This window comes from Candidatus Manganitrophaceae bacterium (genome assembly GCA_012960925.1).
In the GTDB taxonomy this organism is placed as follows: Bacteria; Nitrospirota; Nitrospiria; order SBBL01; family JAADHI01; genus DUAG01.
Genome location: DUAG01000048.1, coordinates 1 through 90,324 on the forward strand (window position 1 = coordinate 1; position 90,324 = coordinate 90,324).

Here is a 90,324-nt window from a genome sequence, read left to right on the forward strand (position 1 = left end):
TCATTCGCAGTTTCAAATCAACCAGATACGCCGCTTTTTTTCAAGCCCTCCATACACCACTTTCAGTTATAACTCTTTGTACAGATAGTTTGTCTGAAACTTTTTTCGGTATCGGGATATTTTTCCCCAGCTTCTTTATGCTTCCACCCAAACACTGGAAGCAAAATTGAGGGGATAAACTTAAATGCTCTTGGTGATGGCTCCATATGGAAGAGTGTAACCAATGATGTTGTGTTCTTTTTCTGAGCTTTCAATTCCCATTCTGCCGCATTTGGTAAAGGTAAATTGTTTTCCTCTATACCTAATAAATCTTCAAGAGTATTGCCAACCCCACCATCATTATTTTTGCGTCCTGTTGGAATCCAGCCCTGGGTACGGATAGTTTCCAATGCTTCAATGAGGCTTTCTTTAGTATATGTTTTCATTTTAATTCCCGAGAATCAAACAAGGTTGCTTGTTTTACTGATTGTTTAGCTATTTTGGGTTTTGATACAGACATTGGATCATTTAAGCGCTTTTGTGCCATTTCACAATATTCTGGAGAAATATCAATACCAATAAACTGCCTACCAAGTTTTCTTGCCACTAAAGCAGTTGTCCCAGACCCCATAAATGGATCTAAAACAGTTTCTGCATTAGTTGATGAAATAATCCTATCAATCAAAGCCTCAGGGAAAGGAGCCGGATGTTGATTTTTGCTTTCTTGCATAAATTCCCATACGTCGCCATAAGCATTGGCTTTTTTTGCAAGTTTAAATTCCGGTTTTGCTATCAAATAAACTACTTCATATGTTGGAAGAAAATATCCGGGGTTAAAATTAATACCCCCTTTTCTTCTCCAAATGATAATCTGCCTTACTGGAAAATCTGAAATAATATCATTTCGATCTTGCAGTAAACCTGCTTGCACACGCCATTTGTGGTTGTAAAATATAGCTCCATTTTCAGGTATTATTCGTAACATTTCTGTCAAGCAATCTCTTTGCCATTTCGAATATTCATCATGTGGCATATTATCATTGTAATGTGAGTACCCATTTATTAATGCCATCTTTCATTCCATTCCCAGTAGAATTTTTCAGATTATATGGAGGCGAAGTAACAACTAAATCAATACTGCCATCGGGGATTTTTTTCATTACGTCAACAGTGTCCCCACAAATAAATTTATCGAGAAAATCATCAGGGCACTTCTTACTTTCTTTCTTACTCATATATTTCCTTTGTTATACGGCCATTGTTTTTGACACATAACGTTTGAGCTAACCCGCGAGGAAAAGACTGCTTCCAAAATTAGAGCAGAGATTCCGAGTCTGGTTGAGCGACTTGTTGGCCCTTGACTTGTTAAAAATATGGAGCATCTTTTTCTTCTGGCTCCCATTGATGAATTAGTGTTACCCACGCTTTAGAGTGAAAGCCATTCAGAAACTCACTTCTCTGCATTTCCGATGCGCCTGTTTGTTGAATAAGCGTTTCCCGCAAAGGGTGATGGCTAGAAATAAGAAATTCGTTTCTTCTATGAAGCCTCTCCAGAAGTCGGATGGTGGGGATACGATCAAATTTACCGCCCGCCCCTCGATTGCATTTCTGGCAAGACAGTACAAGATTCCATATACCATCAATTATGCCACTGAAGCCCTGCTGCTTTAAAGTATGCGGAAAGAAGTGATCAACATCGGGATATAAGGAGCTTGATACGTCAATATAAATATCTGTAAAACAATAGAAGCATTTTCCTTTTTGATACCCATTCAATGCATCACGACTTCCGGTAACTGACTTTCTTCTTTTCCGTTTATCTAATGCAAATAGAGATTCAGAGTTTTTATCATAGCCAATCGAAACAAGGCTTCTGGATACGCCTAACTCCCATGCTGTTTCTACAAGCCTCCATCGTGCTTCTACCTCTTGAGGTAAATTTACAAATTGCTGACGATTTAAAAGATTAGTAAATTCATCAGTAATACGGATGCCTTTATTTTCTTTGCGCTCATCAATATAGAAGCGCTTTGGTACCTCACCCTGACCAACTACATGAAAAGTATCAATGACATTGTTAAATCCATAACGAATTGTTACTTCTGTGAGTTCATCTTGAATTATCTCGCCAGAATTATATTTCCTGCATCCATCAAGCAACTTACTACTATTCGATGTCCCTTGTTTGTCTGAATTCTTTATATGTTCGGACAGATGCCTGGAATAGATTGGTGCAAGATCACCTAGCTTTATAAGCTCTCCAGATTTTGGTTGAAGTTCCAATAGTGATTTTGCCAACGCAAACTTATAACTGGCCACATTTCTACCAAAAAGGATTATCCCTCTCCAATAATCCTCTAGTTGTGGTTCTTTTGATACGAATGGCCTGGGCATGTAATCAATAATTTCCTTTTCCTGGTATCACATGCCTGACTCCACCCCTTGGGTTAGCAACATCTCCTTTTCTTCTTGGTATTAGGTGTATGTGACTATGGAAGATGGTCTGACCTGCAACTGCCCCAGAATTCATCCCGATATTAAAACCACCTACAGAATCATCCGCTGCAAGGATTTCTTCTCTTACGGCTCGTAGCAATGAATCACAACCAATCAGTTCATTGTTTGTCAGGCCAAAATATTCACCGACATGACGTTTTAGGACAATTAGTGAGTGCCGTTCAGTTACTGGAAATCCATCGGGTATAGCATAAGCGTACTTATTTTCTGCAATAATTCTTTCCTTTGGAATATTGCAGAATAGGCATTCTGTTTTTTCTTCTTCCATATGTTTCCTTCTGAGGGCTAACGCTGCTAATCAGCCGCGCGGCTTTTTTGCGTCGGCTGAATTAGCCTTGTTATACGTTTTGCAAGTCTTTGAGAGATTTACCATTCGCATTTACCCATGCTATGAGGCCGTTCGCGCTGCCGCCGTGAATTACTGCTGCTGCAGAACTGGGGCTTGAGAATTCAGTATCTTTAACAAAAACGTGTTTGTCACCTTCTTTAACAAGCCCTCCTTCTTCGATTAGCTTGTTCCTTTGAGCCATGACACTTGGCCATTTTTTGGCAGAGCCACGCTCCTCGAGTACTGCTTCTGACGTTGCTAAGACCACAATCCCATTGGGCGTCAGGTAGCCAGAGGCAACAACGTTTTTGATTTTGCATGTGAGCATTTCTTTTTCCGCTTCACTTTCAACCTTCGATGCAGCTTGAACAAATGCCTCAATTCCAAGCACCGGCAGAACCTGCTGCATTTTTTCAAGAAATATCTCCATGTCCTCTCTATCTGATTCTGGAAGTTTTGCGCCACTACCTTGGCTGTTCATAACAACTGATCTATCAGCAGATTTTGCTATTTCAATTAATCGGCCCTCAATATACCGAATATGCGCCTTGGTAAGATTTTCATCTTTCGATATGAAAAAAGCGACATTGTTCCAGAAGTCTTTTGATAAATGGCTTTTAATTCGATCTCCAATACTTTCAGCTTCACCAATGTAAATTGCGCTTTTGTTGGTATCAGGATCTATGCCCGTAAGGAAATAGACACCTGGGCTTAGTGATTCTTCACGCTTCAAAACTTTCTCAAACTCGCTTCTGGGACCTGCTACAGCTTTACCCGTCCAATTGGAAAGCTCTGCGGTTCTCAAACGTTTTGGATCTCCAAATGCAAGAAATATTTTTAATGTTGCCGTTGCCATAATTTTATCCTATGTATAACAGTTATTTTATTCACCCGAGCCAAGAGTATTCGACTAAGAAACAAGAGCCCTTCTTGCCACTTCAGCGATTGTGTCCTTCGTGATTCCACGCTTCTTGCAATAGTCGGATTCGAGCCAATCGGAAAGCTTCTTGGCGCCTTTGCTCGCATTGCACGAGAAACAGCATCTGGCGATGTTTTCCCGATTGATTATTCTAGCGTCATTAACAATGTGTTCCCATGTTGCTGTAGCTTTTCTTGACTCTTTCGATGACCCAAATTCAATGCGACAATAGACGCAGTTCCTGTCTCGGTCATTGACCTCTCTTTCTAACCAATCAGGGATGTTCCAATTATTCACTTCAAGCCTTCTCTCTTCCGCTTCCTCAAAGGGCGTATAACTTGTTTTTATACTGATTATTATTCCACATATTAACGCTATAACATTATTATATGGAAATTGTTCTGTGTATTAAGTTACTATATGCGGAACAACGTACAGAGACAATTATTCACTTCTTTCTTAGACCGATAGAGTTGTGTATGCCATACAAGCGGGCAAAAGTCAAAGAGAAATATGTTCCGAAACCGGGGAGGCTGATGAACCAGGTTCGGGAGACGCTTCGCTATCATCATTATGCACTTCGCACCGAAAAGAGCTATGTAAGTTGGATCGTGAAGTTCATAAAATTTAATGGGACCCGACATCCGAAGGAGATGGGGAAATATGAAATTGAGCGCTTTTTAACCCACCTTGCCGTCAATCGACATGTGGCGCGTTCAACACAAAATCAGGCGATGCATGCCATCCTGTTTCTGTATCGAGAGGTCTTGCAAATCTCGATGGATGACAAGCTTGATCCGGTACGGACAACGAAGCCGAAACGGCTTCCAACTGTTCTGAGCCGAGATGAGACCGCCAGACTGATAAAAGCCCTTGAGGGGACCCATCAATTGATGGCGAAACTCCTCTACGGGAGCGGGATGCGCCTGATGGAGGTCTTGCGATTACGCGTCCATGATCTTGATTTTGACAACAAACAGATTCTTGTCCGGGACGGAAAAGGGAACAAGGACCGCTCGACACTCCTGCCCGAACCCTTGCACGGTATATTGAAGGTACATCTTGAGCGGGTAAAAACCCTACACAAGGAAGATATCAAAATGGGATATGGAAAAGTAAATCTTCCAGATGCCCTTGCGCGAAAAATTCCAAGTGCAGCCAAGACCTGGGGATGGCAATATGTCTTCCCATCAAAAATCCGTTCAAAAGATCCGCGTAGTGGCGTGATACGTCGCCACCACATTCATGAGTCGGCCCTGCAAAAGGCGGTTTCTTCAGCGCGTGAACGTGCCGACATCACTAAACGGGTCTCCTGCCACACCCTGAGGCATTCTTTCGCGACGCATCTTCTGGAGTCCGGAGTGAACATACGTGTGCTTCAAGAGGTATTAGGGCACAAGGACGTCACGACGACAGAAATTTACACACATGTTTTGAGAAAAGATCTCAGCGGGATAAAGAGTCCACTTATTGGGTTGGGGGTCTGAGAGAGGAACAGGGTTGAACAAAGAAACTATTCTTGAACAATTGAATCAGAAATCGGACCATCCGCTTCTTTTGAAGGAGTTGATGCGGCAGCTCGATCTTCCAATGGAGGCCCGCAGGGAGGTCAGAGATCTTCTCCAGACCTTGATTCAGGAGGGGATGATCGTCAAGGTTCGGGGAAACCGCTACGGTCTTCCGGACAAGATGAACTTGGTTTCTGGGCGCCTGAAGGGACATCGGGACGGCTATGGTTTTATCCTTCCAGAAGAGGAAGGGGAAACAGACGTCTACATCGCGGAGCGCCGCATGAATGGGGCGATGCATGGGGATCGGGTTGTCGCCCGAATTGAAGGCTTCAAGTCCGGTGGGCGGCGCGAAGGGTCTATCATCCGGATTCTCGAACGGGCACATAAAATTCTCGTCGGACGGTTTGAGGTGGGACGCCGTGTTTGTTTTGTTCTTGCCTCGGATAAACGGGTTCGCCAGAATCTCCTGGTTTTGCCTGAAAATACCTTGTCGGCCAAGAACGGGGATGTCGTATCGGCCCAAATTCTGGTCTATCCGAAAGACGGACGTAACCCGGAGGGGAAGATCGTCAAGATCCTTGGAAGACCGGATGATCCACGTATCGATACGGAGATTGTCATCTCCTCCTGCGGTCTTTCTCGGAATTTTCCAGAAGAGGTCATGGGGGAGGCGGCCCATATAGAAGACCGGGTGACCCCGGCGATGTGTGAGGGACGGGTCGATCTCCGCGCGCTCCCGACGGTGACGATTGATGGAGAAAAGGCACGTGACTTTGATGACGCCATCTCAATTGAAAAGACGACTCAGGGCGGGTATCGCCTCTGGGTTCATATTGCAGATGTCGCCCATTACATCCCGCAGGAGACTGCCCTGGACCGGGAGGCCTATCAGAGAGGGACCTCGGTTTACTTCCCGGATACGGTGGTTCCTATGTTCCCGGAAAAAATATCAAATGGTATCTGCAGCCTGAAACCGAAGGAGGACCGCCTTACCCTGACCGCCGAGATGGAATTTGATGCGGCCGGGAATCAGGTCGGTGAGCGGCTCTACGAAAGTGTGATTCGAAGTGATGAACGCATGACCTATACCGCCGTTGCCAGGATATGTGAGGACCGCGACCGCGAGACCCGGTTACGCTATGCCGCGCTCCTGCCGCAATTCGACGGGATGCTGTCGCTTGCGATGCAGCTCCGAAAAAACCGCCTTTCACGCGGGAGTCTCGATTTCGATCTCCCGGAGCCGGAGATCATTCTAAATCTAACGGGGGAGACGATTGATATTATCCGTGAGGAGCGAAATGTTGCGCACCAGATCATCGAAGCGTTCATGCTCGCCGCAAATGAAACCGTCGCCGGCTATTTGACGGATCGGAACATACCGCTCTTGTATCGGATTCATGAAACGCCCGATCCCGACCGGATTTCTGATTTTAACGAGTTGATCAAGGTTTTCGGTTATACGCCCCGCAAGCTTGAAAGGATTCAGCCCAAAGAGCTCTCAGAGATCCTGGAAGAGGTTAAGGGGAAACCGGAGGAACGCCTGATTCATCAGGTCCTCCTTCGGACGATGAAACAGGCGCGATATTCGGCCGAAAATAAAGGCCACTTCGGGCTTGCCTCTGAGGTCTATGCCCATTTTACCTCACCCATCCGGCGCTATCCCGATCTGGTTGTCCATCGCTTATTAAAGCGGGTCATGAAGGCTCCGATGCAGGCGGTGGAAAAAGAAGCCTGGAACGTGCGACTTGTGGAGATCGCCCAACACACCTCTCGCCGGGAGCGCATTGCCGTCGAGGCAGAACGGGATGTGATTCAGAGAAAGAAGGTGAAATTTATGGCAGATAAGGTCGGAGAATTTTATCCCGGTTTTATCTCCGGAGTCGCCCCCTATGGTTTCTTCGTAGAGTTGGAGGATTTTTTTGTAGAAGGGCTGGTTCATGTCAGCGCGCTGCATGACGATTATTACCACTACGATGAGGGTCGGCATTGCTTTATCGGGGCCAAGCGCCGCCGCCAATTTCGCCTGGGGGACCCGGTCCGGATCTGTGTAGAGAAGGTCGATCTGGAGAACCTTCAGATCGACTTCAGCGTCGTCGAAGAAAAGAGGCGAAAACAACCTGCTGCTTTAAAGAAAAAAGTTCCTGGGCGGCGTGGAGGGAAGCAAAAAAGGAGCAAAAAATCCAAACCTGGAAAGAAGAGATAAGGACCCATGTGCTGAAGATCCCAAAAAATATTTTGGATCAGATGATTTCCCATGCCCAATCAGACGCACCCTTTGAATGTTGCGGGCTCCTGGCGGGAAAAGAGGGGAAGATTGAGGAGATATACCCTATAGCAAACCTGCCGGCGGATGATCCGAAGATTGCCGACATGCAGGTCCCTCAAGACCGGCGTTTTCGTTATGTGATGGACCCGAAAGAACAGCTTAAGGCCTTTAAGGCGATGCGGAAAAACGGGACCGAACTTTCAGGGATCTATCATTCTCATCCCCACTCCCCCGCCACCCCCTCTGCCACGGATGTCCGGCTGGCCTTCTATCCAGAGGTCACTTATCTGATCATTTCTTTGGAGATAAAAGAGAAACCCGAGGTCCGGGGTTTTCAGATCGTGAATGAGAAGATTACTGAAATAGTGATAGAAGGCCCGTGAGCCAGCCGCTTTTCTTTACGCGGTCGATCCCGATGATCACGCCATCCTCTTCGGTCGCCAGCCAGAGGCCGCTTGTTTTTGTGGGTAAGACCGCGTTGACCTGTTTTTCAAAGGGCTCCCCTTGATAAAGCAGTGCGAGGTGCCAATTTTGTCCCTTGTCCGGACTCCAGAAGAGGCCCCGGTCTGATCCGGCATAGAGAAGGTTCCGGTTACGCGGGGACAGAGCCAGGGATAAAATGCGGGTCCCCTCAGGGAGGGTCCCTTCAAGCGCTTTCCATTTTCCTTCAATATCCCCAGCCCAGATATCGTGATCGGTCGCTGCGAGAACTTGGCTTCCCTTCCCCCAGACGGCGAATTTGAACGAGATCTCGGGAGGCGTCGTGATCTGCATCCACCCCGTATTGTCTTGTGATGGAAACACCCATATTCCGCCGGTGGTTACGGCAAGGACCCCAGCCTTGCCATCAGACATGCGGATGACGGGTTCGGCGGGGATCGAGTCAATGCGCTCCCAGGCACTGCCGTCTTCAGCGTATTGAAAAAGTCCTGCCGCCGTTCCGACATAAACCCGGTCTGCCGCATCGACCCCGATCGAAAGCGCTTCTGCCGGGAGATCCGGTTTGAGACGCTCCCAGCGATGCCGTCCAAGCTGTCTTTGGTAGGTGCCGTCGTTGGTTACAATGTACAGAAAGATCTTTCCTCGCGCCATGGCCCGGACAACAAGGTTCACCAGACCGATGTTGTCGGAGGCCCACATGTCCCGGAGGTTGACATAGGTTCCCTTTCCTTCGGTTCCAACCGCAATCCCTTCTGGGCCATAATCCAGGGTCCGAATCGGGGAAATAAGCAAGCCTTGATGAAGGTCCTCCCATGACGCTGAAATTCGACCGCGAAAGAGTCCTTCCTTGGTTCCCGCGTAGAGCGTGCCGTCTTTACGCGCAATGAAGGAGTGGATATGAATATTGCTTAAGCCCTCGCCTAAAGAGGTCCAGAAGGCACCTTCATCCTTGCTATAGAAGACCCCCTCGCCCGTCCCGGCATAGAGGGTGCCTGCCCCATCGACCGAGAGAGAGCGGATCGAAAGATTCTTCAAGCCGGCATTTGCCGTTTCCCACGTTTGGCCCCCATCCTGACTTCTGAAGATTCCTGCACCCAGTGTCCCGACAAAGAGGGCCTCATCCCGGCCCAGGACGAGGGCACGGACGATCCTTTCCTCTACCCCCCGGTAGTGAAAACCCCGAGTCATTTGAACCCACTCTGCCTCACCCGGTTTCCGTCTGAAAAGGCCTCGGCCCTGTGTGGCGGCAAAGAGGGTTCCATCTTTCGTGGCGACAAGATCCCGAATCATAACATTCGACAATCCCTCATTAAAGGCTTCCCAATGTCCCCCCTCATTCCGGCTGACATAAACGCCCCGACCGGTTCCGGCAAAGAGGCGCCCCCCCGGCAGGGTGAGCATCGACTGAACCTCGCTGTTCGGCAGGCCATCGTTGGCAGAGACCCAATGATCCCCGTTGTCCCGGCTGATGAACAGCCCGGCCCGGATCGTCCCCGCAAAAAGTCTCCCTCCTTCCAGACGTGTTAAATTGACGATGAACTTGTCTTTTAGGCCACGATTGGCCGGTTTCCAGCGTATGCCGCCATCTTGACTTCGGAAGAGACCCTCCCCGTAGGTGCCGACAAACAGGGTTCCATCGGAACCGACTTCAAGGGTCTGGATGACGCCGATGCCAAAGGGGCCCTGCGTTGGGTAGAGGGTGACACCTTTTTCTGGAGGAAGGTAGCCGGGCTGCAGCTGGATAGGAACCGCGAAGGGAAAAGAGAGGGGCTCCGGCTTGTTCAATGAAAAGAAGGCTCCCGCTGCAAGGATTAGTAAGAGGAAGATTATGGCAAGCTTGCGTACACTCATCGCTTAATTCCCTTCCGATTCTTGTTTCTCAGAACGTCTCAGTCGTCCGCCAAAGAGGCGGACGGCAATGATGCCGACTTCATAGAGAAACAGAAGCGGAACGGCCATCATCAACTGGTTGAAAATATCGGGCGTCGGCGTGATCACTGCGGCGATCACAAACGCGCCGATCACGGCATACTTCCGGTTCCTGGAAAGGAAGTCGGGTGTGAGCAAACCGAACTTTGCCAGGAGGATCATCACGAGGGGCAATTCAAAGATGAACCCGGAGGCCAAAAGAAGCCTGAGATTAAAATCAATATACATCGAAACCGAGATTCGCGGCGTCAACCCGCTTTCCCTCCCATAATCGATCAAGAACTTGAGGGCGAACGGGAGGGCAAGGAAATAGGAAAAAGCCAGACCGAGGGAAAAAAACCCGACCCCGAAAACGAGAAAGGGAAGGAAAGCCCCCCGTTCATGCGGCAGGAGTCCCGGGGCAATAAAGCGCCAAATTTCATAGAGAATCACTGGAAATGCACAGAGAAAACCGACAAAGAGCGAGATCTTCAGGTCCGACCAGAAGGCCTCTGCCGGGGAGAGGAAGATCAGTTCAGTATCGAGCGGTCTTTTGAGCCACGCAAGAAGCGTCCCTGAAAAATAAAAAGAAACTCCTGCACTGAGGATCAGGATGAAGAGCGATACAATCAAACGGGAACGGAATTCCTGGAGGTGGCCGGTGAAGGGCATCTCTGCCGCATCCTTAGGGCTGGCCGGTCTTTTCACCAGTGGATGCGCCTCCTTCCCCTGCTTCTCTTAGAGATTGAGAGGCCTCTTCCAACTCATCGTTAATCTTTTCCCCCTCCTTTACGATCTCCGACCGGACCCCTTCCGTCGCCCGCCGGATTTCATACCAGCCCTTCCCCAGGCTCCGTGCGAGGTCCGGGAGTTTCTCCGGGCCGATCACAACAAAGGCGATCAACAAAATAACAATCAATTCTGGAATTCCAATACCAAACATAGTCTCTTTCCCAGTTCTTCTCGCTAGTACTCAACACCCCGAAGGAGGAGAAACGGTCAAGTTGCCTGCAAGACAAGGCCAGAGGCCTATCAGGGCGATCGAGGCGTACGTCTGTACGTTGAGGAGCCTTTGCGGGCGATAACGCAGTATTACAGGCGGATGGGTCTCGCGTCAGCCATCGGCGGTTTCTTTAGAGATCTGTCTTTCGCGTAGCCTCATACCTCCGAAGCATCTGAGTCATGGTGTCTTTGGCGGCCAGCTTTTCCTTCTGATACCTCTTCCGTTGAAGCTCTTCCTGTGCGGACAAGGTCTTGTGACGATTCAAATCATGCAGCGACGCCTCCAGCGCATGGTGCTTTTTTTCCAGACTCCGAAACAGCCTGTTTGTCTCACGTAACTGATTAATCATCTGCGTCTCTTCCACCATTACGAACCCTCCTATTTGAGATACGTAAGGACCCTCTAAACAAATCAAAGACGGCGAGGGCAATAAGTTCATCCTGACCATCGACTGACTTCCGTTGATACCGTTTTCTCAAAATCAAACTGTAAAAGCAAGGCATTTTCTTTTGGCTTAAAATAATAGTTGCGACGAATGCCGATCTCTTTGAATCCGAATTTTTGATATAGGGCTAAGGCGGAATTATTCGAAGCCCGAACTTCCAGAAGGACTTTCGCCGTTTGTTGATCTCGGCCAATCCCCAGGACAAAAGAGACCAGGCTTTCTCCAATCCCATTCCTCCGGCATGCTGGGTGTACGGCCAGATTCAAAATATGAAGCTCCTCAAATACCAGGCTGAAAAGCACATAGCCGACGAGCTCTCCGCTGGATTTCTCTTCAGCGATATAAGACCGGGAATAGGGATGCTTATTAAACTCAGAGAGGAACATCCCTTTACTCCAGGGGCAGGGAAAAGAAAGCTCCTCAATCCTCATGACAGGATCGAGATCGCTTTCATCCATAGGTTTCAAGACGAAATTGGCGGATATCGATTTTTTTAGCATCATACGCCTTTGCCCTAGGCGGCATTCCTTTAAGGTGTTTGAGGTTTCCATCTAACTCGATCTTATTTTACCGCGACCGGCCTTCCATTTCAACTCGGCCTGAGGGGCGCGCATATAGAGGGGGACGGCCTGCTCATGCGAGCACACCTCCCCCTTCTCAAGCAGAAGCAGTCCCCGTTCCGCCACCTGTTTCGCTGAAGGGAAAAGAGGGTCCTGAGACGGAAAGCGTGCACGCGGGCCAATGGTTTCGACAATGTACTTTTGATACTTCACCGCCCCATCACCGGCAAAGAGGATCTCATCGGTTGCCGGATCTGCCGATTCAAGGAGAAAGCGGTCGATCTCCTCCAAGGCCTTCCGGACTGTGGTGACCTGGTCGGGCCTGTGCCGGATGAGATTCTGCTGACGATAATCGAATAAGGACCAGTAAACCTCTTCCCGGCGCGCGTCAAGAATAGGTACGGTTAAACCTTTGGCTTCGGGAAAAGCGGCGGCGATCACTTCCATCGTCGGCACCAATACCATTGGGATATCGGTCCCCATGGCCAGACCCTTTGCCGTCGCGAGGCCAATGCGTAAGCCGGTGAAGGAACCGGGGCCGATTGAAACAGCGATGCCATCCAGATCAGACAATAAGATCTTGCTCTCCTTCAGAAGTCGGTCAATGGCCGTCAGGAGCTGTTCGGAATGCCGTGCCTCTGGCTCAAGATGGCACACACTGATCAAGCCCGCTTCGTTCATCAGGGCAGCACCCCCTGCCAGGGTACTGGTTTCAATCGCAAGTATCTTCATTTGTAACGACTTATCTCACCCATCTAAGACTCCATGGCAGCGTTGCTGCGGTGCTTCAATCCTCACGTATAAACCATACCTTGCGGTTCTGCGCTCCTCGCGTCTTGTCCTGAAGCCTTATTCAGGAGACCTGAAGAGTTACTTTTATTGATTCTTTTCGCTCGGTTCATTCTGAGGTGGCGGTACCCAGGAAACCTCTCTGAAGTTCAGAGAGACCGTTTCACCTCCTGTTTCTCCACGGATAGAAAATGGAAAATGATGGCCTCCCACCTGCCGGTAATCATCCAGGAGGATGACGCCGCGTCGCAGACCTGTGCGGTCGAAGAGTTCAACCTTCTTTGCCCAAAACGCTGAGCGCTCAATCCAGACCTTTTCCTGGAGTCTGGCTCTGCCTTGTTCGACCGTGAACAGGTAGAGGATAAAAAGATCGTCTCCCTTTTCGAGGGCAGGGATGACTGATTCCGCCACATGTGGAACCCCGCCCCGCTTCACCCATTCCAGGAGCTCAAGTGATGCGAAGGGGATTTCTCTGCCAGCCATCTGGTCGAGTTCATCGAGAGGGGCCTCAAGCCGCCTATTCTCTGACGGTATCCTTAAAAAAAAGGTCGAATTTTGCAGATGAAGCTCGAAAAGGGTTCCCCCGAAGAGGTTAAACCCTCGAACCAGGGTCGTGTCCTTTTCAGAATGCCAACTGGCCAGAAAGCTGTGTCCCCCCTGATGTGGGCGCTGTGTCTTAACCTTCATGAGCGCCTTGATGCCGAACCCCGCTTTCATGCGGTTTTGATAGAGCTTGAGGAGTCCTTCCAACGAGGTATCTTTCTTGACGGTCGTCGGTGTTGAACGAACTTGTTTCGTGCAGCCGTAAGAAAGAAAGAGCAAGACCAATATCCAGAGGAGACGATTCTGTTTCCGGAGGCCTACCGTGCCTTCTTTGTCGAATCCACCTTGGACACGCATGTGCTTTGAAAGTCCTACCCTGGTTGAGGAAGCTCACCCAAACGCTTTTTAGGAGCGTATCGGCTTTATTATATCTTAAAGCGGAGGAAGTTAAAATAAAATTCAGGGATCGATGGAATGGATCCGGAGTCGCGTATAATTCAAAATAGCACTTGATAATGGTCCTGACTTATCTTATCTTGGGGACTCTAGGCAAGGTTTCACTTGCCAAGGTTGATAAAGGAAGCTCTGAATAAGTCATGAATTATTTTTTCAGGGCAAGAATGTCCCGCTTCTGCGTTGCAAATCTTGAACACGCATAACTAGCGTACGGAGTTAGCGAGCGAATACAGATAAAGATCTTTTTCGTTTCGGGTTGAAGAATCCTCGCCTTTAGGGCATGGTTCTTCCAAATAGCGGGCTATTCGCTGTGATTTGCGTCTTGAATCGAAACATTTTATCTCCTGAAAAACTCAACCCAGACTTAATCAGAGGTTCTTAAACTTACTTTAAGACGATATATAAGGAGAAACAGGGTGAGCTATATCCGCTTTGAAAAGCTGTCGGGTCCGGTTTATCCGGCCTATCTGGTTGTCTGCGAATATTCTATCGCGCTTGACCCCGATCTGATTCAGTCTCTGACGGAGATCGCAACGGGGGACCCGGCCCCTTTTCTCGAGAATCTTGTTCAGAAGGTGGGAACAAACCGATACCTCAAGGAAATGATTGAGGAGGGAATCTCTAAGGAAGGGGAAGCCGCAGCACTCGCGACGAGGCTGCAAAGAGAACTCAGCGCCCTCTGAATACCTTAGGAACATCTGAATAAGTCATGAGTTATTTTTTCAGGGCACTTATGTAACGCTTCTGGGTTGAAAATCTTGAAAGTAGCAGGCTATGGCTTCGCGAGAACCATCCTCTACGATTTGCACCTTGAATCGAAACATTTTATCTCCCAAAAAATTGAAGAAACCCTCCAGCTTGCTGGAGGGTTTCTTCAATACAAGTGGAGCTTTACTTCGGATAAGCCCCGCCAGCGGAGTCGAGCAAAGCGAGTTTACTGTTCTTATGCGCACCAACCCAGACTTAATCAGAGGTTCCCTTGCGGGGTTGCGCTCTTCGCCCCTCTGCTGGAAGAAAAACGGTGGTAACCAGAACATTTACTTTTGTCCTTCCCTTATCGTTCTAATCTCTCGCAAAATATAGCGGGCCAGCTCGGTCTTAAGCATTTTGGACAGGGCTGTGATTTGGCCATCCCGGTCGATTAATTGAACGATATTTGTCTCTACATCAAACCCCGCGCCCTTCTGGGTGACATCGTTTGCGACAATCAGGTCAAGCCCTTTGTTCTTGAGTTTAAGCTGCGCGTTTTGAATCAGGTCTTCGGTTTCGGCGGCAAATCCAATAAGAATCTGCTCTTTTTTTTTGGAGGAGAGTCTCTTTAAAATATCTTCGGTCTTTTGTAGCGGGATCGATATTGGCGTCTCGGTTTTTTTTATTTTTTTTGCCGAGATATTCTTGGGGGTATAATCACTCACAGCGGCCGCCATGATGACGACGGTGGCCTGGTCAAAATAATAGTCAACCGCTTTTTTCATCTCTGCCGCCGTCTCCACCGAAAAATATTCTACCCCTGGAGGCGGGGAAAGCGCTGTCGGGCCGCTGATCAGGATGACTCGTCCTCCACAGCGATGTGCGGCATCCGCCAGAGCATATCCCATTCTTCCGGAAGAACGATTGGAGATAAACCGAACCGGATCAATCGGCTCCCGGGTCGGGCCTGCCGTGACCAGGATGACCTCATCCTTCAGGCTGATATCCCAGCCTTCCGGCTCCTTGTTTCCGGAGAGAATATCTATTACCCCCGCCACGATCAGCCCTTCATCGGCGAGTCTGCCTTTTCCTTCTTTTCCCGATGCAAGCGGCCCCACTTCAGGTTCAAGAATGTGGACGCCCCTAAGCCGTAAGCGCATGACATTTTCCTGGACAGCCGGATGTTCCCACATTCCCAGATCCATTGCGGGGGCAAGAAGTATTGGCGCGGTATTTGCGAGGAGGAGGTTTGATAAGAGATCATCGGCTAATCCGGTGGCCATTTTCGCGATAAAGTTGGCCGTGGCAGGGGCGATCAGGATGAGATCGGCTTCCTGGGCCAGCGTCAGATGGATGACTTCGCTGCGGGGGTCAAACAGATCGGTATAGATCGGGCCGTTGGACAGGACTTGCAGGGTCAGCGGAGAGACAAACCGGTGGGCCGACGAAGTCAGCACAACGCTCACCTCCGCGTCGGCCGCGCGCAATCGTCTCAGAATATGGATGGCCTTGTAGGCAGCGATACTCCCTGTGATCCCGAGGAGGATCTTCTTTCCCTTCAGCAATTGCGCCTCTTGTGATGTGCCCGGCCTGTGGAGGGGAGATCTGCGATTCCTTCACTCATTGTAACCGTTCAGCTTGCCGTGGGCGGCGCTTCAGCAAGTTGGATATTCAGGTTCTTTCTTAATTCGCCTGATAAGGCCTCTTCCCGTTCATCCAGGATCGCACGGGCGCGCTTCTCTTCACGAAGCCGATTGGCTTCGCGCTGCGCCTCCTGCGCCTCTTCTCCGTAAAGGATCTCCAGCCCCCCACTCACAACCTCCTCAACCGCGGTGGAGGTCTCCTTGACATACTGAATTTCCTGAAGGGTCGGCCTGTCCCCCTCCATGAGTTGTCTGGCCCGCTGTGCAGCAATGATGACGAGGCGGAACCTCGAACCTATTGTTTTCTTATCAATATCAATCGGAAGTGAAACGATTTCCATGGTACTCCTTTTTTGTTTTTATTTATGAATTTTGCAACTAATTTGCATGCCACTATTTTGCTTCAGGTCAAGGCGTGAGGAGCGCAGAACCGGAGCGTAGTCTTTTTACGTGAGGATTCGAGCACCACAACAACGCCGCTATGGAGGAATGGGTCTCGCGAAGCCAAAGAGGGGTGTGCCGTTAGTCGCCTCCGCCCTGATCCTGTTTTATGCTTAGATGCTTGATAAAAGTCTCCTCGATCCATGCGAGATCCATCTGTTTCATCTTAATCCGCTCTGCAATAATAACCGATTCCAGTTTTTTTAGCGCTTCGCTATACTCCACATTAACCACCAGATAGTAGTACTGCCGATAATTCCAAATCTCTTCCCGAGCCTTTTGAAGGCGCCTGGAGATCTCCTCGTTGGAATCCAGTCCTCTATCGAGCAATCGTTGCTCCAGGACTTCAAAGGATGGGGGCAGAACATAGATAAAGACCCCCTCACTGTAGTGTTTCTTGAGGATCATGGCCCCTTGAGTATCGATGTCAAGGATGACATCAATCCCCTGGTCAATCCGGTGACTTAATGATTCTCGTGACGTTCCATAAAAATGCCCATGGACCTTGGCCGATTCAATAAAATCATTCGTGTCAATCTTCTCCTGAAAGGCGGCCTCATCAACGAAGTAATAATCGACCCCATTAATTTCCCCCGGCCTCGGCTGGCGGGTGGTATGGGAGATCGAGTATTGAAGGTTCGCGACCTTTCTGGCAACATCTCTGCACAGGGTTGTCTTTCCCGCCCCGGAAGGGGCCGAGACGACAAAAAGGATGCCCTTTCTGTTAATATGTTCCAAATGTTACAAGTCTCCTCATCTTCTGAAAGAGATTGAGACCAAGACCGTCATGGAAAATAAGACGGGAAAGCGGTCTGATAAAGACTTACTCGATATTCTGAACCTGCTCACGCATTTTTTCCAACTCCCCTTTCAAGGCAACAACGTTGAGAGAAATGCTTGCATCGTTTGCTTTTGAGCCGATAGTATTCACCTCACGATTCATCTCCTGAATTAGAAAGTCAAGCGCACGGCCGACGGCTTCTTTTTTCTGCAACATCTTACGGAATTCGACGAGATGCGTCTTCAACCGAGACCTTTCCTCACTGATGTCGCAACGCTCGGCAAAGAGGGCAACCTCCTGGCTCAGGCGGACCGGATCGACCTGAAGGCCCTGAGAAAGTTCCGAAGCACGTTTTTTCAAGCGCTGGTGATATGCAGAGACCACGCGCTTTTCACAACTTTCGATCTGAGAGAGTATGCTGGAACAGGTCTGAAGGCGCCCTGAAAATTCTTTTGCAAGGGCTTTCCCTTCTGCCCGGCGCATCTTTCCAAGTGATATAATGGCACGGTCCAAGGCTTTTTCAAGGGCCTGAACCAGGGGTTCAATTTCTTCACGGGGCTCAACAACGGCAACGATTTCCTTAAAGCGGCTCAGCAGACTGATGTCTATTTCGCCGGGAAGATGAAGCTTCTGCTTCATCTTTTTTAAAATGCGATAATAGGTCTCGGCCGATTCAAGATCAAGCGTTAAGCGTTTCTCAGGCTCCGGTGACCCGAAGGTATTGACGGAAAGTTCAATGTGTCCCCTCGAAAATGCGCCCTGGAGCCTCTTCTTAAGCGTGTCTTCAAGGAGCATCAACTGTTTCGGAAGCCGAACAACAACATCGCAGTATCGATGGTTGACTGATCGAAGCGCGAGAACAAAAGAACGATCCTTAACATGTCCTTCCACTCTTCCATACCCAGTCATACTTTGGATCATATCGATACCTTTGGACTCAAGATATAAACGAGAATTATAGCGGGTTAAGTCCAATCTTGTCAATTATCGGACTTGACGGCACTTTCATTCATATGATAATGGTGAGGGGGACCAAAAGAGTGACAGGTGGATGGATCCTGCCACTTAAAACGCCCATGATATAATAAGGCATTATGTCAGATGTGCTTATCATTGAGAAAGCCCGCCGCAGAGCGGCGAGGATTACGCTCGCTAATAAGTGTTCAACGTGGAATGAAAGACTTTCTGTAAAGAGAGTCTCCCAAGGGAAGGTGTTGCTATGACAGAGAAGATCCTCCTGGAAAAAGCAGAGGGAGGCTACATTGTGGCCGACGCGAATGCAGACCCGAAGGGTCCATCAGATCTTTGGATCAATAAGGCTGTTTTCAGCGATTTTGCTTCTGCCATGGAAGAAATTCGGAGAAGACTTCGCGTATCAGACATTATCGCATCACAAGAAGGGAAGCTAACCCTGTAGCATCCCTGTGCGCTCTTCAGGTTCTTTCCTCGGATCGCGGACTGGTTCGTCTTCTTCCAAGGTCTTTTCTTAAAATCCCCTATGGTATTATCTTCTTCCGTCCTCTTGGGCGCCCCGGTTATTCCGCTTCGATTGACATGCCATCGCTTATTTATTAAGCTCCATTACATCTAAATAAAAATATCTCAGACACAGGCGGAAGGGCTGATTGGAGATGAGAAAGAAACCGATTTCAGAAATCTATCATCAGGAAACAAAATACAATGAGGCGGAGATGGAAAAGCATCAAAGGCCTCTCGACTGGGCAAGCACGCCTTCCCCTTTCAAATCCTATCACAGTGACAAGAAAATCGACCTGATGTCTTATCTCCCTTTCAAGAACAATCCTTTCACGGGAGAGGCGATGGCTCCGGTGGGAGAAGAAGCGTATGCCTCTGGCTTGGGACCGATATCCCGGCTCCTTTACTTTACAAATGGCGTGACCGGAATTCTGAAATATCCCCATGGACAATCAGTGGTTCTGCGCGCAGCGCCGACGGCCGGAGGCCTTTATCCAACCGAGATTTATCTTGCGATCCGGAAGATGCCAAAGATAAATGACGGGATCTATAACTTCCAGGTAAAGGATCATTCTCTCGTACCCGTATGGGAAGGGGATTTTTGGGATAAGATCACGCAGTACTGTCTTGGCCATGAAGCCCTTGGCCAGTCAAACCTCCTGATGATCATGACAGCGGTCTACCAGAGAAGCGTCTGGAGGTATCGTGAGCGGGCTTATCGGCGGATTCTTCTGGATACCGGCCATGTTCTTGGAAACGTAATCGCCTACGCCCCCGAAGGGGGGTTTTCCCCCTATCCGATCGGTGGTTTTATTGACCCTTTTTTAAACCACCTCCTTTTCCTGGACGAATCCAAGGAGGGGGTTTTAATGGTAATTGCCTTGCCCCAGGGAAAGAGCCTGGATCCTGATAAGATCAAGTCGACGCCAACGGCAAAATCCCTGAATGAACGGGTGGAAGAAGAGAAGATGCCGGAGCTTTTTCATCGCCTTCATCATACCTCATCTATTCTGCCTGTGAAAAACATGCAAAGGTCGCCTGCCGAGCTTCCGGAAGCGGCACGTCTTGACCTGAGAATGGAGCCTGCGGTCGAGGATATTTCTGTCGGCCTGGAGGAGAAGCGGGCGGTGTTAAACGAGTCCACCCTCATGCCGAGTCTGCCGATCGAATGGAAAGAGGGCGTGGGACATACGATTCTTCTCCGTCGATCAACACGTGTTTTTTCCGGAGAGGCCCTCTTAAAGGATGAATTGGCTTCCATTCTGGAGTACGCTTATCTTCCTCTAAAATTTCGTCCGCCCCCTCTTTTTGATCCATCGCTTCTTGAGACCTACCTGGTGATTCAGAAAGTGGTCGGGTTCGCAGAAGGGATTTACCATTATGCCCCTCTGGAGCGGGCGTTCAGGATGACCCGTCCGGGAGACTACCGTAAGCTGACATGGCATTTTTGCCTGGGACAAACCCTAGCGAGAGACGCGGCCGCCCTGGTGATTCATGTCGCTCACCTCGGAAAGGCCCTGGAGCGGCATGGCGACCGCGCCTACCGGTACCTCCACCTTGATGCTGGCCATATCGGAGAACGGATGAATCTCGCGGCCATCCAGCTTCAATTGGGGGTCAGCGGCATCGGCGGATTTTACGACGATGAAGTCAATGCCCTTCTAGGCTTGTCTCTCGATCAAATTATTGTATATATTACGACCCTGGGGAGACCCCTCGCCGAGGCGAAGGGGTAGCTTTACTAAGGATGGAGGTGAAGGGTATGGCCGAAGTCAAGTGCATGCGATGTCTTCAGACGCGGGCAGAAATTGAAGGGCAGCCTTACGGCGGGAAGGTCGGAGAAGAACTGAAATCGAAGGTTTGCGATGTCTGCTGGAAGGAATGGTATGAGAACTCGATCAAGATTATCAATGAATATAAGCTGAACCTGAGGGACAAAACTGCGCGGGATTTTCTGGCAACGCAGATGAAAATCTTCTTCAAGATGATACCGGCTCCAGCCGAAGGTCTTAAGCTCCCTGAATAGTTACTAAAGAAACCTCTGAATAAGTCATGATTTGATTTTTCGGGGCACTTATGTCCCGCTTCTGCGTTTCAAATCTTGAACACGCATAGTAAGCGTGCGGAGTTAGCGAGCGAATCCCGATTAAAGATCTTTCTCGTTTCGGCTAGAAGAATCCTCGCCTTTTGGGCGTGGTTCTTCTAGATAGCGGGCTATGGCTTCGCGAGAACCATCCTCTGCGTTTTGCGCCTTGAATCGAAACATTTTATCTCCTGAAAATTTTCCCCAGACTTAATCAGAGATTCCCAAGAAATGAAACAGGAAGGACAAGTCCCGGAAAACCGTCGTCGTGCATTGGTGATCATCAAGCGCCTCGAAAAAGCCATTCCCATCCCTGAGACCGCGCTTCACCACAAGAGCCCCTTTCAACTCTTGGTGGCCACGATCCTTTCCGCCCAATGCACGGATGCACGCGTTAATCTGGTTACTCCCCCCCTCTTTCAACGATATCCGACGCCGGACAATTTTTCGAAGGCCCGGCTTGAAGATCTGGAAACCCTCATTCGGACGACCGGATTTTATAGGAACAAAGCAAAGAACATCGTCGGGTGCGCCAAGGCGCTTGTTCACCAATTTAAGGGTCAGGTCCCGAACAGCATGGACGCCTTGCTTACCTTGCCGGGCGTCGGACGAAAGACGGCAAATGTTGTGTTGGGGAGTGTCTTTGGAAAGCCGGCCGTGGTCGTCGATACCCATGTCCGCCGCGTCGCAAAACGGCTTGAACTGACAAAATCAAATTCTCCAGACCAAATAGAGATTGATCTGGGACGGCTCCTGCCCAAGAAAAAATGGACCTCCGGGGCACATCGGATCCTGCTCCACGGTCGGCATGTCTGCACCGCACGGAAGCCCCACTGTCTGGAATGTTCTCTCTTTAAGCTCTGTCCGGCAGAAGAAGAAAAAAGGCGGGCCGTTGAGGGATCTCTGGAGACACGGTGACCCGGCGGGTTGTTCCTACGCTCCCGTAGAAAATAGAACCTCCAAGGCCTCTTCTATGTGGGAGACTCCGACCGTTTCGACTGAATAATCGGCTTCTCCCTCCGTTTGCAAGGTCTCCTCATTCCTTCGGGGAAGAATGCAACGCTTGAATCCTAGCTTTTCCGCCTCCCGGATACGCGGGAGGGCCTGCTGGATGCCGCGAATCTCCCCCGCAAGGCCGACCTCGCCAAAGAGGACTGTCTCCGCGTCGATCGGCTTTTCCCGGAAGCTGGAGCAGACCGCCGCGAGGATTCCAAGGTCGATTGCCGGCTCACTGATCTGAATCCCGCTGACCACGTTGACAAAGATGTCCTGGCCCGATAGTTGAAGTCCCGCCCGCTTCTCCAGGATAGCCAGCAACAGAGAAACCCGGTTGGCATCGACCCCGAGCGCCATCCGGCGCGCCGTCCCCAAGTATGATGTGCTGACCAGGGCCTGAAGTTCGACCAGCATGGGACGCGTCCCTTCCTGCGCGGCAACAACCACTGAGCCCGAGGCATCTCTGGGTCGCTCAGACAAAAAGAGACCGGATGGATTTTCGACCTCGATCAGGCCGGAGCCCTTCATCTCAAAGAGGCCGATTTCATTAGCCGAGCCAAAGCGGTTCTTCACCGCACGAAGGACTCGATAGGAATGGCTTTTGTCCCCTTCAAAATAAAGAACCGTATCCACAATATGTTCCAGGACACGAGGACCTGCGATCGCCCCATCCTTGGTGACATGTCCGATAATAAAAACAGCGACCCCGGCTCGTTTCGCGTAAAACATCAGTTGGGATGCGGTTTCCCGAATCTGTGTCACACTTCCCGGGGCAGAACTGAGCTGGCGGGTATAGATCGTCTGGATCGAGTCGATGACAATTGCAACCGGCGCGAGGGCCTCTGCCTGACTGACAATCTCTTCCAGGGCGGTTTCTGCCAGAACATAAAGATAGTCGGATGAAATCCCCAGACGCTCGGCACGAAGCTTGATCTGCATCGGAGATTCTTCGCCCGAAACATATAGGACTTTTCCGCGACCCTTTCCGATCTGGTTGAGAGATTGCAGGATCAGTGTCGACTTTCCGATACCCGGATCTCCGCCGATGAGTATCACCGATCCGGCGACGACGCCGCCCCCCAGGACCCGGTCGAACTCCCGCGATCCGGTCCTGGATCTCGGTTCGGATGCAATATCGATCTCTGAAATCGGTATCGGCGCATCTCCTCCGCCATCGGCCCGTTCCACAGAGATCCAGCGGTGATCCGCCTGATCCGCCTTTACCGGTTCAACGCGCTCCTCAACGAGAGAATTCCATGTCCCGCAGTCCGGGCACCGACCGAGCCATTTCGGCGATTGATACCCGCAGCCTTGGCAATAAAAAATTGTCTTGATCTTCGCCATATCCCCTCTTTTCTGGCCCCATACTAGTCAAACAATCGTCAAAACGCAATCAGGGCACCCATCTTTGGCTTCGCGGGACCCATTTCTTCAGGGCTGCGGTAACGGCCGCAGCCCTGGCCAACAGTAAGTGTCATGAATCTCGATTATCAGTTTATCGCATATGGCCGGCAACGGAACCTCCGTGTGAGGGCGGTTGGCCAATAACCGGGCAGAAGGACTGAACCTACTTGTCTTGTTTTTTATCCCGCGGGTGAGATACAATTAAGAGTATTCTAAGAATCGTGATTGGATTTTGGGATAAACAGTTGATTCGGAGGGAATGCCATGGCCGAGAAGATTCGGAATTTTATCGGGGGAAAGTGGGTCGATTCCGTTCGTGGAAAAACCTTTGAGAGTCGGAATCCGGCCGATACCTGTGAGCTGTTGGGTCTCATTCCGGATTCAGATGCGGTGGATGTTGATAAGGCGGTTGCCGCGGCACGGGCCGCGTTTCCGGCCTGGCGCGACATGCCTGCCCCCAAGCGGGGAGAAATTCTCTACCGAGCCGCCGAATTACTGGTCAAGCGGAAGAACGCCCTGGGCGAATTGGTCTGCCGTGAGATGGGAAAGATTCTGTCGGAATCGATGGGTGATGTCCAGGAGGCGATAGACATGACCTATTACATGGCCGGGGAGGGAAGGCGCCTTTCCGGAGAGACCGTTCCCTCCGAGTTGCGATACAAGGATGCCAAGTCTGTCCGTCTCTCCATCGGAGTCTTCGCCTTGATCACCCCCTGGAATTTTCCGACGGCCATTCCCTCGTGGAAGATCACGCCGGCCTTGATCGCCGGAAATACTGTTGTCTTCAAGCCTGCGGAGGAGACGCCGATTGCCGCGACCCGCCTGGTGGAAATATTTGATGAGGCCGGACTCCCTCCGGGGGTCCTTAACCTGGTGCATGGTTTCGGAGAAACCGCGGGAGAGCCGCTGGTGCGGCATCCGGAGGTCGATGGTGTCTCCTTCACCGGCTCCAATGAGGTCGGGGAGCGCCTGGCCGGCATCTGTGGAAACGCGCATAAAGATTTTATGATGGAGACCGGCGGAAAAAATCCGATCATTGTCATGGATGACGCCAACCTCGATCTTGCCATCGAAGGGGCCCTTTGGGGCGGATTCGGAACAACGGGGCAACGCTGCACCGCATCCAGTCGGCTGATTATCCAGGAGGGGATCTTCGACCAATTCTTAAAGACCTTTACCGTTCGGGCCTCACAACTCCGAATCGGAAACGGCCTTGATCCCGATATAGAAATTGGCCCGGTGATTAGCGAGATTCAGTACCAGAAGATCCTGAAATATATCGAGGTCGGGAAGGATGAAGGGGCGACCCTGATTCTGGGCGGACATGCTTACGAAAAAGGGGACTGCGCCAGGGGCCTCTTTATTGAGCCGACCATGTTTATCGATGTGAGCCCGAAGATGCGGATTGCCCAGGAAGAGATCTTCGGTCCTGTCGTCTCTCTCATTCGCGTCAGCGATCTCACAGAAGCGATTGAAGTGGCCAACGATGTTTCTTTCGGCTTATCTGCCGCGATCTACTCACAGGATATCAATACGACTGCCATTGCCGAAAGGGATCTCGATACCGGCCTCGTCTATATTAACGCCTCAACGATAGGGGCGGAGATTCAGCTCCCTTTCGGGGGAACAAAGCGGACGGGACTTGGTCCACGGGAGGCGGGCGGCCGTGGCGGCGCGCTCGACCTCTATACCAAATGGAAGGTGATTTACCGTGATTTCAGCGGCACGCTGCAAAAAGCCCAGATGGATGAGTAGAGGCAGGGGGCAAGGAAGAAAAGGGACAAAAATAGCCCTTATCTTTTTGCTGTGTTCTTTGTTCTCCTTTACGGGATGCCTGGGAGAGAGCAATACAGACCCGCCCACTCTCCCCCCCGGCGTGACAAACATTTCGAATAATCCAGGTGTTTCATCCTCTCCCTCTGCGGCGACCATCGGGAATACCCTCTACGTGGTCTGGGCCGAAGGAAATGATGCTGGGATTAACGAGATCTTTCTGGCCCGTTCTGATAACGGCGGCATCAGCTTTAAAACCTTTCAGGTCTCTAATACAGGTAATTTCTCAGGCAACCCGAAAATGGCCCTCTCCTATAATGGGACAAGTAACATCGTTCATGTGGTTTGGGAAGAATTTCTTCCTGCCAAGGCAGAAACCGACATCTTCTATGGACGAGCGGTAGAAGATGTTACGGGCAACCTCACCTTTGAATCTCCTAAAAACATCTCTATTTCAGACCCGATATGTGGACCATCAATAGAGTTCGGCCTCCCCTGTCCTTCGCAGGCTCCTACAATTACGACCTTTGAGGGTCATGTCTTTGTGGCTTGGGTGGAATCAACCTTTTATGTTCCGCCAGACCCTACCTTTCCGGGTTCGACATTTAAGCTCTTCAACTCCGACATCCTGATGGTCAGGTCATCCGACCACGGAGTCAGTTTTCCAGATCCCAACCTGGCTTCACCAGAAATTCTCTCGCTCCCCAACACTGGTTTCGGTAATGAGCAATCCACTTCACAAAACCCGAGCCTTGCGGCCTCAAACGGCCATTTTTTTGTCGCGTGGGAAGACACACCACCGATTGATGGTACATTACCTAAGATCTTCTTCCGGAGTCTTGAGATTGCCTCGTTCGTATTTAACCCTTCTATCGCGAGTTCCGGGGTATCTCTCTCCAATGCTATTGTGAGCTCCAACTTGCCTGGGGTCGCAGGAGGAGGAGACAATGTTTATGTCATTTGGGAAGGAACCGATGCGCAAGGAGGCGACTCAGAGATCTTTTTGAGACGGGCAGAAGGTGTGAATTTAGGCCCTCCCTTTTCTTTCACGGCACCGATCAACATTTCCAACAATGCCGGACGTTCGAAAAAGGGGCGAATTGCCGTTTCGGGACTGGATATTTTTATCAGCTGGGAAGATACCTCCTCCGGTGTTCCGCTTGTCCTCCTCAGGGATTCTGTGGATGGAGGGGTAATATTTGGCGACACACAAACCCTCATCTCTTCCAGCAACACCATTGGTAATACGGCCATCACCGCCTCCGGTAACACCCTTTTGACCTTCTGGGAAGATGCCCTTTTTGGAAACTTCGAAATCTTTTTTTTCCAGCCGGCAATCCTTTTGTAGTCCTTTTCTGGATATCTTCCATGCCCCATTAGGTAATTATCTGGTAAAATTGAAATGTAACGACTCATCACACCCCTCTTCCCCTCCAGGGTGGCGTTTCTGTGGTGCTCGAATCCTCACGTATAACCCATACGCTTCGGTTCTGCGCTCCTCGTGCCTTTCCCTGAAGCAAAATAGTGGCATGCTGAATCGTTACATTAGGAATATCGACCTCTTGAGGCCCCTATGCAAATGAACCTTCTGACGGGCATTGCCGTCAGCATTATCTTTGCGACCCTTTCCGCCCTCGTCGCGAAGCGATTCAAGCAGCCGCTCATCCTCGGTTATATCGTCGGCGGCATTCTTCTTGGCCACAATATGGGCTTTGGTATCATCTCGGATGAAGGCAGTATTGAGATGATCTCAGAGATCGGCCTGATCCTGCTGCTCTTCATTATCGGCCTCGAAATCAACGTAACCAAACTGGCCGCCGCGGGAAAGATGGTCGGCATCGCGGGAACCGTCCAGTTTTTCGGCACAATCCTGCTCGGATTCGGCTTCTTTCACTACCTCGGCTTTTCCTCCGGGATGACAAAGTTCAACATCGGTTATCTGGCCCTGGCCCTCTCCCTCAGTTCTACGATGATCGTCGTCAAAATTCTTCATGACCAGCATGATATCGACTCTCACGCGGGGCGGGTAACGCTCGGCATTCTGATCTTTCAGGATATCTGGGCGATTATCTTTCTGACCATCCAGCCCAATCTCTTAAACCCTGAGATTATTGGCATTTTCAACTCTTTTCTCTCCGCGATGGGCCTTCTCTTCTCCTGTTTTCTGGTCAGCAAGCACATCCTTCCAAAACTCTATGCCTTCATTGCCAAGTCTCCCGAGTTGATGCTCATTACTTCGATTTCCTGGTGCTTCCTGGTCTCCGGAACCGCAAATGCCGTCGGTCTTTCCAAGGAAATGGGGGCCCTTGTTGCCGGACTTTCGATTGCCGCTTTTCCGTACAGCATAGATGTTATTGCGAAAATCACCGGGATACGGGATTTTTTCATTACCCTGTTCTTTGTCTCACTCGGTTTAAAGGCCCCTTCGCTGACCCCCTACCTCGTCATCGTTGCACTCTCCTTAACGGCCTTCGTTCTCGCAAGCCGTCTTCTTACCCTTCTGCCGGCACTCCTGGCCCTGAAGCTTGACCTGCGGACCGGACTTCTGACTTCAATCAATCTTTCTCAAGTCAGTGAGTTTTCGATGGTCATCGTCACCCTCGGATTCTCCTACGGACATGTTAGCGAGGAGGTTGTCCAAATCATCATCCTCAGCCTTGTCCTGAGTTCGATTCTGTCCACCTATCTCATCCTTGCAAAGGAACACCTGGTCAGTTGGGTTGTCTGGCAAGTCAAAGGCCTTTCCGGGCAGAATAAGGAAAAATCGACCCTTCCCATTGCAAAAAAGGAGAAGAAAGGGATTGTTCTTCTTGGATTTTTCAAAGAGGCGAGTCCTTTTCTGCATCGGATCAACGAAGAAATGCCGAGCCTCAAGGATAGCCTGTTTGTGATCGATTTCAACCCTCAGACGCTGGCGCTGCTTAAAAAATACGAGGTTGATTGTGTTTATGGAGACATCGCCCATCCGGAAACCTTAAGACATGCCGGGATCGAAGGGGCAAACCTAGTGATCTCAACGATATCAGACAGCTTTCTACAGGGGACCTCTAATCTGAGATTGCTGAAGCAGGTGAAGATGCTCTCACCCGAAAGCCGTGTCATTGTGACCTCGGACTCATTGCGCGGCGCGCAGACTCTTTATGATGCCGGAGCCGATTATGTTCTCCTCCCCCGCCTCCTCTATGCGAGACACATCTTCGATATTGTCCAGACCTACCTTGTGAATGGACTGGATGCCACGCGCGAATCGCAGATTCAGGACATTTTTAAGGATCCGGTCTCGGAATACCGACCCGACACTGCTGTCCCCAAAATAAGTTGACACCAACCCGGGATTTCTATACGATGTATTATTTGCCCTGCATAGGCGCGTAGCTCAGGGGGAGAGCGCTTGCTTGACACGCAAGAGGTCGGCGGTTCGAAACCGCCCGTGCCTACCATGACGCCATCAGAAGCGTTGCTCTACGAACGCACACGATGTACAGACGGACTCAAGGCATCAGGCGGGACGAGATGATGCCTTTTTTATGTCTCATTCTCCATATGGATTAGAGACAACGGGAATAGCCTATGGCAGAAGTTACCCTTAAATTTAAATCCCATAAAGCGCTTACGGTTGAAAAAGGGATTCCCTTCTTTAAGATCGTCAAAGCGCTTGAAAAGACAAAAGATGTCGTCGGTGTCTGTGTCAATGGCGAACCCAGAGACCTTTCCGCAAGAGTTGAGGGGGATGCAGAGATTGAACTTCTGACTTTTGACGCCCCGGAAGGGGAAGAAATTTACCGGCACAGTTCTTCGCATTTAATGGCCCAGGCAGTGAAAGAGGTCTTCCCTTCGGCACAAATGGCAATTGGTCCGCCGATTAAGGATGGTTTTTATTACGATTTTGATTTTGAGCGGCCCTTTACTCCCGAAGATCTCAAAAAAATAGAGAAAAAAATGAAGGAGATTGTCAAACGTAACCTTCCCATCTCCCGGATGGAGTTGACCAAGGAGGTGGCGATCCAGTTGTTTCGTGAACGGCAGGAACCCTACAAGGTGGAATTGATTGAAGAGCTGGAAGATGTCCAGATCTCGGCCTATCAGCAGGGAGATTTTATTGATCTCTGCACCGGCCCTCATCTTCCCTCCACCGGAAAAATCAAGGCGATCAAGCTACTCTCCAGCGCGGGCGCTTACTGGCGCGGGAGCGAAAAAAACAAGATGCTGCAGCGAATCTACGGAACCTCCTTTTCCAGAAGGGAAGACCTCGATGCCCATCTTAAAAACCTGGAAGAAATCAAGAAGCGAGACCATCGGCGGCTCGGGAAGGAGTTGGACCTCTTCTCGATCACGGACGAGATTGGCGCCGGGCTGGTTCTCTGGCATCCGAAAGGAGCCATCATTCGGAAGACCCTGGAGGATTTCTGGCGGGATGCCCATTTGAAGGCCGGATACGACCTCGTTTTTACCCCCCATATGGCAAAGCTGGATCTCTGGAAGCAGAGCGGCCACCTTGAGTTCTATAAAGAGAACATGTACGCGCCGATGAAGGTGGACAATATCCCGTACGAAATCAAGCCGATGAACTGCCCTTTTCACATCCTGATTTATAAATCACGTCTTCGAAGTTACCGGGATCTCCCTTTCCGTTGGGCGGAGTTGGGAACCGTCTACCGCTACGAACGCTCCGGTGTGCTGCACGGACTGATGCGGGTTCGGGGCTTTACCCAGGATGATGCCCATCTCTTCTGCCGTCCCGACCAGATCGAGGCGGAGATCCTGAAGGTGCTTGATTTCACGACCTTTGTCCTGGGAACCTTCGGTTTTAAAGAATATGAGATCTACCTTTCCACGCGGCCCGATAAATATGTCGGAACCCTCGACCGTTGGGAGCAGGCGACCACGGCTTTGGAAGGGGCCTTGAAGCAGAAGGGACTTCCTTATGAGATTGATCCGGGCGAAGGGGTCTTCTACGGACCCAAGATTGATATGAAGATCAAAGATGCCCTGGGGCGCTCCTGGCAATGCACGACGATACAGGTGGACTTCAATCTCCCGGACCGTTTCAAGATGTCCTATCGTGGCGAGGATGGCCAGGCGCATCAGCCTATTATGATCCACCGGGCCTTGATGGGGTCGATCGAGCGCTTCTTTGGTGTCCTGATCGAACATTACGCCGGGGCCTTTCCGCTCTGGCTTGCTCCGGTTCAGGCTAAGGTCATTCCGATTACAGAACGCCAGAAGGAATATGCCGAGGCGATCAAGGCCCGGCTTCATGAGGCTGGCATTCGGGTCGAGGTTGATCAGCGAAATGAAAAAATGGGACTGAAGATCCGGGAGGCCCAACTGATGAAGATCCCGTATATGCTGGTGGTGGGAGACCGGGAGGCAGAAGATCAGACACTTTCCGTCCGGAACCGGCGTGGCGAAAACAGTCTGATGGAGATCGATGCCTTCCTCAATCAACTCCAGGGGGAGATTGAGGCGCAGAAGATCCAATAGGAAATTTTGGGACTTGATCAGAGAGGAGAAATATTCTATATTGATGGAATTGATGAAGGAGGTCTTTTATCGCTTCTAGGTTAAAGGTAAACAAGCAGATCCGGGTAACGGAAGTCATGGTGATTGCGGCCGATGGAGAGCAGTTGGGCTCCATGACGGTTCTGGAGGGTATTGCCAAAGCGGAGGAGTCTGGTTTTGACTTGGTAGAGGTCGCGCCCACCTCCCGTCCTCCAGTTTGCCGGATAATGGATTATGGGAAATACAAGTATGAACAGAGCCGGAAAGACCGTGCGGTAAAATCCCACCAGAAGGGGGGACATCTCAAGGAAGTGAAGTTCAGGCTCTTTACAGGGGAGCATGACCTCGACTTTAAGGTGAAGCACGCGCAGGATTTCCTGGAAGAGAGAAACAAGGTGAAGGTGACGCTCATGTTCCGCGGAAGGGAAATGCCTTACCGGGAAAAGGGCTGGGCCATCATGACAAAGATACAGGAAAAACTTCAAGACGTGGGACAGCCCGAATACCCGCCCAAGCTGGAGGGTCGGAACATGGTGATGATCCTGGCCCCGAAATCAACAAAGGAGTAAGAATGAAGAATAAAATTAAGACGCATCGGGGCGCGGCGAAACGATTTAAGATATCCGGAACCGGGAAAGTCATGCGCAAGCAGGCGGGGACGCAACATTTACTCGTCCACAAGAGCGGGAAACGGAGGCGGAATCTTCGCGGGGCGGTCCTGGTGTCCAAGGGTGAAGCAAAAACAATTAAAAGACTTCTTCCGAACGGGTAAAGTAAGAAGTAAGCCACACGGCAATTGTTATCGGTAATTTTTAAGGAGAAGTAGAATGCCAAGAGCAAAAGGAGGCCCCAAAACCCGGCATCGGCGGAACGACCGCCTCAAGATGGCCAAGGGATATTTCGGGGGGAAAAGCAAACTTTATCGGTCCGCGACTGAGGCGGTTGACAAATCGCTCCTCTATGCCTATCGGGATCGTAGGACCAAAAAACGGAACTTCAGGCGGTTGTGGATTGCAAGAATCAACGCGGCCGCACGAAGCCACGGTATGACCTACAGTCGCTTCATTGAAGCACTGAAAAAGGCCGGAATTTCGCTCAACCGAAAGGTTTTGGCTGAAATCGCTGCAGGCGATGCCGCCACCTTCACGCAAATCATCGAATCGGTTCAGGCAAAGGCGAAGGCGTAAAAAGATAAACCTGGCCTTCGTCAAAGGCGTCCTCAGGCAGACGATGGCACACCCACACTCTAGATCTTCCGACAGGTTCCTAGATTGCTGAAGTGCTAAGAGCAAAATAAGGCGGTTTTACCCCCTCCCCGGGAAAAAACCGCCTTTTAAGTGTCCTTCTTACCCTGCCTTAAAAAGACCTACAAAACAGGAGTATAGATTTATGGACTTATTGAGCATTATTGCACTTCTGGTGACAATGTCTGCGCTCTTTAGCTACATCAACTACCGATTCTTAAAGCTCCCGATGTCCATCGGGGTGATGATACTTGCCCTGTGTCTGTCCTTTGGTCTTATCCTCACGGAAGCGTTTATCCCTGGGATAGAAGAGAATGCCAGAACCCTCCTGGGGAATATTGATTTCGAGAAATTCCTGATGCGGGGGATGTTGGGTTATCTCCTTTTTGCCGGGGCGCTGCATGTCAATATTAATGACCTTCGGGAACAAAAGTGGATCATCTCAAGCCTCGCAAGTTTCGGGGTCATCGCCTCGACCTTGATTGTCGGATTTTTCACCTCTTTTGTTTTTGACCTTCTTGATCAGGATGTCCCGTTTATCTATTGCCTCCTGTTTGGTTCCCTTATTTCTCCCACCGACCCGATTGCAGTACTCAGTATTTTGAAGGCAGCCAAGGCCCCCAAAGGCCTGGAAACAAAGATTGCGGGAGAGTCTCTTTTTAACGACGGTATTGGGGTTGTGGTTTTCACGGTTCTCCTCGGACTGATTGACGGCAATCATACGCTCGATCCTGGGCATGTGATTCTGTTCCTGCTTGAAGAGGCCTTGGGCGGCGCTGTTCTCGGAGGCCTGCTCGGTTGGATTGCCTACAAGATGTTGAAGTCGGTTGATCATTATCATGTCGAAATTCTTATCACCCTGGCGCTGGTGATGGGGGGATATGAGCTGGCCGCCGCCCTCCATACCTCTCCTGCGATTACGGTGGTTGTGGCCGGACTGCTCATCGGGAACCGGGGGCGTCTCCTTGCCATGTCCGATAAAACGCGGGAACGTCTCGATACCTTCTGGGAATTGGTCGATGAAATACTGAATGCCTCACTTTTTGTCCTGCTCGGTCTGGAGATATTGGTTTTGAACTTTACATTAGGATATTTTGTAGCGGGATTAATCATGATCCCGCTCGTCCTCCTTTCCCGATTTGTGACCGTGAGCATTCCGATTTTTGCTCTGAGGACCTTCAGGACCTTCTCCCCGGGTGTGATAAAGATACTGACCTGGGGAGGATTACGGGGCGGCATTTCTGTGGCATTGGCGCTCTCTCTGCCTTCAGGTCCATCACGCGACGTCATCCTGGTCATGACCTATGCGGTGGTCATCTTCTCCATCATCGTGCAAGGGCTGACGATCAAGAAACTCCTCCCTAAAGAAGAACCACGTATACAAAAGGCTCAGGACATTTGAGATCCAATATTATATAATTCGCTCTGGAGAATCAGTATTCTGAGGGTTCCCCGTTGATATATGCCGTACTTGGAGGCAAGTCAGCATGGCGACCGGAAAGTACAAAGATCTATTAAAATCACTCAGCTTTCAGTCCTTTCTCTGGACCCAGTTCCTGGGGGCCTTTAACGATAACGTCTGCAAAATCGTGGTCTCGATGGTGGCAGTGAACCTGGCGGTCAGCTCTGGTGGAGGAAGTGGAGATCTTCCTCTGGTGGGCGCCATTTTTATTCTCCCATTTTTTCTCTTCTCCGGATACGCTGGTCATCTGGCCGACGTCTACAGTAAGCGGACCGTCTTGGTCATCACAAAGTGTTTTGAAATTGTTTCGATGGGCTTGGCCCTCCTCGCTTTTCTTTCCGGTCGGATTGAATGGATGCTGGGCGTCCTCTTTCTGATGGCCCTTCAGTCGACCTTTTTCAGCCCGGCAAAATATGGCATCCTTCCTGAAATAATACCCGACAATAATTTGTCCCGTGCAAATGGTCTTTTGGAAATGAGCACTTTTCTGGCCATTATTCTCGGGACCTCCATCGGGAGCATGATGTTCGCCGCATGGAAGGACCGACTGTGGTTGATCAGTCTTTTTCTCATCTCCATCGCAGTGGTGGGATCATGGGTTAGTTTTGGTATATATAAGGTCCCGCCTTCGGGTATCCAAAAACCATTTCCACTGAACCCCTGGGGGGAAATTGCCAAAGGCATCAAGCGAATATACAGAGAGAAGGTTCTCTGGCATACGGTGTTGGCCATCTCCTATTTCTGGTTCCTGGGGGCCTTGCTCCAGATGAGCATTATTCTTTTTGGCAAAGAGGTGCTGGTCCTGGATGACTTTTGGGTTGGAATTCTGGGAACCTTTCTGGCCTTCGGTATTGGTGTCGGCAGTCTTGTGGCGGGTCGTCTCTCCGGCGACAAGGTGGAACTGGGGCTTGTCCCCCTGGGATCGATCGGTTTGGGCCTCTTTTCAATCTGGCTGGGGTTGTCTCCACCCTCTTATTTCCAGGCAGCAATGGCCCTCAGCCTGCTCGGATTTTCCGGCGGCCTCTTTATCGTGCCCCTGAATGCACTCATTCAGCAGAAAAGCGGTCGAGAAGAGAAGGGCCGGATCATTGCCACCACCAATTTCATGGACACGGGGGGGATCCTCCTGGCCTCCGCCGCCCTTTGGATTTTTCGTGATCTGCTGCAGGTCCAGGCAGACCGGATTATCATTGTTTTCGGGTTTTTTACACTCCTGGTGACGGTTTACATTCTGAGTGTCCTTCCGGACTTTCTGATCCGATTTGTTCTTTGGCTCCTGACACACACGATCTACCGAATTCGCATCCGAGGTCAGGAACATGTGCCCTTCCGGGGACCGGCCTTGCTTGTTTGTAACCATGTTTCTTTTGTAGACGGCCTGTTGGTGGGGGCCTGCGTACAGCGCTTCATCCGTTTTCTGGTCTTCAGCGGGTTCTTTGAGATAAAAGGGGTGGGGTGGTTTCTGAGGAAGATGAAGGCAATCCCGATCTCGGTGGGTAATCGGAGAGGTGTGGTTCAATCGATTGAACGGGCACGTGAGTCGCTCAAGCAGGGGCATGTGGTCTGTATCTTTGCCGAAGGGGCAATCAGTCGTACGGGGAATATGCTTTCATTCAAGAGGGGATTTGAGCGGATGGGGAAAGATCTTAATGTGCCGATCATTCCCGTCCATCTTGATGGTCTTTGGGGGAGCATTTTCAGCTTTGAAAAAGGGCGGTTCTTCTTCAAATGGCCGCGACAAATCCCCTATCCGGTGACGATCTCTTTTGGCTTACCTCTTCCGGCAAACGCCACGGCGCAAACAGTACGGCAGGCCGTGATGGAGCTTGGGAGCGAGGCGGTCAAATTTAGAAGGGCGAAAGATGATCTCTTGCACTTTAAGTTTATTCGCTCGGCAAAATCCGCCTGGAAGCGGGGCTGTATGTCCGACTCGACCGGAAAGCGCTTGACCTATGGGAAGGCCTTGATCGGGGCCTTCCTTTTATCCCGCAGAATCCGGCGGAAATGTAGGAAAGAAGAGATGGTCGGGCTCATGCTTCCCTCCTCAGTGGGCGGAGCCCTTGCAAATATTGCCACTCTTCTGGCCGGAAAGGTTCCTGTGAATCTGAATTTCACAGCGGGCAAGGAGGCAATCGATTCCGCCGTTCAGCAATGTGGGATCAAGGCGGTTCTGACCTCTAGGGTGTTTGTCGCGAAAGCGAATCTTGAACATCGTGAGGAATTTATTTACCTTGAAGATCTTTTAAAAAAAATGAAGCCCGCCGAAAAAATTGTCCAGGCCATCCTTCTTTATCTCCTTCCGGGGCGATTGATTCAGAAAATCTATTGTCCGGAGAAGTCCGACCCGAACCACCTGGCGACCGTGATCTTTTCGAGCGGCAGCACGGGCGATCCAAAAGGGGTGATGCTCTCTCACCATAATGTGCTTTCAAATGTGGAGTCGCTCGCACAACTCTTTTGGGTGACCCGAAAAGATACGATGATGGGGGTGCTACCTTTCTTCCATTCCTTCGGTTTTACCGGGACCCTCTGGTTCCCGCTCCTCTACGGATTCGGGGCCATTTATCATCCGAATCCGATGGAAGCGAAAAAGGTCGGGGCCTTGGTCTTGCGACACAAGGCGACGATCCTGATCAGCACCCCGACCTTTTACAAGTCCTATATCCGACGCTGCTCGAAAGAAGAATTCAGTTCCTTGCGGTATGCGATGGTGGGTGCCGAAAAGTTAAGAAAAGAAGTCGCCCTGGCATTCAGGGAAAAATATGATCTCAGTCTGCTTGAGGGTTATGGATGTACTGAACTTGCGCCAGTGGTTTGTGTGAATGTCGAGGATGTGCATCATGGACCGGAATTTCAGAAGGATTCGATTCCTGAGACGGTCGGCCATCCGGTCCCGGGCGTTGCCCTGAAGGTGGTCGACCCGGATACGGGCGAGGTCCGACCGGTCGGGCAGGAGGGTTTACTCTTTGTGAAAGGTCCGAACCTGATGATGGGTTATCTCAATCAGCCGGAAAAAACCGCAGAGGTCATTCAGGGGGACTGGTACAACACCGGAGATATTGCCGCTGTAGATGGAGATGGTTTTGTCCGGATCACAGACCGACTCTCCCGGTTCAGTAAAATCGGCGGTGAAATGGTTCCCCACATCAAGATTGAGGAGGTTGTCAGCGGTATTCTTGGAACGGAAGAGTGCGCGGTCTGTGCTGTCCCGGATGAGCAAAAGGGGGAGCGGATCGTCTGTTTTTATGTCAAACCGGAGATGACACCCGAGGCCTTGTGGGGACAACTCAAAGAACAGAACCTTCCAAAACTCTGGTTGCCCAAACGGGAGAACCTCTATCCGGTTGAAGCGCTTCCCGTATTGGGAACAGGTAAACGGGACCTGAGAGCCCTCAAGGCCATGGCACTCGAAGTGGTGGCAGCGCAAGAATAAAACTTTATGCTTCTTTCTCTTCCCCCTCTTTTGAGGGGATTGACATCTGGTATATAAAAATCAATAATGACCAAACGATATCGGGAGTCGAACACGCACCGTGAGCGCAATCTCCGTCTTTTCGGGGCCGGGTCCTTCACTATATTAGAAGAAGTTTTGATCTTATCTCTGGAGTCGTACGAATGTTGAAAGCAGGTTTTGATTTCTTTTCCTGGGGGACAAAGTTTACGGGAGTTTTTGTCCTCTTGCTCGGCTATTTTTCCTATATGGGGGCATTGCCGCATTATATCGAGTTAAGCACTCACTTCAGGCTTCAATATTTCATTGCATCCCTACTTGTAACAGGGGCTTTCTTTCTGCGCCATGAATGGCAATGGCTTGTCTTAGGGTTTATCGCGATCGGAATAAATGGTGTGGGTGTCCTTCCCTGGCATCTCGCCTCTCCAGACAGATCAGTCGCCGGAGAATCTCCCTCCCTTCGACTTTTCCATTCAAATGTCTTGTCGTCAAATAAACAATACTCAAGGCTCATGGCCCTGGTATCTGAAGAGAAACCCGATATTGTTTTTCTTCAAGAAACCAATCAAAGGTGGCTGGATGCATTGGAACCTTTGAAAGAAGACTTCCCTTATTTCTTTTCTTCTCCGGGTTCTGATGATTTGGGGATCGCTCTTTTCAGTCGTATCCCCTTGAGTCAATCAGAGATCATAGATTTAGGAGATCCTATAGCGCCCAGTATCCACATTAAATTCAGCTTCCAGGACAAGCAAATCTCGTTACTGACAACGCATTTGTCTTCTCCAAGGCTGGGGTCGAATTTCCAAGCAAGAAACAGTCAACTTGAACAACTTGCCCGGTTTGCAAAGATGCTTCCTTTACCTGCAATTATTATTGGAGATTTAAACGTCACGAAGTGGTCTCCTTACTATCGGAAATTTGTAAAGGATTCGGGTCTTATCAGTGTTCGTGAAGGATTTGGCCTGCTCCCAACCTGGCCGGTCTTTCTGCCCTTTATGATGATTCCGATCGATCATGGCTTTGTCACGGAAGGCTTAAAAGTGGTGGGTGTAAAGACAGGGAGGAGTATCGGTTCTGATCATTTGCCCTTAATCGTCGATATTTCACTATAGGAGCGCCCCCGACATCACTAACCTGTTATTGTGATCCCTCGGGCCCCTTAAGCCCATTCGGGAGCTTCGTTTTATCGTCCATGATGACTTGATCCAGTTGGTCTTGCGTGAGACCTATGGACTCACTCAAGAGAGCATGGCGAAGGTCTGTTTCCCTGAGGTCGGCGCCGCTGAGGTCGGCGCCGCTGAGTCTTGCCCCGGTGAGGATTGCGCCCCTGAGATCCGCCTTGGTGAAGTTTACCTTTCTGAAATCCGCCCCGCTCAGCCTCACGCCCGCAAGCCTTGCCTCGCTAAGGTCGGCGCCAATAAGGTCCGCATAAAAAAGGTTGACCCCGCTTAAGTCTGCTCCGCGAAGACGGACTCCCCTGAGATCCGCATTAAAGAGGTCTGTATCCAAGAGGACCGCGCCACTGAGGTCTGCTCGGCTGAGCCTGGCTTCTTTGAAGGTGGATCTGGTGAGGTCTGCATCGACAAGTCTGACTTCCCTCAGATCCGCCTTATTCAGTTGGGCCTCTCTGAGGAGGGCTCCGCTGAGGTCTGCATTAAAGAGCATCGCTTGATTGAGGTTGGCTCCAATCAGTCTTGCCCTGCTGAGGTCTGAGTGACTAAGATTTGCCTGACTGAGATCTGCGCCGCGAAGATCCGCTCCGCTGAGATCAAGGCCGCTGAGGTCCATCTCAGACAGATTGATTTCAGCAAGGTCGTCTTTGAAAAAAATGACAATCTCCCGGAGGGCCTTCACCCGTTCCGCAGTAATCCTCTCGGCGCAAAAGAAAGAACAAAAGATCGAAGCGGGATTGAATGGTTTTGGCCCCTGCGGACGGGGCATTCCCAGGGCTTTGGGGATGAGGCCTTTGGCCTTGTTTGTATTTTTTCCCTCAAGGTGGGCATAAATTTCACCGGCCCGCGCCTCGAAACGATCCATCCGGCTTTCATGTTTCTGGAAGGCCATCCCAAAGAGGACCAAATAAATTCCGGTACCCCAAAGAATGCCCGCGCTTACTCTTTTCCGTGTTGAGGTTTTATTCTTTGTCACAGAAGCCTTTGCTCTCTGATTTTTGAAATGAGATGGTCGTCATGGACCGGACAAGTATGACCGGGTCTTAGGTATTTTTTAGAAGCAAACAGGCTAGGGTATTGGAGTCTCCCTAAAGTCCCTCGATGGCTCGAGCATCTTGTCGCAGGCCAGTCATCAGGATATCGATTTCTTTTTCGATGACGGATGTGTTGACCGGGCCTTTCGTTATCCCCTGCACCAGTTTTCGGATTTTATCAAGCCGTTCTTCATGTTCCACCGCACGGGCTTCTCCCAGCGTTTTCACGATTGCGTTCCGAAGCCCCGATTCGCGATAGAGACGGGATTGGGCCGTCATCACCTTTGTGGCTGCCGATGTCATACGTTTTTTCTTCCATCCTGAGAGGGCCTTCTTGAGTGCAATTTGAATTTCTTCTACCACCGGGAGCCAGCTCTGACCGGCGATATTGGTCAGGTCTTTCCCGGTAGCCGTTTTGGCATTGAAGGTAAGGTGGACGACTTCATTCGGCTTTCCGATCTCGACATGTTTCGACCCCTTTGCTGATTCTTTAGGGGTGAGGCTTGGATGCCAGGTCTCCACCTGATAGCGACCGAGCGGGATGTCTTTTATCTCAAAGTGTCCCGCGGGGTCGGTCACGGCATAAAAAGAAGAGGGAGCGACATAAATCAATCCGTTCATGACCGGGTGGAGCTTGCATCGGAGCGGTACAATCCCCCGATTTTTTAGGATGACCTCCTTGATGGTATTGGGGAGGTGGAGGCCGATATCGAAGGGATTTGATGGGCTTCTGGAGTGGACATTGTGCATCGTGTCGTCAAGATTTTCAAAGAAAAGTGTCGTTCCCACCGGAACGACACTAAAAGATGGAGAAAACTGACGCCTTTCCTGGATGATGGTCTTTCTCGTGGGAATTATGGAAAAGGGTTTTCCATTTTTGCCCAAGAGGTAGACCACCGCATTGGTCGTGGCAATTCCGTTAATGGTGACTTTTCCGGACAAGCGTCCTTCCACCCCCTCCGAACTCGCATCTGAAGGAAGGACAAAGAAAGACGCCAGGAGGGTCATCCAAAACAGGGGGTTTTTATGGAATGGAATAGTCTTGGTCATCGTTTAAAGGATATTGAATTCGATTTGCTCTGTCAATGTGTCCAGTCAGATCAAGGACAAAGGGGATAGGTGTTCCCTCTCCGGGAGAGACCCACTATTCCTTTGTACCCGTTAAATCACCTGAAACTCCTAAAAAATGAATGATCCGATCTTTGAGTGCGTCGCGTGTTTTTCTGAAAAGGGCAAGTCTTTCTTCCTTATTCCCTGAGGCTTGTGCGGGGTCGTCAATCGGCCAGTGTTCCCTATGAATATGAGACGGGGTGGCGGGGCAACGGGCTTCCGCATTTCCACAAAGGGTAATGATGCAGTCGGCCTGATTTAGAAGGGAGGAGTCGAAATTTTTTGAGCGATGGTCCCGGATATCGATGCCGATTTCATCCATGACCGCGATGGCAAGAGGGTGCAGTCCCTTAGGATCCATTCCGGCGCTCAGCGCTTCGATGGTCGTCTTGACCCCTTTGGCCAGATGACGCGTCAGGCCCTCGGCTATCTGACTTCGCGCAGAATTTCCGGTACAAAGGAAGAGGATCTTTTTGGGCACATCAATTCCGATTAAGGTGTTCGATGGCTGATATTTTCGGAAAGGCCAGGATAAACCTGGAGCCTTTTCTCCTCTCACTTTGAACGACCACCTTCCCTCCATGGGCCTCGACGACCTGTTTGACAATGGCCAAGCCGAGGCCGGTGCCGCCGAGTTCACGGGATCGAGTTTGGTCCACGCGGTAAAAGCGCTCGAAGATTCGGGCGTGTTCGTTTTTAGGGATGCCAATGCCACTGTCTTCGATTCTAATTCGGATGTTGTTTTGTTCTTCGACGGCGTGAATTTTAATCTCGCCTCTTTCCGGCGTATACTTGATGGCATTGTCGATGATGTTGGTCAGGACCTGGTCCAGTTTTTCCGGATCCACCCATATCTGAAGGTTTGTAGGCACAGAGACGGTGAGGCGCAAATTCTTCTTTCGGACAAGGGGGTTTAATAAAGTGATATTTTTTTGAATGCAGTCCAGTAGGGAGATCTTTCTGAGCCGGACCGGATCAAGGCCAGACTCGATCCGGGAAAGTTGGAGAAGGTCCAGAATAATATTTTCCAGCCGGGTGCTATTTTTTTCGATGATGTCAAGGAAGGACTTTGCCTGCTTAGGGTCTACTACGGTGCCATCAGAGAGGGTCTCGACATATCCCTTGATGAGCGAGATCGGTGTGCGCAGTTCGTGGGAGACATTGGCTACAAAATCTTTCTGGATTTGCTCCTGCCGTTTGTTTTCGGTAATGTCATGAAAGACCAGCGCGACGAAGTGATGGGGAGCAAAGTCGGCCACGGAGGCCTGGACTTGAAAATATTGCGGCGGAGGGCCTTCCAGTGCAATCGCTCTCGAGAGGGAGCGGCCCGTGTGAATCACTTCTTTGATCATTTCGTTCAGAGTATGGTGTCGGAGGTGTTCATAATAATGTCTCCCGGACAGGTCCGTAGATGAAAGACCGAACATCTTTTCAAAAGAGGCGTTGGTCAGAACCACTTCCCCTCTTCCGTCCAGAACCATGACGCCTTCAACCATCCCAGAAAGGATTGCGACACTTTTTGCCTTGTCACTGGAGAGTGTTTCGATCTTTTCCTGTACATTGGCGGTCATCTGGTTGAGGGCATTTGCAAGTGCTTCCATTTCATCGGTTCGGTGGATCAGGGTAGATGCGCCTGTTTCTCCTTGTAGAAATCTCTGAACAAAGAGGGTAATTTGACGAAGGGCTGCTGAACGCCGGCTTGAGATAAAGAGGCCGAGCAAGAGGGAAAGGCTTAGAGACGCGGCTGAAGAGAGGAGGAGAAAGTCCAAGAAGGATTTCTTCTGCCCGGACAGATCAAAAAATAATAAAAAGAGACCGTTCATCAGGACAAAGAGAAGGACTGCCAGGAGGATAAAGGGAGCAAGCGATTTCAAGAGTAAGAGGCGGAAGGTCGGAACATCCTGTAGGGATTTCTGGCCTCGGGTCTGCCGTGACAGATTGGCGTCAGCCGGATTTGTTTGTTCACTGTTCATCGGTCAATTTATATCCAAGAGACGGAAGGGTTTCAATGGTCTTTGAAAGAAAAGGAATTTTCTCACGCAGACGTCTGATATGAACGTCTACCGTCCGGGTGGTGCCGAAGTAATCGTAGCCCCAGATGGACTTCAACAAAAAATCCCGTGTCAGAACCCTTCCTTTTTTTTCAAGAAGAAGCTCCAGGAGTGAAAATTCCTTGGCGGTCAAGACGACCTTTTTCCCCTCTACCTTGACCAAATGTCGGGCCGTATCCAGCATAAGATGTTGGTAGTGGTAGACGGCCTCCTCCCCCTCGCCTTTTGATCTTCTCAAGAGGGCCTTGACCCTGGCCATCAATTCTCTCGGCGAGAACGGTTTTGTGACATAATCATCCGCGCCCAGCTCCAGGCCGATCACCTTGTCGCTCTCATCGGCCCGTGCCGTCAAGAGGATCACGGGGAGAGAGGCCGTTTCGGCACGGCTTCGCAGTTGTCTACAAACATCAAGCCCCCCCACTCCCGGCATCATCACGTCGAGGATGACAAGAGAAATCGCTTGCGCGGCAATCTCCTTGAGGGCCTCTGAGCCGTTGGAGGCGCAAACCGGGATGAAGCCTTCTTGTTTCAGGTGATACGCGACCAATCTTGTTAGGTCAGCTTCATCATCGACGATCATGATGATTTGCGGCATTGTGTCATCCCTCCGACGACAGGATTGTAGCACAGGTCCCACTTTTCCGACAAACGACCCAACACCCGTGATTGAGATTCGCTCCCTTGCTCATTTGACCCGATGAATCAATATCCTCTATAATCACGTCCATTTCTATGTGGTGAAATCCTGAATCGTTACATTTTTTAATCCGGTGGAGAAGAGATGTCTTTTGTTTGTGTGGCAAGGCTAGATGAAATCCCTGACGGCTCGGGAAAAATGATCGAGATTGATAATCATGAAGTCGCGCTCTTCCGCCTGGATGGCGAAATTTACGCAATTTCCAATGTCTGTCCGCATCAGGGCGGCGCCTTGGCAGATGGCAAGGTCTGTGGCGAACAGGTACTCTGTCCCTGGCATCAGTGGCGCTTTAACATCAAGGATGGCACGTCTCCGCTCAGCCCGAACTTGAAGATCAAGACCTATCCGGTGAAGCAGGAAGGCGATCAGGTTTTGATTTCCATCTCCTGAAGATTACCCGCCTGGGCCTGGGGCCAGGATCAGTTTTCCGAAGAGATCTCTTGATCCCATCTTTTCCTGGAGGATCCGTGCTTCGGAAAGAGGATGGACTGAATCGATAATCGGGCGAAGTTTTTTTTCTCCCACGAGATGTGTGATTTCCAATAATTCGGCGCGCGTTCCCATGAGGGCGCCCATGAGGGTGAGTTCCCTGGAGAAGACGTAGCGAAGGTCGAGGTCAACCCTTGGACCGCTCGTTGCCCCGCAGGTGACCAGTGTTCCGCCCTTTGCAAGTGCACGGAGGCTCCAGTCGAATGTTGCAGGGCCGATATGCTCAAAAACGACATCGACTCCCCGTCCGTCCGTGATTCTCAGGACCTCTTCTGAAAAGTCGTCTCTTGAATGATCAATGACAAAATCGGCCCCGATCATCAGGGCCTGATCCAACTTCCCTTCTGTTCCCGCGGTTGCAATCACGCGTGCCCCTGCCAGTTTTCCGATCTGGATTGCCGCACTCCCCACGCCGCTTCCGCCCGCTAAAACCAGAAGGTCTTGTCCGGGCTGAAGCCCGGCCCGTTTAATGAGCATATGCCAGGCGGTCAGAAAAGTCAGCGGAAAGGCGGCGGCCTCATTATAGGAGATCTCATTCGGGATCGGGATGAGATTGGATGCCGGGGCCTTGGTGAACTCGGCGTAGCCGCCATCGCATCCCGCCCCAAAGATCCGGTAGTGTTCGCAGAGGTTATCCCGGCCTGCAAGGCAGGACGGACAGCGAAAGCAGGAGAGTCCGGGTGCGATCAGAACCTTGTCCCCCTTTATAAATCCTGTCACCCCTTCACCTACATGGTCGATCATTCCGGCGACGTCACAACCGGGGATATGGGGGAGATTGATATGGTAAGTTGGGATCCCCCCCCGGGTCCACAGGTCGAGATGATTGAGGGCGCAGGCCTTGACCTGGACGATGACCTCACCCGCACCGGCAACCGGTAAGGGCGCGTCCTCATAAATGAGTATTTCGGGACCGCCAAATTGATGAAAACGAACCGCCTTCATCAGGATATCCATGCCTCCATCGGAAGGTCGGACATGTTGAGCGATTTCCCATGAAAGGACGCGTCTGTTGAAACGGCCAGATAGTGCAGCGCCTTGGCAACCTCGCCTGGGTCCTGAAGGCCGGTGGGGTCCTCCTTCGGATATGCGGCTGCACGCATCTTTGTACGCGTTGCACCTGGATTGAGAGTGGTGACGCGAATCTGAAAGGGAGCAACTTCTTCCGCCAGGGTCTGCATCATGCCCTCCAGTCCGAACTTGGAGACGGCATAGGCCCCCCATCTGGCGCGGCCCTTCCGCCCGACACTGGATGTGATCGAAATGATGGTGCCGGTGCGGCGGGGGATCATGGTCCTGACGACGGCATGGGTAATCAGGAAGGTGCCGTTCAGGTTGATTCGAATGACCTCCTCCCAGGCCTCGGGCCTATAGGTTGCAATCGTTTCCGAGGGGCCGAGTACCCCGGCGTTATTGACAAGGATATCGATGTCCCCAAGATCAGAGATGATTTGGGAGACCATGCGCTGTATCTCCCGACGGGAAGAGATGTCGGCCCGAAAAGGAAGGACCCGTCCCCCCTCTTCCTCGATTGCCTTCGCGGTTCCGACCACTTCGCCTTCACTCCGCGCGCAGAAGGCAACTTTTCCGCCTTCTGCGGTGAAATGTCTGACTGCTGCCCGGCCAATCCCCCGACCTCCACCTGTGATAAGAATAACTTTATCTTTAAGGGAGATCAAAAGAATAGTCCCTCCAGCCACTTGAACAATCCCTTCTTGCAGGATTCTTCCGGCTCTGTTCCTTCGATAAAGGGGACTTCTTTTCCATCCTCCCGGCAGACCTGTCCTTTTTCATTGATGCTGCGGAAAATAATTCCGGATGGAACAAGAAAATCGTTGTCCGGATCTCCGGTATCGGCTTTTTTCATAAATTCTGTCCAGATCGGCAAGGCCGCAGAGGCCCCGGACAACGCACCGCGCTGGTTTTGATCAAAGCCGACCCAGACAACCGTGACGAGATCGGGGGTATACCCGGCAAACCAGGCATCCCTGCCATTGCTTGTCGTCCCGGTCTTTCCCGCGGCCGGCTTGTCAAAACCGAGTCGTCTGACGCCTTGGCCCGTTCCCGATTCGACCACCCCCTGAAGCAGGTGTGTCACGAGATAGGCGGCTGGCGCGGAAACCCCCCTGGCGGAGTCGTCTTCTTCCTTCTTTTCCAGGTCAAGGGGAAGTTCGGCTGGATCGATCACTCCCAGGAGAAATTGGGGGGGGGTTTGAACCCCATGATTGGCCAGAGTGCTATACGCCATGCCGATTTCAAGGGGAGAGACCTCCAGACTTCCGAGGGCGAGGGAAGGAATGGCAGCAAGGGGACTGTTGATGCCGACTTTGAACGCCGTCTCCATAATTTTTTCGAGTCCAACCTCTTGTGAAAGGCGGACGGTGGCTGTATTGAGCGAACGTTCAAGCGCCTCCTGGAGGGTGACCGGGCCGCTGTATTGTTTGTCATAGTTTTGCGGCGACCACTCCTTTCCCCCGACTTGAAGGGTAATCGGGGCATCATCCACGAGGCTGATCGGCGTATAGGGCAGGCCGCCCGTTGCGGCCTGCTCAAAAGCGGTTAGATAAACTATCGGCTTAAAGAGGGAACCCGGCTGGCGCCGGGCCTGTGTCGCCCGATTGAACTGACTGACCCCGTAATTTCGTCCCCCCACCATGGCACGGACCGCACCGCTTCCGGGATCAATCGCGACCAGGGCTCCTTGAATCTGTTTTTTCGGATCGTCGCGTTTCAGGCGGGGTTTCCGATTCTCCAGCGCGGCGAGCCCTGTCTGAAGGGCCTCGTCTGCAATGCGTTGCAACTCCACATCAAGTGTGGTGAAGATCTGAAGTCCGCCGGAGATCAGGACGCGCGGCGAATAAAGGTCTGCCATCCGTTTTCGTATTTCATCGACAAAGTAGGGGGCCGCATTGAGCCGCTGTTTTGGCTTCCTCCCTGAAACCTTTTCGGCCCGGGCCTCCATATAGGCCTGGAGATCAATCTTTCCTTCGGAAAAGAGATTCTCCAGAACCAGGTTTCTGCGCCGGACTGCCCTTCGGATATTTTTTTTGGGTGAATAGACATTTGGAGACCGGATAATCCCGGCCAGGAGGGCCGCTTCTCCCAAAGAGAGTTCTGAGGGCCGCTTCATAAAATGGGACATCGCCCCCTGTCCGACGCCATAGACTCCCATGACGCCGTTTTGACCAAAGTAAATCTCGTTGAGGTAGGTCTCCAGGATCTCTTCTTTTGAATAACGCCTCTCCAGTAGGAGAGCCATCAGGGCTTCATTGGCTTTTCGTCGCCAGGTGCGATCGCTCGCCAGGTAAAAATTCTTTACCAGTTGCTGGGTCAGGGTGCTCCCGCCCTGGACGATCTTTCCCGCTTTGAAGTTAATCCATGCCGCCCGCAGGATGCTCTTGAAGTTTATTCCGTCGTGATCAAAAAACCTTCGATCCTCCATGACCATCACGGCGTCTATCAGGCTTTGGGGGATTTCTTCGATCCGGACGAGTCGCCTCTCCTCCCATTCCGATTCATAGAAGCCGCCGATGACCTCGGGTTCGATCACGGCAAAATCAATATCAAGGGCCAGGGTCAGGTCCATGATCTGATCGATCTTCTTGCCTTCTGAAAAGCTCAGACGGATAGGGAAACCGCTCTCGACATGGTCCGGATAGGCAAATTCGTGGAGGTAGATCTGCATTTCCTGATTATTGGAGAAGAACTCGCCTGGATTCCGAACCGGGGCATTGACGGGGTGGTAGGACAGCCGCTTCAGACGGGAGGACAGGCCTGTAAGCTCTATGTCGACCCCTGGTGAAAGGATAAAAGGGGCGGAATAGATCTTGGAGGGAAGTTTCCAGCGCTGACCTTCAAATTTTTTAACAACGAGGTCGTCAAGAGAAAAGAGGTAAAATCCGGAGGACACGAGGAAAAGGAGGGACAAAAGCGGTATAAATACGAGGATGAATCTCTTCTTGCCTTTTCTCATTATAGACAATATACTATAAAAACCTCATTTTTTCAATGGAATATCCTGAATCATACCCTATATTAAAGGAACCTCGGAATAAGTCATGAATTATTTTTTCAGGGCAAAAATGTCCCGCTTCTGCGTTGCAAATCTTGAAAATAGCAGGCTATTCTCTACGACTTGCGCCTTGAATCGAAACATTTTATCTCCTGAAAAACTCAAACCAGACTTATCAGAGGTTCCTAAAGATGCTGTGCCCTTGTGGAAGGAGGACTCCTATGATGCCGTCACGCGCGATCGAGGAGAAAGGCAGGTTGAGTGAACAAGGTTTATCGACCCAAAGAAATTGAGCCACAGTGGCAGCGCTACTGGCGGGATCATCAGACCTTCAAGGTTTCCGAAAAGTCCGAACGTCCCAAGTATTATGTCCTTGAGATGTTTCCCTATCCTTCGGGCCGGATCCATATGGGGCATGTCCGGGTTTATGCGATCGGAGATGTGATTGCCCGCTTCAAGCGGATGCAGGGATACAATATCTTCCATCCGATGGGATGGGATGCTTTTGGCCTTCCCGCAGAGAATGCCGCAATACAAAAAAAGACGCACCCGGCGGTCTGGACCGCCCAAAACATCGATTACATGCGATCCCAGCTCCAGAAAATGGGCCTTTCCTACGATTGGGAAAGGGAGATTGCCACCTGCCGACCCGACTACTACCGTTGGAACCAATGGCTCTTCCTTAAGATGTTGGCGAAGGGGCTGGCCTATCGAAAAGAGGCCTCGGTCAACTGGTGCCCCGACTGCGTGACCGTTCTGGCCAACGAACAGGTGATCGATGGGCAATGCTGGCGCTGCGATACCGCCGTGACGCAAAAGACCCTGACACAGTGGTTTCTCCGGATCACGGACTACGCGGAAGCGCTCCTCTCCGGCTGTGACCGTTTGACAGGCTGGCCGAAACGGGTCCTGCTGATGCAGAAAAACTGGATCGGCAAAAGCACGGGGGTGGAGGTCCAATTTCAGCGTGCCGACGGGTCTGAAGCCTTAAACATCTTTACCACCCGGCCCGACACCCTTTACGGCGTCACCTTTATGAGCATCGCCCCGGAGCATCCCCTGCTCCCTTCACTTATTTCCGATAAACCTGAAAAAAAATCGGTGGAGGCCTTTATCGCAAAGGTGAAGGCGCAGGACCTTACCCTGCGGACGGACAATCAGGAAAAGGAGGGGGTCTTTACCGGTGCCTATACCCTGCACCCCCTCACGCAGGAAAAGATCCCGATCTGGGTGGCCAATTTTGTCCTGATGGAATATGGCACGGGGATTGTCATGGCAGTCCCAGCGCATGATCAGCGTGATTTTGAGTTTGCCCGAAAATACCAACTCCCTATTCGCCTCGTCATCCAGGACCGATCCGAATCACTGAGTGAACCGCTTTCCGCCGCCTATACCGAAGCGGAGGGCCGCTTGGTCCATTCCGATCAATTTACCGGTCTCTCTCCAAAGGAGGCGCAGGAAAAGATCGCCCACTTTGTTCAGGAAAAAAACCTTGGACAGGCGAAGGTTCACTACCGGCTTCGTGACTGGGGCATCTCCAGGCAGCGTTATTGGGGAACCCCGATCCCGATTCTTTATTGCGACCACTGCGGGACGGTCCCGGTACCGGAATCCGAGCTTCCGGTGACTCTTCCGGAGGATGTCCCCTTTGGCGGAAAAGGAGGTTCTCCTCTTGCGGAGAGCGAGCGCTTCCTGAACGCGGTCTGCCCGCTTTGCCAAGGGCCCGCGCGGAGGGAAACCGATACGATGGATACCTTCGTCGACTCCTCCTGGTATTTTTTACGATACACCTCGCCGCAGGAGACAAGGGCACCGATTGATTCGGAATTGGCCGATGGATGGACGCCGGTGGATCAATATATCGGGGGGATTGAGCATGCCGTTCTTCACCTCCTCTATGCCCGCTTCTTCACGAAGGTCATCCACGATCTCGGCCTGATCAAGGTTGATGAACCCTTCAAGAATCTTCTGACCCAGGGGATGGTGATTAAAGACGGGGCGAAGATGTCCAAATCGAAGGGGAATGTGGTCGATCCGGATTATCTCATAGAGGCCTATGGAGCGGATACCGCGCGGCTTTTCTCCCTCTTTGCCGCGCCCCCGGAAAAGGATCTTGAATGGAGTGACGATGGGGTGCAGGGAGGGTATCGCTTTCTCCAGCGGGTCTGGCGGATTGTCTGCGATTTTAGCGAATCCCCCTGGGCGTGTCCCTCTTCTGGAGCGCTTGATTTTTCGGGGGCCTCTGAGCGCATTAAATCACTACGTCGGAGGACCCATCAGACCATCCAGAAGGTCACGGAAGATCTGGAGCGGTTTCAGTTTAATACCGCCATCGCCGCGCTCATGTCCTTTTACAATGACCTCTCCCGCGATCAGGCCCTGCCGGAGCCGACGAAAGACGAGGCCCCTCTTTACGCGGCGGCCTTCTCTGAAGCGATCAGGCACCTGGTGCTTCTTCTTTCTCCATTCGCCCCGCACCTTGCCGAGGCGCTCTGGGAGACCTTGGGGAATGCTCCCACGATCCTGGATGTCTCCTGGCCTGCCTACGACCCCTTTCTGGTCAAAGGGGAAACCGTTGAGGTGGTTGTCCAGGTGAATGGAAAGGTTCGAAACCGGTTTTCCGCACCCGCCGGTCTGGAAGACGATGTTTTGCGAGAACGGGCGCTTTCCGATCCCAAAACAGAGCGTTGGACCGCGGGGAAGAAAATCAAGAAGGTGATTGTCGTGAAAGGAAAACTGGTGAACATCGTTTTATGAAGCAGGCAAACTCCTCATCATTTCTTTATTTCACCCTCTTCCTTCTGGTTGCCCTCCTTTCGGGGTGCGGGTACCGGGAAGGCAGAGGTCATAGTGTGACGGATCTCAATCGTGCCGGAACCCCGGGAAGTCCCCTACAAACGATTGCAATGCCTCTCTTTGAGAACGCCACTTTTGAGCCGCTCCTTGAAAAGCGAATGAGTCAAATCTTTAAGGAGACCTTCATTTCAAGAGGATGGGAGGTGAGCAGCGATCCGGGACGTGCTGATCTTGTCCTGAAAGGACGAATCAGCCGTTATTCACGCGCGCCGGTTTCTCTGAATCTTCAGGGGCAGGCGCGGGAGTATCGCATTCAGATCAGGCTTGAGTTTAATCTCCAGCAGGCAGGGGAAAGATTTGCTGCAAGGGATGAAGAGAGCGCGGAATATATTGCACGATCCGATACGAAGGTCTCACGAAGTGCTGAGGATCGCGCCATCAGAGAGGCGGGACGAAAGATGGCGGAAAGGATGGCGGATCTGCTCCTGACCCGTGTCATCCCGGAGAAGGGGGAAAAGATCGACCCATGACGATTCAAGAGGCCATACGAAATCTCGACAAGGGGCAATTCTCGCCTTGCTATCTCCTCGCCGGCGAGGAGCCTTTTTTGATCCAGGCCCTCCTGCGGCGGTTTCGGGAAAAAGTCCTGGACCCGGACGCAACAGATTTCAATCTAGACCAGTTTCGGGGAGAAGCGGTTACCCCGGAAGAGGTGATCCTTATTGCCCAGACCTTTCCCCTGTCCAGTCCGCGGCGGCTTATTATTATTCAGGACGCGGACCGGATCAAGGACGACCTGGAACAATTTTTGGCCTACCTGAGCCATCCCTCTGAGACCACGGTTCTTGTCTTTTCCGCCGCGAAACCGGATATGCGGAAGAAGCTGTTTTCTACCCTGAAGAAGAAGGCGATTCTTATCAACTGTGCCCGTCTTCGTGAAAGAGAGATCCCTGCATGGATCACCCAGGAAGGCCGGAAAAAAGGGCTCCATTTTTCCGAAGAGGCCCTCTGGTATATTCAGGAACGTCTTGGAAATGATCTCTTTCTGATCCAGCAGGAAATCGAGAAGATCTTTCTCTACGTTGCTGTAGAAGATCAGGACAGGGTAGGGACAATTTCCAGTAAAACCGTTCTGGAGGTCATCGGGAGCGGAAAAAGCCATTCGATCTTTGATTTGACCGCTGCCGTCAGCGATAAGGATTGCGGAAAGTCCCTGCGCCTCCTGAGCGAACTTCTTGCTGAAAGAGAGCATCCCCTTTTTATCCTGACCATGCTGATCCGGCAATGGCGGATGATGGCGATTGCGAAAGAAATGGTCAACTCCGGCGCGTCGTCATCTGCAGTACGGGGCAAGATCCGGCTGCCGCCGAGCCTTCTTGCTCCCTTTCTCCGGGAGTTAAAGAAATGGCGTCCGGATGAGATCCAGTGGGCCTTTGAGTTATCGCTTGCCGCTGATTCTCAGTTGAAGGGAGGCACAATGTCACCCACATTTGTTCTGGAAGCAATACTCCTGGACCTTTGCAGGACGGACCGAACCGTATACCCTGGTGAAGGATACGCGCCACGGTTTCAGGCTTCTTTTTAAGTTGCGTCTGTTGAAGGAAGAGAAATCTATTGTGATGATGACGGACTATTCAGACTCTTTTTCTTTTGGGGATGCCACGGGGGTTGAAAGGACAGTATTCACCTTTTCCGCAAGGCGGGAAATCTTACGCGAGGCCCTCTTGTTCGGGATAACCCCCTTGGAAGCGGCCCGATCCAGGATGGAAGTTGCATGATGAAACGAGGTCTTGACCGCATCGGTATCTTTTTCAGAGATCGCCTGTTGGACCTTCTTGACGGCGGTTCGGATGGAAGAGATGACGGAGCGGTTTCTGTCTCTCTTTTTGACTGACTGCCGTTCTCTTTTTAGCGCGGATGGGTGGTTGGCCACAGTAAATCCTCTTGATAAAGTGAACGCTCTTTCTAGCATACCAAATGATGAAAAGTCAAGAAGAAAGCCCATCCTCCTCGGGTGATGCTGAAAAAGGGATTGCCGTCTCCGCTGGCATTGTGGCCCTTGGGACCTTTACCAGCAGAATTCTCGGATTTGTCCGGGACATGGTTCTGGCGAATATCTTTGGAGCCTCCCTCGTTGCAGACGCATTTTATGTTGCGTTTCGCATTCCGAATCTTCTCCGGGAACTCTTTGCTGAGGGTTCGATGTCTGCGGGATTTATCCCGGTTTTTACCGAATATCTCACAAACAAAGGGAAAGAAGCGGCAAGGGAACTTGCGCGTTCCGCCTTTACAGTCCTTGTCCTTGCTCTTGCGGTCATCGTTTTAGTGGGTATTTTATTCTCTCCGCAAATCATATCCGCCATTGCGCCGGGCTTTCTGGGAGATCTCCAGAGATTCGAACTCACAACGGGATTAACACGGGTGATGTTCCCTTTTCTCTTCTTCATTTCACTTGCCGCTCTGGCAATGGGGATATTGAACAGCCTGAGGCTCTTTGCACCTCCGGCCTTTTCTTCCGCCTCCTTCAATGTTGTTAATATTGGCGTTCTTATTGGATTGACCCCCTTGCTTGATGAGCCGGTCTACGCCGCGGCCATTGCCGTCACTTTGGGGGGGGTGGCTCAGTTTTTGATCCAGGTGCCAACGCTCTACCGGGAAGGATTTGCGCTTTCGTTTAAAAGGCCGTTCCTTCCCTTGCATCCCGGAGTGGTTCAGATGGGAAAACTCATCCTGCCGACGACCATCGGGCTGTCGGTTACCCAAGTCAATATCCTGGTCAATACCCTGCTCGCCTCCTTTCTTCCGATCGGGAGTATAAGTTATCTCTACTACGGCATGAGACTGATCCATTTTCCTTTGGGAATATTTGCCATCGCGCTTGCGACCGCCCTGCTCCCCACATTGTCGGCTCAAGCATCACGGGGCGATACCGAGGCACTCCGCAAGTCCTTCTCCTTTGGCCTCCGCCTTGTCTTTTTTATTATATTTCCCGCGATGCTGGGCCTGATTCTCTTTAGAGTCCCTATTGTCCATCTTCTTTTTGAGCGAGGCGAATTCGATCATCTTGCCACACAGGGGACAGCGGATGCCGTTTTGTTCTACGCGCTCGGCTTGTGGGCTTTTGCAGGGGTTCGGATTGTGGTCCCGGTTTTTTACGCCTTCCAGGATACGAAGACGCCTGTAAAAATTGCCATTATGGCGATGTTGCTCAACGTGGTCCTCAATCTCCTCCTGATGGGCCCCTTGAAGCATCGGGGGCTTGCCCTTGCAACCTCCATATCCGCCATCTTCAATTTTCTTTTCTTGATCTTGATCTTAAAACGCCGAATTGGTAGGATTGACGGGAAAAGAATTATAATCTCACATCTGAAGGTGGTTTTCGCTTCTTTGCCGATGCTGATCCCTTTCCTCTGGCTCAGTCGTCAAGTCATCTGGGCCTCGGGAGGGAATTCGGGGCTCAAGATGCTGAGCCTTTCACTCGCCATCGTCGTCAGCATGCTGATGTATGCTATTCTCCAGATCATTCTAAAGAGTGAAGAGGCTCTTTTTATAGCACGTCTCCTCAAAGAACGCCTGCGGCGCAGGTCCGGACCTATAGCATAACCAAAGCGCTTCAAAAACCCACTTAAGGAAGCTCTGAATAAGTCATGAATTGTTTTTTCAGGGTTAAAATGTCCCGCTTCTGCGTTGCAAACCTTGAACGTGCATAGCAAGCGTAGGCAGTTAGCGAGCGAATACAGATAAAGATCTTTTTCATTCCAGGTCGAAGAATCCGCGCCTTTGGGGCGTGGTTCTTCCAAATAGCAGGCTATGGCTTCGCGAGAACCATCCTCTGCGATTTGCGCCTTGAATCGAAACATTTTATCTCCTGAAAAACTCACCCTAGACTCAATCAGAGGTTCCTTAATACAAGCAGAAAGAAAATTATTGTGTAAATTTATTGCAGACCCTCCACATATTGTGTTGTAACATCAGCCTTTTAAGCTTCATTCTAAACTAATTATAGCAAAGTATATCTATAAGGTAGCCTTGACATATCTTATTGCTGGTGCTATAAATGCTTCATAGAGGTGCTAAAGTGGAAGAGCTCAAAGAAATCATCACTGGATTGAAGCAGCGGGTTCAGGTCTATAAGAAGAAGCTTCAGGAGTTACAAAAGAAGCGGGATAAGGTTGAGGATGAGATTAAAACCGTTAAAAGATATCTCGAACTTGCGGAGACGCTCTATCGAGTTGAGGTAGAGAAGGAAAAAGAAGGGATGCCGCTCAACCAGCTCAATCCTGAAACAGAAAATAACCGCGCCTCCAAGGCATCATCCCTTTTGTTGGACCGATCCAACCTTATCCTCCTTGAAAAGACGAAATATGTCGGTCTCTCTGTTCCCCAAGCGACGTTCTTATTACTAAAAGAGGTCGGAAAGGCCTTGCATGCCAAGGAGATTTATAAGCGCATCATTGATGGCGGGATTCGAATGAGGGGAAAAACGCCGATTACTTCTATAGCGATCTCACTGTCTCGTGACAAGCGTTTTATAAGGAGCGCGCCAAATACCTTTAAACTGACCGGAGAAACAGGGCGGAACGCTCTGGAAAATGACCCTCCGAATGCATAAAAAGAGGGTTTTGAAAGGGGGTGAGAAAGCTTGGCAATAAAAAAGAAGCCTGCAACAAAAAAGACAGCAACAAAAGCAAAGTCTAAGGCGAAGCCTAAAGTGAAAGCAGTCACAAAGGTGAAGCCGAAGGCAAAGGTAACAAAAGCAAAGCCGAAAGCGAAAGCAAAGCCGAAGGCGAAAGCAAAGCCGAAAGCGAAAGCAAAGCCGAAAGCGAAAGCAAAGCCGAAAGCGAAAGCAAAGCCGAAAGCGAAAAAGAAATAGCTTTACATGGGGGGGCTTCCAGCCCCCCTTTTATTTCGGGTCTCTTGAGTATGTTTGAATGCGTACGGCGAGGGCAGTGGCTATCTTTCAGGGAGGGCCATCTTTAAATTTCCCGACTTAGGGTTGGATGGTGTCGTTTAGGTATTTTTGCGAGCGGTTTCTCTAGGTGTCCCGGATTAAATCGTGGGGAGAGGAAGGGACATCCCTTGGTATGCTGGATAGACCGGTCTTTCTTTAACAAGGGAAGGGGCCGTCACAATCCGCCACGCATTTTTGTTCTCAAGAACTTCTTCGATCAATTCAGCATGAAGGGAATGTCCGGAACAGGTTGCTTCCACCCGGCCAAGGATCGGCATGCCGATCAGCGATAAATCGCCGATGAGATCTAGGATCTTATGGCGGACAAACTCGTCAGAAAAACGAAGCCCCTGTTTATTCAGGACCCCGTCATCGCCGATAACGACTGCGTTTTCCAGAGAGCCCCCTCGGGCAAGGCCTTGCTCCTGTAACGATTGGACGTCTTTTAAAAACCCAAAGGTTCTTGCTGACGCGATTTCTTTTTTAAATGCCAAAGGGCTGTGCCGGTAATGGTAGGATTGCTTTGAGATCACAGGATGGCTGTACGCAATCTTGTATTCAATTTCAAACGAAGAGCTGGGGTGGATCGTAACCCGCCTCTCATTATCGGAGACCGTAACCTCCTTCATGATTTCCATGAAGGTGCGCGGTTTGTCCTGACACAGAACACCTGCTTTTGAAAGAAGCGCGATAAATGGCTCCGAACTTCCATCCATAACAGGGACTTCAGGGCCATCCAGTTCAACAATCAGATTGTGAATCCCCATCGCATAAACCGCTGCCATGAGGTGCTCAATGGTCTGGACGCTTGCCCCTTCCACGCCAATTGTGGTAGACAGGTAAGTCGAGACGATATGAGAATGATCCGCAGGAATGAGAATGCCCCCTAGATCCCTCCGGATAAAAATAACGCCACTTTCTTCCGGTGCAGGGAGAAGCCTCAAATGGATGGTCTTACCAGAATGAAGCCCAATGCCGCTGCACGAAACTTCGTTTCGGATCGTATTCTCTTTTGCGTTCGGGTCAAGGAACATGTTCACTTCCTACCTTCTTAGGATTTCAAATCTCAAATCGGGTTGAACTAACAGCAATAACGGTGCCAAAATGATTTAAATTGTACAAAAAGGAAATTACTAGTATTTTTAATATGTTATAAGACTGAAGGAATCATGAGGATATATTGAAATGAGATTTGATGTTGTAAAAAGGTGACATGTGCGGGGCAGCCGTTGCTTTTATACAACAGGTTTCCCTGTTACGAAGGGAAGCGGTCTCGAGGCAAGTGAAGCAATCTATTGAAGAACTCTGCCCAGGAAGAACAGGGTATTGTGGGTGTCAGACATGCGGAACTGTTTCAGGAGATGATTCCCGCTGATGTTCAGTCAGGAGGAAAAATGAAGATCGGGGTACTCACCGGAGGAGGAGACTGCCCGGGATTGAATGCCGTCATCCGAGCGATCGTGAAGACGTCGTCCGTCAAATATGGATGGGGTGTTACGGGAATTGAAGAGGGATTTGAAGGACTGAATACGCCAGCAAAGATCCGAGCGCTGACGCCATGGACGATTCGAGGCATTCTCCCAATAGGAGGGACGATCCTGGGAACAACAAGCGGCAGGAAGTCCCGGCAGATAAAAAAACGCGCTGGCAATGGAAGGCCGATCAATTTTTCAAGAGTCGTCAAGAAAAATATGAAAAAGCATAAGCTCTCCTGTCTTATCGCGATCGGTGGAGACGGAACGATGACAATCGCAAAATCGCTTCACGATGATGGCATCCCGGTCATCGGCGCCCCAAAAACGATCGACAATGATATTCCCGGCACGGATCGGAGCTTCGGATTTCAGACTGCGGTGAATACCGCGACCGATGCCCTCGATAAGCTTCACACCACGGCTGCAAGTCATCACCGCGTCATCGTTGTGGAAGTGATGGGACGCTATGGGGGCTGGATCGCCCTGGAGGCGGGGATTGCCGGGGGTGCAGACGTTATCCTGGTCCCGGACCCATTCCAGATCGAACGTGTCTGCAAGGCCATCATCAAGCGATATGAACAGGGTATGCGGTTTTCCATTGTCATTGTCGCGGAGGGGGCCAAGGCCGCGGGGAAAAAGCGGTCGATTATTCAGGCCTCGGAAGAGGGATCTGTTGAACGTCTCGGGGGGATCGGTACTCAGGTGGGGGAAGAGATCATGCGAATGACGGAAATGGATGTTCGGGTGACCGTCCTGGGACATCTCCAGAGAGGAGGGTCCCCCTCTCCGTATGATCGACTCCTGGCAACCCGATTCGGGGCTGAAGCGGTGAAACTTGTCGAGCAAAAATGCTTCGGGCAGATGGTTTGTCTCAAGGGAAATGTGATCAAGTCGGTTTCTCTTGCGGAGGCCACCCGGAAAGCGAAGTGTATCCCAATCCACGGTGCACTCGTCAAGACTGCTGAAGGACTCGGAATTTCCTTAGGACGGGAATAAAGGTCCCGGACGATCACGCATGTTATTCAGGGAACCTCTGAATAAGTCATGCATTTTTTTCAGGGCAAAAATGTCCCGCATCGGCGGTTCAAATCTTGAAAATAGCGGGCTATGGCTTCGCGAGAACCATCCTCTGCGATTTTCGCCTTGGATCGAAACATAAGATCTCCTGAAAAACTCACCCAGACTTAATCAGAGCTTCCTTAGGACAGCCCCTAAACCTCATCCGTTTCCGCATAATGCTCTTTCTCTCTTTGCTTCCTCAGGGGAAGAAAGCAGTGTGTAGGCTTTCTCTAGCAAGCAGTGTGGTTCAAGTCGTTCCGGGTCTCGTCCCACGGCCTGTTCAAACTCGATAATAGCCTGCTCGTAAAGATCAATGGAGAGATAAGCCTTCCCCAACCCCAGGTATCCATTGACGGTCTTGGAGTTTCTTTGGATTATTTTTTGATAGGCGCGAATCGCCTCTTCAGGCTTTCCCTGTTTCAGGTAGGTATTCCCCAATAAGACGCGCAGCGCGGTGTTGTTATTGGGAGATAAACTGATGGCCCGTTTCATGGCCGAAATGCCTTTGTTAGTTAAATCCATCTTCAGATAAATTTGAGACAGGCCCTGATATGCACGTGAATACTGCGGTGCAAGTTGAACGGCTTGAAGTAGTTCTTTGAGCGCGGCCTTGAGTTCACCGTTCAGGAAATAGCCTTCTCCAAGGAGAACATGGAGGTCAGCATCCCGAGGTTTGAGGGCTAAGGCTTTTTTGAATGCGGCAATCATATCGGGCCAAAGTTCAAGTGTCTTATAGGATTGACCCAATATTCGGTAGACTTGGGCATATTCTTCCGGGGACCGCCTTGTCTCGGACTTGACCCTTATGCCGGCCAGGATCGGGGCAATGATTTGTTTCGGATTATTATGGAGTGCCGCGGGAAATTCAAAGTGAAGTTGAATGATTCTCAACTCAACCGGAAACACGTAGGAATGAAAGATCAGGGCTTGTCCCTTTCGTTCCCCGATCCACACGGTTTCTTCTAAGACGCGACCCTCCTGTTCAATTTTTTGAGAGGACACGATCCGCATATGAGAAATTTCTCCGTTCGAGACCTTTCTCATCCGGCGAGGGAGGGTCTGCGTTGAGGAAATTTTCAGGTAGTCTTCCAGAGACGGCACCCCTCTTTCTTCCGTTGCGATTAAACGGACCAGCGGTATTGTGCCCGGCTGAAAGGTAGAGATGAAGAGCCTCCGGCCTTCTCTCGACATAAGCCAGCCGGGCGGAAATGACATTGAAAGACCCACCTCTCTGTATGAAAAAGAACGATTCTTTATGTCGATAGAGGCCGTTGACAGGGAAGCACAACCGTAAGCGAAGAGAATAACCCACAAGGGAAGCATTCTAAAAAAGCGGTGGTCGCTGATCCGCCATTGACGTATTCTTATCTTTAGGCTGGTCATGGCAAAACAGGGCTTTCTCCAAATCGTGTGCCGTGTGGTGGACTTGATGGATGCTTCAGGTCAGGGCAGTTGTTTAATGGCCGCCTCCAGAAAATCCCACAACACCTGCCGAGTCGTGGCGTGGGGGTGTGGATATTTCGTCCCGGTTAATTCTTCATAAAGTGCTTTTCCTTTCTCTTTTTTCGCATTGAAATCTTCGAGTTTGGGAGAAGGGGAAAATGCGCTTAAGTCAGGATAACCATTGGCGTCTTTCTTGACAAGATAAGTCTCTTCTTGTTTTGTTTGTATCCACAATCCAACCTGCATCAGCTTCTCCTGTACTTTAGTCAGAACCGGGCCCTCTATTTTTTCCTTGATCAGTAGAGCCTAAGGCGTAAGAGATGAGAATAAGCGAACCGAGAAATATCAGAAAAGCGAGGGGGAGAAGATAAATGGTAAAGCTGATCACAATTGAAAGGAAAATGCCAAGGAAGCCGAGGATAACAAGCAAACAACCTCTGATCCCTTTCATGGTTTATGCCACCGGGATGAAAGTATGGTGGGGAAAACAGGCTGACTGAGGCCGGAAGAAAGGGAAAATCAAAAGATTATCGTCTGATTTTCTCTTCTTGTTCCTGAATGGTTTTACATTCAATGCAGAGCGTGGTCACGGGGCGAGCCTTCAGTCTTTTCGACATGATTTTTCCGTCGCATGACTCACAAGTACCAAAACTTCCATCAGAAATACGTTCGATCGCGTCGTCTATCTTTTTGAGAAGCTTTTGTTCCCGCTCTCGCAATCTCAGGGTGAAATTTTTATCCGTTTCAGCTGTGGCCTGATCCCCTAGATCAGGGAGGGACTCATTCCCAGGATTAAGGTCGCCTCCAAGCAGGATTCCGGCTTCGGCCAACAAGGCCTCCTTCTGCTTTTCAAGCGCCTGTCGAATCGTCCCAAAAGGCCCTTCCGGGCGTTCTTTCTTTTCCCCTTTTATCTGCTTCTTTGCCGCCTTCACCATATTGCCACCATAATATTTTGTCGATATCCTCAAGAGTTTGGTTGATAAAGATACCAGAAGTATTATAATGAGTCAAATAAAAAATCGTCAAAAATCGAAAGACAGCATGAAATCTTGACCTTATGGCGGGTTCCCTGTTATATACCTTGAAATTATAACGATAAGCCTTGTTGTCCAAAGCGTTGCAGGAGATGATCGCATGGGAAAAGAGTTGTCCGTTCCATCACTATTCCAGCTGGGCTACTACTGGAACGCCAAGATTTTCCTTACCTCCGTGCGTCTAGATCTCTATACAGCAATATCAGAGGGGGCGAAGACGGCAGAAGAGATTGCCGCAGCAGTCAGAGCTGACCCTTCGTTTCTTAGAAGGATGCTGGACGCCCTGGTCGAGATCGGTTTGCTGAAACGCGAGGGTCCGGACTATCTCAATACTCCCCCGGTCGCGGAGTTCCTTGTCAGGACTAGTCCCTTCTACATGGGAGAGTTGATGCTCCTGCAGGATGAGGAGTGGAACCACTGGGGAAAGCTTGAGGAGATTATCCGCTCAGGCCAACCGGCGGTCAAAGGGAACATCTTCATGAACCGGCCTGAGGTCGGAGAAAATGTCCTGAAGGTGCTTCATCGCATGGCCAAGAGGGTGGCCCCGACCTTGGCGGAGCGAATTGACCTCTCGTCCTATAAGAGTTTTATTGATGTTGGAGGAGGGGCTGGCACCTTTTCAGTCGCATTTTGCCAGCGCTACCCTCATCTACACGCCGTCCTTTTTGACCTCGCACAGACGCTCCAGGTAACCCGGAAGACCCTCGAATCGGAAAAAATGACGAATCAAATCCAGCTCGTTGGGGGGAACTTCAACCAAGATGCGCTTCCCGGGACCTATGATGTTGTCTTCTTGTCTGATATCCTTCACTATCAAACCTTCGATGAAAATGCAGCCCTTTTCCGGAAACTTTACCAGGCCACAAATCCGGGCGGGATGATTATTGTCAAAGACATGTTCATTAATGACGATGTCAATAATCCTGGCTGGAATGCAATTTTCTCCATGCATATGCTGGTTTATTCAGAAAAAGGACAATGTTACAAAGGGGAGGAAATTCGATCCTGGCTGGAAAAGGCCGGTTTTAAGAATATAAACGAAATAGAACGAAATACCGTTTTAACGGCGTCGAGATAATGCTTGGTGAAGGGACACCCTTAAGATCCGCAATGAGATCTTGAGACGTTAAAGAAGGAGAACATCCATGAAGAAATTTTTAACCGCTCCCGGCTTTCTATCCCCTTACGGGACATTCGGAGCAGATTTTTCGTCAATCATGGCCTGGGGGTTTACGCTCCTGTTCGTTTACGGCTGGTACCTCGGAAGAAAACACCAGGGGCAGCGCCATCATCTCGTGACCCTCTGGGGCATGGTGGCCATGCTTGCATATTTTACAACCTACTACCTCGCACGTGGCCTGGGGGCGCTCTCAATTGAAGGGAGGGAGGGGTTTGGAGGGCCGGACTGGATTTACGACTATATTTTTTCCCCGATATTGACAATACACATTCTGGTCATCTCCCTGGGACTGGTTCTGGCGATTTATATGATCGTTCTCGGGTTTCGTTCCTCCGCGATGAAGAAGAGCATTCGTTACCTGAAAAGTGAGCCCCTGGTGATGGAGAAAAAGTCGTTCAACACTGTGCTGATCGGTTCGGGTGTCACCTTTGGTCTGCTCGCGGTGATCCGGTCCGGCCCACTGGCCCGCTACATTGTTTATCTCGCCGGGTTTCTCCTTGTCGTCATGGTCCTCTTTGCTGAAAGGTGGTTTGAGCGGGCCATTCCCGATGGGGCGAAACGCCATCGCAAACTTGGGACCTTCACCATGGTTCTCTATGTCATCGCCCTTCTAACCAGTACGGTGACCTACGTGATGCTTTATTATATTTATCCGGTGAAAGATGTTTCGTAGGGTTGATTCATCAAACCGCCGATTCGACTAACATATGCGGTTTGACTGGATTCTTCACAATCCTGTGGTGTCGGATAAGCTTGACAGGCTCAACTAATTTATGATATCAAACCTAGTTCTACATAGAGTTAAGAGGGGAATTTGAAATGCACGCGGTTATGGAAACAGGCGGGAAGCAGTACAGGGTCGCTCCCGGAGATGTTGTCAATGTTGAAAAGTGCGATGCGAAAGTAGGGGATAAGGTTGAGTTTCAGTCGATACTCCTTTTTCAGGATGATCAAGGTTTGATCCTCGATTCGGAAGGACTGAAGAATGCGAAGGTCGTTGGAGAAGTGCTTCGTCAGGATCGGGAAAAGAAAGTTCTGGTCTTTAAAAAGAAAAGACGGAAAAACTATCGAAGGACGCAAGGGCATCGTCAATCGTATACTCGGCTTAAGATCCTGGACATTGTCAACAAATAAGTAGCAAGTAAGGAGTCTTCATGGCGCATAAAAAAGCAGGTGGTTCTTCAAGGAATGGCCGGGACAGCCGTGCGCAGCGGCTGGGCGTGAAGCGCTTTGGCGGGGAAAAGGTCTTGGCTGGGAATATCCTTGTCAGACAGCGAGGGACCAAAATTCACCCTGGATTAAACGTCGGGATCGGCAAGGACGATACCCTGTTTGCAAAAGCCCACGGTTTCGTTCGCTTCGAACGGATTGGAAGAGATAAAAAACGGGTCAGTATTTGCCCCACCGCGTAATACCTTTTTCCCCAACCAAGAATCATGTCGTTTTCTTAATGAACCTATTTGGCCGGATTCTTCTTCAGGGCAAGGTGTGAGGCTGTCGCTTGCCCTGAACCTTGCGTCCATCCCTGAAATCCTGAGCCCCACAGCCCCGTCGACTTAGGGAAGCTCTGAATAAGTCATGAATTGTTTTTTCAGGGCACTTATGCCCCGCTTCTGCGTTGTAAATCTTCCAAATTGCGGGTTATGGCTTCGCGAGAGCCATTCTCTGCGATTTGCGCCTTGAATCGAAACATAAGATCTCCTGAAATACTCAACCCAGACTCAATCAGAGGGTCCTTAGAGAAAGTGACCGATGAAGTGTCGTTACAACCCTCCTTGTGTTAAGATGCCGACATGTTCATTGATCAGGTTAAAATCCATGTGAAATCCGGAGATGGCGGGGATGGCTGTGTCAGCTTCAGGCGGGAAAAGTTTGTTCCCCACGGAGGGCCGGACGGAGGCGATGGGGGCAGGGGAGGCGATATTGTTCTCGAAGTCTCTCCTCACATGGCGACATTGATCGACCTCCGCTACCAGCAGCGCTATGTGGTCAAGCGCGGAGACCATGGCGGTGGTAAAAAATCTTTTGGAAAACACAGCCCGGATCTCCTGATCCCCGTCCCGAAGGGGACGGTCATTCGTGATGCCGAAACGGCGGAACTTGTGGCCGACTTAACCCATCCCGGACAGCGGGTCGTTGTAGTCAGGGGCGGGCGCGGCGGACGGGGGAACACCCATTTTAAATCAGCGACGCGCCAGGCCCCTCAAATGGCCGAACCGGGGCAAAAGGGAGAGGAGCGCTGGCTTCAGCTGGAATTAAAGCTTCTGGCCGATGTGGGTCTCGTCGGACTCCCGAATGCCGGAAAATCCACGCTTATCTCAACCCTTTCTTCGGCCCATCCCAAGATTGCAGACTACCCCTTTACCACCCTGGAGCCGAACCTGGGGGTTGTGACCGTTGAACGATCACGTGGGAGAAACACCCAGTTTACGGTGGCGGATATCCCCGGCCTGATCTCAGGGGCACATGAAGGGAAAGGGCTGGGGATCAAGTTCCTGAAGCATATTGAGCGGACCTCACTCCTGCTCCATCTCGTCGATGTTTCCGAACCTGCAACGGGGGATCCGGTCGATGATCTTGAAGTTGTCCGGGAAGAGCTGGGGCTTTACCATCATGGTTTGTCTGGAAAGCCCTTCATTGTGGCTGCAACAAAGATCGATATCGCGGGAGAAGGCCTCAGGACTGAGGCGCTTCGCCGCGAGTGTGAAAAGGAAAAAATACCGTTCTTCGCGGTATCGTCTGCTACTGGAAAAGGAATGGATCACCTGATCGCATCCCTTGTGAAAAAAGTTGAAGAGCTTCGAAAAAAAATTCAAGATTCAGATTCCTCCACGGTTTCAAGCGGGAATTTTCCCGGAAATCAGGATGCGACCTGAACTCCATCCTATGAGGAATCATGCCCGCTTCGCGATCTTTCCTTAATAAAAACAGCCGCCGGATTGTCATAAAGATTGGGAGTAACGTGATCGCATCTCATCGTCAGGGGCTTGATGAGACGCGGATGAAAGGTATTGCCGCGGAGGTGGCTGCCCTTCGACAAGAAGGACGCGAGGTCCTCCTTGTTTCATCCGGTTCTATCCTTTGCGGCATGGAAAAACTGGGATTGCCCTGCCTCCCGGAGACAATCCCGATGAAGCAGGCCGCGGCCGCAGTCGGGCAGAGCCGGCTCATGTGGGCCTATGAAAGATTCTTTGAGCGTTTTGAGATCAAGGTGGCCCAGATCCTCCTGACCGGAGATGTGGTGGCGGACCGGAAACGTTTTATCAATGCCCGCAATACGCTCATGACCTTGTTGCAGTATCGTATTCTCCCGATTATCAATGAAAATGATACCGTGACCGTTGATGAAATCAAGCTGGGTGACAACGACCATCTTGCCGCCCAGGTGACTTACTTGGTCGATGCTTCACTCCTGATCATTCTCTCGGATGTAAATGGTTTTTATACGGAAGACCCCGGAAAGAACCCGAACGCGGTATTGATCCCTATGGTGGAGACCGTTACCCCGAAGATCCGGGAGATGGCTGGGAAAGAGGGGGCTTTTGGAGGAACGGGCGGCATGGCCACTAAGGTCAAGACGGCGGAAAAGGTCTCCGCCTACGGGGTGGCGACGCTGATCTTGAATGGAACCGTTCCGGGGCTGATGAGACGAGCGGTTCACGGCGAAGTGCTCGGGACCCTTTTTCTGCCGAAACCGGCCCGGCTCTCTTCCAAAAAACATTGGATCGCGCACTCTTTAAAGACAAAGGGGGCGTTGACGCTTGATCGGGGTGCGGTCGAGGCGCTTCTCAAAAAAGGACGTTCCCTGCTTCCCTCCGGCATCTGTTCCGTCAGCGGAAAATTCGGGGTGGGAGATGCAATTCTCTGTCTTTCCCCGGAAGGGAAGGAAGTGGCGAGAGGCTTGACGAACTATAATGCATCTGAGATGATGCGGATCAAGGGGATACACTCCTCCAGGATCGAAAAAGTATTGGGATACAAGGCGACGGATGAGGTGATCCATCGCGATAATCTGGTGATTATTGATGACGATTAAAGAGCAGGTTGAAGGACAGGCCGCCAAAGCGAAGGAGGCCGCCAGAGTCCTGGCAAACACCCCTTCCGACTTGAAAGACAGTGCTCTTCTGGCAATGGCCTTACGTCTTGAAGCGGAAACGGCTTTCCTGATCGCCGAGAATAAAAAAGATTTAAGGGACGGGAAAAAAAAGGGCCTTGCCGCGCCCCTTCTCGATCGTCTGACGCTCGAGGAGAAGCGGGTCGGGGAGATGGCCGTGGGCCTGAGAGAGGTGGCGGCGCTTCCCGATCCGGTCGGGGAGATCTTGAAGATGAACCGCCTACCGAACGGCTTGCAAGTTGGAAGAATGCGTGTGCCGATCGGCGTCATCGGGATCATTTACGAGTCACGGCCAAATGTAACCGCCGACACCGCCGCCCTTTGTGTCAAGTCTGGAAACAGTGTTATTCTACGCGGCGGTTCTGAGGCGATCTATTCCAACAGGGCGATTGCAAGTCTCTTAAGGGCGTCCTGCGAATCGGTCGGTCTCCTACCGGATAGTGTAACCTTGATTGAAACAACCGACCGCCAGGCTATCTTTGAACTTCTGAAGCTGGACCGCTACATTGACCTGATCATCCCGCGCGGCGGGGAGGGCCTGATCCGGACCGTCACGGAACATGCCAGAATGCCGGTTATGAAGCATGATAAAGGGATCTGTCATACCTATGTCGATGATGGGGCGGAGATTCAGATGGCGGAAGAAATCTGTTTTAATGCGAAGGCCCAACGGCCAGCCACCTGTAACGCGATGGAAACACTTCTGGTTCATGAAAAAATTGCCCCTTCACTGCTTCCTCGTCTGGTTAAGCGCTTCCAGGAAGCCGGTGTTACGCTCCGCGGCTGTTCAAGTACCTGCGCGATCACTGAAAAAGAGGGGATGAAGATTGCGTCGGCGGGTGAAGAGGACTGGGGTACTGAGTACCTCGATCTTATCCTTTCGATCAAGGTAGTCGATTCATTTGAGGCCGCGATCAAACACATTGCAAGGTATGGATCTGAACATTCCGAGGCAATTATCACACGGGACTATGCCCGCGCGAACCGGTTTTTAAATGAGGTGGACGCCTCGGCCGTTTTTGTTAATGCCTCTACCCGTTTCAATGATGGTTATCAACTGGGACTCGGCGCAGAAATGGGTATTTCAACCAGCCGTATTCACGCGCGGGGCCCGATGGGATTAGAGGCCTTGACCTGTGAAAAGTTTATCATATTGGGAGATGGCCAAACCAGATAACGATTCAGCATACCCGTCTAAGGCCTCATGGCGGCGTTGCTGTGGTGCTCGATCCTCACGTAGGAAGACTACGCTCTGGTTCTGTGCTCCTCGTGCCTTGCCCTGAAGCCTTATCCAGGCATGCTAAACCGTTATCAAACTATAATAAAAGCCGGGTGCAGTTACAGCACCCTGCACCCATCTTTTAAATATGCGAATCGGCCTCTTAAGCGGCACCTTTAATCCAATACATAATGGGCATCTCCAGATTGCGGGGGAGGTTTTTCAGCGGCTCCGTCTCGACACCGTTCTGTTTATCCCCTCTGGGATTCCTCCTCACAAGTCGGGACAAAAAATTCCTCCGGCAAAGTACCGGATGGAGATGGCTTCTCTCGCTTTATCCGGGAACCCCCGTTTTGAATTGTGCAAGCTGGAGGTTGATCGACCGGGGAAGTCCTATTCTATTGATACGGTGAGGGCCTTGAAAAAACTTTACCCGAAGGATCGGCTGTTCTTCATCCTCGGAATGGACGCCTTTCTCGATATCGCAAGCTGGCGGGATGCAGACCATCTGTTAGGGCTTTGTGATTTTGTCCTGATCTCCCGTCCCGGCTCTCCCTTTTCCCAATTGCCGGATATCGCGGCCCTCCGATCTGTCGATCTCAAGCCCTTTTCACAACTGGACAAAGGGGATAGGCGTTCTTATACCTTTCCGGTCAGTGAGGGATCGGCGCTTCATTTCCTCCAGGTCCGGCCAAGCCCGATCTCGGCAAGTGAGATCCGAAGAAGATTTGCTGCCCGGCAGGAAACAAAAAATCTCTTGCCTGAACAGGTGGAGTCATATATAATTAAGGAACAAATCTATGTCGAGAACAACAATCTCTAAGGATATCCTGAAGCATTCGCATGAAAAAGAACCGCGGGATGCAAAGAGCAAGGCACTTCTGATCGCAGAGGTCGCCCGGTCGAAGCATGCTGAACAGATTGTTACTTTTCATGTCAGTGATCTCACCTCGCTTGCCGATTATTTTATTCTCTGTTCTGCAGAATCAGACCCTCAGCTTCGTGCGGTTGTTGATGCCGTTCAGGACGCTCTTTCAAAGGAAGGGCTTCGCCCCCTTGGGGTTGAAGGCCGTGATTCCGGTCGTTGGGTTCTTATTGACTATGACGATGTGATTCTCCATGTTTTCAATGAGGAGGCCCGTGCGTTTTATAACCTGGACGGGCTTTGGGGAGATGCACCGCAGCTCCCGCTTCCTGAATCAAGCGACGAGAATAATCCTGTCCGTGAGGAAAAAGGGGGTGAGACGGTCTAAGCGATGCATTTCTTCGTCCTGATTTTCTTTGTCTTAATGGGTCTGGTCGGATACCTGGCAACACTGAACCCCGGAAGGGTGACCTTCTTCCTCACCCGCGACTTGTCTCTTGAGATCTCGATTACGGCGCTGATCCTCTTCTCCACCGCCCTGGGTGGTTTCCTTGTAATACTTACCGCAGGAATCCAGCAGATAAAAGACCTCTATGTGAATTGGCAGGTAACCCGGCAAGAAAAGAAAGAAACCCAGATTAAACTTTACTATACCGATGCCGTCAATGCCTATGTTGCAAAGCGATATCGGGATGCCACTTCTCTTTTTCAGAAAATACTGGCCCTCAACCCCACGCACGAAGGAAGCCTCCTGCGCTTGGGGAAAATCCACCGTATTGAAAGCAACTATAACGATGCCATTCGTCTTCATCGAAAGGCGCGGGGTATTGACGATAAGAATGTTGAGGTCCTACTCGCCCTTGCGCGTGATCTGGAAGATGCAGAACGATTTGAAGAGTCCATGCAGTACCTGAGAGAAATCCTCCAGTCAGATGAGAGCAATCTGGCGGCCCTTATAAGATTGCGGGATCTCACCATTCGTCTTCAGCAATGGGAGGAGGCCTATCCGCTCCAAGAGAAGATCGCCAAGCTTTCTGACTCCGAGGAAAAGCGTCGGAAGGAACAAGTGGTTTTATTGGGGATCAAGTACGAAATCGGCCGCACGCTCCTTCAGCGGGGCCAGTCCGGAACAGCCCGGAGGCGGTTTAAAGAGGCGATCAAGCTCGATAAAACTTTCTTGCCCGCGTACATCGGCCTGGTGGGAACCCACCTCAAGGACGGGAAGATTGAACTGGCCGCGGCCCTGATGGAAAAATCTTACGAATTGACGAACAACCTCATTCTGCTGCTCCGCCTGGAAGACTTCTATCTTGAGATGGGTGAGCCTGAAAAGATCCTCAGGCTTTATCGGAAGGCCATCGACGACGACCCCCAGAATACGGTCCTGAAGTTCTATCTTGGACGGCTTTATTATCGTCTCGAAATGGTCGATGATGCCTTTGAAACATTGCAGGAGATCGAACCCCATGTGGACTCTTTCCCCGATTTGCATAAAATCCTGGGAAATCTTTATCAGAGACGGGGTGATCTTTCGCTGGCCATAGAAGCTTTCAAGAAGGCCTTGAAATTACAGACGCGCGTATTGGTCCCCTACTACTGCCCGGATTGTGACAATCATACCTTTGAGTGGGCAGGTCGATGCAGCCGCTGCGGTCTTTGGAACAGTTATCAGGCAGAGCCGATTCTGGTCGAGAAAACGGATAAAAAGGCCCTGGTCTCCTCTCCCTACGCTACCCCCCAAACCCAACAGAGAGAGGTGATGTAATTGTCCCTACGACCGAAGCCGGTTCTCCTGCTTATACTGGATGGATGGGGGATCAATGCGCGTTCCGAGGGCAATGCCATCGCCTTGGCGGAGCCCCAATTTTATCAATCCCTCCTGGAGAATTTTCCCGCGACACAACTTGACGCGTCCGGAGAGGCGGTCGGACTTCCCGAGGGTCAGATGGGGAACTCCGAGGTGGGGCACATGAACATCGGCGCCGGGCGCATTGTGTACCAGGACCTGACCCAAATCAGTAAGGCGATCTCAGGTGGTTTCTTCGCAGAAAATGAGACGCTTCGTACAGGCATCCAGACCGCCACCCGAGAAAAAAGTACGCTCCACCTGATGGGGCTTCTCTCAGATGGCGGGGTCCACAGCCATATCGACCACCTTTTTTCTCTTTTGGACATGGCGCGGGCAGAAGGGGTCACGCGGCTTCGCGTCCATCCCTTCCTGGACGGACGGGACACCCCTCCAAAAAGTGCTCCGGGCTATATCGATCTTCTGGAAAAGGCCCTGGACAGGAAAAAACCAGGGGGCGCGGATTGGAGAATTGCCACGGTCATCGGGCGTTATTACGCGATGGACCGTGACCAGCGGTGGGAAAGGCTGACCAAGGCTTATGAGGCCATCGTTTCTGGAACGGGGGTGCAGGCGGACTCCGCGAGCGCCGCCCTGGAAGAGAGTTACAAGGCGGGGGTCACCGATGAGTTTGTCGTGCCGGTGGTTATTTATGATCGCGAAGGGCCGGTCGGCGCGATAGAAGATCGGGACAGCCTGCTCTTTTTTAACTTCAGAGCAGACCGTGCCCGTCAAATGACGCGTGCTCTGACGGAAAAGAAATTCGACGACTTTTCCCGCAAATGCTTCCGCAGTCTGGCTTCCTTTGTTTCGATGACCTCTTACGGTGAAACCTTTACCCATCCGGTGGGTTTTCAATCGGTTCAGCTCGGCCAGGTATTAGGAGAAGTGTTGAGTGAGCGGGGCCTCCGTCAGTTGCGGATTGCCGAGACAGAAAAATATGCCCATGTGACCTATTTTTTCAACGGCGGTCGGGAAGCCCCGTTTGAGGGGGAAGAGCGGATACTCATCCCGTCTCCAAAGGACGTGGCCACCTATGATGAAAAGCCGCAAATGAGCGCTTTCGAGCTCAAGGATCAGGTGATCTGCCAGATCAAGCAGGAGAAATTCGATTTTATCGTGCTTAATTTTGCCAACCCCGACATGGTGGGGCATTCCGGAAAGTTAGAGGCCGCCATTCAGGCGGTCAAGGTCATTGATCAATGTCTCGACGCGATAGTAGAGACGGTGCTGGCTGCGGGCGGATCTATCTTGATTACGGCGGACCATGGAAATCTGGAGCAGATGCTTGACTACGAAACAGGCGCGCCACATACGGCACACACCACCCTCCCGGTCCCCTTGATCCTCGTCTCTCACGAACAGGTCTCACTGCGCCCGGGGATTCATGCCGATCTCGCGCCGACGATTCTAGACCTGATGCAGATCCCAAAGCCTTTACAGATGGACCGCGACTCTTTGATCGTCTGGCCAGAAGTTTCGTAACAATTCATCGCAACCATCTTTTCCTTCGCGAGACCCATCCCTCCACGACTGCGTTACTGTGGTGCTCAAATACTCACGTATAGACACATACGTTCCACTTTCGTGCTCCTCGCGCCTCGTCCAGAAGAAAAATCTAGACATGCTGAATCGTTACGGAGTTTTCCTAGGACCACCAGGGCGAGGTCTTCTCCCGCGACTTTAAGTAGCCCTCCAGGATATCCCGCCGGGACAGAATTCCAACAAGCACGCAATCCTTATCGACAACAGGGACCCGAATGAGGTGTTTTTCATTTAGGAGCGCGATAACATCGCCTGAAGCGGTAAATTCCAGGACGGAAATCGGGGTCTTGGTCATAATCTCTTCCGCTGTAATCTTCTGCAGCTCTTTCCCCTTTGAAATCGCCTCGAGAAGATCAAATTCGCTGACAATCCCGATCAGTTTTTTCTCTTTATCAACAATCGGAACGCTCCCGAAGCCGCCCATCGTAATGGCGGTCGCCAGCTTGTCTCCCGTCGCGCTTCCAGAGTAATAGTAGACGTCCGCCTGCATAAAATGGGCGGCCAGCATCTTAGAAAAATCCTCCCCTCCGACCATGTAATCAATCCTTCTCATCCTGATCTCTCCAAGGACATGGACGTTTATTCTAACAGGTGGTCTTTGTAATGGGAAGGGGAGTGTTTGGTTTTTTGGAGGCGCTACTGGGAGTTTTTGTTGTTAATAATGTGTAGTTTTGTTGTTAGTGTTGAGGTTTGGATATACATCAAGTCCGCATTTTGAAAGCCTGTTATTGTGGGAAATCCGGAGAAAGATCCGGAGATAAGTGAAAGGGGAGGGGATGAAATGGATTTAGACTGCCATTCTCCAACAAATTGACCGCTCCCATCCCCGAAGAAAAGGTGTATTTTATTATCTTGCGCATTGGTCACAGCAACATCGATATTTCCTTCTAAGTTATATTCGCCGACGGCCATTTTCCCTGGAGGGAAAGTGGTGGACATCACGCTAGCGGGTGTGAAATTTCCAGTGCCATCTCCCAGAAATACAGATAATTTATTTGTTGGTGGTGTATGTGCCGCAACGAGATCCCCTATCCCATCTCCATTGATATCCGCAGATATCAGTGCCTCAACCGGTGCGGAAAATAGCATCGATATCCGCTGAATTGAAAAAAAACCCTGTTCGTTTGCTTTGAGAATCACAAGGTCACGTCCTCCTTCCAGAACGACGGCGATTTCTTTGCGCCCATTTCCATTAAAGTCTCCCGGGAGCAACTGTTTCGGCACGCCGTTGATGGAAACGGTTTGTGGTGGGCTAAAGAAAACAGGTGAATGTGTGCCGGGTGGGTTTCTATCTTGAAGGAAGATGATGACTTTACCTGTATCTGTTCCGATTGCAAGATCAGAAACAGGCGTAAAGAGACCAGCTTCAGGAGGATCATGAAACCGCCCGCTGACCAAAAATTGGGGTACTCCGCTTACTGTTGGAATCGTTAGTATTTCTGTATTTATTTCGGGGGTAAAGTTGGCCTGAGTGGTTTCTTTCATCCCGGAAATAAAGATAACTTCTCCCCCAGGACCATTCGTATTTTGGCTTAGCACTGCTATGTCAGCAAGGAATTCTCTTAGACCAAGAAAATTGACGAAATCACCAACAACCAATGAAACAGGGTTCGAAACAGGGGGAGCATCTTTCCTGGTAAATGAGGGAGGTTGATTAGGACCAGGAAAGTTTCCTAGATTAAAGATTACACTCCCGTCAGCACTGTTTCTGGAGACCATGTCGATAATTTCATCGCCATTAAAGTCGATGGTATTACTAGGGGAGACCGGGAGTCCGCCAACGACAATTTCATCCACACTTTGATCAAGTGTTTTAGGCGTTTCTTCTAATGTGGTTAAAATGATTGTTGCAGTCTCGAAGACCTCTGGATTTTCTACGCTTCTGGCCTCCAGCCTGGCGGTTTGCCCAAATTGTGCATCTTCTCTAGCAGTATAGATCACGCTGTTATTGTCTTCTGGATCCGTTACCATTGTCCCACCCCCGAAGACGGGTTTCCAAGTAACCGCTGGATTCAAGGTTCCTGAGACTTTCGCCTTGAAGGTAACCTTTCCCCGAGGCGGAAGCATAAAAAAACCCGATTGAGGCGTTTGGCCTCCATCACCCGGTGTAATTGTGACGACCACCGGGTCATTTGATCCTTTTGTGCCGCATCCGGGGAAAAGCCATCCTCCGAACAAAAACAGGAGGATGATAAACGTGTATCTTTTCAGCATAATTCTTCTCAGTTGTTCACCTTAGACCGAACCCATCGGAGAAAATCAGAAACGCTTCAGTATATTCTTCTTTCCCCTCGGCTTCAAGCTCAGTAAGGGGTTTGTATCATGGCCCACGCACCTCTGATTTCTACCTAAGGATGAAACATGGTATATTCCTGAAATGGTTGATTTGGAAGCTTTTAAAAAGATTGCTGTTCAGGCGGCGAAGCGGGGCGGGAAAATTCTGAAGGCGGGGCTTCAGCAGGAGATCACGGTTTCCTACAAGGAGGCGCTCGAGATTGTGACCAATATTGATACCCGCTCCGAAAAGGCCATCGTGACACTGATCAGCCGGTATTTTCCCGACCACCAGATCATGGCCGAAGAGGGCTCTGGAAGAGAGAGCCGGTCTCCGTATAAATGGATTATCGACCCTTTGGACGGGACGACTAATTTTTCCCACCGCTTTCCCTTTTTTTGTGTCTCCATCGCCCTGGAGGTGAAGGGCCGCGTTTGCCTGGGCGTCATTTATGATCCCGTCCGTCGGGAACTCTTTAGCGCTGAAAAAGGGAAGGGGGCTTTTTTGAATGGCTTGCCCATTCAGATCTCTTCAGTCAAAGGTCTGAAGCAGAGCCTTCTGGTCACCGGTTTTTCCTACGATATTCAGACCGATCCGGAAAATACCTTCAATCATTTTATTAATTTTACCCTCAATGCCCAGGCGGTCAGGAGGACGGGGTCGGCGGCCCTGGATCTTTGCTATGTCGCCGCAGGTCGTTTTGACGGGTTTTGGGAGACGAAGCTGCGTCCCTGGGACATTGCAGCCGGATCACTTATTCTGAGGGAAGCTGGAGGAAGAATCACCGACTTCACGGGCGGAGCTTACTCTATTTACGAGGACGAAATCCTGGCGACCAACAGAAAGATTCACAAAGAGATGATAGAGATCCTGAAAAAGAAGAAAACGTAACGAGAGGATGAATCCGGGTCCTGCCCTCAGGAACCGGGCATGAAGGGGGTCGGCATAAAGGTAATAATGAAGAGGACGAGTGATCCCCAGCCGACCAACTGATGTTTAAGGTCGAGGGGGGCGTTTTCATCCATCGTGGGAGGGTGCCGTACGCCAAGCACGGCGGTCAAACCGGCCCAGAGCAGCCACCCCGTCCAACCGGTCACTCCAAGCACGATGAGGACGAAGACCATTCCGATTGAAACAAAACGTTGTTTTTGACCCAGCAGGGCATAGGCGATGTGCCCCCCATCCAATTGCCCGATCGGGAGAAGGTTCAGCGAAGTCACAAAAAATCCGATCCATCCGGCAAAGGCAACAGAGTTCAAAGCGATGTCAAATCCGGCCGGAGGGTTTTTCCCGAGGATGGAGGCGATGGCCGTGAAAATGAGTGGATCTCCCAGTCGGAAAAGGGATCTTCCCGCTTCCATCTCCACAATCTTGGAAGATTGCAAGCCGATAATCACCGCAAGAACCGAAATCACAAAGCCCGCAATCGGACCCGCCGCGCCGATATCCAGTAGTGCGGTTTTCTTCACGATGGGAGACTTCATCCGGATGAAGGCTCCGAAGGTTCCGATACCAAATATAAAGTTGCCGGGCCAAGGGCCTGGCATAAAATAGGGCGGCGTTGTCTTCACCCCATAGAATTTTGCTGTGATGTAGTGACCCATTTCATGAACAAACAGGATGGACATCAGTGCGAGTGAAAAGGGACCCCCTTTGAGCAGATCCGCCGGATTTTTAAACGGAAGCCCCCCCTCCATGCGAGAGCCCGCAACCAGGGTCGTGAGAACGGTCAGGAAAAAGAGAATGCCCGGGATGATAAAATCGACCTTGTCGTCTTCTGCAATCTCCTGTGAATCCCCCTCTGCGATTGAAAGAGAGACGCTCTCCTCATAAGGTTGGGGTTGGCCGTTTGCCATCGGATCAGGCCCGAGTATTTCCCCTTTTTCTTTGTATCGCTCTGGAGTCAGGGTGACTTCAGGGATTGTTTCTTCGCCCTCATGGTTCATCGTCTAAACCTCTCCGCCCGATGCTTCCTGTATATCTGAAATGTAAGCCATCGGCAGGGTCATCAAGTCATTTATGGTTTGAAGGTGAATTTCATCTTCACCGGCCCCGACCAGCTTTCCCGTGTAAATCATTCCATTGTAGACTACCGTTACGTTCTTCCCCTGAAGCAACTGTAAATAATCCATTTCCCCCTTCGTCTTGATCGTAAGGTAATCGTTCTTCAATTTCCGGATTGTGGGATTTTCACACACACCTGCAGGCTATCATAAGCAAGTATAGTCGCCTTTTATTCCTGGGGCAAGACGAATACGAAAAACAGGCCGAGTGGAGGGGGGACTAGCACGATAGGGAGCAGTGTTTTAACGCGTTTTTCCGGATGCGATGGGAAGGGCTTTTTCATTTATTTTCCTGGCTGAACGGTCCGCATCATAAACAGCCCAGACCCGAAAGGAAGCAAATGTAATGATGCGGGCCACCAACCCGATGGAAAAGGGGATATTCCCACGAAGAATTTCCAACCAGTCCTCAGGGAGAAGGTAGGGTTTTAAGACAGCATCTGCAACAAGGAACGCACACCCTTTCTTCCATTCTCCATTGTAAAATTGCCCCAAGCCAGGGAGAAAACCGGAAAGGATAAAAGCCAGCTCGTTGTATTTGGATTTATCGAGATCTAATTTGAATTTCATGAGGGTCGGAGTGACGCACACAATCATAAAGGATTGGCAATCATATAAGAAACTGCCATATTTGTCAAAAATATCCGCCAGATCCAATTGACGCCGAAGAAGAGATGGTGCTATAAACTAGCTCCAGTCGGTCTTATATCGAATATGACCAGAGAATTTATAGTTATCCTCCGTGTTGACTTATTTGGCGGCGTAGCTCAGGTGGTAGAGCAGGTGAATCATAATCACTCGGTCGGGGGTTCAAGTCCCTCCGCCGCTACAAACTCTTTTACTAAACGATTCGATCACTTCCATTAAACCTCTCAGCCCCAAAGCGGGGCTGTGTCAAAAATGACTTTACGAATGTGGAAGTGATATTTTTTCCTGGAGAAAAAAGTCCTGGCTTATTTAGGGATCCCTAAAACAACAAAAGTTCAGTGAAAAACGATTGATAATAACGAAAAGGAGCGATAAGAGATGAGTGCGGTCAGCGGCAAGAAAGAGACCTTTGAGTATAAAGCGGAAATGAATCAGCTTTTAAATCTGATTGTCCACTCCCTATACACACACCCTGAGATATTCTTAAGAGAACTGATTTCAAATGCCTCGGACGCCTCCAATAAAGTCCGTTATTTGCAAATGACGGATGACACAATTTTAGATCGCAATAAAGAATTGACGATTAAAATAGAGGTTGATGAAAAGGCACAGCGCTTTTCGATTGAAGACGCCGGTGTCGGCATGTCGCGTAAGGATTTGATCAATAACATCGGGAAGATCGCCTCTTCTGGAACATTAAAATTTTTAGAGCAAGCCAAAGGAGAGAAAGATGATTTCGGCGATTTGATCGGGCAGTTTGGCGTGGGATTTTATTCGGCCTTCATGGTGACCGATCAGATTGTCATTGAAACGCGTTATGCCGACAAAGAGGGTGTCGGCTTGCGATGGACCTCATCGCTGGGCGGAAATTATACAATCGAAGAGATTGAACGGAAGGAAAGAGGGACGAAGATTTCTTTTCAGTTAAAGGATGAATTCAAAGAATTATCAACGGAAGTAAGAATAAAAAACACGATTAAAAAATATTCAAACTTTGCTGATTTTCCGATTTATGTCGGGAAAGAGCAGGTAAATACCATCGCGCCCCTATGGACCCGGAAGGCAAAGGATCTTAAGGAGGAGGAGCTCAACGAGTTTTACAAATTTATTGCTAATGACTGGGAAGACCCTCTAGATTATTTGTCTCTTTCGCTTGAAGGGGTCGGCGCGACATTCAAGGCCCTGCTGTTTATTCCTAAAAATGCGCCTTTTGAACTCATGAGGATGCAGGAGCATAAGACCTTACAGCTCTATTCTAATCGCGTGATGATCATGGAAGATTGCAAAGACTTATTGCCGGAATATCTCCAGTTTGTCCGGGGGGTTGTGGACACGGAGGATCTGCCGCTCAATGTTTCGAGGGAAACGGTGCAGTCTTCGCCCGTGATGCAAAAAATAAAAACCACGCTCACCCAGAAAATCCTTGCCTGGCTCGATAAAATGGCGACAAAGGAGTCAAAGAAGTATGCCGAATTTTATAGCACCTTTGGCAAGCTTTTTAAGTACGGGGTGAACAGCGATTTTTCAAACAAGGAAAAAATTGTTGACCTGCTGCGCTTTGAAAGCTCAGGGAAAAATGAGGGCGTCCTCTCCTCGTTTAAAGAGTACGTTACCCGCATGAAGGACGATCAGAAGGAGATTTATTATTTATCGGGTGAGAGCCGTGATCAAGTTGAAACCAATCCGAATATGGAATATTTTAAAAAACATGAGACAGAGGTTTTGTACCTGATCGACCCTGTAGATGCTTTTATTATTCCATCCATTCCGGAGTATGATAAAAAGCCGGTTAAAGCCATCGACAAAGGCGATCTTGATTTACAAGGGGATGAAAAAGAAGGAGAGAAAGAAAAGAATCAACTCTCTAACGCACTGATTGATTTGTTTAAAGAAACGCTGAAAGACCGGGCGAAAGAGGTTCGGGTTTCAAAACGCCTTGTCGATTCGGCGGTGACCTTGGTCGCAAGCGCTGATGGCGCGGATAAGCATACCGAGCAGTTGATGAAAATGATGGGCCAGGAGGTGCCTTTATCCAAACGAATCCTGGAAGTGAATGCCGATCATCCTGTGATTCGGAATCTATCGAAACGCTATATCGCAAATGACAAAGACCCTCTGATCTCCAAATGCATCCTCGGACTTTTTGAAAGCGCGCAACTCATTGATGATGAACTGGTTTCCAAAAATACGTATGTCAAAAGAATGATGGAAATTATGGAGGAAGCAACACAATAATTTGGTAATGGAACCTCTGATTAAGTTCGGGTTGATTTTTTCAGGAGATAAAATGTTTCGATTCAAGGCGCAAATCGCAGAGGATGGTTCTCGCGAAGCCATAGCCTGCTATTTGGAAGAACCACGCCCCAAAGGTGCGGATTCTTCGACCCGAAATGAAAAAGATCTTTATCTTTATACACTCGCTAACCTAGTACGCTCGCTGTGCGTGTTCAAGATTTTCAACGCAGAAGCGGGACATAAGTGCCCTAAAAAAACAATTTATGAGTTTTTCAGAGGTCCTTAGGGTACAGCATGCCCTTATTCTCCTCCATGGAGGCGTTGCTAATAGAAGGAGTTTCCCTCTGTAAGGTGACCTGTCATACAAAGGAAATGAGACTCTATGCAACCCACGGAGGGTCGTTCCGGAAAAATTTTGAGGTCAAGGCTTGACCGTCGGACCTTCAATGATCCGAATTTCAAGAGACCTGAGCGCCGTAATGGTCTGGAAAGAAGATGCGGAAAAGACAGGAGAATTCTGTCAGGAAGAGACCCGAGGATTGCTTACGTCCTGTGAATGGCATTTTTTGTCTCGTCGGGTCTTTCACTCAGCCTGATGACTTCTCCTATGATATATCCCGGACCCGGAGTGATTCCCAAAATCAGCGATTGATAGACCACCAAGTCGCTTGAATAACAAGGCCAGAGACATTATGAGGGGTGACCGAGGCGTACTCACCTGTAGCCTGGGGGAGATCTGGGCCGATAACGCAGCCATCTCAGGCGAATCAGTGGTTCCTCATTCCGCAATCGCGGAATGAGGGTGACTCCAAAATGTTGACAGCTATCGCCGGATCTGTCAACATCCTGGGATGATCCCACAGAACACGATCAAGGGTTTTTTGTTTGTCTTGCTCCTGGTCGTCGTTTATCCGTACACTATTCCCGATGCTTCCGCCGATACCGCTCCGCCTCCCCTGGTGGGGGAGGCGGAGGCCAGTTATCACTCCGACCGGTTTATCTTTCGGGGGAGTGATGTGGATAATTTTCTTCTTATCATTCTGACCTTCGGTCGTGGGAGTAAGGAAATAAGCCTTTGGGGAGAGTTTTTTGGGGCGGTGTTCTACAAAAATGAGTGGTCTTTCCTCGAAGGCAATGACAAGTATTTCTATCGGGGAAAAGATCTGGAGAAGATTCAACCTTCATATTTTGCAAAGGCCGAGGGGTCTCCGGTATCGGGATTCAGGCTTCAGTATGATGGAGGTGATTTTACAATCAACATCTCCAGTGGACCGACTACCCCCCTGTATGTTTCTGACAAGGGGGCGAATCTTAAGAGAAGTATTGGTTTTTCTGAGGCGGTCGTTACCCTGAAGGGTATCGAATACTGGGGCGAACTTCTCCACGAGCCCTTGATCTGGAAGGGATTCGACGGCTTAAAAAGGTATAAAGGACTTTACAAGGAGTATCAGGGGTTTTATCTGACCACGGTGAAGGGACGCCAGATCTATTTTCACCAGAATAAGGCAGATAGAGGCCAATTTTTAAAAGAGTATAACTTTTCGGAAACCCTGCAGAATGAAGGGGGCGTGATTCTCTCCGGGAATGAGGTGACCCATGAATTCACGTCGCCGATTCCCTTAACAACACTTAAGGACGTCACGCCTCCCTTTGCCTTATATTCCGTTCCACAAAGGTGGCGCATCGAGGTGCCCTCCTTCGGGACTTTCTTTGTCTGGTCACGCCTCGAGATCGGGAAGAGATGGATATTCGGGGGTTACCATCTCATGGCAGTGGAAGGCATCATAAAAAGCGGGTCTGAGGAAGAGCGGATCTGGGGATTTGCGGAATATTTTCATTAAGTATGGAGGAGGCCTAAGCGGTCCATGGAACAGACCCAGAGCAAAGTTCTGGCTGAACTTCAAAAGGTATTTGACGGTAAATATCAGGAAATTCGTTCCTATCATCATCAGGGCGGTGGAGGAAGTCAGACCGGGGAAGCGCTCACCAATCTGGCGGATTCTATTGTTTTAAAGGCGGTCCATTTCATCGATCCGGGTCTGGCAGAGGAGTGGAATGGGGCCTTGATCGCCATTGGGGGCTATGGCCGGGCTGAACTCTCACCGGGTTCTGATATCGATCTGATGTTTCTATGTCCGGTCGAAGACAGGAAAGAAGCCGAACCTCTAGCATCCGAACTCCTCTGTCTCCTGTGGGACCTGGGGTATAAGGTCGGTCACAGTTTCAGGACCACTGAGGAGTGTATCGACCTTGCACGACAGGATCAGGTGATTGGAAACTCGCTCTTGGAATCGCGGCGTCTTCTCGGGAACCGCCCCCTGTTTAAGTCCTTCCGTGAGCAGTTTTTCTTAAAAGTGGTCGATAAGAATCTCAAGGTGTTTCTGCATCACCTGGAATCGGAAAGGGACACAAGACATGCCAAGTTTGGGCCAACTCCTTTTCTCATCGAACCCAATCTCAAGGAGAGTCCAGGAGGATTACGAGATGTCCATTTTCTGAAATGGGTCGCCTCCGCACGCTATCGGACGGACAACCTCCCTCAGATTCACCAGTGGGGACACCTGTCTAACATAGAATATACCAGTCTGAAAACAGCACATGATTTTCTCTGGAAGGTTCGAAATCACCTCCATTTTATGGATGGAAAAGCCTCTGACTATCTGGCGATTGATTTGCAGGAAGAGATTGCCCCATTTTTCAATTTCAAAGATCGTCGTGAGTTTATGCGGCGTTACTATATTGAAACGGGAAGGATCTTCGAAATATCGAAACGTTTCGCCCGGGAAGCCTCCCCCGTCAGTCGATACCAGAAATTGCGGCGGGCCTGGAATACGCGTGTTCTCACGCCTGGGTTTCAGTTGATCTCCGGGGAGATTTCGATCCAATCACCCAAACCCTTCCATTTTCTGGAGGAAGACAGCAATATCCTGAGGCTCTTTCTTTACGCAAAGGAATTCTCGGCCCGGATTGCTGATCCGCTTTTAGAGGTTATCTCCCAGATTTCTGAAAAAAAACAGGAGACTCCCCTCTCATCCGATGCCATTCCCCTGTTTCGGGAACTCCTGTCCAAACCAGGAGATATTGCGCTTACCTTAAGAATCATGCACCGTACACGCCTTTTGTGGAGAATTATTCCAGAATTTTCCAGGGTGCACTGCTTGGTACAAGAGAGTCCATCACATGCCTTTACAGTGGATGAGCATAGCATCCGGGCTTTAGAGGAGGCAGAGGGTCTTCTGGATGAAAAAGGTCTTCTCCATGAGGTTTACATCGGCCTTCGGAAGAAAGATATCCTTCACCTGGCCCTCCTTCTCCATGACATTGGCAAGGGAAAAGGAAAGGATCACAGTCGGGTGGGTGCAGAGATCGCTGAGGAGGCGGCGACCCTTCTTGGCTACGGGGGAGAAGAGAAGGACTTGCTCATTTTCCTCGTTCGCCGGCATCTTATTTTCTCAGAAGTTGCCCTCTACCGTGATTTTTCAAACGAACCGGTCCTCCTCGAGTTCACCAGGGAGGTTTCCTCTCCAGATACCCTCCGAAATCTTTTCATCTTAACCGTTGCGGATATTCGGGCGGTTGGCCCGGGAAGGTGGACCAGTTGGAAAGGAGACCTCCTGAGCAAACTTTACCGTGAGGCCCTGGTCCTTCTGGCTGGAAAAGAAAAAGAATCAAAACAAAAAAAAGTTGAATCAACTCGGGCGCTTATTCCGGGGTCGGCGAAAGGGGAGTTCCCGGTGGCGTGGCTGGAGGAAATCCTCCCTCAGTTGCCACCCCGTTATTTGTTGAAAACCCCCATAGAGAAGATCCTGATTGACTTGTCATCCCTCAAACAACTCAACGCTGACCCTGTCCGGATCGATGCACGAGCACTTCCCAGTAGAGGGGTCACAGAATATACCTTATACACGTACCGTAAGATTTCACGTGGTATCTTCTCAAAGATAACAGGTGTTCTTACAGCCAAAGGACTGAAAATCCTGGCGGCCCAGGTTTATACGTTACCGAACGGAATGATCATCGATACCTTTCAGGTTGTTGATCCGGATTACCCAGGTCTGTTTCCGGGTGATCGGTCCTCGGGTATTCTGGAAGAGATCAAGAAGGTCCTGCGAGGAGACGAAAAGGTAGAAGTACTTCTTTCAAAAAACAATCGCTTTCAGCGTAAAAAGAGACCTGTCCCTTTGCCCCAACCGGTTCGCGTGGAACTGGATAATCATAGCTCACAAACCTACACCGTGATTGATCTCTATGCTCCTGATCGGCGAGGGCTCCTCTATGTCATCTCAAAGTCAATCTTTGATGCCGGCCTGACCATTTGTGCTGCAAAGATTGCAACACGCCTGGATCAAGTGGTCGATATTTTTTACGTGACCGATTCTGATGAGAAAAAGTTGACGGATCCGGAAAAAATAAAATCCATTCGGACATTTTTAAAAGATCAGATTGAGGCAAATCTCTCCTCGGAAAAAAACTGAATCGTTACGAACGTGTCCTGACGCATTCAACGACGACCCCTCCCCGTATCGTTTCGCAGGCGGAGATATTTTTTAAGACGAATACGAACCGAATGCACCTGTCTATTTTCCAGAACCTTCTCCGCGATTTTTTCAGCCAGGGTTTTAATCAGGTGGACCGCTTGTCCCCTTCCCAGTTTTGAAATTTCAGAACTCAGACGGTCATAATCGATCGTTTCTTCCAGACGATCGGTCTCGGCAGCCTTTTTGAAATCGCAAGGCAAAGCGATATCAACCGAAAGGTGTTGGCCGACCGACCGCTCAGCCTCCGTAATGCCGCAATGTCCGTGAAACTCAATCTGATAAATCGAGTTTATCCATCGGAAGGAACGCTCAGAAGGTGGGGAAGGATTTCCCCCCCTATAAGGTGTTTTTGAACCAGGTCCTCAACCACTTTCTCATCCAGGCCCGCATACCATGTCCCTTCAGGATAGATGACCATGTTGGGGCCATTGCCGCATTGGCCGAGGCAAAGGCAGAGGGTAACACGAATCTTTTTTGTCAGGTTTTCTTTCTCAAGTGTCCTTTGAAGGGCCTGCAAGGTCTCTTCGGCCCCATCCTGACGGCAGTTGGGGCCGGTACAGACAAACAGATGGTGAAATCCGGGCACAACGTCTCCTCAAATTTACAGTATTTATAACACGATGATGGGTGAGACTTAAAGCGATGTGCGCTTCCCTCATTCCGTGATTGCGGAATTATAAGTCACCGTTGGGTTCTTCTGATATTTTACGGGCTTCCTGAGCTTTCCCCAATCTCTTCTCTCATGAATTTTTTCAGCTTTTTTTTGATATTTTCTTCGATCTGTCGAACCCGTTCTTTTGAAATCTGAAGTTTTGATGCAAATGTCTCGAGGGTTTTTGGTTTTTCTGCCAGGATTCTCTCTGACAATATCGCGACCTCTCTCGGTTTTAATATCTTTGAAAATTCCTCCAGTTTGGATCGGAACAAAAGGGTCAGTTGTTTATCGGCCAGGGCGTCATCGACCCTCGGCTCTTGGGATGGAAGAACATTCGAAAGGGGTTCGTCCGCCAGGGCGCTGGCAGGGGCGTCAAGAGAGAGCTCATGCCCTCTCAGACGTTGTGACATTTCAATGACATCTTTCTCTTTGACATCCAGGCGGCTTGCGAGAAGCTTGGGTCCGGCCTCCACGCCGAGTTTTTCCAGTCGTTCCCGCTCTTTGGAAAGCCGGAAGAACAACTTGCGTTGTGTCTCCGTTGTGCCGATTCGGACCAGGCGCCAATTCTGGAGGATATATTTCAGGATGTATGCGCGGATCCACCAAGTGGCGTAGGTGGATACCCTGACCTTCTTGTAGGGATCAAATTTCTTGACGGCATGCATCAGACCGACATTGCCTTCCTGAATCAGGTCCATCACATTAAAAGGAAGGTTTCTGTACTCCATCGCAATGGAGACGGCCAGGCGAAGGTGGGACAAGATCAACTGTGTGACCGCGTCGAGGTCGCCTTTTTCACGAAACCGAATCGAGAGCGCGTGTTCTTCCTCCCGGCTGAGGAAGGGATACCTGCGAACCTCTGCGAGATATCGCTGAAGGGGGTCGTAGACCGAAAGTTCCCGCTCCTCACCTACTAATGCCATCTCGCCCTCAGGCCGGTTTTTCTCAAGGTCCAACTCCTTCATGGGATTACCTTCATTAAGGTTATTGGTATCAAGAAGTGTAGCAGAAACGGAATGAAGAAAAAAGGAGGCCCTCCGGGGCGAAGGGGCAAAGGCGGAGGCTTCACTCAGGGAAAATAGCGTGTGACTTGTGAGATTAGGGCGGTCTTTGCTTTGTCGGGGTCTTTCGTGCGGATGACTTGTGATAGGGGAGCCCCCCCCCATGAATCCCGGGGGACTCTCCTAATCGTCTGTCACAAGATTACTTGCTGCTTGTTCTCACAAATCCCATCTGTGTGATACTGGAAAGGTTTGGATTCCTGGGTATCAAGGTGACTTTTATGGTCAGGTCCGTTCCTTTCGGCAATCCTGAGGAGATAATCTTAATGTCGGATTTTCCTGAACTGAGATCCCCATCGACCATCAGAAGAGGGTCTTCAGCAGTAAGGTGTATCTTGCCTTTGGCCGACGTTGTCCCGCTGCTCATGCTCCCATCATTAAAAAAGACAAAGAGTGTTTGGAGCGCCATCCTGGTGTCTACATCCCTGACGGTGACGGACAGATGGTAGGCTTCATTCGGCGTGAAGGTCAATCGGGCTCTGATCTTCATTTTGTCCGAATCGACAATGGTTGGATTGGTCGGAAATCCTGTTGAGATAAATACGGCATCCCCAGGTTCAGAAAAAGCATAAGGTTTCGTCACCTTCAAGCCGGTTTCGGGATCCGTCTTGGCCTCGGCCGGAATAGCACCCACGATAAGACTGACAAAAAATAATGCCCCCACGACTATTCTTATTTGTTTCATCCACTGCCCCCTTTTTTTAATTGTGGTGATATGGATCTTCTTGAGCAGATCCGATTCTCTCGGTCGAACTTTTTATCAAGGCCTCTTCTGACTCTAACCGGAAGGTCCGTTCTGCGTAAAACAACTGTATCCCGGATGCTTCCAATGTCAATGCCCTCAAAAGATGGGGGTCCGACCTTTGGGAATCCCCATTGAGTAGTATACAGCCCTATTTCTGATATAGAATGGTCAGATGTATTATCTCGGGTTCTTATTGACTAATTACACTGGATGGATCGCGTAATTACCTGTAGAAGGGAAATTATAGGTAGCTCTGATGAAGTCTGGGTTGAATTTTCAGGGAGATCTTATGTTTCGATGTGAAATGTAGAAGCGGAACATAAGTGCCCTGAAAAAAATTCATGACTTGTTCGGAGTCCCCTAATAACAAGTATGCGCCCTTTTTGTAGGGTGAGCACAAGGCCTTAAGGTCTAAATTGTGGAATCTGGGAAAGTACATCCTCTTCAGGTCGGATCAATATGTCGGCTTATGCTGAGCCCGAAATCCCCTTGACAAGACGGTGTCTATGGGGGATAATCGGGGGCAATATTGTTGGTTATGGGTCGTCCCCCGTAGAAGTGATGCTTAGGTTTTAAAATTTAAAGGAGATTGGTGGTGATCAAGGTTTATGACAACCAGATCGAGAAGGCTTTAAAGGCTCTCAAGAGGCAGCTGGCCAAAGAGGGGCTTTTAAAAGAGCTGAAACGACGAAGTTTTTACGAGAAGCCTTCAGTAAAGAAGAAGAGAAAACAGAAAGAAGCCAGAAAGAAGCGTCTCAAGGCCCTCCGCGCTAGTTTTATCCCTAGCAGGTAGTTTCGTTCATATTGTCTTTCCTCACCTGACCTTTGGATTTGTGCTTCTGCGGTATCCATCCTGATTTATCCTAGAAAATATCCCTTTGCCTGTATTTTAATATCATTCCCTTGGATTGAGTGTGCCTGTGAGTTTAACCTCCGCCTTGTTGAGGATGGGTTCATTAAATCTCGATAGAGAGTTATTGGCGATGAACTTGACCTTATTTTATTGACCTGCTAGACTCCATCGACCGATAAGGTGCCCACTGCCGTAATTGCACAATCAGAGGCCGCCGATTGCCTTTCTAGACTGAGTGATCTTCCAAAAGTCTCTTGATCTTTGTCCTCTAAAAATTATTTGGCTCTTACTTGAGACCAAATTTTGCATCTTGAGTTGTGGAAAAGAAATGGAAGAGCGAAGAGACGAACGACGGAAACTGACACGAGGATATGGCCCCGAGCGCCGGGTCAGCGTTCTGCTCTCTCCTCGATCAGATCTTCGACGGGCGGAGCAGCGCAGAAAAGATTGTCGTACGGATGATCGGCGCAAGAAAAGAACCTTACCCTCCATTGTCATGAAACCGGGATTGGCCGTATCAGATGAATGAAAATCAATGAGATTTTTAAAAGTATCCAAGGGGAGTCGAGTTATGCGGGACTCCCCTGTGTATTTGTGCGGACCACTGGATGTCATCTCCGCTGCCAATGGTGCGACACAGCGTATGCGTTTCACAGGGGGCTTGAATACTCTGTCGAATCGATCCTTCAAGTGGTCCGAAGTTTTGAGTGCCGCTTCGTAGAATTGACTGGCGGGGAACCACTCCTTCAGGAAGAGAGTCCTCTCCTCATCAAGGCACTCTTGAATGAGGGTTTCCAGGTTCTCGTCGAAACGAGCGGCAGCCTGCCCATCAATCAGATCGATTCCCGGGCAATCATCATACTGGATATTAAATGTCCCGGCAGTGGAATGGATCATGCCACGGTTTGGGAAAACCTGGCATGCTTAAAAGACCGGGACGAAATCAAGTTTGTTATTGCTGACCGGGCCGATTACGACTGGGCCAAGGACATACTCAAACAGTATTCAGTACTTCGGGGCAAGATCGTCTATTTTTCTCCGGTCTTCGGACAGATGCCGGCGAAGGAGCTGGCTGAATGGATCCTGGAAGAAAAACTCCCGGTTCGTTTTCAATTACAGATGCATAAATATATCTGGGATGCCGCGATGAAAGGGGTTTAAAGGGATTTATATGGAAATTACAGTTAAACAGGGTTCTGTACTAAAAGCCAAAGGAGAGATCCTGATCCTTACCCACTATGAGGGGGAAGATCTCGCGAAAGAGATCGCCTCGGTGGATAAGGCCATCGGCGGCCTGATTCGAGAGGTGATCGCAACAGAAGGCTTCGCCGGGAAATTTCTACAAACCACACTCATTCGTCCGAATGGAAAGACGGGTTTTCCACGGCTCCTGATTATTGGACTGGGGAAGCGGAACGAGGTGACGCTCGATCATATCCGAAAAGGGATGGGACGTGCGGCAACACTTGTCCGAGAAATAGAACTGGGCGAAATTTCGATACCAGTTTACGCGAAACAAGTGAGGCGGGTCTCGATTCGTGATTTATCTCAGGCCATAATTGAGGGGGTATTGCTGGGTCTCTATCAATTCCAGCGATATAAGACAGAGCGCCCGAATACAACGGAGATCAAGAACTGCACCCTCTTGAGTTCTGATAGGAAATCCATACTCGATATCCGTATCGGCGCGAATCGTGGAAATCGGATTGCTGAAGCGGTGCGTTATGTTCGGGATCTCTGCAACACGCCTTCCAATATGGCAACGCCGAGTCATCTTGCGGAAGAAGCCGTACACATCGGGGCGGAACATGGCATGCACGTCGAGGTCTATGACCGGTCGGAGATTGAAAAGATCGGCATGGGAGCCCTGCTTGCCGTTGCTCAGGGAACGGCTGAACCTCCCAAATTTATTGTCCTTGAATATGAGGGAGCGCGTACCGATTCCAGCATCAAACAAAGTACGCGAAAGAAGAAAAAAAAGCCGATTGTCCTGGTGGGGAAGTCGGTTACCTTTGACTCTGGAGGGGTCTCCCTCAAGCCCTCTGATAAAATGGAATTGATGAAGTACGACATGTCCGGCGGGGCCACCGTTCTGGGTGTGATGCGCGTGGTGGCTGAATTGAACCTCCCGATCCATATCGTTGCGCTTCTCCCCGCGACCGATAATATGCCAAGCGGAACGGCAGTCCACCCCGGGGACGTGGTCACGACTCTGTCCGGAAAAACGGTGGAAGTGATTAACACAGATGCCGAAGGAAGACTTTGCCTGGCAGATGCCCTTACTTATGCGGCGCGGTACAAACCGGCCGCAATCATTGACCTCGCAACCTTGACGGGTGCCTGTGTCGTGGCCCTCGGCCAACATGCCATTGGCCTGATGGGAAATGACCAAAAATTGATCTCACAGATAGAGAACGCGGGACGGGAAACCGGGGAGCGGGCCTGGCAGCTTCCGCTCTGGGAGTCTTACTTTAACCAGATTAAAAGCGATGTTGCCGACTTAAAAAACGTGGGTGGACGAGGCGGTGGAGCCATCACGGCTGGACTCTTCTTAAAGCAGTTTGTGGGGAAGACCCCCTGGGTCCATCTCGATATCGCGGGAACCGCCTGGAACCATGATGGAGGTCATCCCTATATTCCAAAAGGGGCAACCGGGATTCCCCTGCGGCTTTTGATTCAATTCCTGAGCAATCTGACTATGAAGTCTGGAGGCGTGTCGCGATGAATCTTGCGCGGAAAGTGGGACAGATTTTGATGGTGGGGTTTGAAGGCACCGCCCCTACGAAAGAGATCCGGAATTTGATCAAAGAATACGATCTTGGCGGGGTTATCCTTTTTTCCCGAAATATCGAGGATCCGACGCAATGCGCCCGACTCACCAAGGCCCTCCAGAAGCTTTCGTCAGACGCACCGCTGTTCATCGCGGTTGACCAGGAGGGCGGTCGGATCTCACGCCTTCCTCTCCCATTTACGCAATTTCCCTCGGCCAGGATGCTTGGGCTATGTGACTCTATTCCGCTGACTTACAGCCATGCTGAGGCGATAGCAAAAGAGCTTCGGTCTGTCGGGATCAATATGAATTTTGCCCCGGTTCTTGATGTGGACACAAACCCCAAAAATCCGATTATAGGTGATCGTGCATTTGGAGGAAGCCCCGCAATTGTTTCGAAGCATGGATTGGCCATGATGGTTGGGATGATTGATCAAAAGGTCATCGTCTGCGGTAAACATTTTCCGGGGCATGGGGATACCTCGTCGGATTCACATGAGACCCTTCCAGAAATTAAGCACCCCCTCAGTCGTTTGGTTGATATTGAACTCAAACCCTTCATTCATGCCGTTGAAAACCGCATTCCCTGCATCATGACCGCCCATGTCCGTTATCGAGGTATTGATGACCGTCTTCCCGCGTCACTTTCTAAAAAGGTCATTGGCCAATTATTGAGAAAGACCATCCAGTTCAATGGGGTTGTCGTCACAGATGACCTGGAGATGAAAGGAATCACTTCTTCATTTACCGTACCCGAAGCCGCCGTCCAGGCCGTGAAGGCAGGGAGCGATTTAATTCTGGTTTGCCACTCACCCGATCAGCAAGCCGCCGTCCTTGAGGCTTTAATTCATGCCTTCGAAAAAGGGATTCTCTCTGAAGCGAAGCTAGACGCGTCGCTCGCCCGCCTTCTTGCGTTAAAGGAACGCTTCCTGCTTCATCCCCCTTCCATCCGTGCGCCCCTGATCAAACAGATCGTCGGATGTGCCACACATCAGGCGCTCGTCAAAGAGATCGAGAAAAAAAGTCGCGCCGCCATAAAGAAGCAAGGCAAACAGGGTATCTGAAAACGTGGCACTCCTTAAGAATTACATCGATGTGATTCTTCATTTAGACAAATATCTTAACGGGATATTTCAGGATTATGGACTCTGGATCTACTTCATCCTTTTTCTGATTATTTTCTGTGAAACAGGTCTGGTCGTAACCCCTTTTCTCCCAGGGGATTCCCTCTTGTTTGCTGTCGGGGCCCTTGCGGCGGGGAATGGGCTCAAGATCGAATGGTTGATCCCTTCGCTCATTGTTGCGGCAGTGACCGGAGATGCGGTGAACTACAGAATCGGGTACTACTTCGGCCCAAAAATATTCCGTAAAGAAGGGGGCCGTCTCTTAAACCGGGCGCATCTTGATCGTACTCGGCTCTTTTATGAAAAATATGGGGGGAAAACGATTATTATTGCCCGCTTCGTTCCGATTATCAGGACCTTCGCGCCTTTTGTCGCCGGAATCGGGAAAATGGATTACTGGAGTTTTACCGGATACAATGTCTTCGGTGGGATACTATGGATCGTTTCCTTTCTTGCCGGAGGATATTTCTTCGGGCAATTGCCCCTGATTAAAGAGAATTTCACTCTGGTGATTCTTGGGGTCATCGGGGTCTCTCTCCTCCCCATGATCGTTGAGTTCCTACGGGTACGATATGGATCGGTAATCCTCCCTAAATATAAAGGTGCTCAGAAGTAGAATTTTCCAATATAGTAATTTAGGAGGAGAATCTACGA

87 protein-coding genes, 2 tRNA genes and 1 pseudogene are annotated in these 90,324 nt (G+C 50.4%); 50 read left to right on the forward strand and 40 right to left on the reverse strand.

Annotated features, from left to right (window positions below):
• Positions 1–62: 62 nt before the first annotated feature.
• The 6 genes and pseudogenes from EYQ01_07620 to EYQ01_07645 form a co-directional block, all read right to left on the reverse strand.
• Entirely contained in the window at positions 63–425 is a 363-nt protein-coding gene (locus EYQ01_07620; protein HIE65664.1) for a hypothetical protein, read from the reverse strand.
• Positions 422–1,214: pseudogene (locus tag EYQ01_07625) on the reverse strand (site-specific DNA-methyltransferase). Before EYQ01_07625 ends, EYQ01_07620 begins: the two are co-directional and overlap by 4 nt.
• Before the next feature lie 130 nt (positions 1,215–1,344).
• On the reverse strand, positions 1,345–2,373 hold the full coding sequence (locus tag EYQ01_07630; protein HIE65665.1) for an HNH endonuclease: 1,029 nt from the start codon (positions 2,371–2,373) through the stop codon (positions 1,345–1,347).
• A gap of 4 nt (positions 2,374–2,377) precedes the next feature.
• The gene (locus tag EYQ01_07635) at positions 2,378–2,764 is read right to left on the reverse strand and encodes an HIT family protein (protein HIE65666.1); all 387 of its coding nucleotides are present in this window, start codon (positions 2,762–2,764) and stop codon (positions 2,378–2,380) included.
• 70 nt (positions 2,765–2,834) lie between these two features.
• On the reverse strand, positions 2,835–3,680 hold the full coding sequence (locus tag EYQ01_07640; GenBank protein HIE65667.1) for a GIY-YIG nuclease family protein: 846 nt from the start codon (positions 3,678–3,680) through the stop codon (positions 2,835–2,837).
• A gap of 54 nt (positions 3,681–3,734) precedes the next feature.
• A complete protein-coding gene (locus EYQ01_07645) occupies positions 3,735–4,040 on the reverse strand; it encodes an HNH endonuclease (GenBank protein HIE65668.1) in 306 nt (101 codons plus the stop codon).
• A 239-nt stretch (positions 4,041–4,279) separates the two neighbouring features.
• Here EYQ01_07645 and EYQ01_07650 point away from each other — a divergent pair, with 239 nt between their 5' ends.
• From EYQ01_07650 to EYQ01_07660, 3 genes are read left to right on the forward strand one after another with little or no spacing between them, the layout of a single operon-like run.
• A complete protein-coding gene (locus tag EYQ01_07650; protein ID HIE65669.1) occupies positions 4,280–5,230 on the forward strand; it encodes an integron integrase in 951 nt (316 codons plus the stop codon).
• Complete coding sequence (gene rnr, locus EYQ01_07655; protein ID HIE65670.1) at positions 5,214–7,457, forward strand: ribonuclease R; 2,244 nt, start codon at positions 5,214–5,216, stop codon at positions 7,455–7,457. Before EYQ01_07650 ends, rnr begins: the two co-directional genes overlap by 17 nt.
• Positions 7,458–7,498: 41 nt before the next feature.
• Positions 7,499–7,903 carry a M67 family peptidase gene (locus EYQ01_07660; protein ID HIE65671.1) on the forward strand — a complete coding sequence of 135 codons (405 nt, stop codon included), beginning with the start codon at positions 7,499–7,501 and terminating at the stop codon, positions 7,901–7,903.
• On the opposite strand, the gene EYQ01_07665 is transcribed toward EYQ01_07660, so the two are convergent.
• The 7 genes from EYQ01_07665 to EYQ01_07695 form a co-directional block, all read right to left on the reverse strand.
• Positions 7,875–9,812, reverse strand: coding sequence for a hypothetical protein (locus EYQ01_07665; protein HIE65672.1), 1,938 nt, complete (start codon positions 9,810–9,812; stop codon positions 7,875–7,877). The genes EYQ01_07660 and EYQ01_07665 overlap by 29 nt on opposite strands.
• Before the next feature lie 3 nt (positions 9,813–9,815).
• Complete coding sequence (tatC, locus tag EYQ01_07670) at positions 9,816–10,541, reverse strand: twin-arginine translocase subunit TatC (protein HIE65673.1); 726 nt, start codon at positions 10,539–10,541, stop codon at positions 9,816–9,818.
• A 13-nt stretch (positions 10,542–10,554) separates the two neighbouring features.
• Positions 10,555–10,812, reverse strand: coding sequence for a twin-arginine translocase subunit TatB (locus EYQ01_07675; GenBank protein HIE65674.1), 258 nt, complete (start codon positions 10,810–10,812; stop codon positions 10,555–10,557).
• Between the two features lie 190 nt (positions 10,813–11,002).
• On the reverse strand, positions 11,003–11,320 hold the full coding sequence (locus EYQ01_07680) for a DUF465 domain-containing protein (GenBank protein ID HIE65675.1): 318 nt from the start codon (positions 11,318–11,320) through the stop codon (positions 11,003–11,005).
• Positions 11,308–11,868: a ribosomal-protein-alanine N-acetyltransferase gene (gene rimI / locus EYQ01_07685; GenBank protein ID HIE65676.1), complete on the reverse strand. Its 561-nt coding sequence runs from the start codon at positions 11,866–11,868 to the stop codon at positions 11,308–11,310. Before rimI ends, EYQ01_07680 begins: the two co-directional genes overlap by 13 nt.
• The gene (tsaB, locus tag EYQ01_07690; GenBank protein ID HIE65677.1) at positions 11,869–12,609 is read right to left on the reverse strand and encodes a tRNA (adenosine(37)-N6)-threonylcarbamoyltransferase complex dimerization subunit type 1 TsaB; all 741 of its coding nucleotides are present in this window, start codon (positions 12,607–12,609) and stop codon (positions 11,869–11,871) included.
• Positions 12,610–12,753: 144 nt separating this feature from the next.
• Positions 12,754–13,566, reverse strand: coding sequence for a hypothetical protein (locus EYQ01_07695; protein ID HIE65678.1), 813 nt, complete (start codon positions 13,564–13,566; stop codon positions 12,754–12,756).
• 515 nt (positions 13,567–14,081) lie between these two features.
• On the opposite strand from EYQ01_07695, the gene EYQ01_07700 reads away from it, so the two are divergent.
• On the forward strand, positions 14,082–14,348 hold the full coding sequence (locus EYQ01_07700; protein HIE65679.1) for a hypothetical protein: 267 nt from the start codon (positions 14,082–14,084) through the stop codon (positions 14,346–14,348).
• A gap of 354 nt (positions 14,349–14,702) precedes the next feature.
• Here the strand turns inward: EYQ01_07700 and coaBC are convergent, their stop codons facing one another.
• From coaBC to EYQ01_07720, 4 genes are all read right to left on the reverse strand, one after another.
• On the reverse strand, positions 14,703–15,920 hold the full coding sequence (gene coaBC, locus EYQ01_07705; GenBank protein ID HIE65680.1) for a bifunctional phosphopantothenoylcysteine decarboxylase/phosphopantothenate--cysteine ligase CoaBC: 1,218 nt from the start codon (positions 15,918–15,920) through the stop codon (positions 14,703–14,705).
• Between the two features lie 68 nt (positions 15,921–15,988).
• On the reverse strand, positions 15,989–16,339 hold the full coding sequence (rpoZ, locus tag EYQ01_07710; protein ID HIE65681.1) for a DNA-directed RNA polymerase subunit omega: 351 nt from the start codon (positions 16,337–16,339) through the stop codon (positions 15,989–15,991).
• Between the two features lie 181 nt (positions 16,340–16,520).
• Positions 16,521–17,168, reverse strand: coding sequence for a guanylate kinase (locus EYQ01_07715; protein HIE65682.1), 648 nt, complete (start codon positions 17,166–17,168; stop codon positions 16,521–16,523).
• 94 nt (positions 17,169–17,262) lie between these two features.
• Positions 17,263–18,141, reverse strand: coding sequence for a YicC family protein (locus tag EYQ01_07720; GenBank protein ID HIE65683.1), 879 nt, complete (start codon positions 18,139–18,141; stop codon positions 17,263–17,265).
• 298 nt (positions 18,142–18,439) lie between these two features.
• Between EYQ01_07720 and EYQ01_07725 the strand changes: the two genes are divergently transcribed.
• From EYQ01_07725 to nth, 4 genes are all read left to right on the forward strand, one after another.
• On the forward strand, positions 18,440–18,637 hold the full coding sequence (locus tag EYQ01_07725; GenBank protein HIE65684.1) for a hypothetical protein: 198 nt from the start codon (positions 18,440–18,442) through the stop codon (positions 18,635–18,637).
• A gap of 214 nt (positions 18,638–18,851) precedes the next feature.
• Positions 18,852–20,432, forward strand: a complete 1,581-nt coding sequence (locus EYQ01_07730) for a SagB/ThcOx family dehydrogenase (GenBank protein HIE65685.1) — start codon at positions 18,852–18,854, stop codon at positions 20,430–20,432.
• An 11-nt stretch (positions 20,433–20,443) separates the two neighbouring features.
• Positions 20,444–20,722, forward strand: a complete 279-nt coding sequence (locus EYQ01_07735; protein HIE65686.1) for a hypothetical protein — start codon at positions 20,444–20,446, stop codon at positions 20,720–20,722.
• Positions 20,723–21,010: 288 nt separating this feature from the next.
• A complete protein-coding gene (nth, locus tag EYQ01_07740; GenBank protein ID HIE65687.1) occupies positions 21,011–21,697 on the forward strand; it encodes an endonuclease III in 687 nt (228 codons plus the stop codon).
• Positions 21,698–21,712: 15 nt separating this feature from the next.
• Here nth and radA read toward each other — a convergent pair whose 3' ends face one another.
• The gene (gene radA / locus EYQ01_07745) at positions 21,713–23,119 is read right to left on the reverse strand and encodes a DNA repair protein RadA (GenBank protein HIE65688.1); all 1,407 of its coding nucleotides are present in this window, start codon (positions 23,117–23,119) and stop codon (positions 21,713–21,715) included.
• A gap of 324 nt (positions 23,120–23,443) precedes the next feature.
• Here radA and EYQ01_07750 point away from each other — a divergent pair, with 324 nt between their 5' ends.
• The 11 genes from EYQ01_07750 to EYQ01_07800 all read left to right on the forward strand — a co-directional run bounded on the left by EYQ01_07750 (position 23,444) and on the right by EYQ01_07800 (position 37,723).
• Positions 23,444–24,934, forward strand: a complete 1,491-nt coding sequence (locus EYQ01_07750) for an aldehyde dehydrogenase family protein (protein HIE65689.1) — start codon at positions 23,444–23,446, stop codon at positions 24,932–24,934.
• A gap of 46 nt (positions 24,935–24,980) precedes the next feature.
• Entirely contained in the window at positions 24,981–26,300 is a 1,320-nt protein-coding gene (locus EYQ01_07755) for a hypothetical protein (GenBank protein ID HIE65690.1), read from the forward strand.
• A 225-nt stretch (positions 26,301–26,525) separates the two neighbouring features.
• Complete coding sequence (locus EYQ01_07760) at positions 26,526–28,274, forward strand: sodium:proton exchanger (protein ID HIE65691.1); 1,749 nt, start codon at positions 26,526–26,528, stop codon at positions 28,272–28,274.
• A gap of 43 nt (positions 28,275–28,317) precedes the next feature.
• Positions 28,318–28,392: transfer RNA gene (locus tag EYQ01_07765), tRNA-Val, on the forward strand.
• A 130-nt stretch (positions 28,393–28,522) separates the two neighbouring features.
• A complete protein-coding gene (gene thrS / locus EYQ01_07770) occupies positions 28,523–30,436 on the forward strand; it encodes a threonine--tRNA ligase (protein ID HIE65692.1) in 1,914 nt (637 codons plus the stop codon).
• A 116-nt stretch (positions 30,437–30,552) separates the two neighbouring features.
• Positions 30,553–31,023 carry a translation initiation factor IF-3 gene (locus tag EYQ01_07775; GenBank protein HIE65693.1) on the forward strand — a complete coding sequence of 157 codons (471 nt, stop codon included), beginning with the start codon at positions 30,553–30,555 and terminating at the stop codon, positions 31,021–31,023.
• 2 nt (positions 31,024–31,025) lie between these two features.
• The gene (gene rpmI, locus EYQ01_07780; protein ID HIE65694.1) at positions 31,026–31,226 is read left to right on the forward strand and encodes a 50S ribosomal protein L35; all 201 of its coding nucleotides are present in this window, start codon (positions 31,026–31,028) and stop codon (positions 31,224–31,226) included.
• Positions 31,227–31,281: 55 nt separating this feature from the next.
• On the forward strand, positions 31,282–31,641 hold the full coding sequence (gene rplT / locus EYQ01_07785) for a 50S ribosomal protein L20 (GenBank protein HIE65695.1): 360 nt from the start codon (positions 31,282–31,284) through the stop codon (positions 31,639–31,641).
• A 202-nt stretch (positions 31,642–31,843) separates the two neighbouring features.
• On the forward strand, positions 31,844–33,100 hold the full coding sequence (locus EYQ01_07790) for a sodium:proton antiporter (protein ID HIE65696.1): 1,257 nt from the start codon (positions 31,844–31,846) through the stop codon (positions 33,098–33,100).
• Positions 33,101–33,185: 85 nt separating this feature from the next.
• Positions 33,186–36,593: an MFS transporter gene (locus EYQ01_07795; GenBank protein ID HIE65697.1), complete on the forward strand. Its 3,408-nt coding sequence runs from the start codon at positions 33,186–33,188 to the stop codon at positions 36,591–36,593.
• A 182-nt stretch (positions 36,594–36,775) separates the two neighbouring features.
• Positions 36,776–37,723 (forward strand): hypothetical protein, encoded by a 948-nt coding sequence (locus EYQ01_07800; protein HIE65698.1) that lies wholly within the window; start codon positions 36,776–36,778, stop codon positions 37,721–37,723.
• A 25-nt stretch (positions 37,724–37,748) separates the two neighbouring features.
• Here the strand turns inward: EYQ01_07800 and EYQ01_07805 are convergent, their stop codons facing one another.
• The 5 genes from EYQ01_07805 to EYQ01_07825 all read right to left on the reverse strand — a co-directional run bounded on the left by EYQ01_07805 (position 37,749) and on the right by EYQ01_07825 (position 42,573).
• Positions 37,749–38,759, reverse strand: coding sequence for a pentapeptide repeat-containing protein (locus EYQ01_07805; protein ID HIE65699.1), 1,011 nt, complete (start codon positions 38,757–38,759; stop codon positions 37,749–37,751).
• 112 nt (positions 38,760–38,871) lie between these two features.
• On the reverse strand, positions 38,872–39,867 hold the full coding sequence (locus tag EYQ01_07810) for a hypothetical protein (GenBank protein ID HIE65700.1): 996 nt from the start codon (positions 39,865–39,867) through the stop codon (positions 38,872–38,874).
• Positions 39,868–39,961: 94 nt separating this feature from the next.
• Positions 39,962–40,414: an arsenate reductase ArsC gene (locus tag EYQ01_07815; GenBank protein ID HIE65701.1), complete on the reverse strand. Its 453-nt coding sequence runs from the start codon at positions 40,412–40,414 to the stop codon at positions 39,962–39,964.
• Positions 40,410–41,900 (reverse strand): PAS domain-containing sensor histidine kinase, encoded by a 1,491-nt coding sequence (locus EYQ01_07820; protein ID HIE65702.1) that lies wholly within the window; start codon positions 41,898–41,900, stop codon positions 40,410–40,412. Before EYQ01_07820 ends, EYQ01_07815 begins: the two co-directional genes overlap by 5 nt.
• Positions 41,890–42,573 carry a response regulator transcription factor gene (locus EYQ01_07825; GenBank protein ID HIE65703.1) on the reverse strand — a complete coding sequence of 228 codons (684 nt, stop codon included), beginning with the start codon at positions 42,571–42,573 and terminating at the stop codon, positions 41,890–41,892. The genes EYQ01_07820 and EYQ01_07825 overlap by 11 nt, the downstream gene beginning before the upstream one ends.
• A gap of 186 nt (positions 42,574–42,759) precedes the next feature.
• Between EYQ01_07825 and nirD the strand changes: the two genes are divergently transcribed.
• Positions 42,760–43,065: a nitrite reductase small subunit NirD gene (nirD, locus tag EYQ01_07830; protein HIE65704.1), complete on the forward strand. Its 306-nt coding sequence runs from the start codon at positions 42,760–42,762 to the stop codon at positions 43,063–43,065.
• A gap of 3 nt (positions 43,066–43,068) precedes the next feature.
• Here nirD and EYQ01_07835 read toward each other — a convergent pair whose 3' ends face one another.
• From EYQ01_07835 to EYQ01_07845, 3 genes are read right to left on the reverse strand one after another with little or no spacing between them, the layout of a single operon-like run.
• Positions 43,069–44,109, reverse strand: a complete 1,041-nt coding sequence (locus tag EYQ01_07835) for an alcohol dehydrogenase (protein ID HIE65705.1) — start codon at positions 44,107–44,109, stop codon at positions 43,069–43,071.
• Entirely contained in the window at positions 44,109–44,843 is a 735-nt protein-coding gene (locus EYQ01_07840) for an SDR family oxidoreductase (protein HIE65706.1), read from the reverse strand. The genes EYQ01_07835 and EYQ01_07840 overlap by 1 nt, the downstream gene beginning before the upstream one ends.
• Entirely contained in the window at positions 44,840–47,137 is a 2,298-nt protein-coding gene (locus EYQ01_07845) for a PBP1A family penicillin-binding protein (GenBank protein ID HIE65707.1), read from the reverse strand. The genes EYQ01_07840 and EYQ01_07845 overlap by 4 nt, the downstream gene beginning before the upstream one ends.
• A gap of 300 nt (positions 47,138–47,437) precedes the next feature.
• Between EYQ01_07845 and EYQ01_07850 the strand changes: the two genes are divergently transcribed.
• Genes EYQ01_07850 through holA form a run of 3 tightly spaced genes read left to right on the forward strand, consistent with a single transcriptional unit; the run spans position 47,438 to position 51,557 of the window.
• Positions 47,438–49,933, forward strand: coding sequence for a leucine--tRNA ligase (locus EYQ01_07850; protein HIE65708.1), 2,496 nt, complete (start codon positions 47,438–47,440; stop codon positions 49,931–49,933).
• On the forward strand, positions 49,930–50,502 hold the full coding sequence (locus tag EYQ01_07855) for a hypothetical protein (protein HIE65709.1): 573 nt from the start codon (positions 49,930–49,932) through the stop codon (positions 50,500–50,502). The genes EYQ01_07850 and EYQ01_07855 overlap by 4 nt, the downstream gene beginning before the upstream one ends.
• Entirely contained in the window at positions 50,499–51,557 is a 1,059-nt protein-coding gene (gene holA / locus EYQ01_07860; GenBank protein ID HIE65710.1) for a DNA polymerase III subunit delta, read from the forward strand. The genes EYQ01_07855 and holA overlap by 4 nt, the downstream gene beginning before the upstream one ends.
• Positions 51,558–51,602: 45 nt before the next feature.
• On the opposite strand, the gene EYQ01_07865 is transcribed toward holA, so the two are convergent.
• Positions 51,603–51,905: a 30S ribosomal protein S20 gene (locus EYQ01_07865; protein HIE65711.1), complete on the reverse strand. Its 303-nt coding sequence runs from the start codon at positions 51,903–51,905 to the stop codon at positions 51,603–51,605.
• A 44-nt stretch (positions 51,906–51,949) separates the two neighbouring features.
• Here EYQ01_07865 and murJ point away from each other — a divergent pair, with 44 nt between their 5' ends.
• The 3 genes from murJ to EYQ01_07880 all read left to right on the forward strand — a co-directional run bounded on the left by murJ (position 51,950) and on the right by EYQ01_07880 (position 54,845).
• Entirely contained in the window at positions 51,950–53,575 is a 1,626-nt protein-coding gene (murJ, locus tag EYQ01_07870; protein HIE65712.1) for a murein biosynthesis integral membrane protein MurJ, read from the forward strand.
• 454 nt (positions 53,576–54,029) lie between these two features.
• Positions 54,030–54,584: a hypothetical protein gene (locus EYQ01_07875; GenBank protein HIE65713.1), complete on the forward strand. Its 555-nt coding sequence runs from the start codon at positions 54,030–54,032 to the stop codon at positions 54,582–54,584.
• Positions 54,585–54,614: 30 nt separating this feature from the next.
• Positions 54,615–54,845, forward strand: coding sequence for a hypothetical protein (locus EYQ01_07880; GenBank protein HIE65714.1), 231 nt, complete (start codon positions 54,615–54,617; stop codon positions 54,843–54,845).
• Between the two features lie 176 nt (positions 54,846–55,021).
• Here EYQ01_07880 and EYQ01_07885 read toward each other — a convergent pair whose 3' ends face one another.
• Complete coding sequence (locus EYQ01_07885; protein HIE65715.1) at positions 55,022–55,963, reverse strand: UDP-3-O-acyl-N-acetylglucosamine deacetylase; 942 nt, start codon at positions 55,961–55,963, stop codon at positions 55,022–55,024.
• 354 nt (positions 55,964–56,317) lie between these two features.
• Between EYQ01_07885 and EYQ01_07890 the strand changes: the two genes are divergently transcribed.
• Positions 56,318–57,394, forward strand: coding sequence for an ATP-dependent 6-phosphofructokinase (locus tag EYQ01_07890; GenBank protein HIE65716.1), 1,077 nt, complete (start codon positions 56,318–56,320; stop codon positions 57,392–57,394).
• A 222-nt stretch (positions 57,395–57,616) separates the two neighbouring features.
• Here EYQ01_07890 and EYQ01_07895 read toward each other — a convergent pair whose 3' ends face one another.
• From EYQ01_07895 to EYQ01_07905, 3 genes are all read right to left on the reverse strand, one after another.
• On the reverse strand, positions 57,617–58,840 hold the full coding sequence (locus tag EYQ01_07895) for a tetratricopeptide repeat protein (GenBank protein ID HIE65717.1): 1,224 nt from the start codon (positions 58,838–58,840) through the stop codon (positions 57,617–57,619).
• Positions 58,841–58,900: 60 nt separating this feature from the next.
• A complete protein-coding gene (locus EYQ01_07900) occupies positions 58,901–59,146 on the reverse strand; it encodes a hypothetical protein (protein ID HIE65718.1) in 246 nt (81 codons plus the stop codon).
• Between the two features lie 281 nt (positions 59,147–59,427).
• The gene (locus EYQ01_07905; protein ID HIE65719.1) at positions 59,428–59,835 is read right to left on the reverse strand and encodes a hypothetical protein; all 408 of its coding nucleotides are present in this window, start codon (positions 59,833–59,835) and stop codon (positions 59,428–59,430) included.
• Positions 59,836–60,034: 199 nt separating this feature from the next.
• On the opposite strand from EYQ01_07905, the gene EYQ01_07910 reads away from it, so the two are divergent.
• From EYQ01_07910 to EYQ01_07960, 11 genes are all read left to right on the forward strand, one after another.
• Positions 60,035–61,012, forward strand: coding sequence for a methyltransferase domain-containing protein (locus EYQ01_07910; protein ID HIE65720.1), 978 nt, complete (start codon positions 60,035–60,037; stop codon positions 61,010–61,012).
• A 67-nt stretch (positions 61,013–61,079) separates the two neighbouring features.
• Complete coding sequence (locus EYQ01_07915) at positions 61,080–61,787, forward strand: DUF420 domain-containing protein (GenBank protein ID HIE65721.1); 708 nt, start codon at positions 61,080–61,082, stop codon at positions 61,785–61,787.
• Positions 61,788–61,933: 146 nt separating this feature from the next.
• Complete coding sequence (gene rplU, locus EYQ01_07920; protein ID HIE65722.1) at positions 61,934–62,248, forward strand: 50S ribosomal protein L21; 315 nt, start codon at positions 61,934–61,936, stop codon at positions 62,246–62,248.
• Positions 62,249–62,268: 20 nt separating this feature from the next.
• Positions 62,269–62,526, forward strand: coding sequence for a 50S ribosomal protein L27 (locus tag EYQ01_07925; GenBank protein HIE65723.1), 258 nt, complete (start codon positions 62,269–62,271; stop codon positions 62,524–62,526).
• A 381-nt stretch (positions 62,527–62,907) separates the two neighbouring features.
• A complete protein-coding gene (gene obgE, locus EYQ01_07930) occupies positions 62,908–63,990 on the forward strand; it encodes a GTPase ObgE (protein ID HIE65724.1) in 1,083 nt (360 codons plus the stop codon).
• Positions 63,991–64,010: 20 nt separating this feature from the next.
• A complete protein-coding gene (proB, locus tag EYQ01_07935) occupies positions 64,011–65,150 on the forward strand; it encodes a glutamate 5-kinase (GenBank protein HIE65725.1) in 1,140 nt (379 codons plus the stop codon).
• A complete protein-coding gene (locus EYQ01_07940) occupies positions 65,140–66,405 on the forward strand; it encodes a glutamate-5-semialdehyde dehydrogenase (GenBank protein HIE65726.1) in 1,266 nt (421 codons plus the stop codon). The genes proB and EYQ01_07940 overlap by 11 nt, the downstream gene beginning before the upstream one ends.
• 190 nt (positions 66,406–66,595) lie before the next feature.
• Positions 66,596–67,270: a nicotinate-nucleotide adenylyltransferase gene (locus EYQ01_07945; protein ID HIE65727.1), complete on the forward strand. Its 675-nt coding sequence runs from the start codon at positions 66,596–66,598 to the stop codon at positions 67,268–67,270.
• Positions 67,248–67,700: a ribosome silencing factor gene (gene rsfS / locus EYQ01_07950; GenBank protein ID HIE65728.1), complete on the forward strand. Its 453-nt coding sequence runs from the start codon at positions 67,248–67,250 to the stop codon at positions 67,698–67,700. Before EYQ01_07945 ends, rsfS begins: the two co-directional genes overlap by 23 nt.
• A gap of 3 nt (positions 67,701–67,703) precedes the next feature.
• A complete protein-coding gene (locus tag EYQ01_07955) occupies positions 67,704–69,077 on the forward strand; it encodes a tetratricopeptide repeat protein (GenBank protein HIE65729.1) in 1,374 nt (457 codons plus the stop codon).
• Positions 69,078–70,643 (forward strand): 2,3-bisphosphoglycerate-independent phosphoglycerate mutase, encoded by a 1,566-nt coding sequence (locus tag EYQ01_07960; GenBank protein ID HIE65730.1) that lies wholly within the window; start codon positions 69,078–69,080, stop codon positions 70,641–70,643. It abuts the gene before it with no gap.
• Between the two features lie 163 nt (positions 70,644–70,806).
• Here the strand turns inward: EYQ01_07960 and EYQ01_07965 are convergent, their stop codons facing one another.
• On the reverse strand, positions 70,807–71,256 hold the full coding sequence (locus tag EYQ01_07965; GenBank protein ID HIE65731.1) for a CBS domain-containing protein: 450 nt from the start codon (positions 71,254–71,256) through the stop codon (positions 70,807–70,809).
• 83 nt (positions 71,257–71,339) lie between these two features.
• Positions 71,340–72,917, reverse strand: a complete 1,578-nt coding sequence (locus tag EYQ01_07970; protein ID HIE65732.1) for a hypothetical protein — start codon at positions 72,915–72,917, stop codon at positions 71,340–71,342.
• A 163-nt stretch (positions 72,918–73,080) separates the two neighbouring features.
• Here EYQ01_07970 and EYQ01_07975 point away from each other — a divergent pair, with 163 nt between their 5' ends.
• A complete protein-coding gene (locus EYQ01_07975; GenBank protein HIE65733.1) occupies positions 73,081–73,869 on the forward strand; it encodes an inositol monophosphatase in 789 nt (262 codons plus the stop codon).
• 26 nt (positions 73,870–73,895) lie between these two features.
• On the opposite strand, the gene EYQ01_07980 is transcribed toward EYQ01_07975, so the two are convergent.
• The 3 genes from EYQ01_07980 to EYQ01_07990 all read right to left on the reverse strand — a co-directional run bounded on the left by EYQ01_07980 (position 73,896) and on the right by EYQ01_07990 (position 75,611).
• Entirely contained in the window at positions 73,896–74,834 is a 939-nt protein-coding gene (locus tag EYQ01_07980) for a site-2 protease family protein (protein HIE65734.1), read from the reverse strand.
• Between the two features lie 93 nt (positions 74,835–74,927).
• Positions 74,928–75,149: a hypothetical protein gene (locus EYQ01_07985; GenBank protein HIE65735.1), complete on the reverse strand. Its 222-nt coding sequence runs from the start codon at positions 75,147–75,149 to the stop codon at positions 74,928–74,930.
• Positions 75,150–75,284: 135 nt separating this feature from the next.
• Entirely contained in the window at positions 75,285–75,611 is a 327-nt protein-coding gene (locus EYQ01_07990) for a hypothetical protein (GenBank protein ID HIE65736.1), read from the reverse strand.
• 186 nt (positions 75,612–75,797) lie between these two features.
• Between EYQ01_07990 and EYQ01_07995 the strand changes: the two genes are divergently transcribed.
• From EYQ01_07995 to glnD, 5 genes are all read left to right on the forward strand, one after another.
• A tRNA-Met gene (locus EYQ01_07995) sits at positions 75,798–75,873 on the forward strand.
• A gap of 194 nt (positions 75,874–76,067) precedes the next feature.
• Positions 76,068–77,924, forward strand: a complete 1,857-nt coding sequence (gene htpG, locus EYQ01_08000; protein ID HIE65737.1) for a molecular chaperone HtpG — start codon at positions 76,068–76,070, stop codon at positions 77,922–77,924.
• A 7-nt stretch (positions 77,925–77,931) separates the two neighbouring features.
• The gene (locus tag EYQ01_08005; GenBank protein HIE65738.1) at positions 77,932–78,210 is read left to right on the forward strand and encodes a hypothetical protein; all 279 of its coding nucleotides are present in this window, start codon (positions 77,932–77,934) and stop codon (positions 78,208–78,210) included.
• Between the two features lie 565 nt (positions 78,211–78,775).
• The gene (locus EYQ01_08010; protein HIE65739.1) at positions 78,776–79,765 is read left to right on the forward strand and encodes a hypothetical protein; all 990 of its coding nucleotides are present in this window, start codon (positions 78,776–78,778) and stop codon (positions 79,763–79,765) included.
• A 24-nt stretch (positions 79,766–79,789) separates the two neighbouring features.
• Positions 79,790–82,399: a [protein-PII] uridylyltransferase gene (gene glnD, locus EYQ01_08015; protein ID HIE65740.1), complete on the forward strand. Its 2,610-nt coding sequence runs from the start codon at positions 79,790–79,792 to the stop codon at positions 82,397–82,399.
• Between the two features lie 26 nt (positions 82,400–82,425).
• Here the strand turns inward: glnD and folB are convergent, their stop codons facing one another.
• From folB to EYQ01_08035, 4 genes are all read right to left on the reverse strand, one after another.
• Positions 82,426–82,755 (reverse strand): dihydroneopterin aldolase, encoded by a 330-nt coding sequence (gene folB, locus EYQ01_08020; protein HIE65741.1) that lies wholly within the window; start codon positions 82,753–82,755, stop codon positions 82,426–82,428.
• The gene (locus EYQ01_08025) at positions 82,752–83,048 is read right to left on the reverse strand and encodes a (2Fe-2S) ferredoxin domain-containing protein (protein ID HIE65742.1); all 297 of its coding nucleotides are present in this window, start codon (positions 83,046–83,048) and stop codon (positions 82,752–82,754) included. The genes folB and EYQ01_08025 overlap by 4 nt, the downstream gene beginning before the upstream one ends.
• A gap of 119 nt (positions 83,049–83,167) precedes the next feature.
• A complete protein-coding gene (locus EYQ01_08030) occupies positions 83,168–84,082 on the reverse strand; it encodes a sigma-70 family RNA polymerase sigma factor (GenBank protein ID HIE65743.1) in 915 nt (304 codons plus the stop codon).
• A 238-nt stretch (positions 84,083–84,320) separates the two neighbouring features.
• Complete coding sequence (locus tag EYQ01_08035) at positions 84,321–84,863, reverse strand: hypothetical protein (GenBank protein HIE65744.1); 543 nt, start codon at positions 84,861–84,863, stop codon at positions 84,321–84,323.
• Between the two features lie 652 nt (positions 84,864–85,515).
• Here EYQ01_08035 and rpsU point away from each other — a divergent pair.
• The 6 genes from rpsU (at position 85,516) to EYQ01_08065 (ending at position 90,286) form a co-directional block, all read left to right on the forward strand.
• A complete protein-coding gene (rpsU, locus tag EYQ01_08040) occupies positions 85,516–85,716 on the forward strand; it encodes a 30S ribosomal protein S21 (GenBank protein HIE65745.1) in 201 nt (66 codons plus the stop codon).
• A gap of 388 nt (positions 85,717–86,104) precedes the next feature.
• Positions 86,105–86,305, forward strand: coding sequence for a hypothetical protein (locus tag EYQ01_08045; GenBank protein HIE65746.1), 201 nt, complete (start codon positions 86,105–86,107; stop codon positions 86,303–86,305).
• Complete coding sequence (locus tag EYQ01_08050; GenBank protein ID HIE65747.1) at positions 86,302–86,937, forward strand: radical SAM protein; 636 nt, start codon at positions 86,302–86,304, stop codon at positions 86,935–86,937. The genes EYQ01_08045 and EYQ01_08050 overlap by 4 nt, the downstream gene beginning before the upstream one ends.
• A gap of 10 nt (positions 86,938–86,947) precedes the next feature.
• Entirely contained in the window at positions 86,948–88,501 is a 1,554-nt protein-coding gene (locus EYQ01_08055) for a leucyl aminopeptidase (protein ID HIE65748.1), read from the forward strand.
• Complete coding sequence (gene nagZ / locus EYQ01_08060) at positions 88,498–89,610, forward strand: beta-N-acetylhexosaminidase (GenBank protein HIE65749.1); 1,113 nt, start codon at positions 88,498–88,500, stop codon at positions 89,608–89,610. Before EYQ01_08055 ends, nagZ begins: the two co-directional genes overlap by 4 nt.
• A 4-nt stretch (positions 89,611–89,614) precedes the next feature.
• Positions 89,615–90,286, forward strand: coding sequence for a DedA family protein (locus tag EYQ01_08065; GenBank protein ID HIE65750.1), 672 nt, complete (start codon positions 89,615–89,617; stop codon positions 90,284–90,286).
• Positions 90,287–90,324: the final 38 nt, after the last annotated feature.

Bases quoted from the DNA above. Each gene is read 5' to 3' on its own strand.
- rplT (HIE65695.1), top strand. From the start codon at position 31,282: ATGCCAAGAGCAAAAGGAGGCCCCAAAACCCGGCATCGGCGGAACGAC.
- EYQ01_07945 (HIE65727.1), top strand. From the start codon at position 66,596: ATGCGAATCGGCCTCTTAAGCGGCACCTTTAATCCAATACATAATGGG.
- EYQ01_07955 (HIE65729.1), top strand. From the start codon at position 67,704: ATGCATTTCTTCGTCCTGATTTTCTTTGTCTTAATGGGTCTGGTCGGA.
- EYQ01_07875 (HIE65713.1), top strand. From the start codon at position 54,030: ATGCTTCATAGAGGTGCTAAAGTGGAAGAGCTCAAAGAAATCATCACT.
- EYQ01_07630 (HIE65665.1), bottom strand. From the start codon at position 2,373: ATGCCCAGGCCATTCGTATCAAAAGAACCACAACTAGAGGATTATTGG.
- EYQ01_07835 (HIE65705.1), bottom strand. From the start codon at position 44,109: ATGAAGGCGGTTCGTTTTCATCAATTTGGCGGTCCCGAAATACTCATT.
- EYQ01_08030 (HIE65743.1), bottom strand. From the start codon at position 84,082: ATGAAGGAGTTGGACCTTGAGAAAAACCGGCCTGAGGGCGAGATGGCA.
- EYQ01_07825 (HIE65703.1), bottom strand. From the start codon at position 42,573: ATGCCGCAAATCATCATGATCGTCGATGATGAAGCTGACCTAACAAGA.
- thrS (HIE65692.1), top strand. From the start codon at position 28,523: ATGGCAGAAGTTACCCTTAAATTTAAATCCCATAAAGCGCTTACGGTT.
- rimI (HIE65676.1), bottom strand. From the start codon at position 11,868: ATGGAAACCTCAAACACCTTAAAGGAATGCCGCCTAGGGCAAAGGCGT.
- EYQ01_07675 (HIE65674.1), bottom strand. From the start codon at position 10,812: ATGTTTGGTATTGGAATTCCAGAATTGATTGTTATTTTGTTGATCGCC.
- EYQ01_08035 (HIE65744.1), bottom strand. From the start codon at position 84,863: ATGAAACAAATAAGAATAGTCGTGGGGGCATTATTTTTTGTCAGTCTT.
- glnD (HIE65740.1), top strand. From the start codon at position 79,790: ATGGAACAGACCCAGAGCAAAGTTCTGGCTGAACTTCAAAAGGTATTT.
- EYQ01_08045 (HIE65746.1), top strand. From the start codon at position 86,105: ATGGAAGAGCGAAGAGACGAACGACGGAAACTGACACGAGGATATGGC.
- rsfS (HIE65728.1), top strand. From the start codon at position 67,248: ATGTCGAGAACAACAATCTCTAAGGATATCCTGAAGCATTCGCATGAA.
- htpG (HIE65737.1), top strand. From the start codon at position 76,068: ATGAGTGCGGTCAGCGGCAAGAAAGAGACCTTTGAGTATAAAGCGGAA.
- radA (HIE65688.1), bottom strand. From the start codon at position 23,119: ATGGCGAAGATCAAGACAATTTTTTATTGCCAAGGCTGCGGGTATCAA.
- EYQ01_07905 (HIE65719.1), bottom strand. From the start codon at position 59,835: ATGGTGAAGGCGGCAAAGAAGCAGATAAAAGGGGAAAAGAAAGAACGC.
- EYQ01_07940 (HIE65726.1), top strand. From the start codon at position 65,140: ATGACGATTAAAGAGCAGGTTGAAGGACAGGCCGCCAAAGCGAAGGAG.
- EYQ01_07810 (HIE65700.1), bottom strand. From the start codon at position 39,867: ATGACCAAGACTATTCCATTCCATAAAAACCCCCTGTTTTGGATGACC.
- murJ (HIE65712.1), top strand. From the start codon at position 51,950: ATGATGAAAAGTCAAGAAGAAAGCCCATCCTCCTCGGGTGATGCTGAA.
- EYQ01_07640 (HIE65667.1), bottom strand. From the start codon at position 3,680: ATGGCAACGGCAACATTAAAAATATTTCTTGCATTTGGAGATCCAAAA.
- rpmI (HIE65694.1), top strand. From the start codon at position 31,026: ATGAAGAATAAAATTAAGACGCATCGGGGCGCGGCGAAACGATTTAAG.
- EYQ01_07845 (HIE65707.1), bottom strand. From the start codon at position 47,137: ATGAGAAAAGGCAAGAAGAGATTCATCCTCGTATTTATACCGCTTTTG.
- nth (HIE65687.1), top strand. From the start codon at position 21,011: ATGAAACAGGAAGGACAAGTCCCGGAAAACCGTCGTCGTGCATTGGTG.
- EYQ01_07680 (HIE65675.1), bottom strand. From the start codon at position 11,320: ATGGTCAGGATGAACTTATTGCCCTCGCCGTCTTTGATTTGTTTAGAG.
- nagZ (HIE65749.1), top strand. From the start codon at position 88,498: ATGAATCTTGCGCGGAAAGTGGGACAGATTTTGATGGTGGGGTTTGAA.
- EYQ01_07795 (HIE65697.1), top strand. From the start codon at position 33,186: ATGGCGACCGGAAAGTACAAAGATCTATTAAAATCACTCAGCTTTCAG.
- EYQ01_07790 (HIE65696.1), top strand. From the start codon at position 31,844: ATGGACTTATTGAGCATTATTGCACTTCTGGTGACAATGTCTGCGCTC.
- EYQ01_07915 (HIE65721.1), top strand. From the start codon at position 61,080: ATGAAGAAATTTTTAACCGCTCCCGGCTTTCTATCCCCTTACGGGACA.
- EYQ01_07695 (HIE65678.1), bottom strand. From the start codon at position 13,566: ATGCGTGTCCAAGGTGGATTCGACAAAGAAGGCACGGTAGGCCTCCGG.
- EYQ01_07855 (HIE65709.1), top strand. From the start codon at position 49,930: ATGAAGCAGGCAAACTCCTCATCATTTCTTTATTTCACCCTCTTCCTT.
- EYQ01_07925 (HIE65723.1), top strand. From the start codon at position 62,269: ATGGCGCATAAAAAAGCAGGTGGTTCTTCAAGGAATGGCCGGGACAGC.
- tatC (HIE65673.1), bottom strand. From the start codon at position 10,541: ATGCCCTTCACCGGCCACCTCCAGGAATTCCGTTCCCGTTTGATTGTA.
- EYQ01_07890 (HIE65716.1), top strand. From the start codon at position 56,318: ATGAAGATCGGGGTACTCACCGGAGGAGGAGACTGCCCGGGATTGAAT.
- EYQ01_07620 (HIE65664.1), bottom strand. From the start codon at position 425: ATGAAAACATATACTAAAGAAAGCCTCATTGAAGCATTGGAAACTATC.
- EYQ01_07895 (HIE65717.1), bottom strand. From the start codon at position 58,840: ATGACCAGCCTAAAGATAAGAATACGTCAATGGCGGATCAGCGACCAC.
- proB (HIE65725.1), top strand. From the start codon at position 64,011: ATGCCCGCTTCGCGATCTTTCCTTAATAAAAACAGCCGCCGGATTGTC.
- EYQ01_08005 (HIE65738.1), top strand. From the start codon at position 77,932: ATGGAACCTCTGATTAAGTTCGGGTTGATTTTTTCAGGAGATAAAATG.
- EYQ01_07635 (HIE65666.1), bottom strand. From the start codon at position 2,764: ATGGAAGAAGAAAAAACAGAATGCCTATTCTGCAATATTCCAAAGGAA.
- EYQ01_07760 (HIE65691.1), top strand. From the start codon at position 26,526: ATGCAAATGAACCTTCTGACGGGCATTGCCGTCAGCATTATCTTTGCG.
- obgE (HIE65724.1), top strand. From the start codon at position 62,908: ATGTTCATTGATCAGGTTAAAATCCATGTGAAATCCGGAGATGGCGGG.
- EYQ01_07650 (HIE65669.1), top strand. From the start codon at position 4,280: ATGAACCAGGTTCGGGAGACGCTTCGCTATCATCATTATGCACTTCGC.
- EYQ01_07660 (HIE65671.1), top strand. From the start codon at position 7,499: ATGATTTCCCATGCCCAATCAGACGCACCCTTTGAATGTTGCGGGCTC.
- EYQ01_07730 (HIE65685.1), top strand. From the start codon at position 18,852: ATGAGAAAGAAACCGATTTCAGAAATCTATCATCAGGAAACAAAATAC.
- EYQ01_07900 (HIE65718.1), bottom strand. From the start codon at position 59,146: ATGCAGGTTGGATTGTGGATACAAACAAAACAAGAAGAGACTTATCTT.
- EYQ01_07725 (HIE65684.1), top strand. From the start codon at position 18,440: ATGACAGAGAAGATCCTCCTGGAAAAAGCAGAGGGAGGCTACATTGTG.
- EYQ01_07910 (HIE65720.1), top strand. From the start codon at position 60,035: ATGGGAAAAGAGTTGTCCGTTCCATCACTATTCCAGCTGGGCTACTAC.
- holA (HIE65710.1), top strand. From the start codon at position 50,499: ATGACGATTCAAGAGGCCATACGAAATCTCGACAAGGGGCAATTCTCG.
- EYQ01_07720 (HIE65683.1), bottom strand. From the start codon at position 18,141: ATGATCCAAAGTATGACTGGGTATGGAAGAGTGGAAGGACATGTTAAG.
- EYQ01_07965 (HIE65731.1), bottom strand. From the start codon at position 71,256: ATGAGAAGGATTGATTACATGGTCGGAGGGGAGGATTTTTCTAAGATG.
- EYQ01_07975 (HIE65733.1), top strand. From the start codon at position 73,081: ATGGTTGATTTGGAAGCTTTTAAAAAGATTGCTGTTCAGGCGGCGAAG.
- EYQ01_07990 (HIE65736.1), bottom strand. From the start codon at position 75,611: ATGAAATTCAAATTAGATCTCGATAAATCCAAATACAACGAGCTGGCT.
- EYQ01_07970 (HIE65732.1), bottom strand. From the start codon at position 72,917: ATGCTGAAAAGATACACGTTTATCATCCTCCTGTTTTTGTTCGGAGGA.
- EYQ01_07820 (HIE65702.1), bottom strand. From the start codon at position 41,900: ATGAACAGTGAACAAACAAATCCGGCTGACGCCAATCTGTCACGGCAG.
- EYQ01_07775 (HIE65693.1), top strand. From the start codon at position 30,553: ATGGTGATTGCGGCCGATGGAGAGCAGTTGGGCTCCATGACGGTTCTG.
- EYQ01_08055 (HIE65748.1), top strand. From the start codon at position 86,948: ATGGAAATTACAGTTAAACAGGGTTCTGTACTAAAAGCCAAAGGAGAG.
- EYQ01_08010 (HIE65739.1), top strand. From the start codon at position 78,776: ATGATCCCACAGAACACGATCAAGGGTTTTTTGTTTGTCTTGCTCCTG.
- EYQ01_07665 (HIE65672.1), bottom strand. From the start codon at position 9,812: ATGAGTGTACGCAAGCTTGCCATAATCTTCCTCTTACTAATCCTTGCA.
- nirD (HIE65704.1), top strand. From the start codon at position 42,760: ATGTCTTTTGTTTGTGTGGCAAGGCTAGATGAAATCCCTGACGGCTCG.
- EYQ01_07750 (HIE65689.1), top strand. From the start codon at position 23,444: ATGGCCGAGAAGATTCGGAATTTTATCGGGGGAAAGTGGGTCGATTCC.
- EYQ01_07800 (HIE65698.1), top strand. From the start codon at position 36,776: ATGTTGAAAGCAGGTTTTGATTTCTTTTCCTGGGGGACAAAGTTTACG.
- EYQ01_07735 (HIE65686.1), top strand. From the start codon at position 20,444: ATGGAGGTGAAGGGTATGGCCGAAGTCAAGTGCATGCGATGTCTTCAG.
- EYQ01_08050 (HIE65747.1), top strand. From the start codon at position 86,302: ATGAAAATCAATGAGATTTTTAAAAGTATCCAAGGGGAGTCGAGTTAT.
- rplU (HIE65722.1), top strand. From the start codon at position 61,934: ATGCACGCGGTTATGGAAACAGGCGGGAAGCAGTACAGGGTCGCTCCC.
- EYQ01_07980 (HIE65734.1), bottom strand. From the start codon at position 74,834: ATGGCAAACGGCCAACCCCAACCTTATGAGGAGAGCGTCTCTCTTTCA.
- tsaB (HIE65677.1), bottom strand. From the start codon at position 12,609: ATGAAGATACTTGCGATTGAAACCAGTACCCTGGCAGGGGGTGCTGCC.
- rpoZ (HIE65681.1), bottom strand. From the start codon at position 16,339: ATGGAAATCGTTTCACTTCCGATTGATATTGATAAGAAAACAATAGGT.